The organism is Streptomyces sp. NPDC015144 (assembly GCF_043079735.1).
GTDB lineage: Bacteria > Actinomycetota > Actinomycetes > Streptomycetales > Streptomycetaceae > Streptomyces.
Window position 1 is genome coordinate 114,433 of record NZ_JBIBUU010000012.1, and the last position, 113,432, is coordinate 227,864.

Below are 113,432 nucleotides of genomic sequence, written 5' to 3' on the forward strand. Positions count from 1 at the left end.
TACTTCGACCCGGCCGTCGAGCGGGGCAAGGCCGACGGCATCGGCGCGCTGGGCCAGTTCGCGTACTACGACGCCTTCGTGGTGCACGGCGACGGCGACGACAGCACCGGCTTCGGCGCCATCCGCGAGCGGGCCCTGTCGAAGGCGAAGCCCCCGTCCCGGGGCGGCGACGAGACGGCGTACCTCAACGCCTTCCTCGACGCCCGGGTCTGGGCGATGAAGCAGGAGGCGGCCCATGACGACACCAGCCGGGTGGACACCGCCCAGCGGGTCTTCCTGAAGAAGGGCAACCTCGCCCTGGATCCGCCGCTCGACTGGAAGGTCTACGGCGACAGTTACCACATCGGCTGACGGCCGGGCCGCCGACGAAGACGTGGCGCGTACGACGGACCTCGCGCGGTCCGTCGTACGCGCCGCCCCTCCGTCCCGCACCACCCTGAGCGGGACGGCACGGGCCGGTCCGCGGGTCAGTGCGCGGCCACCGGGTCCGGGGCCGCCGCGCTCCGCCCGGGCTCCGGGTCCGGGGTGTCCGGCTTCCCGCGGCCCAGGTGGTTGAAGGCCAGGTTGAGCACGATGGCCACCACGCAGCCGGTGGAGATCCCGGAGTCGAGGACCACCAGGAGGTCCTTGGGGAAGGAGTGGTAGAACTCCGGCGCGGCGATCGGGATCAGGCCGACGCCCACCGCCGCGGCCACGATCAGCGCGTTCTCGCCCTTCTCCAGCGCGGCGGTCGCCAGGGTCTGGATGCCGCTGGCGGCGACCGTGCCGAAGAGCACGATGCCGGCGCCGCCGAGGACCGGCAGCGGGACGATGGCGATGACGGACGCGGCGACGGGGACCAGCCCGAGCACGATCAGGATGCCGCCGCTGACGGCGACGACGAAGCGGCTGCGGACCTTGGTCATCGCCACCAGGCCGATGTTCTGGGCGAAGGCGCTGCACATGAAACCGTTGAAGAGCGGGCTGAGGGCGCTGCCCAGGGTGTCGGCGCGCAGGCCGCCCTCGATCGTCCGCTCGTCCGCCGGCCGGTCGACGATCTTGCCGAGCGCGAGCATGTCCGCGGTGGACTCGGTCATGCAGACCAGCATCACGATGCTCATGGAGACGATCGCGGCGACCTCGAACTGCGGTGCCCCGAAGTGGAACGGGGACGGGAAGCCGAAGAGGCCGGCGTCCTTGATCGCGCCGAAGTCCGCGATGCCGACCGGGATCGCGATCAACGTACCGGCGACGAGGCCGAGCAGGATGGAGATCTGCTGGAGGAAGCCGCGCAGCAGCTTCCGCAGGGCCAGGACGATCACCAGGGTGACGGCGGCCATGGTGATGTTGGTGGTGGAGCCGTAGTCGGCGGCCCCGGCGTTGCCGCCCTGCGCCCAGTTGAAGGAGACCGGCAGCAGCGAGACGCCGATCAGGGTGATCACGGTGCCGGTGACCACGGGCGGGAAGAAACGGACCAGTTTGCAGAAGTAGGGCGCCAGCAGGAAGCCGAGCAGGCTGGCGACGATGATCGCGCCGAAGATGACGGCGATGCCGTCGTGCCCCCGGTCCTTGCCGATCGCGACCATCGGGGTGACCCCGGCGAACGAGACCCCGTTGACGAACGGCAGCCGGGCGCCGATCCGCCAGAAGCCGAGGGTCTGGAGGAGGGTGGCGATGCCCGCGGTGAACAGGCTCGCCCCCATGAGGAACGCGGTCTCCTTGGCGGTGAGGCCCACGGCGGGCCCCACGATCATCGGCGGGGCCACCACGCCCGCGTACATCGCGGCCACGTGCTGGAGGCCGCTGGTGAACATCTTCAACGGGGGCAGGGTCTCGTCGACCGGGTGCTTGCCGCCTGCCGGGGCGGCGGCTCCGGGGTCGGAAGGGGATACGGCCGGTGCGGGGGATTCCGGGGATACGGGTGAGGCGGCGGATGCTGCGGATGCGGGGGCTGCTTCGTTGCGAAACCTGGGCGTGGCTGCCACGGCGGTTCCTCCGGTCGGTTACACGTCTGCGGTGACGTGGGTGTCAGGGAGGTGGTGCAAGAGGGGCATTGATCTGGTGGGGCAGGTCGTGCAGCTGGTGCGGGCAGCTCCGTGCGCCGGTGCGGGGGCGCGTACTCGTGGGTACGCGCCCCCGCACCGGTTGCCGCGGACCCTCCCGGGTCCACGGCGGCCGGCCGAGGGCCGTCCCCCTCGGCCGGCGGTATGGGGATACCGCGGGAGGGTCAGGCTCCGGCGGCGATCCGGGCCAGCCGGCGGGCCTCGTCGCGGGTCGCGCGGGCGATGATGTCCTCGTCGGCGGTGACCAGGTGGTTGTCCTCGACGACCGGCTTCCCGTCGACGAGGGAGAGGGTGACGGGGGCCGCGGCGCCGAGGACGAGCGCGGTCACCGGGTCGGCGATGGAGGCGTGGGCGAGGGTGTCGAGCTTCCAGAGGACCAGGTCGGCGAGTTTGCCCGGCTCCAGGGAGCCGATCTCGTCGGCCCGGCCGAGTACCCGGGCACCGCCGTGGGTGCCCAGGCGCAGGGCCTGACGGGCGTTCAGGGCCTTCTCGCGGTGGGCGCCGAGGCGGTTGATGAGGAGGGCGTTGCGCAGTTCGGTGTGGAGTTCGCCGGACTCGTTGGAGGCGGTGCCGTCGACGCCGAGGCCGACCGGGACCCCGGCGGCGAGCATGTCGGGCACCCGGGCGATGCCGGCGGCGAGCCGGGCGTTGGAGGAGGGGCAGTGCGCGACACCGGTTCCGGTGCGGGCGAAGGCGGCGATGTCGGAGTCGTTCATGTGGACGCAGTGCGCCATCCACACGTCCTCGCCGAGCCAGCCGGTGGACTCGAAGTAGTCGGTCGGGCCCATGCCGAACAGCTCGTGGCAGAACTTCTCCTCCTCCACGGTCTCCGAGCCGTGGGTGTGCATGCGCACGCCCTTGCGCCGGGCCAGTTCGGCGCCCTGCCGCAGCAGTTCGGTGGAGATCGAGAACGGGGAGCAGGGCGCGGCGGCGACCTGGGTCATCGAGCCGAACGACGCGTCGTGGTGGGCGTCGATCGTCGCCTCGGTGCCGGCCAGCGCGCCGTCGAGGGACTCCACGGCGAAGTCCGGCGGCAGCCCGCCGTCCGCGGCGCCCCGGTCCATGGAGCCGCGGGCGAGGGTGAAGCGTACGCCCATGTCGCGGGCGGCCCCGATGATGGCGCCGGACAGGTCGCCCGCGCCGCGCGGGTAGACGTAGTGGTGGTCCATGGCGGTGGTGACGCCGCCGCGGGCCATCATGGCGAGCGAGCCCTGGGCGGCGGCCCGGACCATCGGCTCGTCGATGCGGGCCCAGGTCGGGTAGAGGGCGACCAGCCAGTCGAACAGGTTGTGGTCGGTGGCCAGTCCGCGGGTGATCCACTGGTAGAAGTGGTGGTGCGTGTTGACGAGGCCGGGGGTGGCCAGGTGTCCGGTGCCGTCGACGCGGCGGACGACGTTCTCCAGGTTCTCCGGGGCCGGTCCGGCTCCGACGGACTCGATCGTGTTGCCCGCGACGACGATGTGTCCGTGGGCGTACTCGGTGTCGTGGGCGTCGACCGTGGCGATGGCGACGTTCTCGATGACGGTGCGGGAAACGGGGGCTGCCGAAGGTGCCATGGGGCTTCCTTCCGATGTGGGTGGCGGTGCGGGCACGGCAGGACCCTAGGAGGATTTGAGTGCCGCGGCGGAGGTGGCGCCACGGGTGCCGAGATGGTGGAAGAACAGGTTCAGCACCACGGCGGCGAGCGCGCCCGCGCTGATGCCGGAGCCGAGTACGGTCTGCGCCCAGGCAGGGAAGCCCGCGTAGAAGGCGGGAGAGGCGAGCGGGACGATGCCCGCGCCGAGCGAGACGGCGACCAGGATGATGTTGGAGCTGTCGTCGAGCCCGGCCTCGGAGAGCGTCCGGATGCCGCTGACCGCGATGGAGCCGAAGAGGACGATGCCCGCGCCGCCGAGGACCGGCATCGGCACCGTGGAGACGACCGCGCCGAGGACCGGGAAGAGCCCGAGGACCAGGAGCGCGCCCCCGGCGGCGGCGACGACGTAGCGGCTGCGGACCCGGGTCAGCGAGACGACACCGACGTTCTGGGCGAAGGCCGAGGTGGGGAAGCCCCCGAAGACGGGGCCGAGGAAGGTGGCTAGTCCGTCGGTGCGCAGGCCGCGGGTGATCGTGCGGCCGTCGGTCTCGCGCTCGCAGATCTCACCGATGGCGAGCATTCCGGCGCTGGACTCGGTCATCAGGACGAGCATCACCAGGCAGAGCGAGATGATCGCGGCGGGCTGGAACTGGGGGGCGCCGAACGCGAAGGGGGTGGGCAACGCGGCGACCGGGGCCGAGCCGAGCGCGCCGAAGTCCGCCATGCCGAACGGGATCGCCGCCAGGGTGCCGATCAGCAGGCCGAGGAGGAGGGCGACCTGCCTGACGAAGCCGCGGCCGAAGCGCTGGATCAGCAGGATGACGACCAGGGTGAACGCGGCGAGCGCCAGGTTCCGCATGGTGCCGAAGTCGGCGGCGCTCTTGTCGCCGCCCTGGGCCCAGGCGACCGGTACCGGCATCAGCGTCACCCCGATGAGGGTGATGACGACGCCCGTGACCAGGGGCGGGAAGAAGCGCAGCAGCTTGCCGAAGAAGGGGCCGACGGCCAGGCAGAAGAGCCCGGCGATCATGACCGCCCCGTAGATCGCGGGGAGTTGGTCGCCCGGGGCGTTGGTCTCGGCGATGGCGAGCATCGGTGCGATGCCGGCCGAGGAGGCGGCGTTGACGAAGGGCAGCCGGTTGCCGGCGAAGCCCTTGACGCCGAGGGTCTGCAGGAGGGTGGCCACACCGGCGATGAGCAGGCTCGCGGCGATGAGCCGGGTCTGTCCCGCGGTGTCGAGGCGGACGGCCTGGCCAATGATGAGCGGGGGTGTGACCACGCCCGCGTACATGGCGGCGATGTGCTGGAGCGCGGCCGGGACGAGCCGCGAGGGGTGGAGCTTCTGGTCGACCGGGTGGACCTCGGGTCCGTCCGGTGCGGTGGAACACGGGCCTTCTGTCGGCCGCTTTGCAGGCGTTGCCATGGCTGTTCCCTCCGGTGGCGCACCCCCGCCGGCTACCGGCGGCGGGGGTGCGCGCCCCGCGTCAGAGGTTGGTCATGTCGACCGGGATGTGCGGCTCGCAGCCGTCACGCAGGATGGTGGCCTCGATCAGGCCGTAGGGGCGGTCGGCGGCGTAGTACACGGCGCCGTCCTTGGCTTCGTTCTCCAGGCCGAAGGCGGAGAGGTCCTGCCGGAAGTGGTGCTTGTTGGGGGCGGAGAAGCGGATCTCGTCGATCTCGCTGCGGTTGTTGATGACCCGCGAACCCATCTGGTACAGCGTCTGCTGGAGCGAGAGCGAGTACGTCTCCACGAAGGCGTGCAGGATGTGCTTCTTCGCCTGCTCGTAGGACCGCTCCCAGTGCGGCATGCGCTGCTCGTCACTGGTCCAGTTGTGCCGCCACCAGGTCGACAGGGAGGTGGCGAGGATCCGGTCGTAGTCCTCCTGGAGCGTGGTGTACTTGTCCTTGATGTAGCCCCAGAACTCCGAGTGGGTGGAGTTCATCACGGTCAGGTCCTTCAGCCCGGACAGGACCTCGAACTTCTCGCCGTCGTAGGTGATCTGCGCGAGCCGGGTCTCCTGGCCCTTGCGGACGAAGGAGTGCTTGACGTCGTCGGCGCCGATGAACCGGGAGTTGCTGTCGGAGCCCGCGATGCGCTCCCAGGCGTACTCCTCGATGCGGATGCGCGCGCGGTGGATCGACGGCTGGCTGTCCACGAAGTGCCGGGCGAGGTGGATGCCGTACTGCTCGGCCGACTCGATGCCGTACTCCTTGGCGAACGCGAAGCAGGTGTTCTTCGTGGTGTCCGTGGGGAGGCAGTGGGCGTTCGAACCGTTGTAGTGCACGTCGGCCAGGTCGCCGGAGAGGGCGACGGAGACGTTCAGGTCCTTGATGTGGTGGGTGTCGCCGTCCCGGGTGATCTTGACGACGCGGTTCTCTGCTTTGCCGTACTGGTTCTGGCCGAGAATCGTGGGCATGTCTGCTAGCTCCCTCGGTATACGGAGTAGCCGAACGGGTTGAGCAGCAGCGGTACGTGGTAGTGCTCGCCCGGAGTGACGGCGAAGGCGATGGCCACCTCCGGGAAGAACGCACCGCTGTCCCTTACGCGGGGGGCGTCCTGCTGCGCCTCGGCTTGCTTCTTGCTGGCGAAGTACGTCTCGGTGTCGAAGTCGAGGCGTACATGGGTGGTGCCCTCCGGCAGTGCCGGCAGGTCCTTGCAGCGCCCGTCCGCGTCGGTGGCCGATCCGCCGAGCGCGGTCCAGGGCGCGTCGCCGCCGCTGCGGGCGGCGAGCGTGACGGCGACGGACGCGGCGGGACGGCCGATGCTGGTGTCCAGGATGTGGGTGGACACCGATGCGGTGGTGTCGGTGCTCAAGACCGTCACTCTCCTTCGGTTACGAGACGGGTCAGCCGGATACGGTTGATCTTGCCCAGCTCGGTGCGCACGATTCCGCGCTCCTGCTCGGGCGAGTTCCCGATCCGGGACTTCACCGCATCGCGCATCTGCTCACCGGTGGCGCCGGTGGCGCAGATCAGGAAGACATGTCCGAACCGCTCCTGGTAGGCCAGGTTGAGTTCGAGCATCTCGGCCTTGAGTTCCTCCGTGGCGTCGGCCATGCCCCGCTGTTCGCGGGAGGAGGTCGGGTCCTGGGGCTTCGGGCGGCCGATCGGCGGGTGGGCGGCCATCGCCTCGGCCAGATCCCGCTCGTCCAGCGCCGCCGTGGCGGCGTCAGAGGCGAGCAGGAGGGCCTCGGCGGAGGCGTACGGTCGTCGGGAGAGGATCGCTCTTCCCCAGGCCGCACTGGCACACACCTCGTGCAGCGTGGTGGTGGCCTCGTCGTCCGCCAGGGTGTTGAACCGGGCCAGGCCCGGCGTGGAGCTCGAAGTCACGGGAGCCTCCGTGGCTGTTGTGCGCTGTGCGTTGTCGCTTCGCGTCGGTCGGGCTGCGGATAGCTAACGCCCTCCGGAACACAACGTCAACACTTTGTTGAAATTCCGCGAACGAAGAGGGCCGCCGCCCGGTTCCCCGAACGACGGCCCGCCCCTTGACGCCTCAACTACTCGGCTTTGGCGCTATTTTCCCTGTTCAGGTAGTTGTAAACGGTGAAGCGGCTGACGCCCAGCGCGCTCGCCACCGTCTCCACCCCGTGCCGCACGGAGAAGGCGCCACGCGCCTCCAGCGCACGCACCACCGACTGCTTGGTCCGCCGGTCCAGCTCGGCGAGCGGCATGCCGTGCCGCCGTTCCATGGCGGCCAGGATGTGGTCGAGCGACTCCGAGAGCTGGGGCAGCCGGACGGCTATGACGTCCTCGCCCTCCCAGGCCAGTACGACGTCGTCGCCCTCCGCCTGTTCGGGGCCGAGCAACTCGGCCCCCATGGCGTCGACGAGCGGCTTGACCGCGGCGACGAGCGGGTGGTCGGCCAGTTCGGTCACCGGGAGCCCTCCCCGACCACGTTGACCTGGAGGGAGACCCGGGTGGCGCCCGACGCCAGGGCCTGGCGCAGCAGCGCGTCCACCGCGGTCAGCACCTCGTCGGCGCGACCCTCCGCCGTGTTGCCGAAGGGGCCGACGTCCACCGAGTCCAGGTCGGCCGCCTGGATGACCTCGCGGGCGACGACCGCATGGGCGGGCGCCTCGTCGAGATCGAAGGGTTCGGTGGTGAACTCCACTCTCAAACGCACTGTCTCTCCTCATGCGCCGACCGCGCGGCCGCGGCCCTGTTCCGCGGGTCAGACCTTAACGGACCTGCGGGCCCGGCCGTACGCGGACGACGACCGCGACGGGAGCGGGCCCCGGAACCACCACCCCCGGGACCGAATTCCGGGCACCCCCTTGACAGCTTCCGGACCTCCGGGCAATCTTCCGTTAAGTAGAAACTAACTTCCGCAATACGGAAGGAGCGCCGAACCCTCATGGGCTACCCGGACCAGCGCTTCGATGTGAACCTGTCGATCCTCTTCACGGAACTCCCGCTCCTGGAGCGCCCCGCGGCCGCCGCCGCGGCCGGCTTCACGGCGGTCGAGCTGTGGTGGCCCTGGATCGAGACCCCCACCCCGCCGCAGGCCGAGCTCGACGCCCTCAAGAAGGCGCTCGACGACGCGGGCACCAGGTTGGTGGGGCTGAACTTCTACGCCGGACGGCTGCCCGGACCGGACCGCGGCGCGCTCTCCGTGCCGGGCGCCGAGTCGGACCGGTTCCGCGCCAACATCGAGGTGGCGGCCGACTTCGCCGCCTCGGTCGGCTGCAAGGCGCTCAACGCGCTGTACGGCAACCGGGTCGACGGCGTGGACCCGGCGGAGCAGGACGAACTGGCCCTGGAGAACCTGGTGCTCGCCGCCCGCGCGGCCGACCGGATCGGCGCGGTGCTCCTGATCGAGACCCTCAACGCCCCGGAGTCCCCGCTCTACCCGCTGGTCAGCGCCCCGGCCGGGATCGCCGTCGTCGACCGGGTCAACGCGGCCACCGGACTCGGGAACGCGAAGTTCCTGCTGGACCTGTACCACCTGTCGATGAACGGCGAGGACCTCAGCCAGGCCGTCGCGGCGTACGCCGACCGGACCGGCCACGTCCAGATCGCCGACAACCCGGGGCGCGGCGCGCCCGGCACCGGCACGCTCCCGCTGGAGCAGCTCCTCGACGAGCTGACGAAGGCCGGCTACGACGGCTGGGTCGGCCTGGAGTACAAGCCCGGCGACCGGCCGAGCGCCGAGACCTTCGACTGGCTCCCGGCCGCCGCGCGCCCCGCCCGCTGAGCCGACGCGCCCCCCTCGTACACCCGAATACCGGAAGGCACCCTCATGAGCAACACCCTCCCCAAGGTCGCGTGGATCGGGCTCGGGATCATGGGCTCCCCCATGTCGGAGAACCTGATCAAGGCCGGGTACGACGTCACCGGGTACACCCTGGAGCAGGCGAAGATCGACCGGCTGGCCGCGGCCGGCGGCACCGGCGCGGCCTCCATCGCCGAGGCGGTCCGGGACGCGGATGTCGTCATCACGATGGTGCCCGCCTCCCCGCAGGTCGAGGCGATCGCCTACGGCCCGGACGGCATCCTGGAGAACGTCCGCCCCGGCACGCTGCTGATCGACATGTCCTCGATCACCCCGCAGACCTCCGTGGACCTCGCGAAGAACGCGCAGGACAAGGGCGTACGGGTGCTCGACGCCCCGGTCTCCGGCGGTGAGGCCGGCGCGATCGAAGCGGTGCTCTCGATCATGGTCGGCGGCGAGCAGGACGACTTCGACGCGGCCCTGCCCCTCTTCCAGGCCCTCGGGAAGACGATCGTGCTGTGCGGTCCGCACGGCTCCGGCCAGACGGTGAAGGCCGCCAACCAGCTGATCGTCGCGGTCAACATCCAGGCCTGCGCCGAGGCCGTGGTCTTCCTGGAGAAGTCCGGGGTGGACCTGGCCGCCGCACTGGACGTCCTGGGCGGCGGGCTGGCCGGTTCGACCGTACTGGCCCGCAAGAAGGACAACTTCCTCAAGCGGGACTTCGCCCCGGGCTTCCGGATCGACCTGCACCACAAGGACATGGGCATCGTCACCGACGCCGCCCGCAACGTCGGTGCCGCGCTCCCCGTCGGCGCCGTGGTCGCCCAGCTCGTCGCCTCGCTGCGCGCGCAGGGCGACGGCGGGCTGGACCACTCCGCGCTGCTGCGCGCGGTCGAGCGGCTGTCGGGCCACCCCGTCCAGGGCTGACCGCCCCGCCGCACCCCAGACTTCCGGACGGCGTCGGCGCTGACACCTGTCCTGTCGCGCCCAGGCGCCGGCGCCGTCCGGAACACCCCTTCACCTCACCCTCTCCAGAAATTCAACAAACTGTTGACGTCGGGTTCGGGGCGTACTTACGCTCCTGGAGCCCCAAGGGCGTCGTAGTTCAGCAGCTCCCGTACGGAAGGTCGCCCCGACACCATGACGCAGCGTGTGCTTACGACCGAGTCCGGCGCTCCGGTCGCCGACAACCAGAACTCCGCCACCGCAGGCGTCGGTGGCCCGATCCTCCTCCAGGACCAGCACCTGCTGGAGAAGCTGGCCCGCTTCAACCGGGAGCGCATTCCGGAGCGCGTGGTCCACGCCCGCGGCTCCGGCGCGTACGGCTACTTCGAGGTGACCGACGACGTCACCGGCTTCACCCGGGCCGACTTCCTCTCCGCGATCGGCAAGCGCACCGAGACGTTCATCCGGTTCTCCACCGTCGCCGACTCCCTCGGCGGCGCGGACGCGGTGCGCGACCCGCGCGGCTTCGCCCTCAAGTTCTACACGGACGAGGGCAATTACGACCTGGTCGGCAACAACACCCCGGTGTTCTTCATCAAGGACCCGATCAAGTTCCCCGACTTCATCCACTCGCAGAAGCGCGACCCCTTCACGGGCCGTCAGGAGCCGGACAACGTCTGGGACTTCTGGGCCCACGCGCCCGAGGCGACGCACCAGGTCACCTGGCTGATGGGCGACCGGGGCATCCCCGCCTCGTACCGTCACATGAACGGCTACGGCTCGCACACGTACCAGTGGACGAACGCCGCGGGCGAGGCCTTCTTCGTCAAGTACCACTTCAAGACGAACCAGGGCGTGCGCTCCCTCTCCAGCGAGCAGGCCGCCGAGCTGGCCGGCAAGGACGCCACCTCGCACCAGACGGACCTGCTCCAGGCCATCGAGCGCGGTGTGAACCCGTCCTGGACGCTGTACGTGCAGGTCATGCCGGCCGCCGAGGCGGCGGACTACCGGTTCAACCCGTTCGACCTGACCAAGGTGTGGCCGCACGGCGACTACCCGCTCCAGCGGGTGGGCCGGCTGGTCCTGGACCGCAACCCGGAGAACGTCTTCGCCGAGGTCGAGCAGGCCGCGTTCTCGCCGAACAACTTCGTGCCCGGCATCGGCCCCTCGCCGGACAAGATGCTCCAGGGCCGGCTGTTCGCCTACGCGGACGCGCACCGCTACCGGCTGGGCGTCAACCACACCCAGCTCCCGGTGAACGCGCCCCGCACCGCCGTCGTCGACAACTACGGCCGCGACGGCCTGCACGCCACCCGCAACGGCTCCCGCCACGACAAGAACTACGAGCCCAACTCGTACGCGGGCCCGGCCCAGACCGACGCCGCGCTCTCCGCCCCGCTCGCGATCCACGGCTGGACCGGCACCCACGCGGCGCCCGCCCACACCAAGGACGACGACTTCTTCCAGGCGGGCGAGCTCTACCGGCTCATGTCCGAGGAGGAGAAGGGGCGCCTGGTCGCGAACATCGCCGGCGGGCTGTCCCAGGTCGGCCGGGACGACGTGATCGAGAAGAACCTCGCCCACTTCCACGCCGCCGACGCCGACTACGGCCGACGCGTCGAGGAGGCCGTCCGCGCCCTGCGCGAGGACTGATCCCTCCTCCCCCGATCCCTGCTCGCGCCGCGCACCTGATGAGGGGTGCCGCGTGGCGCGGGCAGGACGAGGCCGCGGCGGTGTGCGACGCCAGTGCGGTGGCGAGGCCCCGGAGCCTTCCGTCCCCTGACCTGAAGCGGACGGGAACTCCCGGGCCGGTCGCCACCGCCGCGGCCCCTGTTGTGTTTTCCCGGTGTCCTTTCGTTGTGTTCGCTGGTGCGTCCGTCGTCGTGCGCGCCGTCGCGCCGGTTCAGACGGTGACCCGCGGATGTGCGGGACCGAGGTGGTGGACGGCGCTCCGGTCGCAGTGCCCGGCGAGCAGTTCCCGCAGCTCGCCCACGGCGGCCTCGACGAGACGGCCGTCCCGGCCCGCGTGCAGGGTTTCGAGGACGAAGGCGACGCGGGTGGAGTCCTCGGTGACGCGGGTGCGGTGGGCGTCGCGATGGTTCCAGTGGCGGGTCAGTACGCCGGTGGTGTCGGTGTAGACGATCTCGCCGGCCCTGGGTGTCTCGACCGTGCCGGGTTCGCCGAGCGGGGTGAAGGTCTCGGTGCCGTGGGCGTACCGGATCCCGATGTCACCGGTGACCCGGTCGAGGTCGAAGGCGCCGGCGGGCAGACCGTGGCGGACGGAGACCGCGTTGTAGGTGTCGACGGCCGGATTGATCCGGGGCAGCGCGCCCTTCTTCGCCAGGCGGCGGCCGAGGGCGTCGACACTGGGCCGGATCCGGCGGGGGTTGGTGCCGAAGGAGCGGTAGGCGGTGTGCCACGCCTCGATGCGCGGGTCGTTCTCGTCGGCGGGCCGCCACTCACCGGCGGCGAGCCGCCGCTCCAGCTCCTCGACGGCGGCGCCGGTGGCGGGCCAGGGCTCGTGGCCGCGCAGGCCGGTGGCGGTGACGACGGCGACGAGGGTGTCGGGGAAGGCGTCCGCGACGGCGGGGTCGATACCGAAGGTGGTCACAGGGGGTCCGTTCCTGGGTGGTGCGGGCGTGGGGTCAGGCGAGGGCGAGGAGGCTGACGGCGACGGCGGCGGTGCCCAGGCCGATCAGCTGCCCCCGGTGGACGCGTTCGGCGAGGACACCGCGGGCGAGCAGGACGGTGCCCGCCGGGTACAGGGCCGTGATCACGGCGACGACGGCCAGGTCGCCGGAGCGCGCGGCGAGCAGGAACAGCAGGTTGGCGACCGAGTCCAGCACTCCGGCCCCCGCCGCCGTCGCGTACGCGGGCCTGCCCGGCCCGAGGCGCCGGTACATCGCACCGGCCGCGAGCAGGGTGACCGCGGAGGAGACGGCCCGGCCGGTGATCAGCGGGCCGACGCCGCTGTCCGGCGGAGCCTGGTGCAGGCAGACCAGTTGGAGGGCGATCGCCGCCCCGGCGCCGAGGGCCAGCAGCAGCGCGGTACGCGACGGGCGCGCCCCGCCCGCGCCGTGCCCGGCACTGACCAGCACCACCGCCGCCAGCGCCAGCGGAAGTCCGATCAGCCCGGCCGGCCCCAGCCGCTCGCCCTGGGTCAGTCCGACACCGACCGGCAGCATCGCCGAGACCAGCGCGGTGACGGGGGACAGCACGTTCATCGGCCCGATCGCCAGTGTGCGGTACAGCAGGGCGAACGCCGCCGCCGACGCGACACCGGACGCCGCGCCCCACGCGAGGGTGGCGGGGGCGAAGGAGGCGCCGAGGAAGGGCCACAGCAGCAGTTCGACGGTGAGCGAGGCCGGTGCGGCGATCATCACGGTGCGCAGCACATGGGCCCGGCGGGCGCCGAGGCCACCGAGGAAGTCGGCACATCCGTAGGCCAGGGAGCTGCCCAGGGCCAGCAGCAGAGCGATCACGGGTCACGCGTCCCTTACTATCGATGGAACGACCACACCGTACAACGCACCGACCGCGGCAATCAACCGAACGACCGCGTGGTGCACTGTGACGACCGACCACCGAAGGGGCGAGCGCGATGGCCGAGACCGAGGCGGCGCTGCGGACGCTCGCGCACAACGTCCGCGCGGCCCGCGTCCGCGCCGGACTCTCCCTGGATGAACTCGGGCGCCGCGCCAAGGTCAGCAAGGGGGCCCTGGTCGGCCTGGAGAAGGCCCAGGGCAACCCGAACTTCGCCACCCTGGTCCGCCTCGCCGACACCCTGGGCGTCCCGGTGTCCGCGCTGGTGGAGGGACCGGCCGAGGAGCGCGTGCGGGTCGTGTCCGCCGACGCCGTCGCCCCTCTGTGGACCGGGGAGCGGGGCGGCGAGGCCCGGCTCGTGCTGACCACGCCGGGGCCCGCCCCGGTCGAGGTCTGGCAGTGGCGGCTCGAACCCGGCGAGACGTACCCCAGCCATCCCCACCAGGCGGGCGTCGTGGAGACCGTCACCGTCACCGCCGGGCGGATGGCACTCGTCGTCGACGGCGCGGAACACACCGTCGAGGCCGGGCAGACCGCCACCTTCGCCGCGGACACCGCGCACGCCTACCGGGGATCCGGCACCGGGACCTGCCACCTGATCATGACCGTCCACCTTCCCCCGGGCCCCGCGTAACACCCCCGCGCCCCCGCCCCCGGAGACCCCGGGGGCGGGGGCGACGGACCGTACGGGCGTCAGGAGGCGGCCAGCGGGCGGACCGCGGTCGGCGCGTGGGCCGGTTCCGTCGCCAGCTCCTCGAACTCGTTGACGGACGCGATGTCCGTACCGCTCATCGCGATGTTGGTGACCCGCTCCAGGATCGCCTCGACGACCACCGGCACCCGGAACTCCGCGGCCAGCTTCTTGGCCTCCTCGAAGGCGGGCCGCAACTGGTCGGGCTCGGTGACCCGGATCGCCTTGCAGCCCAGCCCCTCGACGACCTTGACGTGGTCCACGCCGTACACGCCGAGCTCCGGCGAGTTGATGTTCTCGAACTCCAGGTTGACCTGGAAGTCGATGTCGAAGTTGCGCTGGGCCTGGCGGATCAGCCCCAGGTAGGAGTTGTTCACCAGGACGTGGACGTACGGGATGCGGTGCTGCGCGCCGACGGCCAGCTCCTCCAGCATGAACTGGAAGTCGTAGTCGCCGGAGAGGGCGACGACCGAGCCCTCGGGGTCGGCGGTGGCGACGCCCAGCGCGGCCGGGATCGTCCAGCCCAGCGGGCCCGCCTGGCCGCAGTTGATCCAGTGGCGCGGCCGGTGGACGTGCAGCATCTGCGCGCCGGCGATCTGGGAGAGGCCGATGGTGGTGACGTAGCGGGTCTCGGGGCCGAAGGCCCGGTTCATCTCCTCGTACACCCGCTGCGGCTTCAGCGGCACGTTGTCGAAGTGCGTGCGTCGCTGGAGGGTGGCGCGGCGCTCCTGGGTGGACGCGGCCCACTCCGAGCGGTCCTTGAGCCGTCCGGCCGCCTTCAGTTCGCGGGCCACCTCGATGAACAGCTCCAGGGCGGCGCCGGCGTCGGAGGCGATGCCGAGGTCGGGGGCGAAGATCCTGCCGAGCTGGGTCGGCTCGATGTCGACGTGGACGAACGTCCGGCCCCGGGTGTAGACGTCGAGCTTCCCGGTGTGGCGGTTGGCCCAGCGGTTGCCGATGCCGAGGACGAAGTCGGACTCCAGGAAGTTCGCGTTGCCATAGCGGTGCGAGGTCTGGAGGCCGACCATGCCCGCGTTCAGCCCGTGGTCGTCGGCGATCGCGCCCCAGCCCATCAGGGTCGGGACGACCGGGACGCCGGTGAGCTCGGCGAACTCCACCAGGAGCTCGGAGGCGTCGGCGTTGATGACGCCGCCGCCCGCGACGATCAGCGGCCGCTCGGAGGCGTTCAGCAGCTCCAGGGCGCGCTCGATCTGCTTGCGGCTCGCGGCGGGCCGGTGCACCGGCAGCGGTTCGTACAGCTCGGGGTCGAACTCGATCTCGGTGAGCTGGACGTCGATCGGCAGGTCGACGAGGACCGGGCCGGGGCGGCCGCTGCGCATCAGGTGGAAGGCGCGCTGGAGGACGCCGGGGACCTGCGCGGCCTCCAGGACGGTCGTGGCGGCCTTGGTCACGGGCGCCGCGATCGAGGCGATGTCGACCGCCTGGAAGTCCTCCTTGTGCAGCACGGCGGTCGGCGCCTGGCCGGTGATGCAAAGAATCGGGATGGAGTCAGCGATGGCCGAGTACAGGCCGGTGATCATGTCCGTGCCGGCCGGTCCCGACGTACCGATGCAGACGCCGATGTTCCCCGGGCGGGCCCGGGTGTAGCCCTCCGCCATGTGGGAGGCGCCCTCGACATGGCGGGCGAGCGTGTGATGGACGCCGCCGGCCGCCTTGAGGGCCGCGTAGAACGGGTTGATCGCCGCACCGGGCACACCGAACGCGTTGCTGACGCCTTCGCGCTTGAGGATCTCAACTGCCGCTCGGGCAGCGGTCATTCGAGGCATGGGAGCTCCTGGTCGGACCTGGTGGAGTCGGGCTCTGTCGCGCCGGCCTGAGAGCACCAATTCCGTATTACGGAAACTTGATTCTGTTATACGGAAGTCAATGTAAAGCGCGCTCCAGCGGCCGTCAAGAGACGGCGCACGGCGCCGCCGGGGCACACCGGAAGGCCGGAAGTACGCCGGTGCACTCCCCCACGACGGCACTCCTGGTGGACGATGGAGCCGAGACGGAGCCGGCCGGAGGGGAAGCCGGGCGGCGGAGGGAGACCAAGGTGGAACCCGTGCCGGTACGCTGCCCGGCCTGCCGCCGCGAGCACAGGTACCGACCCCCGTCCCGCCCCTGCCCCTGCGGGGCGCGGACCGCCCCGGCGGTACTGCCCGGCACCCCGGCCGTCCGGATCACCCGCCCGGCCGGGGAGGACGACCGGGTGACGGTGCGCTGCGAGGACTGCGGGCGCCGGGAGCGGTGGCCGCGGCCGGAGCTGTGCTGCCCGTGCGGGACGGTGCTGCGCGTCCCGGTCCGCCCTGCCCCGGACCCCGGCCCGGACGCGGCGCCCGAAGCCCCGCCCCGTGCCGCCGCGCCCGCCCACATACCGCTGCCGCGCACCGCCCCGGCCCCGCGCCCCGCCTTCCCGGCCGCCGCCATCCGCGACCCGGGCGACGCCCTCGCCACCGCGGCCCGGTACCTGGGCTGGCTGGGCTACCACGACGTGGCCCGGCCCGCGCGCCCCTCGGCCGCCCGGATCGATCTGCGGGCCACCGGCGTGATGGCCCAGGTCGACACGGTCTCCCGACCGACCGCGCCGCGCGACGTCGAGTGCCTCTGGCTGAACGCGCTCAGCGCCCAGGTCACCGGCGTCCTCTTCTCGCTCTCCGGGTACACGCCGGACGCGGTGGTCCGGGCGGACGCGCTGGGCGTACCCCTGTTCACGATGGACGCGGCGGGCACCCCTCGGCCGGTCAACGGCCCGGCCGACGAGCTGCTCAGCACCGGGGTCTAGCTCCGGTCCGTGAACTCCGTTTCTCAGTAGGGGAGTTGACGGAAATTTTCATCCCCGACACGCGCCCGATCGACTGTCATGGCCGAAGGCGCGGTCGATACGCTGCGGTGCTTCCCACCTCCACGACACAGGAGCACTCATGCCCGGACGATTAACGACAACAGCCGGACTCCGTATGGCGGTGCTGGCCGCCGCCGTCGCCGCCGCCCTGTCCACGACCGGACTCCAGGCCACCGCCGCGCCGTCGCGGGACCACGCCCCGGTGAACACCGCCTTCACGCAGGCGGCGGAGAAGTACGACGTCCCCCGGGACCTGCTGGCCGCGGTCGGCTACAGCGAGACCCATCTCGACGGCCACGACGGCGAACCGAGCCAGGACCTCGGATACGGCGTCATGCATCTGGTCAGCAACCCCGTCAACCACTCCCTGGACAAGGCCGCCGAGATCACCGGCCGTTCCTCCGCCGAACTGCGCCACGACACCTCGGCGAACATCGAGGGCGGCGCCGCCGTACTGCGCGCGCACGCCGACGCGCTGGGCCTCGACCGCGTCGAACGACGCGACGTCAACGCCTGGTACCCGGCCGTCGCCCGCTACAGCAACGCCGAGGGAGCCACCGCCGCCCTCTACGCGGACACCGTCTACCAGTTCCTCGCCCAGGGCATCGCCGCGGTGGCCGAGGGCGAGAAGGTGACCGTCACCGGCCGCGGCGTCGCCCCGGACAAGGGCGCGTACAAGGACAGCGGCAGCCGCGGCGGCCTCGGCACCACGAGCACGGACTACCCGCCCGCGCTCTGGGTTCCGGCCTCCCCCAGCAACTACGACACCGGGCGCACCGAGGCGATCCGCGCGATCGTCATCCACGTCACCGAGGGCTCGTACGCGGGCACGGTCAGCTGGTTCCAGAACCCGGCCTCGGAGGTGAGCGCCCACTACGTGGTCCGTTCCTCGGACGGCGAGGTCACGCAGATGGTGCGGGACTCCGACACGGCGTGGCACGCGCGTTCCGGCAACCCCTACTCCGTGGGCATCGAGCACGAGGGCTTCATCGCCGACCCGGGCTGGTTCACCGACACGCTGTACCGGTCGTCGGCCGCGCTCACCAGGCACCTGGCCGACCGCTACGGGATCCCCAAGGACCGCGCCCACATCGTGGGCCACGTCGAGGTTCCCGGCAACGACCACACGGACCCGGGCCCGAACTGGAACTGGGACTACTACATGCAGCTGGTCGGAGGCTCGGGAGGCAACCCGCCCCAGCCGGGGGACCGCTCCTGGGTCGACACCTTCGCCGACGCGCCCGGTTACGCCTCCCCGACCAGCACGGTCCAGACGGGCGTCCTCAAGCAGGGCACCAACTACGTCTTCTGCAAGGTCTGGGGGCGCGAGATCCGCGACGCCTCCGGGAGCTACAACCACTGGTGGCTGCTCACCGACCTCGACGAGGGCCCGGCCAAGCAGTACGTCTCGGCGTACTACCTCTCGCGCTGGGGCGACGACGAGGCCCGCGACAACACCGGAGCCACGATCCCCACCTGCAAGGACGCCTGACCCGACGCCGGTCCTCCCGTGGTCCGTGCACGGTGGGGACCGGCGCCGCCCGGAGAACACCACCCGTGCCCGGGCCCCGTCACCGCCCGGCGGTCCGGCCGCTCGGAACGCGGCCACCCCGGGCGACATACTGGGCGCATGCACATCCGTACCGCCCGCCGCGCCGACCTTCCCCTGCTCCAGGAGATCGAGCGTGCCGCCGGTGAACCCTTCCGCACACTGGGCATGGACGCCATCGCGGACGACGACCCGCCGCCGCTCGACCTGCTCGACACCTACCGGCGGGCCGGCCACGCCTGGGTCGCCGTGGATCCGGCGGACCGCCCGGTCGGCTACCTGATCGCCGACCCGGTCGACGGCGCGGTCCACATCGAGCAGGTGTCCGTGCACCCGTCCGCCGCGCGGCGCGGGGTGGGCCGCGCGCTCATCGACCACGTCGCCGGCTGGGCGGGCGGGCGCGGCACGACGGCGCTCACACTCACGACCTTCGCCGAGGTGCCCTGGAACGCGCCGTACTACGCCCGTCTCGGATTCCGCGTACTTGACGAGGACGAACTCACCGACGGGCTGCGGCGGATCAGGACGCAGGAGGGCCAACACGGACTGGACCGCTGGCCACGGGTCTGCATGCGGCGCGCCGTCCCCCGTCCCACCGGCCCCACGGGCCCCCGGCAGCTCACCGGAGCCGACCGGCAACAGTGAGTGCAATCGGTCACGTTCGGCTCCGAGGGGCCACAAATGTTCGGCCGGTGTCAGTGGCCGCCCTTAAGGTAGTGGTCATGGCTTTAACTCCACGTCACACACCGTCCGGCGACCGCCCGCGCACGTCCGGGCCGGCCACCTCGTCCGCCGCGCGGGCGAACGAGGCGATCCGCGCGTTCGTCGACGCGCAGGCGACCCAGGAGTGGTCCCCCGTGGAGTCGGCCGCCGCCTATGAAGTACTGCTGATCGAGTGGGCGGCCGCGACCAGGGATGCCGGCGGCGGCATCATCGAGGCCGCCTGACGGCCCGGGAGCGGCCCGCCCCTCGCGGGGCGGCCTACTCCCCGTAGCCCTCCCGCAGTTCGATCTTCCGGACCTTCCCGCTCACCGTCATCGGGAAGGCGTCCAGGATCCGCAGCCGCCTCGGGATCTTGTAGTGCGCCAGTTGCTCGCGGCAGAACTCCGCGACCTCCTCCAGGGTCGGCGGCAGCGCCGGGTCCCTCGGGATGACGCAGGCCAGGATCTCCTCGCCGTAGGTCTCGTCCGGAACGCCCACCACCTGCACATCGGCGATCTTCGGATGGGCGTAGAGGAACTCCTCGATCTCCCTCGGATAGACGTTCTCGCCGCCCCGGATGATCATGTCCTTGATCCGGCCGACGATCTGGACGTAGCCGTCCTCCCGCATCACCGCGAGGTCGCCGGTGTGCATCCAGCGGCCGGCGTCGATGACCTCGGCGGTCCGCTCCGGCTGTTCCCAGTAGCCGAGCATCACGCTGTAGCCGCGGGTGCACAGCTCGCCCGGTACGCCGCGCTCCAGCGTCACCCCGGTCACCGGGTCGACGACCTTCACCTCGATGTGCGGCATGACCCGGCCGACGGTGCCGGTGCGGCGCTCCAGGTCGTCGTCGCGGCGGGTCTGGGTGGAGACCGGTGAGGTCTCCGTCATGCCGTAGCAGATGGACACCTCGTCCATGTGCATCTCGGCGACGACCCGCTTCATCACCTCGACCGGGCAGGGAGATCCGGCCATGATCCCGGTGCGCAGCGAGGAGAGGTCGTACGCGGCGAAGTCCGGGAGGTTCAGCTCCGCGATGAACATGGTGGGCACCCCGTAGAGCGAGGTGCACCGTTCCTCCTGCACGGCGGCGAGCACCGTTCCGGCCTCGAAGGCCGGGGCGGGTATGACGATGCAGGCGCCGTGCGAGGTGGCGGCGAGGTTCCCCATGACCATGCCGAAGCAGTGGTAGAAGGGGACGGGCAGGCAGATCCGGTCCTGCTCGGTGTAGGCGACCTGCTCCCCCACGAAGTACCCGTTGTTGAGGATGTTGTGGTGGGAGAGGGTGGCGCCCTTGGGGAAGCCGGTGGTGCCGGAGGTGTACTGGATGTTGATGGGGTCGTCGCAGGACAACCCGGCTTCCCGGGAGGCGAGTTGTTCCGCCGTCACGGTCCGCGCCCCGGCCAGCAGCTCCTCCCAGGACGGGTCGCCGATGTAGTGCACGGCGCGCAGCTCCGGGCAGTCGGCGCGGACCTGGCCGACCAGGGCGCGGTAGTCGCTGGTGCGGTGCGCGAGCGAGGAGGCCAGCAGGGATATCCCGGCCTGCTTCAGTACGTACGCCAGCTCGTGGGCCCGGTAGGCCGGGTTGATGTTGACCATGACGGCGCCGATGCGGGCGGTGGCGTACTGCACGAGCACCCACTCCGGGCAGTTGACCGCCCAGATGCCGACCCGGTCGCCCTTGGCCACGCCGGACGCCATCAGGGCGCGGGCCAGCTCGTCGACGGCGGCGCCGAACTCCGTGTACGTCCAGCGCCGTCCGGAGGCGACGTCCACGAGCGCCTCGCGGTCGCCGTACGCCTCGATCGCGCGGTCCAGGTTGCGGCCGATGGTGTCGCCGAGCAGCGGGGTGGTGCCGGTGCCGTGGGCGTAGGAGAGTCCGGTCATCGCAGATCGCCCTCGTCGTACTCGGTGCCGGTGCCTTCGGCGGTGCGCTCGCGCAGCTCGATGCGGCGGATCTTGCCGGAGACGGTCTTGGGCAGCTCGGCGAACTCCAGCTTGCGGACGCGCTTGTACGGGGCGAGGACCGCCCGGGAGTGCTCGAACAGCGCCTTCGCCGTGTCCGGGCCGGGCTCCCAGCCCTCCGCGAGGACCACGTACGCCTTCGGGACGGCGAGCCGGACCGGGTCGGGCGCCGGTACGACGGCGGCCTCGGCGACCGCCTCGTGCTCCAGCAGCGCGCTCTCCAGCTCGAAGGGGCTGATCTTGTAGTCGCTGGCCTTGAACACGTCGTCGGCCCTGCCCACATAGGTGATGTAGCCGTCGGCGTCGCGCGAGCCGATGTCGCCGGTGCGGTAGTAGCCGCCGGCCATCGCCTCGGCGGTGCGGTCCGGGTCGCCGTGGTAGCCGGTCATCAGCCCGAGCGGGCGGGCGGACAGGTCGAGCGAGATCTCGCCCTCGGCGGCTCCGGGCTCGCCGGTGACCGGGTCCAGCAGCTCGACCTTGAAGCCGGGGCTGGGCCGCCCCATCGAACCGGCCTTCAGGAGCTGACCGGGGGTGTTGGCGACCTGGACGGCGGTCTCGGTCTGGCCGAAGCCGTCCCGGATGGTGACGCCCCAGACGCGCCGGACGGTCTCGATGACCTCCGGGTTCAGCGGCTCACCGGCCGCGACGACCTCGCGCGGCGGGGTCTTCAGCTGGCCGAGGTCGGCCTGGATCAGCATCCGCCAGACGGTGGGCGGGGCGCAGAAGCTGGTGACGCCCGAGCGGTCCATCTCGGCCATCAGCCGGGCCGCGTCGAACCGGGTGTAATTGAAGATGAAGACGGTCGCCTCGGCGCTCCACGGCGCGAACAGGTTGGACCAGGCGTGCTTGGCCCAGCCGGGCGAGGAGATGTTGAGGTGGACGTCGCCCGGCTTCAGACCGATCCAGTACATCGTCGCCAAGTGGCCGATGGGGTACGAGACATGGGTGTGCTCGACGAGCTTGGGGCTGGCGGTGGTGCCGGAGGTGAAGTAGAGCATCAGCGGCTCGTCGGCGTCGGTCTCCCGGTCCGCCTCGAAGCTCTCCGGCTGCTCGTCGGCCCCGGCGTAGGCGAGCCAGCCGGGCACCTCCGCGCCGACCGCGATCCGGGTGTAGTCGCCGGGCACCTCGTCGAACTTGGCGGTGTCGGCGTCCCGGACAAGGACGTGCCGGACCCGGCCGCGCTCCACCCGGTCCCGCAGGTCGACCGGGCCGAGCAGCGGGGTGGCGGGGATGACCACGGCGCGCAGCTTCATCGCGGCGAGGGCGGTCTCCCACAGCTCGACCTGGTTGCCGAGCATCACGAGGATCCGGTCCCCGGCCCGTACGCCCTGGGCGCGCAGCCAGTTCGCGGCCTGGTTGGAGCGGGCGGACATCCGGGCGAAGGAGACCTCGGTGCGGCCGCCGTCCTCCTCGACGATGTGCAGGGCGGTGCGCTCGTTGTTCTCCGCGATGGCGTCGAACCAGTCGAGCGCCCAGTTGAAGTGATCGGTCCTGGGCCAGCTGAAGCCCTCGTACGCCGCTTCGTAGTCCTCGCGGTGCTTCAGGAGAAAGTCCCGGGCGGCCCGGAACGTCTCCGTCGCACTGGTTGCCGACATGTGCCCTCCTCAATTGCGGACCGGACCGGTCACTTAGCATCATTCAAACAGTGACCCAGGTCTCACCACCCCCGAACGGGGGTACGGCGGGGTGGCCGAGCCCCCCGCCCCGGGACCGGGTGGAAGGACGTCAGCGTGCCGGAATCCGTCGATGTGGTCGAAATGCAGACAGCGCTGCTGCGGTTGCGCCGGACCAGTGGCCTGCCGGTGGCCTTCGGCGGGCTGCTCTCGGACGCCCGCCACGCCCGGATCGCCGAGCTGAACGGGGCGCAGACCGCCGCCCTGCGCGGGCTGGTCATCTCGGCGGGCAGCGGGCTCGGCGGCAAGGCGATCGCCCTGTCCCGGCCGTGCGCGGTGACCGACTACCACTCCTCGCGCCACATCAGCCACGAGTACGACCTGGCGGTCGCGGCGGAGGGGCTGCGCTCGGTGGTCGCGGTCCCGGTCGTGGTGCGGCGCAAGGTGCGCGGGGTGCTGTACGGGGCGCTGCGCGCTCCGGTCACGCTCGGCGACCGCACCTTCGACGCGGCGGTGGCCGCCGCCCGCGACGTGGAGCAGGCGCTGGTCGTCCGGGACGAGGTGCAGGACCTGCTCACGGCGGCCCGGGAACAGGTCACGGATCCGCGCACGGCCCCGGAGGCGTGGGAGGACGTCCGCGAGGCCCACCGCGAGCTGCGGGCCCTGGTCCCGAAGGTGGACGATCCGGCGCTCCGCGACGAGCTGCTCGGGGTGTGCGGGCGGCTCGTCTCGGCGGCCGGGGCACGTACGCCGACGCCCTGCGGGGTGCGGCTGGCGCCGCGCGAGCTGGACGTACTGGCCTGCGTCGCGGCGGGGGCGACCAACGCGGCGGCGGCGAAGCGTCTCGGGCTGCGGGCGGAGACGGTGAAGGGCTATCTGCGTTCGGCGATGCGGAAGCTGGGCGCGCACACCCGGCTGGAGGCGGTGGTGGCGGCCCGGCGCGCGGGGCTGCTTCCGTAGCCCCTTCCGCTCGGGCCCAGCCCGCCCCGATCCGAGCGAAGGGCCGCGGTGCCCCCGCCCCCACGTCCGGGGCCCCGTCAGCCGAAGTCGACGAAGGTGGCGAACCGGATGTCGCAGGTGTCGGCGGCGCCCGGCTCCGCCATGACGGAGAGCATCCGCCGGGCCTCCTCGGCGACCGCGTCGCGCTCCGCCGGGCCGAGGGTGGAGAGCGGCTGCACGGTGAGCACCGACGGGTGGGCGCCCGGCCGTCCGGGGCCGTCCTGTCGCCAGACGGCCCCGAGGAACCCGTCGACGAGGACCGTGCCGTACGTCTGGTTGCCGTTGCCGTTGCGTCCGTGGAACCGGGGCGGGATCACCCGGCTCCGGTCCGCGTGGCCGAGCAGGACGTTGTCGAACTCGGGCAGGAAGCGCGGCGGGGCCGGGGTGTCCTCGGCCGGGCGCGGCGCGTCCGGCAGGTCGAAGAGTTCGGCCCCGTGCTCGTCCCGGAAGGTGACGAGGCCGGGGCGCAGCCGCTCGAACACCTCCCGCATCCGGGTCAGCCCGGCCCAGACCTGCATGTCCTTGACCGAGGCCGGCCCGAAGGCGGCGAGGTAGCGCAGCACCACGGCGTCCGGCGTGAGGGCCTGCCGCGCGGCGGTGCCCAGCCAGCGCTCGGCGGTGGTCAGCGCGACCTGCCCGCTGCGGCCCCACACCCCACGCGGGGTGGTCTGGACCAGCGGGAGCAGGCAGCGGGCGGCCGTGCCCAGCGCCCGCGGATCGGCCCCGGGCCATTCCGCGCCCAGCGCCTCGCGGAGCTCCTTGGGCGTCCGGGGCCGTTCCGCGACCAGGCCGGCAGCGAGGGACCGCAGCCGGTCGAGGTCCACCCCGGTGAGTCCGGCGCGGAACATCCGCAGCTCCCGGTCGCGGGCCGGCTGGACGAGCGGGCGCAGGCCCAGCACGTCGTCGGCGGTGTGCAGATGGATGGTGGAGCGCAGGGTCACGATGCGGGCCACCTCGCGGGACTCCATCAGCGCGGCCAGCTCGGCGGGGACGAAGCCGTCGAGGCGGGCGCAGAGCTGGTAGTAGGGCGGCCGGGTGTTCTGCGCCTGGAGGCCGACCAGGTGGGCCACGGCGTCCTTGGCGGGCATCGCGGTACGGCGCAGCAGCAGCTGGCGTTCCAGGGTGGCCCGGTTCAGCGCGCGGGCGGAGAGCACGGCGGGCGCGGCGGAGTTCTTCGTGGCAGCCATGACGGGCACGGTACGCGCCCTTGCGGACAGGTCCGGTCCGCAAGGGTGGTCGCGCCGCGTCCGGACCCGCGCCCTGTGGCGCGGGTCCGGGGATCGCGGGGCGGGCGCCCGCATGATGGGTCGGGTGATCAGTGTGCTGTTCGCCCTCCTCACCGCGTTGAGCAACGGCTCCGCCTCCGTGCTCCAGCGCCGTGCCGCCCGTACCGTCCCCGACAGCGAGGCGATGCGTCTGTCGCTGATCGGGCATCTGCTGCGCCGGCCGATCTGGCTGGCCGGGATCGGGCTGGTGGTCCTCGCGGCCGTCTTCCAGGCCGTGGCGCTGGCCACCGGGCCGATCGCCGTGGTCCAGCCGATCTTCATGATCGAGCTGCCCGCCACCCTGCTGATGGCCGCCTCCGTGATGCGGGTCCGGCTGCCCCGGCGTACCTGGTACGGGGTGGCGGCCGTGACGCTGGGGCTGGCGCTGGGCATGGCGTCGGCGGCCCCCGGTGGCGGGTCGGCGTCGGTGCACGGGCTTGCCTGGGTTCCCGCGCTGCTGCTGACCGGGCTCTTCGAGGCGGCGCTGATCGCCGCCGCGCTGGCCACCCGCGGCGACACCCGGGGCGCGCTGCTCGGCCTCGCCGCGGCCTGCGGGTACGCGCTGACGGCGGCGCTGATGAAGGACGCGATGGCCCGGCTGACCGACGGCGGCGTGGGGGCGCTGTTCTCGGCCTGGCAGCTGTACGCGATGGCGGCGGCCGGGGTGGGCGCGCTCTTCCTGCTCCAGAACGCCCTCCAGGCGGGCACGCTGGTCGCCGTGCAGCCGATGCTGACCCTGGGGGACGCGCTGATCAGCGTGGCGTACGGGGTGACGCTGTTCGGCGAGGAGCTGCGCACCGGCTGGTGGCTGGTGCCGGTGCTGGCGGCGCTCGTCCTGATCGCGGTGGGCTGTGTGGAGCTGGCCCGCTCCCCGCTGGCGGCCGGGGATCCCCGGCCACCGGCCCGCCGGGTGGAGTGAGCCGCCCGCCTGACCGGAATCCGGTGCACCGGTCGCGCCGCCCGTCCTCTCGGCGCTATCCTCCCGATCTGGACATCTGCGGTGGTGCGGGCAAGGGGCCCGTGTTCTTCTTGGGGGTTGGTGTGGTTTCTGGTCGCGTCGTACGGTTCGACGGAGCTCGGGGGTACGGGTTCATCGCACCCGACCACGGCGGTGAGGACGTGTTCCTCCACGTCAACGACATGCTGATCCCGGAGTCGTACGTGCACACGGGCACGGCGGTCGAGTTCGAGATCGAGGACGGGGAGCGCGGGCTGAAGGCATCGTCCGTGCGGCTCGCCGAGGGGGCCACGCCCGCCCCGCCACGGGTCGTGTCCCAGGCCGTCACCGATGACGACGCCCTGTGCGACGTGCTGAGCGCGGCCGAGTTCACCCGGGCCGTGACCGATGTCCTGCTGGATTCCGCGCCGACGCTGACGGGCGCACAGATCCTCCAGGTCCGGCGCAGCCTGCTCCAGTTCGCCAAGAAGCACGGCTGGACCGAGGGCTGACCGCTCCGCGTCCGGGGGCCGACCGGCCCCCGGACGGGTTCATCCGGCACGCTCGCGTACCACCAGCGGGGTACCGAGGACCTGGTGACCGCCGCTGGCCATCATGCGCACCTCTCCCCGGTCACTGATCTCCGCGCGCACGATGCCGGTCTCGTCCTCGTAGACCGGGAATCCGCCCGCCCCCGACTGCTCGGTGCGGTGGACGGTCACCGTGTCGTCCTCGACGGCGGACGCCTGAAACACCAGTTGGTAGCTCTCCGGGTAGTCCATGACCTCGTCTCCGATGCGGACGGGGCAAGGCTGTTTCCGCCCGCACTTCCATGGTCCCTCCGTCCGGCCGGTGGCGCCCGGCCGGGCGCCACGGCTGCGGGTCCGCACTCCGGACATTTATCCTGAAACGGTACGGGCGGTTCGACCGCACTCGGGCGCGTATCGCAGGCCCGGCCCTCCTTTTCTCGGCCGGGAAGGGAGACAGCACGATGGATGCCGACAGGGGAGACGACGTCTACCAGCCCCAGCCGCCGGAGGCCGCCGACCTCACCGAGCAGCTCGACGTCGAGGACACGCTGGACGGCCGGGGCCTGACCGACGCGCTGGACGAGGGCTACTCGCCGCCCGAACGGCCATGGGCGGTGGAGGACCGGGGCACCACCGCGGCCGAGCAGCACGACGGCGAATCGCTGGACGACCGGCTCGCCCGCGAGCTGCCCGACCTCTCGGACACCGTCGGCGACGGGGTGGGCGATCTGCCGGACGGCGACGGCGAGCCGTGGGACGAGGAGGTCGGTACGGTCCGGGCCGGCCGGCTCACCCGGCAGCTCGACCTCGACGATCCGGACACCACGGCGGGTGAGGACGTCGGCATCGACGGGGCGGGCGCCTCCGCCGAGGAGGCCGCGATGCACGTGGTGTCGGACACCCCCTGAGACGGCCCGGCACCCCGCCGGACCACCATGACCCCGGAGGTAATCGACGCTTTCCCCGGCGTCGGACATCGTGTTCCTCACCGGGCCGGCCGAGAGTCGGCCCCCGAGGAGAGGACCCCACGATGACCAGCTACGCCGACGCGGTCGAGCGCTACTTCACCGCCTGGAACGCGACCGGCGCCGAGGAGACGGCGAAGGCCGTCGCGGCCGCCTTCACCGAGGACGCCACGTACACCGACCCGCTGGCCGAGACGAGCGGGCACGAGGGACTGGTGGCGCTGATCGGCGGCGCCCAGCAGCAGTTCCCCGGCTTCTCCTTCCGGCCCTCCGGAACACCGGACGGACACCACGCGCTGGCGCGGTTCGGCTGGGAGCTGGTCTCGGCCGCCGACGGCTCGGCGCCCGTCGCCGGGTTCGACGTGATCGTGCTCGCCGACGACGGGCGCATCTCCTCGGTCAGCGGATTCCTCGACCGGGTGCCGGGCGTCTGAGACCCCGGCGGGGAGGGCGGGGCCGGTCGCCGCTCAGGCGGGCTCGTCGAGGAACTTCCCGCCCTCCAGCAGGGTCTTGAGCGTGGACAGGATCGCCACCCAGCCCTCGCTGACGCCCTCCAGCATCCTGCTGTCCGGGCTGTCGAAGCCGTCGTGGGTGAGGGTCAGCCGGATCCCCAGCTCGGGTTCGGCGGCCGGTTCGATGTCGAAGGAGACCCGGGACCGCTCCTGGACGGCCCGCTCCCATTCCTCGTCCGAGGCGAAGTCGAACATCTGGCGGTGCATGGGCTGGAGGGTGTGCCAGCTGTACGCGAGCCGCCTGCCGGGTTCGGCCGCCAGGACCCGCTGGCCGACCTCCTCGAAGTCACCGTCCGGGTCCATCTTCCAGCGCACCGGCGCTCCCGGCTCCCAGGTGGAGTCGGGGCCGTGATCGCCCATGTAGATCCTGATCAGCTCGGGGTCGGTCAGGGCCCGGTAGAGCTGGTCGGCGGTGGTCTGGATGTAGATGCGGTAGACGAACTCGGGCTTGTCCATGTCCGTTTCTCCGGGTGTCGTCGGTTCACTGGGCGTCTGCCCGGGGCGGGCCGGCCGGTGCGCGCGGGGCCCGGCCCTGCGCGGGCACGGCGGCGAGCCCGGGGGCCGGTTCCAGCGGGCGATCGGTGAAGAAGCGGGCCATCAGGTCCGCGACGTCGTCCGGGCGTTCCAGGGCGACCCAGTGGTCGGACTCGCCGATCGTCAGGAACCGGCTGCCCTCGATCGTGGCGGCGAAGGCCCGCTGCCGCTCCGGCGAGGTCACCGTGTCATGTTCGCCCGCGAAGACCAGGGTGGGCACGCCGGTCAGCCCGCCGGAGAAGTCCGGCCGCTGCTCCAGCGCCCGGTGCAGCGAACGCACCGCGTGCGGGGAGTGGGTGAGCGCGTACAGGAAGGAGCGCCGCACATAGCGGCGCGCCAGCTCGCGGCGGTGGACCGGGCGTTCGGGGTCCTGGCACATCAGCACCTCGGCGGCCAGCCCGGCCAGCCCGGCCAGGTCCCCGGTGTCGAGCCGGGCGACGGCGCGGGCCCAATGGGCGCGCTGCTCCTCGGTGATGTGGGCGGGCACCCCGCCGAGCGCCAGCCGGGCGATCCGGCCGGGGTGGCGGCGGGCGCAGCCGAAGGCGATCGACGTTCCGTACGAGAAGCCGAACAGGTTGATCCGCTCGGCGCCCAGGTCGTCGGCGATGCCGATGACGGCGTCCTGGAGGAGTTCGGCGCCGGTGCCGGGCGGTAACGGGTCCGCCCCGCCCATGCCAGGCAGGTCGGCGGTGACCACGGAGGCCAGCGGCCCAAGGTGGTCGTCCATCTGCGGCCAGCCGTACATGCCCTGGAGGGCGCCGCCGAGGACGATGACCGGTTCGGTGCGCGGCGCGGGCTGCCGCAGCAGCCGGTAGCCGTAGCGCAGCCCGCCCACCGACAGGGTCCGGATGATCTCGTCGGCCATGGATCGCGTGCCTCTTGGTTTCCGGGTCAGGCCCTGGTGAGAACGAGTGCGGCGTTGTGTCCGCCGAAGCCGAGCGAGGTCTTGACGGCCGCGTCGAGCACCGCGGGCCGGGCCTCCTTGCTCACCACGTCGACGGGGATCTCCGGATCGGGGGCGTCGAGGTTCACGGTGGGCGGGACCAGCCCGCGCTGGAGCGCCAGGACGGTCAGCGCGGTCTCGATGCCCCCGGCGGCGCCCAGGGTGTGTCCGGTCATCGCCTTCGTCGAGGTGATCAGGGGGCGGTCGCCGAGGACGCGGTGGAGCATCGTTCCCTCGATGAGGTCGTTGGAGACCGTGGACGTGCCATGGGCGTTGACGTGGCCGATGTCCCGGGGCTCGACACCGGCGTCGGCGAGCGCGGCGCGCAGGGCCCGCTCGATGCCGAGGCCGCCGGGGTCGGGGGCGACGGCGGAGTGGGCGTCGCTGGAGGCGGCGTATCCGGCGATGTGGGCGCGGACGGTGGCGCCGCGGGCCCGCGCGTGTTCCGGGCGTTCCAGCACCAGCAGGCCGGCGCCCTCGCCGACGACGAAGCCGTCCCGGTGGGCGTCGAAGGGGCGGCAGGCCGCCGCGGGGTCCTCGCGCCGGGTGGAGACCGCCTTGAGCCGGCAGGCGCTGGCGATGAGGAGCCGGGAGCAGACCGATTCGGCGCCGCCCGCCACGACGATGTCGCAGGCTCCGGTGCGGAGCATCTGGTGGGCGGTGCCGAGCGCGACGGTCCCGGAGGAGCAGGCGGTGGAGACGGCCTGGCTCGGGCCGAGGGCGCCGAGGTCGGTGGCGACGCTGCTGGCCGCGCCGTTGACGACGGTGAGCGGGGCGAGCTTCGGGGAGACCCGGCGGGCGCCGCGCTCGGTGAGCAGGGTGTGCTGTTCGTCGTAGAAGGGCAGCCCGCCGTGGGCGGAGCCGATGACGACGGCGACCCGTCCGGCGTCCCAGACCTCGGGGTCGAGCCCGGCGTCGGCGACGGCCTCCCGGGCCGCGAGGACGGCCAGTTGGGCGAAGCGGTCCATGAGCCGGGCGGCCGCCACACCGAGCACGGCGCGCGGGTCGAATCCGGCGACCGTGTACATGAAGTCGCAGGGCAGGCCGTCGAGTTCGGTCCGGTGCGGGACGTGGGGCGGTTCCGTGAGCCCGGTGACCGCGCGCCAGGTCGCCTCCGTGCCGACGCCCGCGGCGGTGATCAGGCCGATGCCGGTGACGGCGGCGGCGAACGGCTCCGTGCGGTACGGCCGGGCCGTCACGCGGCGACCCGGTGGTCCACCGCGTCGACCAGTCGGCCGACGGTGTCCCGCGAGCTCAGCTGCACGTCGTCGAGGTCGACGCCGAGCCGGTCCTCGATGAGCAGCCGCAGCTCCTCCAACGCCAGTGAGTCGAGCCGGAGGTGACGGAGTGACACCTCGGGTCGGATGGTGTGGGGGTCGGTGCCGAAGTTCGCCACCAGCAAGGTACTGATCTCTTCTGCCGTGCTCATGGTGCGGCGCTCCTGCGCTCTCGTACGCGGTGACGCCCTGCCGCGTGAGGTGTGCGTGCCATCGGGGGACGCCGGCTGGTCCGGAGAAACCATTTATACGCCTTCGCGACGGTAGAACCGGTCCGCGTTCGCCCGTGCGATGGACGGCGTCCAGGTGTGCGAATCCGGGGAGGGATGACGGTGCGACACACCGGGGCAGATGATTGTCATGGTCTGGACAGAAAGATAATCTGATCGCGCTTCGCGGCCCTCGGCCCACCCCGTCCGGGCCCGGGGCCGCGTCCACTCCCCCACCGAGCAGGAGCAGGTATGCCCAGCCGCGCCGCGACCCACACCCGGGGCCGCGCCACCGTCCTGGCGGCCCTCACCGCCACCGTCCTCACCATGACCGGATCGCCGTCCCTCGCCGCCCCGGGCGACGGCCACCCGATGGAGCGGGCGTTCGAGCGGGCCGCGGCGGAGTACGACGTACCGCGCGATCTGCTCGCCGCCGTCGGCTACGGCGAGACCCATCTCGACGGCCACTCCGGGCGCCCCAGCCAGGCCAACGGCTACGGCGTGATGCACCTGGTGAGCAACCCCGCCGACCGGACGCTGGAGCGGGCCGCGGCCCTGACCGGCGCGCCGCTCGCACGACTGCGCACCGACACCGGTACCAACATCCTGGGCGGCGCCGCCGTGCTGCGCGCCCATGCCGACAAGCTGGGGCTGGACGCCCGGGACCGCGACGACATCGACGCCTGGTACCCGGTGGTGGCCGCGTACGGCGGCGCCCGGGGCCAGGCCGCGGCGCTGTACGCCGACACCGTGTACACCTTCCTGGCCGACGGGATCACCGCGGACGTCCCCGGCGGCGAGCGCATCACGGTGACGAGCCGTCCGGTCGCCCCGCGGAAGGGCACGCTCGCCGCCACCGAGGTCCGCGCGCAGAGCCCCGACTACCCGTCGGCGCTGTGGGTGGCGGCCAACGCGAACAACTTCGCCGCGGGGCGGTCCGCGAAGATCGACAAGGTGGTCGTCCACGTCACGCAGGGCTCCTACGCGGGCTCGATCAGCTGGTTCCAGAACCCGGCCGCGGAGGTGAGCGCCCACTACGTGGTGCGGTCGTCGGACGGCCAGATCACCCAGATGGTGCGGGACGGCGACACCGCGTACCACGCGCGCAGCGCCAACTCCTCCTCGCTGGGCATCGAGCACGAGGGGTTCATCGACGACCCGTCCTGGTTCACGGACAGCATGTACCGCGCCTCCGCCGCGCTGACCGCGTACCTCTGCGACCGCTACGGGATCCCCAAGGACCGGGCGCACATCATCGGGCACAGCGAGGCGCCGGGCAACGACCACACCGACCCCGGGCCCTACTGGGACTGGAACCGCTACATGCAGCTGGTCGGCGGGGACACCGGCGGGGACGGCTCCGACGGGCTGAGCTTCGCCTCGTACGCCACCCAGCAGACCGGCTCGTCCGGCGCCCAGGTCAAGGCCGTCCAGCGGCTGCTGAGCGAGCAGGGCTTCCCGGTCGGCCAGGTGGACGGCGACTTCGGCCCGGCCACCAAGGCCGCGGTGATCGCGTACCAGGGCGCGCGGGGACTGGACGCGGACGGGGTGGTGGGGGCCCGGACCTGGACCGCGCTGCTGTCGGCCGGTCCCGTGCCCAGCCTCCAGCAGGGCGCCACGGGCGACGCGGTGAAGCGGCTCCAGCGCGCGCTGACCGCGGCGCTGGGCTCGACGGTCGGCGTCGACGGCAGCTTCGGCCCGGGGACGGCGACCGCGGTGCGCGGCTACCAGACGAGCCGGGGCCTGACGGCCGACGGCGTCGTGGGGGCGAACACCTGGGCGGCGCTGCAGTCCGGGCGCTGACCCCGTTCGCACGGGGCGGGGCGGGGTGCGACCGCCCCGCCCCGTGTGCGTCGCCCCGCCGGCCGTGGCCGTGTCACGTTCCGGAAACCTTCCGGAAACCCTTGACGTCCCTCCTGACTCGTTCTTAACCTCACTGCGTAGTTCGCATTCCTTGCAGTTCACGTGCTGCGGCGCTTTCCGCAGTGTTTTGACAGGCACAGACACAGACCACCTGTCGGTGGCTTCGTCGTGCCTGTTTCTCTGTGCTCCCGTACCGCCGATGGGTCTTCCTCGAAGGCGGATTCATGGCACAACGTCCGAGCGTCAGAGGCGTCGGCGACGTCGTTGCGCTCATCGATGGGCTGGGCAAGATCACCGGCCGGGCGCAGGTCATCTGGTTTCTCGTGTTCGGCGGGCTCTTCCTCGACGCCTACTCGAACGCCGCGCTGAGCGCCGGCCTGGGGCCGATGACGTCCCAGATGGAGCTGAGCAGCACGCAGGTCTCGATCCTCACGGCCACCGCCCCGGCCCTGGCGATCATCTTCAACCCGTTCGGCGGCTGGCTCGCCACCCGGATCGGCCGTGTTCCCCCGCTGCTGCTGGCGAAGGTGTTCGCCATCGCCGGCGCCCTGCTGGCCGCCTTCGCCGGTGACTTCACCGTCGTCTGGCTCGGCCGGGTGCTGGTGGGCGTCGCGTACGGCATCGACTTCGCCGTCGCCATGGCGCTGCTCGCCGAGTACACGCCCGCGAAGCTGGGCGGGCGGCTGAACCTCTGGCAGGCCGTCTGGTACGTCGCCACCACCAGCAACCTCGCGCTCGCCCTGCTCTTCTTCAACCTGGACGTCGGTGCGGACATCTGGCGCTGGTCGGTCGGATCGGCCGCGGTCGTCGCCGTCGCGCTGCTGCTGGGCCAGTGGCTGATGCTCAAGGAGAGCCCCACCTGGCTGGCGAGCAAGGGCCGGCTGGCGGAGTCCGTCGCCAACCTGGACCGGATCTACGGGATCAAGGCCGTCGCCGGTGAGCCGGACGGGGCCGCCCGGGCCGCCACCGAGGCGCCCGCCATCGGGTTCCGCCAGGCCGGGGTCCTCTTCCGGGGCGACTACCTGCCGCGCACGATCCTCTCCTCGGTCATCTCGCTCGGGCAGTCGATGCAGTACTTCGCGGTCGGCTGGTACCTCCCGCTGATCAGCCTGACGATCTTCGGCGAGAGCTTCGAGAAGGCGACGATCGGCTCGATGGTCTTCAACGCCTTCGGCATAGCCGGCGGGCTGCTCTCCGCCTACTTCGGCCGCCGCCTGGGGCTGCGGCTCAGCTCGGCGGCCGGTTTCGCCGGGGTGTTCGTGGCGCTGCTCGCGATGGGGCTGACCTTCGAGAAGGTGCCCACGGCGGTGGCCTTCCTGCTGCCGGTGCTGTTCATCCTCTGCCACTCCTCGGGTCCCGGCGCCAACGGCAAGTCGATCGCCGCGCTCTCGTACAGCAGCGACGTCCGCGCGCTCGGCACCGGGGTCACCGGGATGGTCGGCAGTTTCGGCAGCGTCGTCGGGCTGTACGTCTTCCCGCAGATCAAGGACTCGCTGGGGCTCGCCGACACCTTCCTGGTGCTCTCCGTCGTGCCGCTGCTCGGGCTGATCACCTGCCTGGCGATCAAGTGGGACCCGACGAAGGCCGCCTCGCCCGACGAGACCGCCGCCCGGGCGGGATCACCGGAGTCCGCGGCGCCCGCCGCCGCGCGCTGACCCGCCACCGGTCCCGCCGCACCACACGATGGTGCCCTCTCCCCTCCCCCGTCCCCATCCTCCCGAAAGGGCCGCAATGACGCAGTCGCTTCCCGGCGCCGCCCGGCTCGGTGTGCTCGCCATCGACGAGGGCACCACGGGCACCCGGGCCGGAGTCGTCCTGGACTCCGGCACCGCCCACGAGGTGTTCTACCGGTCGATCAAGGTCGGCCATCCGGACGACCTCTCGGTCGAGCAGGACCCGATGGAGATCTGGACCGCCACCGTCGAGGTGGCGCGCCGCGCCGTGGCCGGGGCCCGCGCCGAGGGCATCGGGATCACCGCGGTCGCTCTGTCCACACAACGCGCCACGGCGATGCTCTGGGACCGGGTGACCGGGCGGCCGCTGCTGCCCGCGGTGGTGTGGCAGGACCGGCGGTACGCGGCCGACCTCACCGCGTACGAACCGGAGTGGGACGCCGCCCTGCTGGCCCGGCAGGGCCGGCCGGTCGGTGCCCGCTCCCCGTTCCTCTGGGCCGCCCGGCAGATCGCCGGCCACCCGGAGGTGGCCGCCGCCTACCGCGAGGGCCGACTGCTCTTCGGCACCGTCGACACCTGGCTGATCTGGCGGCTCACCGGCGGTGCCGTGCACGCCACGACCCCGACCAACGCCGCCTCCACCGGGGGCTACCTGCTGGCCGCGCACGCCTGGGACGAGGAGTGGATCGGCCACCTCGGCTTCCCGACCGAGCTGCTGCCGGAACTCTGCTCCGACGACGCGGGCTTCGGCACCACCGACCCGGCCGCCCTCGGCATCTCCGTACCGCTGGCCGCCTCCATGGGCGACCAGCACGCCGCGCTCGTCGCGCTCGGCGGACTCGCCGCCGGGCAGGGCATGTGCGTCTACGGGACCGGCGCCTTCGTCGACGCGGCGACCGGCACCACCCCCGCCCTGCCCCGGCCGGACATCTCCGGGGTACTCGCCCAGCCCGGCCGGCGGCAGGGCTCCACCAGCCACTACAGCCTGGAGGCGTACACCTCCACGGCGGGTTCGGCGCTGCGCTGGCTCTGTGACGACCTGGGCCTGTTCGCGTCGCCGAAGGAGCTCGGTGAGGAGGCGGGCCGGGTCCCCACCCGGCCGGGCCGCACCCCGCGTTTCGTCCCGGCGCTCGCCGGGGTCCGTACGCCGGTCTGGCACCCGGAGGCCACCGCCGCCCTCACCGGGCTCACCCTCGCCACCACCCGCGCCGACCTGGCGCGCGCCGTGCTCGACGGGATCGCGCACTCGGTGTGCGACCTGATCGACGGGGTCGCCGCCACCATGGGCACCCCGTTCACCCGGCTCCGGGTGGGCGGCGGGGTCTCCGGCAGCGACCCGCTGATGCGCATCCAGGCCGACCTGACCGGGCTGCCGCTGGAGCGGGTCTCCGACTCCGCCACCGCCAGCCTGCGCGGCACCGCCTACCTCGCCGGGGTCGCCCGGGGCCTGTGGTCCTCGCTGGAGGAGGTCGTCGAGGCCCAGCCGGTCGGCCGGGTCTTCGAGCCCTCCACCACCGCAGCCGAACGCGCCGCGCAGCGCTCCGCCTGGCGCGACGTGCTCGTCGCCCACCTCGGCGACCCGGCACTGCTCCCCCTGAAAGCCCCCGAACCGCACACCCCCCACTGACGTCGCGCCGACGGCACGTACGTCGCACCGGCGGCCCGCACGCGATGGGCCGGCCGCCGTACCGGAACACCAGGAGTTGATGTTGTGATCACCATGCCCGCCCGGAAGCCGAGGCGCAGCGCCGCGGCGACCCGCCGCACGCCCCTGCTGCTCGACCGGGCAGCCCTCAAGCGCCGGCTGGCCGACGACACGTACGACGTGCTGGTCATCGGCGGCGGCATCACCGGCGCGTACGCCGTGCTGGACGCGGCCTCCCGGGGGCTGCGCGCGGCGCTGGTCGAGAAGGACGACTTCGCCTCGGGCACCTCCTCGAAGTCCTCGAAGATGGTGCACGGCGGCCTGCGCTACATCGAGCAGGGCAACGTCAACCTGGTCCGCCACTCGCTGCTGGAGCGGCACCGCTTCCGGAAGAACGCCCCGCACCTGGTGCACCGGCTGCCGTTCCTCTTCCCGATCCTGGAGAAGGAGGGGGTCTTCGACGCCCGCCTCGCCAAGGGCTTCGAGGGCCTGCTGTGGACGTACGACCTGGTCGGCGGGTGGCGGATCGGCAAGCTGCACCAGCGGCTGACCGTCCCCGAGGTGCTGGCGCAGGCGCCGACGCTGCGCGCGGACGACCTGAAGGGCGGGCTGATGTACTTCGACGCCCGCACCGACGACGCCCGGCTCGTGCTGACCATCGTGCGGACCGCCGCCGCGCTCGGTGCCACGGTCCTCAACGGGGCCAGGGCCGAGGGCCTGCTGATGCAGATGGGCAGGGTCTCCGGTGCCCGGGTCTCGGTGGACGGCGACAGCTTCGACATCCGGGCCCGCGCCGTCGTCAACGCCACCGGGGTGTGGACCGACGAACTGGACGCCAAGGCGGACGACGGCCACCGGCCGCAGGTGCGCCCCGCCAAGGGTGTGCACATCGTGGTGCCGTGGGAGAAGGTGCGGATCAACTGCACGGTCACCGTGCCGATCCCCGGCCGGGCCCGCCGCGCCACCTGCACCCGATGGGGCAACAGTGTGGTGCTCGGCACCACCGACGAGGACTACCGCGGCTCCCCCGACGACGTGCACTGCACCCGTCAGGAGATGGACTTCCTGCTGGAGGGCGCGAACACCGCCTTCGAGGGGAAGCTCACCCCGGACGACGTGGTCGGCTCCATCGGCGGTCTGCGCCCGCTGGTCGGCGGCAAGGAGGGCGCCACCCTCGACATGCGCCGCGACCACCACATCACCATCGGCCGCACCGGCATGGTGACGGTGACCGGCGGCAAGCTCACCACCAGCCGCCACATGGGCGAGCTCGTCATCGACAAGGTGATGACCGTGCTCGGCCGGAAGGCGCGGAGCCGCACCACCGACCTTCCGCTGCTGGGCGGCGCCGGTTACGACTCCGAGGCGGTGGCCGCGTCCGGCGGCCTCGCCGCCCACCTGGGCGAGCGCTTCGGCACCGAGGCCCGGTTCGTCGGCGATCTCGTCCAGGAGGACCCGTCGCTGGCCGAACCGGTCGTCGCCGGGCTGCCGTACACCCGGGCCGAGGTCGTCTACGCGGCCCGGGCCGAGCTGGCCCGTTCGGTCGACGACGTCCTCTCCCGCCGGACCCGGGCCCGGCTGTTCGCCCGGGACGCGTCCGCGGACGCCGCCGAAGCGGTCGGCGCGATCCTCGGGCAGGAACTGAACCTCACGGAGGCGCAGGTCGAGCGCTCGGTCGCCGAGTACCTCGCAGCCGTCCGTCATGAAAAGTCCGTACTCCTCGAAGGGGCAGCAGCATGATCAGCCGTCAGACCATCACCCACCCGTTCAACCGGGGCGACTACACCGTGGGCGCGCCCAGCTTCGCCAAGTGGGCCCGGAGCACACCGATCGGCGACGGGGCTGCGGCGCTCCAGGTCGACCCGGTGGAGGTCCCCGAGTCCGTGGTGGAGGCGCTGCGCGGCGCCGCGCACGCGGTGCACACCGCCCGCGAGGAGGTCGTCACCCGCACCCGCGACTGGTGGGCCGGTTCGATGATCGGTGAGACCGAGGGCCGTCCGGCGACCCCGGACGCGGTGGTCGTCGAGGCCGCCGACGCCGACCAGGTCGCCGCCGTGCTGCGGATCTGCCACGAGGCGGGCATCCCGGTCACCCCGTCCGCGGGCCGCTCCAACGTGACCGGCGCGGCGCTGCCGGTCTTCGGCGGGGTCGTCCTGGACGTGTGCGGGCTGAACCGGATCACCGGCTTCGACGCGGAGTCGAACATCGTGGACGTCCAGGCCGGCATGTTCGGCGACCTCTTCGAGAAGCAGCTCCAGGAGGAGTACGGCGTCACCACCGGCCACTGGCCGTCCGCCTTCGCCGTCTCCACGGTCGGCGGCTGGATCGCCTGCCGGGGCGCCGGTCAGCTCTCCACCCGGTACGGCAAGATCGAGGACATGGTCGTCGGCGTGGACGTCGTGCACGCCGACGGGACCCGGGCGACCTACGGCGACTACGCCCGCGCCGCGGTCGGCCCGGACCTGCGCCAGCTGTTCGTCGGCTCCGAGGGGACCCTCGGTGTGATCGTCTCGGCCCGGCTGCGGGTGCACCCGCTGCCGGAGTACGCCTCGGCCGCCGCGTACGGCTTCACGAGCTTCGCCCAGGGGCTGGAAGCCTGCCGCCGGATCATGCAGCGCGGCGCCACCCCGGCCGTCCTGCGGCTGTACGACGCCCTGGAGTCGGGGACGCACTTCGGCCACCCGGAGACCAATCTGCTGCTGATCGCCGACGAGGGCGACCCGGCCCTCGTGGACGCCTCGCTGAAGATCGCCCGGGAGGTCTGCGAGGAGTACGGCCCCGAGCTGGACAGCCAGGCGGTCTTCGAGCGCTGGCTGGACGAGCGGATGCTGGTCGGCAAGTCCGCCGACGGCTTCAAGCCCGGCCCCGGCTTCGTCGCCGACACCCTGGAGATGGCCGCGTCCTGGACCGACCTGCCGGTGATCTACGACGAGGTCGTCGCCGCGATCCAGGCGGTGGACGGCACCCTGGCCGCCTCGGCCCACCAGTCCCACGCGTACACCGACGGCGCCTGCGTCTACTTCTCGCTCCGCGGCGACGTGGCCCCCGAGTCGCGCCGCGACTGGTACCGCTCGGTCTGGGACGCCGCCAACGGCGTACTGATCAAGCACGCGGCGGCGCTCAGCCACCACCACGGCTGCGGGCTGCTGCGCGGCCCCTACCTGGAGGAATCCCTCGGGGCGGGCTTCGCGACCTTCGTCGCCGTGAAGAAGGCCCTGGACCCGGCCGGCATCCTCAACCCTGGCAAACTGGGCCTTCCCAGCCGATTCGGTACGTCTCCGCTGAACTGACCCCGGGAGCCGCGCAGTCACGCTCCCCGCGGTCGCGTTCCGTGCGGTGACGCACCCCCTCCTCACAGGCAGGTCCTGCCATGACCCCTTCCCCCTCCCGGTCCGGCGCCCCGCTCGACCCCCGGCTCACCGCGGCGTTCGCCGAGGTGCCGGTCGTCGCGTCGGTCGTCGGCACCCAGCCGCTGCGCCAGTTCCTGACCGCACCGGCCAGGGTGGGCATCCTCGCGTCGTTCGCGGTGGGGCAGCTGCCCCAGGTCGTACCGGCGCTGGGCCGGGCGGGGAAGACGGTGTTCGTGAACGTGGACAGCAGCCCCGGTCTGGCGCAGGACCGGGGCGCGCTGGAGTTCCTCAAGGGCCTGGGCGCGCACGGTGTGGTCAGCACCAGGCTGTCGCTGATAGAGAAGGGCCGCCCGCTCGGCCTGCTGACCATGATGAAGGTGTTCGTCACCGACCGGTCCAATCTGCGCCGCTCCACGGACGCGATCTCGCGCGGGGCGCCGGACCTGGTCGAGATCATGCCCGCCCCGATCGTCGCCCGGATGAGCGCGCAGGCACAGCGCGCGATGTCCCCGTCGGTGGCCGCGGGCTTCGTGGAGACCCCCGCGGACGTCGCGCTGGCGCTGGCCCTCGGCTCGGCCGCCGCCGCGACGTCCGACCCTCGCCTCTGGAGTCTGCGCCGGGACCAGCTTCCACCGGTCCCGCCCGCCGCGCTGAAGAGGCCCGCCCCACCTCAGGAGTAAGAAACCATGACGTACGTGGTCATAGCCCGCTACCGCACCAAGGAGGGCGCGGAGGGCACCGTCCTCCCGCTGCTCGACACGATGGCCGCCGCCTCCCGCCGCGAGCCCGGCAACCTGGCCTACCGGGTCCACCAGGGCACCGAGGACCCCCGGACGGTGGTGCTGTACGAGGAGTACGCCTCCGAGGACGACTTCACCGCCCACTGCGCCACCGAGCACTTCCGGGAGATCGTGCTCGGCCGGGTCGTCCCGCTGCTGGACAGCCGGGACGTGCTGCGCTGCGCGCCGCGCGTGGAGGTGGGCGCGTGAAGACCCGGGCGGTGGTGCTGCGCGGTACGTCGACGGCCCGGCCCTACTCCGCGACCCGCCCGGTCGAGGTGGAGGAGCTGGAGCTGGGCGCCCCGCGCGAGGGCGAGGTGCTGGTCAGGATCGCGGCCGCCTCGCTCTGCCACTCGGACCTCTCGGTGGTCAACGGCGACCGGGTCCGCCCGCTGCCGATGGCGCTGGGTCACGAGGCGGTGGGGATCGTCGAGGAGACCGGTCCGGGCGTCCACCGGTTCACCCCCGGCGACCACGTGGTGCTGGTCTACGTACCGAGCTGCGGGTTCTGCGGCGACTGCGCGGCGGGCCAGCCGGCGCTGTGCGCCCAGGCCGCGGCGGCGAACGGTGCGGGGGCCCTGCTGCACGGCCCGTCGCTGCTGACCGACGCCGCCGGCGAGCCGGTCCACCACCAGCTCGGCGTCTCCGCGTTCGCCGAACACGCCGTACTGGCCCAGGAGTCGCTGGTACCGATCCCGAAGGATGTCCCGTTCGAGGTGGCGTCGATGTTCGGCTGCGCGGTCCTCACGGGAGCGGGCGCGGTGATCAACACGGCGGCGCTGCGCCCGGGGCAGTCGGCGGTGGTCTACGGGCTGGGCGGCGTCGGGCTCTCCGCGGTGCTCGGCGCCCGGGCCGCCGGGGCGTACCCGGTCATCGCCGTCGACCCGGTCGCGGAGAAGCGGGAGCTGGCCCTGCGGCTGGGCGCCACGCACGCCCTCGCGCCTGACGACGCGGTCCGGGAGATCCGCGAACTGACCTCCGGCGGCGCCGAGTTGGCGGTCGAGGCGGTGGGCAGCCCGAAGGTGATGGGCGCGTGCCTGGAGGCGGTGGCGCGGGGCGGCCGGGTCGTCTCGGTGGGCCTGCCCGCGCCGGACCGGATGCTGGAGGTGCCGGCCCTGGCCTTCGCGGGCGAGGGCAAGTCCCTGCTGGGTTCGTACATGGGCGACGCGGTGCCGCGCCGGGACATCCCGAGGTTCCTCGACCTGTGGCGGGCCGGGCTGATGCCGGTGGAGCGGATGCACACCGGCACCCTGCCGCTGACCGGCATCAACACGGCGATGGAGGAGCTGGCCTCGGGCCGGGCGATCCGTCAGGTGCTGGACACCTCGGGGTTGCTGGGGAGGTGAGACCGGTCGGAGCGGTGGGTTCCGGGCGGGTCGACGTGCGGCCGGGCGGCGTACGGGGCCTCTCCGCCCGGTACGCCGTGCGGGACGATCCGGCGCCGGCCGATCCGCCAGCCCCCCTCGCTCCGCACGATCTCGTCCTCGAAGGTCACGGTGCCGCACCCGCCGTCGACGGCGACCCCGATGCCCTTGGACCGCGCGTGCACCCGTCCGTCCCCGGCCTCGGTGAGGACGATGTTGGTGACGTGGTGGCCGACGGGGCCGTGGGCCGCCCCGGCCCGCGCCCGCGCCATGTCGCGGAACGCCTCCAGCCCGCGCAGCTCACCGTGGCCGAGCCGCGACGCGTCGTAGACGACGTCCTCGGTGACCAGCTCGTCCAGCCGGTCCAGCTCTCCGTCGTCGACCACGTGCCCGTGCAGGGCGAGCAGTTCGTGGATGGCCAGCCGTTCGTCGGCTCCGAGTGTCATCGCCGGTCCTTTCCCGAGGTCTCGCGACAGCCCCCGGCTACGGGTATACGGGGCGGGCGCGCCGCGGGGCGCGGTACGGCACCGGTCGCGGCGTCCCGGACGTGCGAGTTCATCCCGGTGGAGCAACCGCGCGGCGCTCGCGCCGGGGCCCCCGGCGCGAGCGTCCCGGTCAGTAGTGGCCGGTCCGGCCGTCCAGGATCTCCCGGATGGCGTCCAGGTGGCCCGCGTGCCGCGCGGTCTCCTCGATCATGTGGAGCATGATCCAGCGCAGGGTGGCGCCCGACGCCTCGAAGTCGGGGTGGCGCCCCGTCTCGTCGAGCGACCGTCCGGCGACGATCCCGTTGGAGACCTCGACCTGCCGGTCGTAGTCGTCCAGCAGCTTCGCGAGCGGCACCCCGTCGACCATCATGTCGGCGTCCTCGGGCCCGTCGAACACCGGACCGGCCGCCGGGCGGCCCATCAGGACGACCTCGAACCAGAGGTGCTCGGCCCAGCGGAGGTGGGACAGCACACCGGCCGCCGTCATGAGCGGCGAGGACGGCAGGACGGCGCGGTGCGCGTCCGCCTCCGACAGTCCTTCGCACTTCCAACGGGCCACCGCCCGCTGGGAGTCGAGCCAGCCGGTGAGCTGGGTCCGTTCGTCGGCGTCGAAGGCGGGCCGGTCGCGCGAAGGGTAGGACATGACCGCCGAGGCTACCGGGCCGGTCGGCACCCCCTCCACCGTGGTCACGTCCGCCTGCTACCTTGGCGGGATGTTCCTCCTCTGTGCGTAGGGCCGCCACGGCCGCACCCCGTTCCGACCGGGTGCGGTGCTCCGGTGTCCCCGCATGCCCGCGGCGCCCTCCCGTGCGCCGCCCTTCACGAGGAACGTCCCCATGTCTCCCTCTTCACCCGCGCCTTCGTACGCGGCCGTCCTGCGTACCCCGTACGCCTCCCGCACCTTCGGGGCCGCCCTGCTGGGGCGGCTCTCGTACGGGATGGTCTCCCTCTCCCTGATGCTGGCGGTGCGCGCCGCCACCGGCTCGTACTCCGTCGCCGGTACCGTCATGGCGCTGTTCGGTGCGACCAGCGTCTTCCTCTCGCCCGCCCGGGCCGGGCTGATCGACCGGTACGGGCCGCGCCGGGCCCTGCCGCCGATGGCCGGTCTCTACGCGCTGCTGCTCGCCGCCCTGGCGTACGCCACCTGGCGGCCGGGCGGCTCACCGTTCCTGATCGGGGCGCTGGCCACGGCGGCGGGTGCGTGCACCCCGCCGCTGGGGCCGGTGATGCGGATGCTCTGGAGCGAACTGGTCGCCGACCGGGAGCTGCTGCAACGCGCCTACAGCCTGGACGGTGTCGCCGAGGAACTCCTCTTCGTCAGCGGGCCGTTGCTGGTCGGGGTGGTGATCGCGGCGGCCCCGGCGTCGGCCGGGGTCGCGCTCAGTGCCGCGCTGGTCCTCACCGGCACGCTGGCGCTGGTGACCTCACCGGCGGTGCGCGGGGCGCGGACGGGGCGGCCGGCCGGTACGGGGAAGAACGCGCGGGGCGGCCCGGTGGCCGGGCGGCGGCTGCTCGGTGTGGCCGCGCTCCGGCAGGCGGTGCTGGTGACGGGCACCGTGGGGCTGTGCCTGGGGGCGCTGGATCTGCTGGTGGTGGCGTTCACCGAGCAGCGTCACCAGGGCGCGGCCGTCTCCTGGGTGCTGGCCGCCCTCTCGGCGGGCAGCGCGGTCGGGGGGCTGGCCTACGGCGCGGTGTCGTGGCGGACGCCGAACCGGGTGCGGCTGCCGCTGCTGGGGGCCGGGCTGGGCGCGGCGGTGGCCGTGGCGGGGCTGTCGCCCCGGGTGTACGTGCTGGTGGTGGTGGCCGCGGTGGCCGGGCTGTTCGTCGCCCCCGCGCTGACCACCGCGTATCTGATCGCGGACGAGTCGGTGGAGGCGGCCGCCCGGACCCGGGCGGGGGCCTGGGTGAACAGCGCGGTGAACGCCGGGGCCTCGGCCGGTACCGCGGTGGTGGGGCTGCTGGTGGACCGGCTGTCACCGGCGCTGTGCTTCGCGCTCGCGGGGGCGCCCGCGCTGCTGTGCGCGGCGGTGGTGGCGCGGGGCGCCCTGGCGCGCGCGTCCGTGGGGGCGGGTGGCGCGGTCAGCCGGTCGTGACCGGGCACCACTCCTCCCAGACGGCGGCCAGGTCCGCCTCGATCGCCGGTGCCACCGTGTCCAGCAGCCGGATCTGGGCGCCCGGCCCCGCCAGTGCCGTCCGGTACGGGTGGGGCGGGCCGCCCGGGTCGGCGCCGAGCGCGGTGACCGAGCCGATCACCCGGTGCGGGCCGAGGACCCCGGGCAGTTCGCGCAGGTCCGCGTCGCGCAGGTCCAGGTCCTCGACGAGGAGTTCCCGGCCGTCGTAGGTGGCGTGCGTGGTGGCCCGGACCGCGCCGCCGCGTTCGCCGGAGCGGCCCAGGACCAGGGTGTCGCGCCAGAGCATGCGGGCCCCGGCCGCGAGCACGACCGTCATCGAGCGCTCGACCCGGGCACCCTCGGAGATCACGAACGGCCGGGCGTCCCAGAGGAGTTCGCCGCCCTCCTCGATCTCGACGCGGGCCCGCCAGCTCGATGTGCCGCCCCGGTGGTCGTAGGCGACCAGTCCGGAGGGTTCGGTCAGCTCCAGCCGGGCGCCGGCGCCGACCCTGATGCGCAGCCGCAGGTCGTCACCGGCGAGGAGTCCGGCCCGGGTGCCGACCAGGGCGAGGCGCAGACGGTCGGGGGCGGGGCGCAGCGGCCGGGGCGCGAGGAAGGCGCCCGGCCGCAGTTCGCGGGCGATGTGCCGGCCCGCGCCGTCGCGTTCCACGGCGACGGCGGTGGGCTCGGCGGCCTGTCGGTTCACGAGTGGCTGTGCGCGTGGTCGTGGTCGTGGTCGCCGCCGTGGCTGTGCGGGGCCATCGGGCCCGGGTCGGTGGGGACCAGGGTGCCGTCGCGGTGCCGGGCGAGGACGGACCGTACCCAGTCGGCGAGTTCGGCGACCGAGGCGGCGTCGTGCTTGGAGAGCGCGAGGACGGGCAGGCCGTCGCGGGCGGCCGAGGCGTCGGCGACCATGGCGGCCACGTCGACCTCGACGTGCGGGGCGAGGTCGGTCTTGTTGATGATCAGGAGGTCGGCGCCGGTGATGCCGGGGCCGCCCTTGCGGGCCACGTCGCCGCCGCCCGCGACGTCGATGCAGAAGAGCTGGGCGTCGGCGAGGGCCGGGCTGAAGGTGGCGGTGAGGTTGTCGCCGCCGCTCTCCACGAGCACCAGGTCGAGCGGGCCGAACTCGTCCTCCAGGTCCTCGACGGCGTCGAGGTTGGCGCTGACGTCGTCCCGGATCGCGGTGTGCGGGCAGGCGCCGGTCTCCACGGCCCGGATGCGCTCGGTGGGCAGGACGCCCGCCGAGCGGAGGAAGCGGGCGTCCTCGTCGGTGTAGATGTCGTTGGTGACGACGGCCATGGCGAGTTCGCCGGCCAGTTCGCGGCAGAGGGTCGCGAGGATGGAGCTCTTGCCGGTGCCGACCGGTCCGGCGACGCCAAGGCGCAGGGCGCGCGGCCGGGGGTGCTGGTGGGTCTGCTCGTCGGTGTGCTGGTCAGGCAAGGAAGAGTCTCCGTTCTCGTCGTGCGTGTTCCAGTGCCCACTGTTCGGTGAGCGGGGGCGTGCGGGCGGGCAGTGCGGCCGGGTCCGGTACCGCGAGGGCCTCGGCCACCGCGGCCGCGGCGTGCGGCTCGGCGTCGAGGATCCAGGCGACGGAGTCCAGCGGGTCGCCGGGCAGCAGTTTGAGCGCCGCGGAGGTGATGGTCTGCAGTTCGTCGTAGACGACGCCGCGGGCCAGTTCCTCCTCGGTGACCCGCATGACGGCGCCGAGCGCGCCGAGCGCGACCGGCCGCAGCGGGCGGGTTTCGAGGGCGGTCAGCGCGGTGACCGCCGGGTGGTCGGGGGCGAGCCGCCGGGCGAGGCGGCGCACCCCCCGGCCGAGCGTCGCCGACGCCTCGCGGAGCGGGGCGGCCGGGGTGCGGGCGGCCAGTGCGCGCTGCACGGGGCCGTAGTCGACCGGGTCCTGTCCGGCGGCGCGCAGGGCGAGCACGGCGGCGGCGGCCTCGGTGACGGCGGCGGTGTGCAGCCGGGCCCGCAGCAGGGCGGGGAGGTGGTCGCGGGTGAGGCCCGCGGCGACGGCCGGTTCGAGTCCCGCGCTGTAGGTGTACGCGCCGACCGGGAGCCGTCCGTCCCCGAGCAGCAGGGGTGCCAGGCCCGCCATCAGAACATGGCGTACCGCTGGGCCAGCGGCAGTTCGGTGGCGGGTGCGGGCTCCACGAGTTCCCCGTCGATACGGATGGCGAAGGTCTCCGGGTCGACGTCGATGTCGGGGAGTGCGGTGTTGTTCGGCAGGTCCGCCTTGGTGAGGTGGCGGGTGGGCCGTACCGCGACCAACTCCCGTTGGAGCCCGAGGCGTTCGGCGAGTCCGTCGCCGAGTGCCGCGGGGGCGACGAAGCTGACCGACAGGTGCGGGGCGGCGTCGGCGGCGGCGGTGGCGCGCAGCAGGACGGGCTGGGTGGTGGGGATCGCCGCGTTGGCGTCGCCGAGCGGGGCGTAGACCACCATGCCGCCCTTGAGGACGGCGGCGGGCCGGATGCCGAAGAAGGCGGGGTCCCAGAGCACCAGGTCGGCGAGCTTGCCGGGTTCGACGGAGCCGACGACGTGGTCGATGCCGTGGGCGACGGCCGGGCAGATCGTGTACTTGGCGACGTAGCGGCGGGCGCGCTCGTTGTCGGCGGGCAGTTCGCTGCCCCGGTCCCCGAAGCGCTGCTTCATGACGTGGGCGACCTGCCAGGTGCGGCAGACCACCTCGCCGATGCGGCCCATGGCCTGGGCGTCGGAGGAGGTGATGGAGAGGGCGCCGATGTCGTGGAGGACGTCCTCGGCGGCGATGGTGGTGGCGCGGATGCGGGACTCGGCGAAGGCGAGGTCCTCCGGGACGCGCGGGTTGAGGTGGTGGCAGACCATCAGCATGTCGAGGTGTTCGGCGACGGTGTTGACGGTGTGCGGCAGCGTCGGGTTGGTGGACGCCGGCAGGATGTGGGGGTGGGAGGCGACGGTGATGATGTCGGGGGCGTGGCCGCCGCCCGCGCCCTCGGCGTGGAAGACGTGGATGGAGCGTCCGGCGATGGCGTCGAGGGTGCCTTCGACGTATCCGGCCTCGTTGAGGCTGTCGGCGTGCAGGGCGACCTGGAGGCCGTGTTCCTCGGCGGCCTCGAGCGCGGCGTCGATGGCGGCGGGGGTGGCGCCCCAGTCCTCGTGGACCTTGTAGCCGCCCGCTCCGGCGAGGGCCGCCTCGCGCAGGGCCTCGGCGCCGACGGTGGAGCCCTTGGCGAAGAGCATGACGTTGAGCGGGACGCGGTCCAGCGCGCGGTGCATCATCGCCAGGTTCCAGGCGCCGGGGGTGACGGTGGTGGCCTTGGAGCCCTCGGTGGCGCCGGTGCCGCCGCCGATGACGGTGGTGGTGCCGGTGGCGAGGGCCTCGTGCAGGGCTTCCGGCATCAGGAAGTGGACGTGGGTGTCGACGGCTCCGGCGGTGAGGATGCGGCCCTCGCCGGAGACGACGTCGGTGCCGGGGCCGATCACCAGGTCGGGGTGGACGCCGTCGCTGATGTCCGGGTTGCCGGAGCGGCCGAGGGCGACGATCCGGCCGTCCCGCACGCCGACGTCGGTCTTGACGATGCCCCAGTGGTCGAGGACGACGACGTTGGTGATGACGAGGTCGAGGGCGCCGTCGGCGCGGGAGGCGGTGGACTGGGCCATGGACTCGCGGATGGACTTGCCGCCGCCGAAGACCGCCTCGTCGCCGCCGAAGCAGCGGTCCTCCTCGACCTCGATCCAGAGGTCGGTGTCGGCGAGGCGTATCCGGTCGCCGGTGGTGGGTCCGTAGAGCGACGCGTAGGCGTCACGGGTCATCTGTGCCATGTCACATGTCGTCCGTTCGTGCGGGCCGGGTGCCGGGCACGACGATGCCGGGCACCCTCTGGTGGCCTCCGAGTTCGACGAGGGCGACCTCGGCGCCGACTCCGGGTTCGAAACGCAGGGAAGTACCGGAGGGAATATCGAGCCGGAATCCCTCGGTAATGGTCCGGTCGAAGGAGAGGGCGGGATTCGCGTCCGGGAAATGCAGATGCGAGCCTATTTGAATGGGACGGTCGCCGTCGTTCACCACGGTCACGGAAATCTGCGTACGGCCGTCATTGATCTTCAGTTCACCGGACCCGGTCCGGATCTCGCCCGGGATCACGGGATCGGCGAGGTGATCGTGACGAGCTTGCGCCCGTCCGGGAAGGTCGCCTCGACCTGGACGTCGTGCAGCATCTCGGGAACACCTTCCAGCACGTCGGCGCGGGTGAGGACATTCCGTCCCGCGGTCATAAGATCGCTGACGAGGGCGCCTTCACGAGCACGTTCCATCGCCCAGCAGGAGAGCAGTGCGACCGCCTCGGGATAGTTGAGGAGCACCCCCCGCTCCTTGCGGTCACGGGCGACCATTCCGGCGACGCTCAACAGCAATTTCTCCGTGTCGGACGGAGTGAGAAACATTGGGAAACCTCCATGCCAGCATTCCCCGGGATTCCCGGAATCGCTCGCTCTTCTTATAAGCCTCCCGAGCGCGCCCTGGCAACTCACTCCATGCCGCGATAAGTCTGTTTCTAGCCTTATCGACCACCATATACGGGCAAAGTAGACAAATTTTGTGCATCAAGAAACGGTAAAGAGAAGCGGCCCCGCACCCGGTCAGGGGGTGCGGGGCCGCCTCGGGAGCGCGCCGGATCAGCCCGCTTCGGCCCGGTCCGGCGGACCGGGAGGGGTCACTTCAGGCCGAAGGCCCGGATGATCTCCTGGTCGATGCCGAGCCCGTCGGCCGCCTCGGCGTGCGCCTTCAGCGAGACGAACGCGCCGGCCTTCGCGGCGGGCTTGAACCGGGCGGTCCAGGAACCGGCCGCGTCCTTGCGCAGCTGCACCGGCTCCCAGCTCCCGCCGTCGTCGTAGCTGACCGACAGCGAGGCCCCGGTGGCCTTCACCGCGCCGTCCAGCCACTCCTGCGTACCGGCCGAGAGGCCGATCTCGGTCCAGCCCCCGGCCTTCACGTCACCGGCCAGGTCGGTGTCGACCCGGTAGTCCAGCTGGAGCAGCGGGATGTCGGCCTGGGAGGGGCCGTTCTCGTCGAGGGCTCCGGAGACGAAGTTCCACTCGGTGTGGGTGCGCACGGAGGTCTTCCACGCGTCGGCATCCCGGGCCGAGTCGAGCACGAAGCGGTACGGCAGCTTCTCGGGCGAGACGTCCCAGGCGAACCCGGCCCGGCCGGCGACCTTCTTGATCAGGGTGTCGCCCTGGTAGAAGGCGGTGCTGGTGGTGTCGTACTCGTCGGTCGGCATCGAGCCCGAGTGACCGGCCCCGGAGTCCGTCCACGGGGTGAGGTTGAACTGGATGTCGTCGTAGGCGGACCGGAACGGGCCCCAGTAGCCGGTGCCGAGCCTCGGCCGGGCGATCGGGGCGAACCACTGGGCGGGGTAGGTGCGGCCCGCCGTGTAGTCCAGGTCGCCGCTGCGCATCTCCAGGGCGGCCTCCCCGTCGTCGCCGAGGACCGCGTGGTTCTCGTACCAGAAGGAGGCGCCGGGCAGCGGGGTGACCCACTCGTCGCGGGTGCCGGGGAACTTCTCGTACTCCTCGAAGCCGACGCCGGGGCCGTAGTCGGGGATGTCGTAGCGGTAGCCGCCGCCGAGCCGGTCCTTCTCGCCGTAGAAGGTGTTCTCCACCTTCGCCAGGTCACGGGCGGACGGGGCGAACGCCAGGGAGCGGTCCGGGACCGTGCCGTCGTGGCGGTCGACCAGGTCGTAGACGTAGCGGGCGAACTTGCGCTGGGCGACCGTGGCCTTCGCGCCGTGCCGGACCGAGTCGATCAGCTTCTCGCCGGCCAGGCGCTGGACGGAGGCGACCGGGATCGCGGCCTCGGAGCCGTACGGGGCGTAGGACTCCATCAGGACGCCGTCGCCGTCGTTGACCACGAACAGCGCCCGCGCCCCGGCGGCCACCGCGGCGGCGACCCGGTCGGCGGGGGCGACCGCGTCGCTGCGGCGGACGACGACCGCCCTGCCCTTCGCGTCGAGGCCCCGGTAGTCGGCGGTGGCGCCGTCGCCCGCGAAGACGGTGGCGAGCTTCCGCGTGCCGCTCTCCGCGACCGGGGAGCCGCCCTGCACCGTCACCGGGACGTCCCGTCCGTCGGCCGACAGGTCGATCAGCTTCTCGCCCTGCCGCCAGCGGGTCAGGAAGGAGAAGCTGCCCTCGGTGACCTTCTCGGTGGGGCTCGCCCACAACTGGTCGTAGATCAGCGGGATCTGGTAGGCGTCGCGCTGGACCACGCCGTTCGGCGCGGTGCGCGCCATGTCGTAGCGCAGCTGCCGGGTCTCGGTCTCCTTGGGGGTGCGCACCGAGACCTTGCGGGCCTTGGAGGCGTCGAGGGTGACCGTGGCCGACGTGCCGAGGACGATCTCGGGCGCGGCGAGGAAGGCCAGCGCCTTGGAGTCGGCGCGGTCACCGGCGATGTCCGCGGCGGTCCAGGCGGTGTAGTTGCCGGGCGGCAGCCGCAGCGTGGTCTCGCCGGGGACGGCGACGGGCTGGAGCTGCTCGTCGCCCAGCGCGCCCAGGACGACGGTGCCGTCCATCGGCCTGCCGTCACGGTCGCGGAGCTTCAGCGTCAGGTCGTACAGCTCCCGTTCCTTGGTCAGGGCGAAGCCGGTGTGGGCGACGACGGTGCCCGCCGCGTCCGTGGCCAGGACCTGGCCGGAGAACTGCGTGTCGTTGGCGACCTTCGACGGGTCCAGCGAGAGCACGGCCCCGGCGGTGCCGCCGGCCGGGACGGTGAGCCGCTTCACCGAGAGGGTGTACGCGTCGGAGTCCGTGTCCGTGGCCAGGTCGAGCGTGACGTCCTTCGCACCGGTGTTGCGGTACGTGATGGTCCGCTCGGCGACCGGGTCGGACGGGGAGTGCGGCCAGGCGTACGAGGCGACCTCGACGGAGCCGGTGGCCTCGATCGTGGTGTCGACCGCCGCCTTGACGTCGAGCCGGCCGGTGCCCTGCTCGTACGGGGTGTACGCGGGCAGCCGCTTGGACGAGCTCATCAGCGCGTCCTTGATCCGCTGGCCGGACCAGTCGGGGTGGCGCTGCTTCAGGATCGCGGCGGCGCCCGCGACGTGCGGGGTCGCCATCGACGTACCGGACATCGACCGGTACATGCCCTCGGTGCCGGGGACCGACTGCGAGGCGGCGGCGTTGATGTCCACGCCGGGTGCGGAGAGGTCCGGCTTCAGGCCGTTGGACCTGACCAGCGGTCCCATCGAGGAGAAGTCGGCCCGGTTGTCCTTCTTGTCGACGGCGGCGATGGTGAGCGCCTTCTCCGCCGAGCCGGGCGATCCGATGGTGCCCGCGCCGTACGCGTTGCCCGCGGCGATCACGAACAGCGGGCCGCCGTCGGCGGACAGCGCGTCCACCGCGAGCGACATGGGGTCGGAGCCGTCGTCCGGGACGCTGGAGCCGAGGCTCATGGAGACGACGTCGGCGCCCTCGGCCTTCGCCCATTCCATCGCCTCGATGATCCCGGAGTCGGCGCCGCTGCCCCCGTCGTCGAGGACCTTGCCGACGATCAGGCCGGCGCCCGGGGCGACGCCCTTGTTGGTGCCGTCGGAGGCCGCGCCGGACCCCGCGATCGTGGAGGCGACGTGGGTGCCGTGGCCGTGCTTGTCGTCCACCTCCTCGCCCGGTACGAAGCTCCGGGACTCCAGGATCCGGTCCTTGACGTCCGGGTGGTCGGCGTCGATGCCGGTGTCCAGGACGGCGACCTTGGTGCCCTTGCCGTCGTAGCCCTCGGCCCACGCCTGCGGGGCGTTGACCTGCGGGACGGAGTCCTTGAGCGCCGCCTCCACCCGGCCGTCGAGCCAGAGCTTGGCGATCCCGGCGTCCAGCGAACGGGACGCGGGGGTGCGGGTGACGCCGTTCCAGAAGGTGCGGGCGGTGTCCTTGCCGGCCTTCAGCGCGGTGCCGTGGATGCTGGAGAGGGTGCGGACCTTCTTCGCGCCGCGCGGGGCGGCGGGCAGCGCGCGGGACGTGGCCCCCGGGTAGGTCGCGATCAGCGGGATGCCGCCGGACCGCTTGTCGTCGTAGCCCATCTTCACGAGCGCGGTGACGTTGAACAGCCTGCGGTCCAGCTTCCCGGCGGCGAGCAGCGCGGTGGCCTCGTCGGGCAGGACGTAGAGGTCGTCGCCGGCCTGCTGGACGTGGACCCCGCCGGTCGCCCCGTCGGGGCGTTCCACGGTGACGGTGTCCTGCTTGCCGACGCCGTCGGTGTAGTGCACGACATCGCCCGTGACCAGGGTGATGTCGTACTCCTTGACGGGCGCGGCGGCCTGGCGGGCGGTCGGGTGGGGGGTGTCCTGCGCGGCGGTGGCGGCGCCCGCCGCGGGGAGCAGGGCGCCGCTCACGAGGGCGACCGAGGTCGCTATGAGCAGGGCTCTGCGACCCGCACGCGCGGGTCTCGCCCGGCCGGAGGCGGAGGAGGGAGTCGAAGTCATGGAGCAGATCTAAGGGCCAAAACCCCGGCTACGGTCCGGTACGCCCCTGGCGTGAAGCCGCCGTGGCGGCAACCCGCCCTCCGTGGACGGGAACCGGGAACGGTTCAGGCCACTGCGGGGATCGATCCGGCGGGCGGGGACGCCTCGTGGTGGATCGGGGTGTGCGCGCCGGTGAGCGGTACGCCGCTGCCGCCGCGCCGCTCCGCGACGATCTCCGCGACGATCGACAGCGCGGTCTCCTCCGGGGTACGGGCCCCGAGGTCGAGGCCGATCGGCGAGTGCAGCCGGGCCAGTTCGAGCTCGGTGACGCCGGCCTGGCGCAGCCGTTCGTCGCGGTCCAGATGGGTGCGGCGCGAGCCCATCGCGCCGACGTACCCGACCGGCAGCCGCAGCGCCAGCTCCAGCAGCGGGATGTCGAACTTGGCGTCGTGGGTGAGGACGCACAGCACGGTGCGCGCGTCGACCTCGGTGTCCGCGAGGTAGCGGTGCGGCCAGTCGACGACGAGTTCGTCGGCCTCGGGGAAGCGGGCCCTGGTGGCGAAGACCGGGCGGGCGTCGCACAGGGTCACGTGGTAGCCGAGGAACTTGCCCGCCCGGACCAGGGCCGAGGCGAAGTCGATGGCTCCGAAGACGATCATCCGGGGCGCCGGGACGCTCGATTCGACGAGGAGGGTGAGCGGCCGGCCGCAGCGCGAGCCGTCGGCGCCGATGGTGACGGTGCCGGTGCGGCCCGCGTCGAGCAGGGCGCGGGCGTCGGCGGCGGCGGTGCGGTCCAGTTCGGGGTGGCCGCCGAGCCGGCCCTCGTGGCTGCCGTCGGGGTGGACGAGCAGGGGGCGGCCGAGGAGTTCGGCCGGGCCGTCGGTGATCCTGGCGACCGCCGCCGCCGTCCCCCGTGCGGCGGCGGCGAGCGCGGCGGCGAACACCGGCCGCGCGGGGTCGTCCGCGCGGACCGGTGTCACCAGGATGTCGATGACGCCACCGCAGGTCAGCCCCACGGCGAAGGCGTCGTCGTCGCTGTAGCCGAACCGTTCGAGCACGGTGACGCCGTCCTCCAGCGCCTGCCCGCACAGTTCGTACACCGCCCCCTCCACGCACCCGCCGGAGACCGAGCCGATCGCGGTGCCGTCGCGGTCGACGGCGAGCGCGGCCCCGGGCTGCCGGGGCGCGCTGCCGCCGACCGCCACGACGGTGGCGACGGCGAAGTCGCGTCCCTGCCCGATCCACCGGTCGAGTTCCTCGGCGATGTCCAGCACGGCGTTTCTCCTTACTACGGGTGCGCGGAGGGGGTGGGGAGCCGTCGGCCGCTACTTGGCGCCGAGCCAGCTCTCGATCGGGCTGAGCGCGAAGTACACGACGAACACGCCGGTCAACACCCACATGAACGCGCCCACTTCACGGAACCTTCCCTGCGCCGCCTTGATCGCGGCGAAGGCGATCACCCCGGCACCGACCCCCGCGGTGATCGAGTACGTGAACGGCATCAGGGCCACGGTCAGGAAGACCGGTACGGCGACGGAGCGGTCGCCCCAGTCGACGTGCCGGGCGTTCTGCATCATCATCGCGCCGATCACGACCAGCGCGGCGGCGGCGATCGGCCCCGGCACGATCTGGGCGAGCGGGGTGAAGAAGAGCCCGGCCGCGAAGAGCGTTCCGGTGACCACGGAGGACAGGCCGGTGCGGGCGCCCTCGCCGACCCCGGTCGCCGACTCGATGAAGACGGTCTGTCCGGAGGCGCCGGAGACACCGCCGATCGCGCCGCCCGCGCCGTCGATGAACAGCGCCTTGGACAGGCCCGGCATCCGGCCCTTGTCGTCGGCGAGCCCGGCCTCGGTGCCGACGCCGATGATGGTCGCCATCGCGTCGAAGAAGCCGGCCAGGACCAGAGTGAAGACGATCATGCCGACGGTCATGGCGCCGATCTGGCCCCAGCCGCCGAACTCGACATGGCCGAAGAGCCCGAAGTCGGGCAGGGAGACGGCGCTGCCCCGGAGTTCGGGCGCGCTGCCGCCCCACGCCTTGGGGCTGATGTCGGTGACCGCGTTGACGACGACGGCGAGGACCGTGCCGACGACGATGCCGATCAGGATCGCGCCGGGCACATTGCGGGCCTGGAGCATGAAGATGAGCAGCAGGGTGACGCAGAAGAGCAGGACGGGCCAGCCGGTGAGCTGTCCGCCGGTGCCGAGGGTGACGGGGGCGCCCTTGCCGACGAACCCGGCGTTGACCAGGCCGATCAGCGCGATGAACAGGCCGATGCCGATGGTGATGCCGTGTTTCAGGGCCAGCGGGATGGCGTTCATGATGATCTCGCGCAGCCCGGTGACGACCAGCAGCACGATCACCACCCCGTACATCACGCACATGCCCATGGCCTGCGGCCAGGTCATGTGGGGTGCCACCTGGGTGGCGAGCACCCCGGAGACGGAGAGCCCGGCGGCCAGGGCGAGGGGAACCTTGCCGACGAAGCCCATCAGCAGGGTGGAGACGGCGGCGGCCAGGGCGGTCGCCGTGATCAGCGCGGCGTGGTCGAGCCGGTTGCCCGCCGCGTCCGGGCCGGAGAGCAGCAGCGGGTTGAGCAGGAGGATGTAGCACATCGCCATGAACGTGGTGATGCCGCCGCGGACTTCGCGGGCGACGGTGGAGCCGCGTTCGGAGATGTGGAAGTACCGGTCGAGCCAGGATCTTCCGGCCGGGACGCGCGAGCCTGGGCCCGCGTCCGGTGCGCTGGTCCTGGGTTCCACTGAATTCTGGGTCATGATGCCTGACTCCCAAGGTTCACAGGGGCACCCGCGACGCGTCGGTGTGACGCGGGATTTGGGATGTCTGCGCCGGCGGCACGACCCGGGGGACGGCCCGAGACGAACGGTGCGTGCAGAGTGAGGTGGGACACCGTACGGATCGGCGGGCGTCCGTACCCGCCACGGAGGTACGGCGGCCCGCGCGTACGGGTACTGCCGGTGCTACGGGTACCGCTGGGGCGTACGGGTACTGCCGGTGCTACGGGTACCGCTGGGGCGTACGGGTTCGTACGCGGGTACCGCGGACCCCGGGCGGTGCGGCCGGCGGAAGTGTGTCGTTCCCGGTGGGCGCGCACCGCCCGGAGGGTTCAGGAGGAGCCGTGGCCCCCCGCCTCGGGGCGCTCAGGCACCGGTGAGGTGTTCGGGGCGGACCGGCGTCCGGTTGAGCTCCAGCCCGGTCGCGTTCCGGATCGCCGCGAGGACGGCCGGGGTGGACGACAGGGTGGGGGCCTCGCCGATGCCGCGCAGCCCGTACGGGGCGTGCTCGTCGGCGAGTTCGAGCACGTCGACCGGGATGGTCGGGGTGTCGAGGATGGTGGGGATCAGGTAGTCCGTGAAGGACGGGTTGCGCACCTTCGCGGTCTTCGGGTCGACGATGATCTCCTCCATGACGGCGACGCCCAGTCCCTGGGTGGTGCCGCCCTGGATCTGCCCCTCGACGGAGAGCGGGTTGAGCGCCTTGCCGACGTCCTGCGCGCAGGCCAGTTCGACGACCTTGACCAGGCCTAGTTCGGTGTCGACCTCGACCACGGCGCGGTGGGCGGCGAAGGAGTACTGGACGTGGCCGTTGCCCTGTCCGGTGCGCAGGTCGAACGCCTCGGTGGGCCGGTGGCGCCACTCCAGCTCGATGTCGACCGCCTCGTCCTCCAGTACGTCGACCAGGTCGGCGAGCACCTCGCCGCCGTCGGTGACGACCTTGCCGCCCTCCAGGAGGAGTTCGGCGGTGGCCCACGCGGGGTGGTACGAGCCGAACTTGCGGCGCCCGATCTCCAGGACCTGTTCCCGGACGGCCTCGCAGGAGTGCTTCACGGCGCCGCCGGTGACGTACGTCTGCCGGGAGGCGGAGGTGGAGCCGGCCGAGCCGACCCGGGTGTCGGCCGGGTGGATCGTGACCTGGGCGACGCCGAGTTCGGTGCGGGCGATCTGGGCGTGGACGGTGACACCGCCCTGCCCGACCTCCGCCATCGCCGTGTGCACGGTCGCCACCGGCTCGCCGGCGATCACCTCCATGCGCACCCGGGCGGTGGAGTAGTCGTCGAAGCCCTCGGAGAAGCCGACGTTCTTCAGACCGACCGCGTAGCCGACACCGCGCACGACGCCCTCGCCGTGGGTGGTGTTGGAGAGGCCGCCGGGCAGGGCCCGTACGTCGGGCTGCTCGCCGGCCGCCTCCCACTGGCGCTCGGGCGGCATCGGGCGGGCCTTGACCCGGCGCAGCAGCTCGGCGACCGGGGCGGGCGAGTCGACGACCTGCCCGGTCGGCAGCAGACTGCCCTGCTCCATGGCGTTGATCTGCCGGAACTCCACGGGGTCCATGCCCAGTTCGGCGGCGAGCCTGTCCATCTGGGCCTCGTAGGCGAAGCAGGCCTGGACCGCGCCGAAGCCGCGCATGGCACCGCACGGCGGGTTGTTGGTGTAGAGCGCGATCGCCTCGATGTCGACGTCGTCGACGACGTACGGGCCGACGGCGAGCGAGGAGGCGTTGCCGACCACCGCCGGGGAGGCGGAGGCGTAGGCGCCGCCGTCGAGGACGATGCGGCACTTCATGTGGGTGAGCTTGCCGTCCCGGGTGGCGCCGTGCTCGTACCAGAGCTTCGCCGGGTGGCGGTGGACGTGCCCGAAGAAGGACTCGAAGCGGTTGTAGACCATCTTCACCGGCCGGCCGGTGCGCAGGGCGAGCAGGCAGGCGTGGATCTGCATCGACAGGTCCTCGCGTCCGCCGAACGCGCCGCCGACGCCGGAGAGCGTCATGCGGACCTTCTCCTCGGGCAGGCCGAGGACGGGGGCGATCTGGCGCCGGTCGGAGTGCAGCCACTGGGTGGCGATGTACAGGTCGACGCCGCCGTCCTCGGCGGGCACGGCGAGCCCGGACTCCGGTCCGAGGAACGCCTGGTCCTGCATGCCGAAGACGTACTCGCCGCTCACCACGACATCGGCGCGGGCCGCCGCCGCGGCCGCGTCGCCGCGGACGATGGGCTGGCGGTGGACGATGTTGGGGTGCGGTACGTGCCCGGAGTGGTGGTCGTCGCGGTTCTCGTGGACCAGGACCGCGCCGGGGCCGGTGGCGGACGCCTCGTCGGTGACGACGGGCAGTTCGCGGTAGTCGATGCGGATCTTCGCGGCGGCGCGGCGGGCCGTCTCCGGGTGGTCGGCGGCGACGAGGGCCACCGGTTCGCCGTGGTGGCGGACCTTCCCGTGGGCGAGGGCCGGGGTGTCCTGGATCTCCAGGCCGTAGTTCTTCACCGTGCTCGGCAGGTCGTCGTAGGTGAGCACGGCGTGGACGCCGGGGGTGGCGAGGGCCTCCGCGATGTCGATGGAGACGATCTCGGCGTGGGCGACGGTGGAGCGCAGGGTGTGGCCCCAGAGCATCTCCTCGTGCCACATGTCGGAGGAGTACGCGAACTCGCCGGTGACCTTGAGGATGCCGTCGGGGCGCAGGGTGGACTCGCCGATGCCGCCCCTGGTGCGGCTGCCCTGGTTGATGCTGGTGGGATTGCCGGTGACGCCCATGGTCAGACCGCCTCTTCCGCTCGGGCGGCCGCCAGGCGGACCGCGTCGAGGATCTTCTCGTAGCCGGTGCAGCGGCAGAGGTTGCCGGAGAGCGCCTCGCGGATGTCCGCGTCGGAGGGTTCCGGGTTGCGTTCGAGCAGTTCGTCGGCGGCGACCAGCAGGCCGGGGGTGCAGAAGCCGCACTGGACGGCTCCGGCGTCGATGAACGCCTGCTGGATCGGGGAGAGTTCGCCGGTCGCCGGGTTGTCCTCGGCGGCCGGCCGGGCCTGCCACTGCCGGGCCCGGTCGAGCGCGGTGCCGCAGGCGCCGGGGGCGCAGCCGCCGCCCGGGTGCTGCTCGGCGCGGTGGGCGGCGAAGTCGGCGAGGCCCTCGACGGTGACGACCTCGCGGCCCTCCACCTGGCCCGCGGCGACGAGGCAGGAGCAGACCGGCACGCCGTCCAGGCGGACCGTGCAGGAGCCGCATTCGCCCTGTTCGCAGGCGTTCTTCGAGCCCGGCAGGCCCATCCGCTCGCGGAGCACGTAGAGCAGGGACTCGCCCTCCCAGACGTCGTCCGCCTGGTGCCTGCGGCCGTTGACGGTGAAATTGACGCGCATGATCAGGCGGCTCCTTCGGTGCTGCGGCCGTTGCCGCGGTACGACTCCCAGGCCCAGCCGAGGGTGCGGCGGGCCATGATCCCGACAGCGTGGCGGCGGTAGCTCGCGGTGCCGCGCACGTCGTCGATCGGGTTGCAGGCGCCGGCGGCGAGCGCGGCGAACTGCTGGGCGACGGACGGGGTGATGATCTTCCGGTTGTCCCAGAAGCCGCCCTCCTCCAGCGCGGCGTTCAGGAACGCCTCGGCCTCCTTGGCCCGTACGGGGGTGGGGGCGGCCGAGCCGATGCCGGTGCGCACCGTGCGGGTCCCGGGGTGCAGGGCGATGCCGAAGGCGCAGACGGCGATGACCATCGCGTTGCGGGTGCCGACCTTGGAGTACTGCTGCGGGCCGTCGGCCTTCTTGATGTGCACGGCCCGGATCAGCTCGTCCGGTTCGAGGGCGTTGCGCTTGACGCCGGTGTAGAAGGCGTCGATGGGGATCATCCGGGTGCCGCGTACGGAGACGGCCTCGACCTCGGCGCCCGCGGCGAGCAGGGCCGGATGGGCGTCCCCGGCGGGCGAGGCGGTGCCGAGGTTGCCGCCGACGCCGCCCCGGTTGCGGATCTGCGGCGAGGCGACGGTGTGCGAGGCGAGCGCCAGTCCGGGCAGTTCGGCGCGGAGGTGTTCCATGATGCTGCTGTACGGCACGGAGGCGCCCAGGCGTACGTTCTCCCGGCCCACCTCCCAGGCGGACAGCTCGTCGATGCGGTTCAGGTCCAGGAGGTACTCCGGCCGCCGGTGGTCGAAGTTGATCTCCACCATCACATCGGTGCCACCCGCGATGGGCACGGCCGTCGGGTGCTCGGCCTTGGCGGCGAGCGCCTCCTCCCAGCTGGCGGGGCGAAGGAAGTCCATGAGTGGCTCTCTTCTTCTCAATCGGGTCGTTCACTGGGGCGGGTGCGGCCGGCCCCCGGGCTGCCGTCGTCGGCAGTCGGCGGGCCGACGGCGGCCCCGGGTGCGGCCGGCCCCCGGCAGGGCGTTCCTGCTGTGTCGACGCGGTGTGTGACCCAGTACACAAGCCGTGTCCGGCGCGGTGCAGTCACCGAAACCATGAAGGAGTTGGCTGGCCGATCTCCTCGTCTTGTAGATTCGAACGAATGGCGGAGGTCGGCGACCTCGCCGTAATACCCAGTTTTCACCCGCACCAACGAAAGAGATCGGCGGCGACGAGATGCGGCTGCGCGCACTGCTGGAGACCGACGCGCTGGGCCTGCGGCTGCTCGGCGGCGAGGACGAGCTGGACCGTTCGGTCCGCGGCGTGATGACCACCGACCTGCGGGATCCCAGCCGCTACCTGTCGGGCGGCGAGCTGGTCCTGACCGGTCTGGCCTGGCGCCGGGACGCGGCGGACTCGGAGCCGTTCGTCCGCATCCTGGCGGGCGCCGGGGTGTCCGGGCTCGCCGCGGGCGAGGCGGAGCTGGGGGACGTGCCGGACGACCTGGTGGAGGCGTGCGCGCGGCACCGGCTGCCGCTCTTCGCCGTCCATGAGACCGTCGCGTTCGCAACGATCACCGAGCATGTGGTGCGGCAGGTGTCCGGGGAGCGGGCGGGCGATCTGGCCGCGGTCGTGGACCGGCACCGCAGGCTGATGACCTCCGGCCCGGCGGGCGGCGGGCCGGAGGTGGTGCTCGATCTGCTCGGCTCCGACCTCGACCTGCACGCCTGGGTCCTCTCCCCCACCGGCCGGCAGATCGCGGGCGCGGGCGGCACGCCGCTGCCCGGGCCGGTCGGCGCCGCGCTGGCGGGCCACCACCTGGCCGCCACCCGCACCGGCCGCCGCGCCCCGCACCGGGCCGTGGTCGACGGTGCCACGTATTCGCTCTTCCCGATCCGGAACACCGGCCGCGGCGCCCAGTCGGCGTCCCTCGACGTCCGGGAGTCGGTGCTCTCGGACTGGCTGCTGGCCGTCGAGGCGGACGCCGGGGACTGGCCGCCGGCCCGGCTGGACCTGCTCCAGGGCGTCACCCAGCTGATCGCCGTCGAACGGGACCGGCGCGACGCGGCCCGTACCGTGCGCCGCAGGCTCGCCCAGGAGGTCCTGGAGCTGGTCCAGACGGGTGCTCCGCCCGCCGAGATCGCCGCCCGGCTGCGGGTCGCGGCCCCGGTGCTGCTGCCGGGCCTCGGCTCCGCGCCGCACTGGCAGGTGGTGGTGGCCCGGGTCGAGTGGGGCGGGGCCCAGGAGCGGCCGGGCGCGGGCACCCCGGCGGGCCCGGCCCACGGCGTCGCGGGCGGCCCGGTCGCCCAGGCGCTGTTGGAGGAGATCCTGGTCGACCCGGCGGTCACCGGCCCCGATTCGGCCGACCGGATCGCGGTCGCCCATACGGGTGAGGAGGCGGTGGCGCTCGTCCCGCTGCCCGCCCTCCCTGCCGCCCAGGACGGTGGCCCGGACGCGGCGCGCGACGGGGCACCGGCCGATCCCGCGCTCCACGCCGACGCGCTGCTGGCCACCGTCCGCGAGCCGCTCACGGCCGGTCTCGCCGAGGACGGCCGGCTGACCCTGGGGGTCAGCGCGGCGGTGCACTCGCCCGAGGGGCTGCGCGGCGCCCTGGAGGAGGCCCGGCACGCGCGCCGGGTGGCGGCGGCCCGCCCCGGCCGGGTCTGCGCGGCCGGCCACCACGAGCTGGCCTCGCACGTGCTGCTGCTGCCGTTCGTCCCCGACGACGTGCGCCGTGCGTTCACCGCACGCCTGCTCGACCCGCTGCGGGACTACGACCGGCGCCACCGCGCGGAGCTGATCCCCACCCTGGAGGCGTTCCTGGACTGCGACGGTTCGTGGACCCGGTGCGCGGCCCGGCTGCATCTGCACGTCAACACGTTGCGCTACCGGGTCGGGCGAATCGAGCAGTTGACGGGGCGCGACCTCGCGCGCCTGGAGGACAAGCTCGACTTCTTCCTCGCCCTGCGTATGAGCTGATTCCGGCCTCCGTCACGGCAGTTGGGCCCTCCCACCGTTTGTGAAAACTTTCACCTGAGATCGAACGACCTCTTGGCCGGGCGCCCCGATCCGTGCTGAGATTCCGCCCAGACCCAACACAGCTCGATGGCGCGCTCGGGGAGGGCAACGGTGGCGCATACCGCCAGGTCTGGTTCCGGAACGACAGCAGATGACGATCCGCCGCTCCAGACAGCGGTATGGCGGCTGCGGTCACGCGCCTGCTGGACGGATGCCGCGGCCCTGCTCGAACCCGCGGCCGCCACCGATCCGGCCGCGGCCCTCCAGCGCACCGCCCTGCTGACCGAGCGGTGCCTGTACACCGGCCAGGGCTGGACGGACGCCGAGGACGCGCTGCGCGGGGCGGAGGCGCTGGCCCGCGAGGACGACGAGCGCGGCGCCGCCGCCTGCGAGCGCGGCCATCTGGCGTACGCCTCGACCCTCCTGGGGGTACGCGACCGGGCCGACGAGGCCAGTGTCGCGCTGAGCAGGGCGGCCGCCCTGCTCGCCCCGTCCGCGCCCGCCCGACCGCTGCTGGACTTCCGGCGGGGCCTGATCGCCCAGAACATCGCCGACTCCCCGCAGGCCGCCCGCGCCGCGTACCGCAGGGCGCACGCCGGGGCCGCCGCCCGGGGGGACGCGCTGCTGCTCTCCTCGACCTGGCGCCATCTGGCCCTGCTGTCACTGCGCGAGGGCGAGCTGGCGGAGGCCCGGCACGGCTTCGCGGAGTGCCTGCGGATACGGGAGGAGCTGGGCTATCTCATCGGTACGGCCCCGGCCCTGATCGCCCTCGCGGACACCGAGCCGGAACCGGAGCTGGCGGGCCGGCTGCGCGTCGAGGCGGGCCGGCTGTTCCGGCTCCTGGGGGGCGTGCCGACCTGGCTGGCACCGCATCTGGACCCGCCCCCGCCCGAGGCCGCCGGGGTGAACTGAGCACGGGGGCCGGGGCGAACTGAGCACGGGGGCCGGGGCGCCGGGTCAGCCCCCCGCGCCGGTGAAGTGCTCCCGGACCAGCGACTGCACGACGGGCAGGTCCTGGGCGATCAGCGCGTCGAGCAGCGCGGTGTGTTCGGCGGCGTCGGCGAGCAGGTCGGCCCGGCGGGTGGCGGGGCCGTCCCGCAGCGGCCACTGCGAGCGGCGGTGCAGGTCGTCCGCGACGGCCACCAGTTGCTCGTTCCCGCAGAGCGTGAGGACGGCGCCGTGGAAGGCCCGGTCGGTCTCGGCGTAGCCCGCCCGGTCGCCGATCGCGGCGGCGGCCACCGTGGCGTCGGCCAGCGGCCGCAGGGAGCACCAGGTGCCGGGGGGCACGGTACGGGCCAGCCGCAGCATCACCGGGACCTCGATCAGGGCCCGCACCTCGGCCAGCTCGGCGAGTTCGCGCGGCTCGCGCCGGGCGACCCGGAACCCCCGGTTCGGCACGACCTCGACGGCTCCCTCGACGACGAGCCGCTGCATCGCCTCGCGCACCGGTGTGGCGGAGACCCCGAACCGGGCGCCGAGGGCCGGGGCGGAGTACACCTGGCCCGGCTCCAGCCGGCCGTCGACCAGGGCCGCGCGCAGCGCCTCCAGGATCTGGCCGCGCACCGAGTGGCGCCGTACCGCCGGGCGCGGGGCGGGCGGCCCGTCGTGGTCGTGGGTGTGCTCGCCGCGCGCCTGCTCGGGAACCCGGACGGGGGCCGGTCCGGTCGCGGGCACGGCGGTTCCGTGCGTCGCCCCGCCTGCGCCGCCCTGCTCCACTCGGACCTCCCCGGCCGTGCCGTTCCGGCACGGCTCGCGTGCGCCGTGCCCGGTGTGCACGATAGGCGCAGGTAGCCGCAGTTCAAACATCGTTCCGGTCGGGTAAGGTAAGGCTAACCTGCAAACGATCGTGATTCGGTGGTCCTTGCATGACCCTCTCCACCCTGCTCCCCGGCACCGCGGCATCGGCCGTGACGGACGCGTACGCCCGTCTGGCCGAGGTCTTCCCCGGCCTGCGCGCGCAGGTGCTGGCCGACGGCGAGTCCGCCCCCGGCGGCGCGGGCTGGGTGGGTGCGGCCGAGCTCGCCGGGGGCGGCGCGGCCTTGGACGCCTTCCTCGCCTGGGACCACGAGCAGGTCCTGCGGGACTACGGCCAGGAGGCCCGGCCGGACGTGGTGGCCAGCTTCGGACTGCACCGCTACGCCTGGCCCGCCTGCCTGCTGGTGACGGTGCCGTGGTTCCTGCACCGGCGGGTGCCCCGGATCCCGGTGGCGGACGTGGCGTTCCACCGGGCGCTGGGCCGGATGACCCTGCGGGTGCGGGAGTTCGCCTGTCTGCCCGACGACCCGGCCGCCGCGCTGCCCGGCGCCCGGGTGGTCGCCGACGAGACGGCGCTGCGGGCCGAGGTCCTCGCCGCGGTGGCCGGTCATCTCGGCCCGGTGCTCGACGGTTTCGGCCCGCGGATGCGGCGCGGCCGGCGCGCCCTGTGGGGCATGGCGACCGACGAGGTCGTCGAGGGGCTCTGGTACGTCGCCCACCTGCTCGGCGAGGAGCGGCGCGCCATGACCGAGCTGGAGGCGCTGCTGCCCGGCACCACGAAGCCGTTCGTCGGCACGGCCGGGTTCCGCGAACTGACCGGGCCGGGCGGCGAGTCGCTGCCCACCCGCGACCGGGCGAGCTGCTGCCTCTTCTACACGCTGCGCCCCGAGGACACCTGCGTCACCTGCCCACGCACCTGTGATGCCGACCGGGTACGGAAGTTGACGTCGGCTCCCTGAGCGGCATCCCCCGCAGGCGTGGTGGAATTCGAACCCGATTCCCTTTCCTCGCAAGGCGGTTCGAGTCGGTCCCGGTCTTCCGTGCGCAGCGCCGACCCGATGGCGTTCTCTTGGGCCGAAACCCCCTGTAAGCGAACGGGTTTGGGCAATCATGGCGCCCGAAATGCCCTAACGCTACGCAAGGGACCGCGCATGAGACTGACCGACATACCGCTGAACTGGCTGCTTCCGGGCGCCGTGCTGCTCGTGGGAGTCCTGGCGGCGATGGCGGTGGTCGCACGCGGCAAGCGCGCCGCTGACGCATCCGCGGCCGACGACACCTGGGAACGCAGCGAGGAGCGGCGCCGGCGCAAGGAAGCCCTGTACGCCACCGCCTCGTACGTCCTGCTGTTCTGCTGCGCGGCGGTCGCCGCCGCACTCTCCTTCCACGGGCTCGTCGGCTTCGGCGAGCAGAACCTCGGCCTCTCCGGGGGCTGGGAGTACCTGGTCCCCTTCGGCCTCGACGGCGCGGCCATGTTCTGTTCCGTGCTCGCGGTGCGGGAGGCCAGCCACGGCGACGCGGCGCTCGGCTCCCGCCTGCTGGTGTGGACGTTCGCCGGCGCCGCCGCCTGGTTCAACTGGGTGCACGCCCCTCGCGGGATCGACCACGCGGGTGCCCCGCACTTCTTCGCGGGCATGTCGCTCTCGGCGGCCGTGCTCTTCGACCGGGCCCTGAAACAGACCCGCCGGGCCGCGCTGCGCGAACAGGGCCTGGTGCCCCGTCCGCTGCCGCAGATCCGGATCGTGCGGTGGCTGCGCGCCCCCCGGGAGACGTTCGGCGCCTGGTCGCTGATGCTCCTGGAGAACGTGCGCACCCTCGACGAGGCGGTCGACGAGGTGCGCGAGGACCGGCGGGAGAAGGAGCAGAACCGTCTCCGCAGGAAGGACCAGGAGAAGCTGGACCGGGCCCACATCAAGGCCCTGAACCGGCAGAACCGGGCCTGGCACCGGGTCGGCCGCGCCGCACCCGCCCCGGTGGACGTCCAGGCCCTCACCACCACGGCGGGCTCCGGGCCACCGGCCGTGGAGCCCGCCATATCCGAGCCGGGACAACTGCCCCTGCGTCCCCGGCCCTCCCTGCAGGCCGTGGCGGGTACGGGCCCGGGTACGGGTCCGGCCGCCGCCCCGGAACGGAGCACGGATGAGCCCGTCACCGTCGACCTCACCGCCGAGGACGACACCCAGGCACTGCCCCGGCTCGACACGCTGGAGCAGAAACTGAAGGACCTGGAGCAGCAGTTCGGCTGAGCCCCGGCCGATCCGCCACCGGAAGGCCCTGACGTCCCGGCCCCCGCCGGCCCGTCAGGGCCTTCCGCCGTCCAGTTCGAACCAGACGACCTTGCCCAGCGCCTGCGTGCTGACCCCCCAGGCGTCCGCGAGGGCCTTCACCAGGAGCAGCCCCCGGCCGTGCGTACCGTCGTCGGCGTCCGGTACGTGCGACTGGGGCAGTCCGGGCACGAAGTCCCGCACCTCCACGCGCAGTCCGGAGGGGGCCACGCTCGCGGTGACGACCGCGCCGTGCGCCGTGTGGATCAGCGCGTTGGTCACCACCTCGCTGAGCAGCAGCTCCGCCACTCCGGCCGACTCGTCGGGCCATCGGTAGCGCAGGAACTCCCGCAGGGCCCCGCGCACTTCGCTGACGGCCGCCAGATCGGCGTGGGCCAGTCTGCGGCGTAAGGTGACCGCACTCCGGCCCCGCGTCGCCGGGCCCCTCGGCGCCCCGCCCGTCATGGATCCGGATTCTCCCTGACATCCCATCGGCTCCCCCGCCCGCACAGTGAACCGCCTCCCGTCTCCTTGTCGGCGGCCGTTGGTCGTCGACCGCCGTTCGTCGTCCTTGCCCGGAACATGTCCACGGGATGCATGCCCCGCTGACAGGCCGTCACGCTTGTCGATTCATCAACAAGTGAACAGAGGCTCGTAGTCGACCGGAGAGACCTCGGACATTCGATCGACACAATTCCTCCTCCCGGGTTAACTCCCAAAAAATTCACATCGGTCGCCGTTGACGCCGCCCTGTCTACGCGCGTCATTATGGTGGCTATGCGCATCCCCCCACGGATCACCACGCTCGGCGGCGCAGCCGCCCTTCTGTCCGTCCTCCTCGTCGGCGCCCCGGCCGCCACGGCCGGCGCCACGACCGCCGCACCGGTCGCCGCCTCCTCGCTCTCCTCCGTCGCCTCGGTCGGCAGCGTCTGCTACTCGGCGCTGCCCTCGCAGGCCCACGACACCCTGGACCTGATCGCCGAGGGCGGTCCGTTCCCGTACTCGCAGGACGGTGTCGTCTTCCAGAACCGGGAAGGCGTCCTGCCCAGCCAGAGCACCGGCTACTACCACGAGTACACCGTCATCACCCCCGGCTCCCCGACGCGCGGCGCGCGGCGGATCGTGACCGGCCAGAAGACGCAGGAGGACTACTACACCAGTGACCACTACGCCACCTTCCGTCTGATCGACCAGGGCTGCTGAGCCCCGGTCCTCGGGACCGATCCGCGCCGCAGCCCCCCACCTGCGGCGCGGATCACGCGTGCGGTGCGGCGGGGCGGGCCGTGTGTCCGGCGGCTTGTACGCTCCCCCCATGACCGTGACGTATGTGATCGACGGCGCCCGGGTCACCGGTCTGGACCGGTTCTGGGACGTGATCGGCGAGGCCGTGAACGGTACGGGCGGGTACTTCGGCCGCAATCTCGACGCCCTCGCGGACTGCCTGCACGGGGGCATGGGCACCCCCGACGACGGCGACTACGTCTTCGAGTGGCGGGACCACGCGGCCTCCGCGCGGGCCCTGGGCCACGAGGAGACGGCCCGGCAGCTGCGGCAGAGCCTCCAGCGGGCCGATCCCACCCACCGCGCGGTGCTCCGCCACCGGCTCGACGAGGCCCTCGCGGGCCGCGGGCCGACGCTCTTCGACCGGATCGTGGAGATCCTCCGCGCCGAGGGGCCGGGGGAACTGCGGCTGCGGTGAACTCCGGCCGCGCCCCCGGGAAGCGCGACGGCGCCGGTCGGCCGAGCGGGAACATCACTCGGCCGACCGGCACCGCGGGGGTCGTGGGGATCAGAACTCGGTGGTCACCTTGGCCCCGTCGAAGGCCTCGTTGCCGTAGAGGCTGATGTAGTGGTACCCGGGCGCCGGGTTGTTGACGGTCAGGGTGTGCGCGTTGCCCGCGCCGGCGGCCTTGTCGGTGTAGGCCCCGGTGGTCGCCCACCCCGTCGAGCTGTAGTAGAGGTCGGCGTCGCCCGTGCCGCCGGAGGCGGTGATCTTCAGCTGGGTGGTGCCGGCCGGGATGAGGACGGCCAGGTAGGCGTAGTCGCCCTTGACGGCCTTCAGCCCGCTGCGCATGCAGTTCTGGCCCAGCATCCGGACGTCGGCGTCCTTGCACTCGGTGAGGTCACCGGGCGGGGTGGTGGAATCGCCGCCGCAGGCACCGGCCGCACAGGCGGTCAGCCAGGTGTTCCAGTCGGCGTCGTACCGGCTGCCGATGGTCGAGGTGAGCAGGGTGCGGGCGCCGTTCCAGTCGCCCTTGCGGTAGAGGCCGAGCAGGGTGTCGACGTCCGAGCGGTGCGACTCCAGCATGTAACGGACGGCCAGGTAGCCCCAGTTGTAGACCCGGGTCTGGTCGGCGTTGTCGTAGGTGGTGTCGAACAGGGTCCGCAGGGTGTAGGTGCGGTTGGCGGCCTGGGCGATGGCGTCGTCGTAGGCGACCTTGCGGTACGAGTAGGAGACGTACTCCGCGAAGCCCTCCACCCACCAGACGGTCGGCGTGGTCATTCCGGCCTCGAAGTCGCCGTACATGTCGAACCGGCCGTCGAGGTAGTGCGTGTACTCGTGGTTGAGGTTCCAGATCTGGAAGTCGGGACGGGCCCACTCGGCCTCGTAGGCGATGAACCGGGGGGTGTTCCCGGCGGCCTTGGGGTCGCCCTCCAGGTACATGCCGCCGTTGTTGGTGTCGATGCCGAAGATCACGCCGGCGTAGGTCTGGTAGTCGCTGCTGGAGTTGAAGACCACGACCTCGATGGTCTTGTTGTTGTCGTCGGCGACCGGGCCGTTGTCCCGGGCCACCTGGTGGAAGTAGGCGTCCTGGTTGCGCAGGCTGGTACAGCTCGCGTCGAGCTCCGCCTGGTTCATGTCCTGCGCCCGGATGGTGATGCTGTCGCTACAGGTGAACCGCACCGGCAGGACGGACTTCTCCAGGCGCTCCGCGAGGTTGCAGGCGCCGTACTTGGCGCAGTTGGCCTTGTCGAAGGCGTCGACCATCATCGCCAGGTTGACCCAGAGCGGGGCGGTGGAGTTGTCCAGGGAGCTCTTGCCCATCAGGTCGACCACGAGCGGGCTCGCCTTGGCGCGCAGCGAGTCCTCCTTGAGGAAGCGGCCGAGTTCGAGTCCCGCGTTGGCGGCCAGGAACGAGTTCTTGGTGCCGAGCAGGTCGAGGTGGTTCGCGGCGAAGTCGCGCAGGGAGTTCAGCACGCTGGGGTCGGCCTCGATGGCGCTGACGAACTCCGGCACCTGGTGACCGCGGAACATCACCGTGTACACGCTGTTCACGGCGTTGACCATGTACCACGAGCCGTCGTACGACGCGTTGTAGTCGGCCAGCATCTTCTTGACGACGTTCAGGTAGCGGGCGTTCTGCTCGGAGCTGTCGATCAGGATGATCGCCTCGGAGAGGCTCTCGCCGTTGGCGTCGGTGACGTCGTAGGCGTGCGAGGAGTTGAAGAATCCGTCCAGCGCGCCCTGGATGGCTGTCTTCAGACGCGGGCCGTACGGGCCGACGGTGTCGGGGTCGTAGTACTGGACGTAGTAACCGGCCCGCAGGAAGAGGATCAGCTGCGGCATCCCGGTGCTGCCGTCACCGGGGTACGAGGCCGAGGCGTCGCGCATGGCGTCGGCGACGGTGACCATCTGGTCCTCGCGGAAGGCGTTGTAGCCGTCCTGGCCCTGGAGCTTGAAGAGCGTGTTGACGCAGTCGGTGGTCGCCGCCTTGACCTTCGCGACCAGGGCGCTTCCGGTGTTGTTGGTGAAGTCGGTGACGTTGCACGCGGCGGCGGCCCTGCCGGACGCCTTGAGACCGGCACCCTTTGCGGCCTTCATCGAGGGCGCCGGGTGGCTCGGGAGCGCGGCGGCCGGGTCGTCGTAGTCCCGCCTGAGCGCGTCCTTGGACGCGGACTGCGGAGGCCGGTCGGCGGCCTCGAGCGCCGATCGGTCGCTGTGGACGGGGTCGCCGACGGGTGCGGTCAGCGACTCGGCGGTGGGACCGCCGGGGGTCCCGGTGCGGGGTTCCGCCTGCCGTCCGGCGGCCTTCACGGCGTGGGGGGCCGTGGCCGAGGCCACGGGGGACTGTCCGGCGGCCTGGCTCGGCGCGGAGAGCATGCCCACGCCCAGGCATGCCGCCAGGACCGCCGTGGACAGTCCAGCTATCTTCTGACGAACCCTCAGGTTCTTCACGTGCCGCCTCCCAGCGGAGTGGTGGCCGCGCGACGAGGCGCGGCTGTGGGGGAATGCGAGGGTGCCGGTGGGGCCCGGCCCGGACCGCCCACGTCGTGACATGGACACAACTTCCGTTCCCTTGCGCGCTGTACAATGGCACATGTCACATGTCCTTCGGAAGCCCTCTCACGCACATTCATCTGCGCGCCAACTTCCGCCCCCCAGCACGGACCCAGGGATGCGGCACCGCTCGATCCGGTCGCCACCACCGCTCTTCCGGCCGGGCCCCGCCTCCCGACAGCACCCGGCGCCCCGTACCCGGGCCCCGGCCGAGCCCCGAGGAGCCATGCCCGTGTCCCGTTCCTTCTCCGCGCCCAGCACCGGAAGCCACGATCTGCCGGTCTCCGCCGCACTGGACGCCTTCATGAGCACGGCCTGGGCGGACACCCCCGTGCGGCCGGATTCCCGCGTCCCCTCGCACGGGCTGACCCCCGCCCGCCGCGCCCGGCTGGCCGCGCGCTTCCCCGGTGAGCGGCTGGTCGTCCCGGCCGGGGCCCTGCGGGTCCGCTCCAACGACACCGACCACCGCTTCCGGCCGCACACCGGATACGCCTGGCTCACCGGCCTCACCGGCGAGGACCAGGCCGGACACGTCCTGGTCCTGGAGCCGGACGGCGACGAGCGGCACGAGGCGGTGCTGTACCTGCGGCCCCGCTCACCCCGTACCGGCCGGGAGTTCTACCAGGACCGCAGGTACGGGGAGTTCTGGGTGGGCCGCCGGCCGGACCTGGCGGAGGCCGCCGAGCTGACCGGGCTGCGCTGCGAGCCGCTGGAGGACTGGGAGAAGCTCTTCACCGGGCCGCAGCCGCCGGTGCGGGCGCTGGGCGGGGTGGACCCGTCCGTCGACGAACTCCTGCGCTCCCGGCGCCCGTTCCCGCTCGGACGCTCGGCCCCGGCCGGGCTCGAAGCCGTGCTCAGCGAGCTCCGGCTCGTCAAGGACCCGTGGGAAATCACGCAGTTGCAGCTGGCCGTGGACGCGACGACGGCGGGCTTCGAGGACGTCGTACGCAGCCTGCCGCGGGCGTCGCGCCATCCGCGCGGGGAGCGCTGGGTCGAGGGTGTCTTCGATCTGCGGGCCCGGCTGGAGGGTAACGGGCCCGGGTACTCCACGATCGCCGCGGCCGGGGCACACGCCTGCGTCCTGCACTGGATCCGCAACGACGGCCCGCTGGAGGACGGCCAACTGCTGCTGCTGGACGCCGGGGTGGAGACCGATGCGCTCTACACCGCCGACATCACCCGCACCCTGCCGCTCTCCGGCCGCTTCTCCCCCGTCCAGCGCGGTGTGTACGAGCTGGTGCTCGCCGCCCAGGAGGCGGGCATCGCGGCGCTGCGGCCGGGGGCCCGCTTCCGGGACTTCCACCGGGCGGCCATGCGGGTCATCGCCGAAGGGCTGCACGAGTGGGGTGTGCTGCGGATGTCCGCGGACGAGGCGCTCGCCCCGGAGAACGGCTTCCACCGCCGGTACACGCTGTGCAGCAGCGGCCACATGCTCGGGATGGACCTGCACGACTGCGCCCGGGCACGGGCCGGCGCCTATCTCGACGGCCGCCTGGAGCCGGGGCAGGTGCTGACCGTGGAGCCGGGGCTCTACCTCCAGCCCGACGACGAGACGCTGCCGCCGGAACTGCGCGGCATCGGGGTGCGGATCGAGGACGATCTGGTGGTCACGAAGGACGGGGCCCGGCTGATGTCGTCGGCGCTGCCGCGCACCGCCGACGGGGTCGAGGAGTGGATGGGCGCACTGCTGGAGAGCCGGGCCTGAGGCCCGTCCCGCCCCTCCCGGCCCCGTCCCGGCGGGGCCGGGAGGGCGGTGCCGGACCCCGCGGTCAGGCCTTGGCCACCCGGGGGCGGTCGACCTCCGCCCCGTCGGGGTTCTCCTCGGCCCAGAGGTTCCTGACGTGGGACATGTGGCCCAGCATGCACCGCTCGGCGCCCGCCGCGTCCCCCGCGATCAGCAGGTCCAGCAACTGGGCGTGCTCCTCGGCCGACTGGACCAGCAGCCCGGACGCGTCGAGCCGGTTCAGCCCGAAGAGGCGGGAGCGCTTGCGCAGATTGCCGACCTCCTCCACCAGACGGCGGTTGCCGGCCAGGCCGAGCAGTTCGAGGTGGAAGCGGCGGTCGGCCTCCAGGTAGCCGAGTATGTCGTGCTCGGCGGCGGCCTCGACGATGGCCCGCGCGAGCGGCCGCAGCGCCTCCAGCTCCGCGGTCTTCCCCATCCGGGCGATCCGGCCGACGGTGGGCACCTCGATCATGACCCGGAGCTCCGTGAAGTCGTCCAGGTCCTGTTCGGTCAGCTCCGTCACGCGGAAGCCCTTGTTGCGCACGGCCTCCACCAGGCCCTCGCGGGCCAGGTCGAGCATGGCCTCGCGGACCGGGGTGGCGGAGACCCCGAAGTCGGCGGCGAGGGCGGGGGCGGAGTAGATCACGCCGGGACGGAGCTCCCCCGAGATGAGGGCCGCCCTGAGGGCGTTCGCCACCTGGTCGCGCAAGTGCTCCTGCGCGGAGATGGCGTTGAGCGTCGTCAGGCGGGCCATGTCTGCATCCTCCAGCACCGTGCGGAGCCTCAGGATACAATGTCACGTTTCCATGGACGCCCGATGTCCCCGGTCCGTGCCCATCCGTCCACTGTGGACGCCCTTCCCACCGATCTCCCTGTTACGGGGCGGAGTTGCGGTGCACCGCCTCCGCGACGGCCAGGTCCTCCCACCCCATGCCGACGCTCTTGAAGAACCGGGGCCCCGAGGAAGCGGCCGGAACGCCGCCCGGGACCCGGCCGGTGACCAGGTCGGACAGCCCGCCGACGATGTCCTCTCCGGCGAACACCCCCTCCGCCAGGGGGATCAGCAGATCGCCCGCACCCGCCAGCACCGCCGTGCGGGCCTCGACGAAGACGGCGGACCGGGCCACCAGCGCGCTGTCGACCTCGCGGGCGTCCGGGGTGTGCGAGCCGACCGCGACGACCGTCGCCCCGTCCGGCACCAGGGCACCGTCGAAGAGCGGAGTGGCGGAGGCCGTGCAGCAGAGCACCAGGTCGGCGGTGGCGACGTCGGCGCCGTCCGCCCGCCCGGTGCCGGCCTCCACGCCGCGCCGCCGGGCGTACCCGGCGAGCTCCTCGGCCCGCCGCGCGGTCCGGCCGGTCACGGTGACCCGTTCGACGCGGCGCTCCGCCAGTACCGCGTCGAGGTGCCCGTACGCCTGCGGCCCCGTGCCGAAGAGCACCAGGTGGCGCACGACGGGACCGGTGAGGTGGCGGATCGCCAGCGCGGAGACCGCCGGTGTCCGCAGGGTGGTGAGCGCGGCCCCGTCCAGCAGGGCGAGGGGCAGCAGGGTGGCCCCGTCGAGCAGGAGGTAGCTTCCGGTGATCCGGGGCAGGCCGCGCGCCGGGTTGTCGGGGGCGACCCCGGCGATCTTCACTCCGGTGACCCGCCGGGTGGTGGCGGGCATGATCAGCAGCTCTCCGCCGGGCACCGGGAGGTGGTGGCGGGGAGGGACCGTCTCCGGGTCCAGCCCCCCGCCCAGCGCCGCCTCCAGCGCGTCGGCCGCCGCTCGCGGTCCCAGGGCCGCGATGTCGTCGGCGCCGAGCAGGGGAAGGTTCACAGCAGAAATCCTTCGGGGAAGGGGTCGGACGGGTTCAGGAAGAATTGTGCGGTACCGGTGATCCAGGCGCGCCCGGTGACGGTGGGCACGACGGCCGGGAGCCCGCCCACGGTGGTCTCCTCGACGAGCCGCCCGGTGAACGAGGTGCCGATGAACGACTCGTTGACGAAGTCCGCGCCCAGCGGGAGTTCGCCGCGCGCGTGCAGTTGCGCCATCCGGGCGGAGGTGCCCGTGCCGCAGGGCGAGCGGTCGAACCAGCCGGGGTGGATGGCCATCGCGTGCCGGGAGTGGCGGGCGTCGGAGCCGGGTGCCAGGAACTGGACGTGCTTGAGGCCGTGGATGTCCGGGGCCTCCGGGTGGACGGGCCGGCCGGTGGCGTTGACCACGTCCATCAGGGCGAGTCCGGCGGCCAGGATGTCGTCCTTGCGCGCCCGGTCGAAGGGCAGCCCGAGGTCGGCCAGCTCGACCATCGCGTAGAAGTTCCCGCCGTAGGCGAGGTCGTAGCGCACCGTCCCGTACCCGGGCACCTCGGCCGTCCGGTCCAGCGCGACGCTGAACGCCGGGACGTTGGTGAGCGTCACCGCGGTGGCCTCACCGTCCTTCACCCGTACGTCGACGGAGACGAGCCCGGCCGGGGTGTCCAGCCGTACGGTGGTGACGGGTTCGGTGACCTCCACCATGCCGGTCTCCACCAGCACGGTCGCCACCCCGATGGTGCCGTGCCCGCACATCGGCAGGAAGCCGGAGACCTCGATGTAGAGGACGCCGAAGTCCGCGTCCGGCCGGGTGGGCGGCTGGAGGATGGCGCCGCTCATCGCGGCGTGGCCGCGCGGTTCGTACATGAGCAGGGTGCGCACGGCGTCGCGGTGCTGCTGGAAGTGGGCGCGCCGCTCGGCCATGGTGGCGCCGGGGATGGTGCCGACGCCACCGGTGATGACCCGGGTCGGCATGCCCTCGGTGTGCGAGTCGACGGCGTGGAAGATGTGACGGGTCTGCAAGGCTCCCCCTGGTTCGTCACGGCGGACACGAAGAAGATCACGGGATCACGGGATCACGGCGGGCGGCACGGTCCGGGCCGGCCCGTGCTGGGCCGGGCCCGGACCGGCGGGTGCGCGGGTCAGTGCGCGCCGCCGGCCAGTACCTTCTCCGTCGCGGCGCGCACGGCGGCCAGGTCCTCCGCGGGCAGCGGGAAGCGCGGGGGCCGGGTGCGGCCGCCGTGCCGGCCGACGACGTCCATGGACGCCTTGATGGCCTGGACGAACTCCGGCTTGGAGTCCCAGCGCAGCAGCGGGTGCAGCTCCCGGTAGAGCGGCAGGGCGGTGGCCAGGTCACCGGCGACCGCGGCCCGGTACAGGTCGACGCAGGAGGACGGCAGCATGTTCGGGCAGCCCGCGATCCAGCCGACGGCACCGCCCAGCGCCAGTTCCAGCAGCACGTCGTCGGCGCCGATCAGCAGATCGAGGCCGGGTGCCGCCTCGGCGATCTCGTACGCCCTGCGGACGTCGCCGCTGAACTCCTTGACCGCCACCACACTGCCGTCCTGGTGGAGCCGGGCGAGCAGCTGGGGGCTCAGGTCGACCTTGGTGTCGAAGGGGTTGTTGTACGCGACGACGGGTACGCCGGCCTCGGCCACCTCGGCGTAGTGGGCGCGCACCGCCTCGTCCTCGCAGCGGTACCCGTTGGGCGGCAGCAGCAGGACGGAGCCGGCGCCCGCCTCGGCGGCCCGTTCCGCCCAGCGCCGCGATTCGGCGCTGCCGTACGCGGAGACGCCCGGCATGACCCGGTTGCCGTCACCGGCGGCCTCGACCGCGACCCGGACCACCTCTTCGCGTTCGTCGTCGGTGAGGGTCTGGTACTCCCCGAGCGAGCCGTTGGGCACCACCCCGTCGCAGCCCGACTCGATGAGCCAGCGCACATGGGCGGCGAAGGCGTCGTAGTCGATGGTGCGGTCCTCGCGCAGGGTGATCGGGGTGGCGACCATGATTCCGTGCCAGGGGCGGGTGCGCTGATCGGTGTTCGTCTGCATCGTGACTCCTTGAGAGGTGTGACATGGCACAGTGCGGTGACATCAGGACAGCGGTAGTGGTAGCGGTCGGGAGCTATCCGGGGTCGGTCAGGTCGGCGAGGGTGCCGAGCTTCACGGGGCAGGCCAGCGGTCGGCGGTCGGGGCCGCCGGGCGCGGTCCCGGAGCCGTGTGCGGCGGCCAGGGCACGGACGGCGAGTCCGCAGGTGCGCCCCTGGCACCAGCCCATTCCGGCCCGGGTGAGCAGCTTGGCGGTACGGGTGTCACCGGCGCCCAACTCGGTGCAGGCGGTACGGATCCGGCCCGCGGTGACCTCCTCGCAGCGGCAGACCTCCGTGTCGTCGGCCAGCCACTCGCTCCAGCCGTCCCCCGGCCGGTGCGCGGCCCCCATCACGGCGGCGAACTCCCGCATCCGGCGCCGGGCGCGCCCCAGGGCGACCGCCCGGCGGGCGTCCTTCGCGCGCACTCCGCCCCGTACCTCACGGACGACCGCGAGGGCCGCCAGCTCACCCTCACAGAGGGCGAGTTCGACGCCTGCGACACCGCCCGTCTCACCGGCGGCCCAGATCCCGGTGACAGTGGTCGCGAGGGAGCGGTCGACGGTGACCGCGTGGCTGCCGTCGGGGCCGGTACGGGTGGAGCACCCGGCCGCCAGGGCGAGGTCCAGCTGCGGTACGAGTCCGTGGCCGACGGCGAGCGCGTCGCAGGCGATCCGGCGCCCGGTCCCGGCCACGGGACGCCACCGGTGGTCCACCCGGCTGACGGTCACCGCCTCGACCCGCTCGTCCCCGTGCACCTCGGTGACCGCCCGGCGGGTCAGCATCCGCACCCCGGCGCGGGCCAGTTCGACCCCGTACCGGGCGCCCTCCACCGCCTTGCCGGGGTTGCCGGCCAGCACCCGGGGCGCGCGGGCGTACGCGCCGTACCCGGCGGCCTCGACCAGGGCCGGGACGCTCGCCCCGGCCCGCGTCAGCGAGGCGGCGACGGCCTGGAGGAGCGGGCCGCTCCCGGCGACCACGATCCGGCGCCCGGGGAGGACCAGCCCGGACTTGAGCATCGCCTGGGCCCCGGCCGCGCTCACCACTCCGGGGAGGGTCCAGCCGGGGAACGGGAGCTGGCGCTCGTACGCGCCGGTCGCCAGGACGACGCGGCGGGCGTGGACGGCGGTGCGGGTCTCCCGGTCGTCGCAGGTGACCGCGTGCAGGATCCAGCCCTCGCCCCCGGCCCGTTCGACCGTCCACACCTGGTGGCGGGCGAGGTGGCGGACCGCGCCGGTGGAGCGGTGTACGGCGAGCCGGGCGGAGAGGTCCGCGAAGGCGTTCCAGTGGTGGTGGAGGGCTTCGGGGCGGGCGGCGCCGAGCCCGGGGGCCGGGCTGCGGTAGTACTGCCCGCCGGGGGCGTCGGCCGCGTCCAGCAGGACCACGTCGAGTCCCCGGTCGGCGGCGGTGACGGCCGCGGCCAGACCGGCCGGCCCCGCGCCCACCACGGCGAGCCCGGCGAACCCGGCGCGGTCGGTGCCCCGGGGTCGGGGCTCATCCGTCGAGTGCGGCATGTCCGTCGCCCTCCTGGGTCGTGATGGTGTCGCCCGGTCGGGCGGGCAGCAGGCAGGCCCGCTGGTTGGGGCGGCCGTTGACGGTGGCCAGGCATTCGTAGCAGGCGCCGATGCCGCAGAAGGCGCCTCTCGGGCGGCCCTCGACCCGGGTGGTGCGCCAGCTGAGGATGCCCGCCGCCCAGAGTGCGGCGGCGACGGTCTGGCCCGGAAGCCCCGCGACCGGGCGGCCGTCGAAGGTCATCCGGAACTCCGGTTCCGGTGCGGCGCCGACGAGTTCGGCGGGGGTACGTGCTCGGCTGCGTCTCACTGGTGCCTCTCCTCGGTCCTCACTGAAGCTGTTCCCGGGCTGTTCCCGGCGGTGCGGCGGGTGGCGGACACCCGTACCGTCATCCGGCCCGGCGCCCGGGGTCGAACCGTTCGGGGGCGAACGGGGCGAGGTCGAGGGTGGGCCGCGCCCCCCGGACCGCCTCGGCGATCAGCAGCCCGGTCGCCGGGGCCAGCCCGATCCCCGCCCCCTCGTGCCCGCAGGCGTGGAAGAGCCCCGGCACCCGGGGATCCGGTCCGATCGCCGGGAGGTGGTCGGGCAGGTACGGGCGGAAGCCGTGGTACGCGCGGATCACCCGTACGTCGGCGAGGACGGGGAAGAGCGCGGTGGCGGCCGCCGCCAGCCGGGCGGCCACCGGCACGGAGAACGTCCGGTCGAAGCCGACCCGTTCGCGGCTCGCCCCGATGAGCACCGGTCCGGAGGGGGTCCCCTCCACCACGGGCGAGGTCTGGAGCGCGGCGGATCCGCTCGACACGTCGGCGACGTACTCCGCCGCGTAGACCTTGTGCCGGATCAGCCGGGGCAGCGGTTCGGTGACGAGGACGAAGCCCCGGCGCGGCAGGACCGGGAGTTCCACCCCGGCCAGCGCGGCGAGTTCGCCGCCCCAGGTGCCTGCAGCGTTGACCACGGCGGGGGCCCGCAGCTCCCCCCGTACGGTACGCACTCCGCACACCGCGCCGGCCCCGTCGCGGAGGATCCCGACCACCTCCTCCCCGGGGCGCACGAGCGCACCGGAGCGGGCCGCCGACCGCAACAACTCCGCGGCCGCCAGGGCGGGCTGGACCTGGGCGTCCTGCGGGTAGTGGCAGCCGCCGGCCAGTCCGGGCGCGAGGTGGGGCTCGACGTCCCGGAGCCGGTCGGCGGTGACGGGGTGCGCCTCGACGCCCGCCGCGCACTGGCCCTCGGCGGTGGCGGACAGGGCGGCCAGGGAGTCCCCGGACGCCGCGACGACCACGCCCCCCTTGGCCTCGTACTCGATGCCCGGGGGCAGCTCCTCGGCCAGTCCCTGCCACAACCGGGCGGAGAGCAGGGCGAGTTCGAGCTCCGGTCCGGGCACCTTGTCGGAGACCAGGAGGTTTCCCTCACCGGCTCCGGTGGTTCCGCCCGCCACCGGACCCCGGTCGACGACGGCTACGGAGAGTCCGGACCGGGAGGCGTAGTGGGCACAGGCCGCACCGACCACTCCGGCCCCGATGATGACGGCATCCAGGGGGCGTCTCGTGAGCACGTCAGTAATATGTCACATTGCTCAAGGGTCGCCAAGGGTGTCCGCGAGGACGGTTGATCAGTCACCGTCCCAGGCGGACCTGCCGAACGGGCGGAGGCCGCCCGCCCGTTCAGGGGCGGGGCACGTTGCGCAGGTTGGAGCGGGCCATCTGGACCATCCGGCCCACTCCCCCGTCCAGCACGATCTTGCTGGCGGAGAGCGCGAAGCCGGTCAGCATGTCGGCGCTGATCTTCGGCGGGATGGAAAGGGCGTTGGGGTCGGTGACGACGTCGACGAGGGCCGGGCCCCGGTGCTTGAAGGCGTCCTTGAGGGCGCCTTCGAGCTGTTTGGGCTTCTCCACCCGCACCCCGTACGCCCCGCAGGCGCGGGCGACCGCGGCGAAGTCCGGGTTGTCGTTGGTCGTGCCGAACGACGGCAGGCCCGCGACGAGCATCTCCAGCTCGACCATGCCGAGGGAGGAGTTGTTGAAGACGACGACCTTCACCGGCAGATCGTGCTGGACCAGCGTCAGGAAGTCGCCCATCAGCATGGTGAATCCGCCGTCGCCCGACATCGAGACCACCTGCCGGTTCCGGTCGGTGAACTGGGCGCCGATCGCCTGCGGGAGCGCGTTGGCCATCGAACCGTGGCTGAACGACCCGATGACCCGGCGCCTGCCGTTGGGCGAGAGGTAACGGGCGGCCCACACGTTGCACATGCCGGTGTCGACGGTGAACACGGCGTCCTCGTCGGCCAGTTCGTCCAGCACCGCGGCGACGTACTCCGGGTGGATCGGGACGTGCTTGTCGACCTTGCGGGTGTACGCCTTGACCACGCCCTCCAGGGCGTCGGCGTGCTTCTTCAGCATCCGGTCGAGGAACCTGCGGTCGGTCTTGGTCCTCACCTGCGGGGTCAGACAGCGCAGCGTCTCCCGGACGTCGCCCCAGACCGCCAGGTCCAGCTGGGACCGGCGGCCCAGGTGCTCGGGGCGCACATCGACCTGGACGATCTTCACATCGGTCGGGAGGAAGGCGTTGTACGGGAAGTCCGTGCCGAGCAGGATCAGCAGATCGCACTCGTGGGTCGCCTCGTAGGCGGCGCCGTAGCCCAGCAGTCCGCTCATCCCCACGTCGTACGGGTTGTCGTACTGGATCCACTCCTTGCCGCGCAGCGCGTGCCCGACCGGTGCCTTCACCCGTTCGGCGAAGGCCATCACCTCCGCGTGGGCCCCGGCCGTGCCGCTGCCGCAGAACAGGGTCACCCGCTTCGCCGCGTCGACCATCCGGGCGAGCGCGTCGATCTCCGCGTCACCGGGCCGGACCGTCGGCCGCGAGGTGACCAGCGCGTGCTCGACCGACCGCTCGGGGGCCGGCTGGGCCGCGATGTCGCCCGGCATCGTGACGACGCTGACGCCGCCCTGGCCGACCGCGTGCTGGATGGCGGTCTGGAGCAGCCGCGGCATCTGCTGCGGATTGGAGATCATCTCGTTGTAGTGGCTGCACTCCTGGAAGAGCAGCTCCGGATGGGTCTCCTGGAAGTAGCCGAGCCCGATCTCGCTCGACGGGATGTGCGAGGCCAGGGCGAGCACCGGGGCCATGGAGCGGTGGGCGTCGTAGAGGCCGTTGATGAGGTGGAGGTTGCCGGGGCCGCACGATCCGGCGCAGGCCGCCAGTGACCCGGTGATCTGGGCCTCGGCACCGGCGGCGAACGCCGCGGTCTCCTCGTGCCGGACCTGGATCCAGTCGATGGACCGGTTGCGCCGGATGGCGTCGACGACCGGGTTGAGGCTGTCGCCGACGACCCCGTACATCCGCTTCACGCCCGCCCGGGCGAGGATGTCGACGAACTGCTCCGACACGTTCTGCTTGGCCATGGGTGCGTGCCCTTTCCCCACTGCGGCTTCGGGACTTCCGCTCCCATCAACCCATGGCACGCGCGGTTACGCCTCCCAGACGCCCGCCCCCGTACGGTCGTCGGAGTACCCCTGCACCCGGAGCCCGGTGTCGGTGAGGAAGGCCGCGAGGCCGGGCGGGGCCGGGGCCTCCCAGCGGGCGGCGAGCTCCTTCGCCAGGGCGGGTTCGCCGCGCAGCGGTGCGGCCAGCCCGGGGCTGCAGAGCAGCAGGACGTCGCCCGACCGGGCCACCGAGCCCCGGAACCGGAACGGCTCGGCGGGCGGCTCCGCGCCGGGCGCGCCCCCGGGCGGGGTCTCCCCGGACGGCGGGGTCCGCGGGTCGAGGTCCTGCCAGACACCGTCGCGCAGCCGGAGCAGTCCGCCCGCTCCGACGCCGAAGAAGACCCGGGTGCGGCAGTCGGGGTCGGCCGGCAGCAGCAGGCAGCGCAGGCTCGCGGTGTACCGCTCCGGTTCCTCCCCCAGCTCGGCGGCGCGGGCGCGCAGCCTTCCGTAGGTGCGGTCGGTGAGGCGGTTCAGCCCGGACTTGAGGTCCTGGCGGCGGCCGGCCCTTATGTCGTCGGAGAGCCGGGCGTGGCTGCGGGCGACGGCCGTGCCGATCCAGCGGCAGGCGTCGGCCGCCGCCCGGTGAGCGGCCCCGGTGGACCGGGCCCCGGTGGCGACGGCGACCAGGACCAGCGCCTCCTCGTCGTCGCCGAAGCGGGCGGTGAGCAGCGCGTCCCGGCGGGGCTCGCCCCGGGACCGGGCGGCGTCCCCGCGTACAGAGGCGGCGCGCAGGGTGTACGTGCCGTAGCGGGCGCCGTCGAGAGCGGTGTCGGGGACGAGCTCGTCCAGCTGCTCCGGACCGGTGGCGGGCAGCGCGGTGGGCTCGGCGTCGTAGCGGGACGGGCGGTCGCCCAACTGGCCGAACCCCCGGTGGGGCGGCGGTTCGGCGCGGGTCGGCGCCGCGGGTTCTGCCGGCCGGGGCGGCTCCGGTGGAGTGACGGCGTCCCGGTCCGGCGGGACGGGCCCGTCCGGGCCCACCGCGCCGGACGCCGAGTCGAAGCGGTCGTCGAGGGTGTCGGCCGTGTCGCCCGGGCCGGTGTCCCGGGCCTTCTCGTCGTACAGCCTGCGCCACCACGCGTCCTCGGCGGCGGGGCTCTCCCCCTGCTGGCTCATGCCCTTATTGTCGGCAGCCGGGGCACCGGGAAAACGGCGCATCCGCAAAGACGGCCGGGAACAGGGGTCCGCCGGACGTCCCCACCCCCCACGGGAAGGACGCCCGGCGGACCCGGTCGGGGTGTCGTCAGCGCACGGCGTACGCGTCGGTCACGGTCTGGACGACGGAGTTGCCGTTGGCGTCCGTCAGCTCGGTCCGCAGGGTGACGGGCTTGCCCGCCGCGCCCGCGTGGTCCACGGTCGCGGTCCACCGGCCGTCACGCTGCGCGGTGGTGGCCGCGGTCCAGGTCTCCCCGCCGTCGTAGGAGTACGAGACCTTGGCCGCGGTCAGCTTTCCGGGGGTGTAACCCGCGTGGCCGGAGACGCTCAGACCGATCGTCTGACCGTCCTTGGCCGGAAGGGTCTTGAGCCCGTCGGTGTCCAGGTCGTAGCCCGGGAAGAGCAGCGGGATGCCCTGGGAGTAGGCGTTCTCGTCGCGCTTCGAGCGGAACTTCCAGGTGGTCTCGGTGCTGGTGGACCGCTTCCACACGGCCGCCGGCTGGCCGAACCGGGTCGTCCTCAGGGTGAGTTCGTACGCGGCGTCCTCGGCCGGGACGGTGAACACCCCGGACGGCCAGCCGGTCTCGTCGATGAGCTCGCCGTTGCTGCGGAGGCTCATGCTGCCGATGTCGCCGAAGGAGCCCTGGAGACCGGCGTGCTCGCTGTCGCTCCAGAAGCCGGGGGCGACGCCGATCAGGTTGTCCTGGCGCTCGGCGGCGAGTGCCGGCTTCCCGGCGTCGTCGCGCGGGGCGGCCGGGACGGGGATGCCCCGGTACCAGTTCTCCGTGCGCGTCGATCCCGCCTTGTAGCTGCGCGACTGGTCGGTCATCGTCTCGCCCCAGGGGAAGCTGGAGGAGAGGTACCGGACCCAGCCGGTGTCGCCCGCCGAGTAGAACTCGGTACGCCTGGTGGGAGCGGCGACGACGTCGTTGGCGGCGGAGAACACCGCGCCGTACGGCCGGTTGATGAGCATGATGTCGATGTAGTCGGCGGCGACGCCCATCGCCTCGTAGTTCGCGTTCACCTTGCCGAGCTTGGCGTCCCGGACCGTGTAGGTGCGGTCCGAGGTGATCGGGCCGGTCTCGGGGAACGCGAGGTTGTAGACGTACGGGCTGACCGCGGTGGCCTTCCAGTCCAGCGTGACCGGGCCCTTGGCCAGGGCGGCCTTCAGCACGGCGGCCTCACCGGACTCGACGCCCAGGACGGGCACGCCCGGCTGGCCGAAACCGACGGACGGCTTCCAGGGGCCGGGGGCGGCGCGGTGGGCGAGGACGGCCTTGGCGCCCGCGGCCTTGGCGTCGCGCGCCTGATTGACCATCAGGTCGTCGTCGCCCGCGTCCACCAGGACGATCTTCCCTTCGGCGCCCGCGGCCTTCAGCTCGGCCGGGGTGCCGGTTCCGGCGTCGACAAGTCCGGCGCGCCCGGTGCCGTCGAGGTTGACGGAGCCGGTGCTCGCCACCGTCGGGTGCAGGGCGGCGCCGCCGACGACGGAGAGCTTCTCGATCTGCGGGACGTAGGCGCGCCAGAAGCTGGCGAACTCGAAGTCGCCGTCGCTCGCCCGGCCCTGGACGTCCGCCAGGTAGTTCCGTACGTCGGAGCCGGCGGTGAGGGAGCCCGCGTGCAGCCAGGCGCCGTCCCAGGTGCGGCCGAAGGCGAGCGTGGTGGAGTGGCTCTCGGTGGCGCGGTCGGCGGTCCTCACCTGGACGCGGTGGGCCTTGCGGGCGTCCAGGACGAGGGTGGTGTCCTTGGTCAGGTTCAGCTGCGGCCGGGCCAGGTAGGCGATCGACTCGTCGAGACGGCCGGTGGAGTCCGCCGGGTCCGGGGAGATGACGAAGCTGGACACGAAGTACGCGCCGGGGCGCAGCCGGTAGACCTGGTCGGCGGCGCCGTCGTTGAAGCGGCGCTCACCGCTGGCGGTGTCGGTGCCGATGACGTCCAGCGAGGAGGAGCCTCCGGCAGGCTTGCCCGCGCGGTCGACGAGCTTGACCCGCAGGGTGACGGTCTCGGCGCCCACGTACAGCGAGAACGGGGTGGAGACCTTGGCGCCGCCGGGGCCGGTGGCGAGGACGCGTCCCGTGACGTCGCCGTACTGGGCGGCCGTCAGCTTCGCGGTCGGGTCGATGGCCAGCGGGACCTTGACGGTGGCCCCGGCCGGGACGGTGACGCTCTTGGAGCCGAGCTTGGCGACGGCGGAGCGGACGGCGGAGCCGTCGTTGCCGGTGACGCCCTGGACCTTCAGCGACAGCTTGACCGGCTTGGTACCGGAGTTGGTGTACGGGACGTCGACGGTGGTGCGGTCGCTGCGGTCCTGCGGCCACGCGTAGGTGCCGCCCTGGAGGGCGGGGGCACCTACGACCGTGGTGTCGATGGCGGCCTTGACGTCGAGGCGTCCGCCACCGGTCTCGCGGACGTCGCCGGGGATGTCGCTCTTCGCGGACGAGACGAGCGCCGCCTTGATCTGCTGGGCGGTCCAGTCGGGGTGGCGCTGCTTCACGATGGCGGCGGCGCCCGCGACGTGCGGGGTGGCCATCGACGTGCCGGACATCGACCGGTACGCGTAGACGCCCCGGCCTCCGGCGGAGGCGGCCGAGATGGCGACGCCGGGGGCGGCGATCTCGGGCTTGAGGGTGTGCGTCTCGACGGCGGGGCCGCGGCTGGAGAACTGGGCGGTGGTGTCGTCGCGGTCGACGGCGCCGACGGTGAGCACGCCGGGGGCGCAGCCGGGCGAGGAGACGGTGTTCAGCGTCGGGCCGGCGTTGCCGGCGGCGACCACGAACAGGGTGTCCTCGCTCTGCGCCAGCTTCTCGGCGGCGAGGCTCATCGGGTCGGTGCAGTCGGTCGGTTCCGGGGAGCCGAGGCTCATCGAGACGACGTCGGCCTTCTGGTCGACGGCCCACTGCATGCCGGCGATGATCCAGGACTCGGCGCCGGAGCCGCTGTCGTTGAGGACCTTCCCGGCGAGCAGGTCGGCGCCGGGGGCGACGCCCTTCTTCCTGCCGCCGCTGGCCGCGCCGGAGCCGCCGACGGTGGAGATGGTGTGGGTGCCGTGGCCCTGCCGGTCGTCGGTGCTGTCGGAGTCGGTGAAGTTCTCCGAGGCGGTGACCCGGCCCTTGAGGTCGGGGTGTTCGGCGTCGACGCCGGTGTCGAGGACGGCGACCTTGGTGCCCTTGCCGTCGAATCCGGCGGCCCAGGCGAGGTCGGCGCCGACCTGCTTGGTCGACTTGTCGAGACTGGCCCGGACCTTGCGGTCGAGCCAGAGCTTCTTCAGCCCCGAGGAGGCGAGGCCGCGGGCGGCGGTGCCCGTTCCGGCCCCGGTGACGTCCGACCAGAAGTCGGCGGCCTTCGCCTTGTCGGCCTTGAGGGCGACCCCGTCGATGACGTCCAGGACCGGACCGCGCTTGGCGCCGCGCGGGGTGGCGGCCCGTGCGGTGCGGGCCTTGCCCTTGCCGTACACCGCGATCAGCGGCAGCGCCTTGGTGTGCGCGTCGTCGTAGCCCTGCCGGACGAGGCCGGTGACGTTGAAGAGTTCCTCGTCGACCGTGCCGTCGGCCAGCGCGGCGGTGGCCGACTCGGGGTAGACGTACAGGTCCTTGCCCGACTGCCGGGTCTGGAGCAGGGGTACGGTCCCGTCCTCGCGCGGCAGCGCGGTGACCGAGGAGGCCCCCGAACCGTCCGTGCGCACCAGGACCTTGTCGCCGGTGACCAGGGTCACGGTGACCGGTTCGGCCTTCTTCGCCTGCGCGGCGGAGCTGCCGGTCAGTGGTCTCTTGCCTGTCGCACCGTCCTGCGGCGCTGCCGCTGACGGGGCGATCGCGGTGACGGCCAGGACGGCGGCGGTGGCCGCTCCCAGCGCCGTGCGCGATATCGGACGCATCGCTCTCCCCAAGTAAATACGGAACCAACCAGCTCAAACCGCCGCCTAACGACGGTTGTTGGTACTGCGGTGGCGCCACATTGGCAGAGCGACGGACGTTAAAGGGATGATGTACACGGCGGGTTTACGCCGTGGCCGTTTTCCGCCACGACCGGGTGCCCGGCCACGGCGACACGGTGCGGAACAAGCTCGTCCGGGAGGGTCTGGGGATGCTGGGAGCCATAGGTCTCGACGAGATACAGGAGTCGGCGTACCGCGCGCTCGTGGCGGTGGGCGCCGCGGAGGTCTCCGATCTCGCACACCGGCTGGTGCTTCCCGAGCCGGACACCGAACGCGCTCTGCGCAGGCTGGAGCAGCACGGACTGGCCGCCCAGTCCTCCGCGCGGCCGGGCCGCTGGGTGGCCGCTCCGCCGGGGGTGGCGCTCGGCGCCCTGCTGACCCAGCAGCGCCACCAGCTGGAGCAGGCCGAGCTGGCGGTGGCGCTCCTCGCCGAGGAGTACCGGGCGGAGGCCGCCGGGCCCGCCGTCCACGACCTGGTCGAGGTGGTCACGGGCGGGAGCGCCGTCTCGCACCGCTTCCACCAGTTGCAGCTGGGTGCGACGAGCGAGGTCTGCGCCCTGGTCACCGGGAAACCGATCGCGGTCACCGGCATGGAGAACGAGGCCGAGGAGCAGGCCGCCACCCGCGGGGTCTCCTACCGGGTGGTGGTCGAGCGGGAACTGCTCTCGCTGCCGTACGGGATCATGGAGCTGTCGGCGGCGCTGAGCCGGAACGAGCAGTGCCGGGTGATCGACCGGGTGCCGACCAAGCTGGTCGTCGCCGACCGCACCCTCGCGATGGTGCCGCTGACCGGGCGCGGCGCCGAGCCCGCCGCCCTGGTGGTCCACTCCTCCGGGCTGCTGGAGTCGCTGATGGGGCTCTTCGAGGCGGTGTGGCGCGAGGCGATGCCGCTCCGGATGAGCGAGAGCGGCATCCCGGCGGAGGAGGACACCGGCCCGGACGCCACGGATCTGGAGATCCTGTCGCTGCTGCTGGCCGGGCTGACCGACGCGAGCGTGGCCAAGCAGCTGGAGCTGGGACTGCGGACGGTGCAGCGCCGGGTGAAGGGCCTGATGGAGCTGACGGGCGTCTCGACCCGGCTCCAGCTCGGCTGGCACGCCTACGAACGGGGCTGGGTGGCCCGTACCCCCAGGGAACGCTGACGGGCGGGACCGGCCGGACTCCGGCAGTCTGGTCAGATGGGTGTGTGGCAACTCGTCGCCGTCGGCCTGGTCATGTTCCTGGGCCTGCTCGGCGTGCTGGTTCCGGGGGTACCGGGACAGGCGATCGTCTGGGCCGCCGTGCTGTGGTGGGCGCTGACCGACACGTCGCCGCTCGCCTGGGGCGTGCTCATCGGCGCGACGGCGGTGCTGCTGCTGGACCAGGCGCTGAAGCCGCTGCTGCCGCCGCGCCGCCCGCGTGAGACGGGAGCGCCGCGCAGGACGCCGTTGCTGGGCGGCATCGCCGCGATCCTGGGCTTCTTCGTGGTGCCGGTGGTGGGCGCGGTCATCGGCTACGTGGGGGCCATCTACGGTGCGGAGCGGCTGCGGCTGGGCAGCCGGGGCGCGGGCTGGGCGTCGGTGCGCTCGGTGATGCGGGCCACCGGCTACTCGGTGCTGGTCGAGCTCTTCGCGTGCCTGCTGGTGGCGGGCGGCTGGCTGGGCGCGGTGATCTGGGGCTGAGCGTCACGGCGCAGCAGCTCCAGGTGGCGTGCCCCGTACGAGCGCCAGGGCCGCCAGCACTCCGCCCCGGGCCACCGCTCCGGGTCGACGTCCGGGTCGCCGAGCGCCCGCATCCGGACGAGGGCCGCCCTCGCCGGGCCGAACCCGGGCAGCCGCAGAAGCGCCCGTTCGGCCTCCTCCCGGTCGGCCCCGGCATCGAGCCGCACCTCCCCCTCGGCGAGGGCGGCGGCCAGCGCCCGCAGCTCCGGTGCCTCGGGGGCACCGGCCAGCGCGCCCGGCTCCGGGAACACATGCGTCAGCCCGCCGCAGGGCACGTCCAGGACCTTCCCGTACGCCTCCACCAGCCGCCCGGCCGCCGCCTCGCCCACCAGCGTCCGTACCGCGAACTCCTCCGGGTCCGCGGTGCCCGGCGAGCGCAGCCCGGGGCGGGCGGCCACCCCCGGGGCGAGCAGCGGATCGGCCGCCAGCCGCTCGTCGACGGCGTACGGGTCGGCGTCCAGGTCGAAGAGGCGCCGCAGCCGCTGGACGGCGGTCGTCAGGTCCCGCAGGTCCGTGAGGTGGATCCGGGCGTCCAGCCAGGGCCCGGCGGACCGCTCGTCGACGGCCACGATGCCCGAGCCGTACGGCAGCCGCAGGGTGCGCCGGTAGGTGCGGGCGCCGGGCTCCCCGGCCATCTCCTCGACCCGGTCCACCATCGCCCCGGCCAGCAGGTCGAAGACCTCCCGGGCCGCGTACGGCCCCCGGTGGGCGAGCCGCAGCGGGACCCCGGTGGTCCGCGCCTCCCGGACCGCCGCGCCCAGCCCCGTGGCGGCCTCGGCCCGCAGCGCGCTCGGGGTGCGGGCGTAGATCTGCCGGACCGTGTCGTTGAACTGGCGCACGCTGGCGAAGCCGGACGCGAAGGCGATCTCGGTCACCGGCAGCCCGGTCGTCTGGAGCAGGACCCGGGCGGTGTGGGCCCGCTGGGCGCGGGCGAGCGCCACCGGGCCCGCCCCCAGCTCCGCGTTGAGCTGCCGCTGCACCTGCCGCGCGCTGTAGCCGAGCCGCCGGGCCAGACCGGGCACGCCCTCCCGGTCGACCACCCCGTCGCCGATCATCCGCACCGCCCGGCCCACCACGTCGGCCCGGACGTTCCAGTCGGCCGAGCCGGGCACGGCGTCCGGGCGGCAGCGGCGGCAGGCCCGGAAGCCGTGCCCCTGCGCGGCGGCCGCGGTCGGGAAGAAGCGGACGTTCTTCCGTCGGGGCGTGACGGCGGGGCAGCTCGGCCGGCAGTAGATGCCGGTCGTCTCGACGGCGAAGAAGAAAGCGCCGTCGAACCGCGCGTCGCGGCTGCTCACCGCCTCGTACCTGGTCCGTTCGTCCATCACCCGATCCAGTGTGCGGCACCTCGCGGCACCGCACCGGCGGGTTTCGGACACGGACCCCGGCCGGCCGCCCCGGGGTCCGTGTCCGAAGGCGGGGCTACCGCAGCCGGCCGCGCTTCGCCTCCATGGCGGCCCGGCCCTCGGCACCCTGGCGCTTCCAGGTGCGCAGCATCTCCGAGCGCAGCCGTGCGTCGGTCTTGGCCGCGATGCGCCGGTTCTCCCGCATCAGCTTGCGGAAGCTGTCGAGGCGCCGCTCGTGCAGCGAACCGTCCGCGATCGCGGCGAGCACCGCGCAGCCGGGCTCGGTCTCATGGGCGCAGTCGTGGAACCGGCACTCCCCGGCCAGCTCCTCGATCTCGGAGAAGACCTGGCCGACCCCCGCCTCCGCGTCCCAGAGCCCGACCCCGCGCAGCCCGGGGGTGTCGATGAGCACCCCGCCGGAGGGCAGGAGGAGCAGGTTGCGGGTGGTGGTGGTGTGCCGCCCCTTGCCGTCGACGTCGCGCGCGGCCCGCACGTCCATCACGTCCTGGCCGAGCAACGTGTTGGCCAGCGTCGACTTGCCCGCCCCGGAAGCGCCGAGCAGCACGCTCGTACCGCCCGAGACGATGGCGGAGAAGACGTCGATGCCCTCCCCGGTGGCGGAGCTGACGGCCAGCACCTGCACCCCGGGCGCGACGCCCTCGATGTCCTGGACGAGGTACGACAGCGTCGCCGCGTCCGGCACCAGGTCGGACTTGGTCAGCACCACGATCGGCTCGGCGGCGCCGTCCCCGGCCGAGCCGTCGTCCCGCAGCAGCGCGTCACCGCTGGAGCTGGACATGGCGAGCGCCAGGAACCGCTCCACCCGCCCGAGGTCGAAGTCGACGGCGAGCGAGAGGCAGATGACGACGTGGTCCACATTGGTGGCCAGCACCTGGCCCTCGGAGCGCTGCGAGGACGTCGAGCGGACGAAGGCGGTACGCCGGGGCAGCAGCGTCCGCACGAACTGCGGGTCACCGTCGGAGTCGACGGCGACCCAGTCGCCCGTGCAGACGATCCGCATCGGGTCGCGCGGGACGACGAAGGCCGTGTCGGCGCGGAGCGTGCCGTGCGGGGTGACCACATCGCACTGGCCGCGGTCCACCCGCACCACCCGGCCGGGCAGCAGCCCCTGTGCGGCGTGCGGGGCGAAGGCGTCCGCCCACGCGTCGTCCCAGCCGTAGGGAGCCAACGGGTGAGCGGCGGACGGGTCCTGCGAGGAGAGAAGAGAAGAAGAGAACGAAGAGAACGGGAGAGACAAGGGAGACCCTTCAAAGGGTGGCCCCGGCAACGCGCACACGGGCGCGCAGAGTTACGGAGTAGGTCAGCCGGCGACCACAGGGGTGGGCATGATGCTCTTCGGATTGCGGGCAGCACCCGTCACAGCGACAGTCATCACGATCCTCACCTCCTGGTTCACGCACGGGACCGACGGCGGCGGTGGATCCCCGCCGTCCGGAACGTGGCAAACCATAGCCCGCGCCTCTCCACGGGCTCAACCGCTTTACCGCGCGGCCCGAAACGGAGCCGATCGACGCCACTTCCGCCGGGGGTATCCGCTTATCTCCCTCGATCAGGTGATAGGCGTACGCATCACCCTGTTCATGGCGGTTAGGGTGCCGGACATGACCACACCCCAGACCTCCACCGGCACCTTCTCCCCAGCCCAGTTGGGCACGATCACCCTGATCGGGTGGAGCGGCGAACACCCCGCCGACGGCGCCGATGTCGCCTTCCTGCTCGTCTACTCGCTGGGCGACGGATCGGACGGCCCGGCCGGGACGGAGGCCGCCGTCCGTGTGTCGCTGGAGCGCGCCGGACTGCCGGTGGGCGCCTCCCCGGTGTACGCCGCGGAGCAGCCGGGCCTTCCGGTGAAGCTGCTCGTCCAGGCCGGACAGGCGGTGCTGACGCTCCCCCACTTCACCGCGCAGTACCCCGCACCGCCGGAGTGGCTGGCCGCGGCCGGTGCCCGGGGCGAGGTGAACGTCATGTTCGCCACCCGCCCGTGGCCGCAGGGGGCGCCGGGCCGGCCGGTGAGCGAGGAGCAGCTGCGGGCCTTCGCGGCCGACCCCGAGGTCATCACGACCGCCGCGCACTGCGTGCTCCCGATCCGCAGCCTCGGCTGACCCGCCCGGTACGAGGATGCCCACCGCACCACGGGGTGCGGTGGGCATCCTCGTACCCGGAATCCCTGGGTCGACGGCCCCGGATCCGGCTGTTCCCTCCGTGTGCGACGGTGCGGGCGGCCGCGGGGAGAACCCTTGACCGCCCGCACCTGTGGCACGTCAGTTGTTGGCGACGCCGTTGCCCGAGAGCACCGGGATGTCGTCCACGAGGTGCGACAGCGGCTCGTCGCCCTTGGCCTGGGTGGAGTTCTCGGCGCACTGCTGGTTCTGCGGCGAGGACAGGACGTTGACGTCCTGGACCGCAACCGGCACCAGCAGGCCGACGAGCGAGCCGGCGTTCGCCTTCACCGGCAGGCCGACGCAGAGCTTGTTCAGGCTGCCCTGGATGAGCTGGGCCTGCGGGCTGCCGTCGCCGTGGGTCGCGGCGTTGCCGAACGCGTCGACGGCACCGTTGCCGGTGACCGACGTGGTGCCACCGTCGTTGCCGATCGCCATGGCCGCGGGGGCCGCGACGGCGGACAGGCCGACCAGGGACACGGCCACCGCTGCGCCGGTCATCATCTTCTTCATCACGCTTCACCTTTCGGAGCGTCCCGTTGTGGAACGTACTGATCAACCCGCTACGGATGAGTCGGTTCCGCAGCACCACCCAAAAGTGTTCGATCCGGCATGAGTTCGATCACCGGTTCTCAGTCGTCGACCGCCTCACCGGAGGCCCGGGCCGCGGGAATCCGGGCGCGGGGTCTGCCGGGGTCCGCCGGGGGCACCGGTACCGGACCGCCGTGGGCCGCCCGCCATTCGGCGAGCAGCCGGTCGTAGATGGGTGTGCCGTCCTGCGCGTGCCCCTGCCGACCGCGGGGGTGCTGACTGTCGTTCTGGTCCATGACCGGGCCCTACCCGGTGCGGCGGCCGGTGTCCGCCCGTACTACGGCAACCGGCCCAGTCCGCCCGCCCGTTCGTGGGCCTTCCCGCCCCGGACACACCGATGGGGCCGGCGCGCCCACCCGGCCGGGAGCGGCCGTGCGGGGATGCGCCGACCCCAGGGTGGGTCGGGTACTGCGGTACTGCGAACGGACAGGCGGGGAGCTGCCCGGACACACTCCCGGCCGGATCAGGACGTGACCGGCGAGGAGCGCGGGGCGGTACGGCCCTTAGTTGTTGGCGACGCCGTTGCCGGAGAGGACCGGGATGTCGTCCAGGATGTGCGACAGCGGCTCGTCGCCCTTGGCCTGGGTGGAGTTCTCGGTGCACTGCTGGTTCTGCGGCGAGGACAGGATGTTGAGGTCCTGGACCGAGATCGGGACCAGGCCGAGCACCGAGCCGATGTTGGCCTTGGCCGGGAGCGCGATGCAGGGCTTGTTGAGCGAGCCCTGGATGAGCGCGATCTGCGGGCTCATGTTGCCGTAGGTGGCGGAGTTGCCGTACGACTGCACGGCCTCGTTGCCGCTGAGCGAGGTGGTACCACCGTCGTTGCCGACGGCCATGGCCTGCGGGGCGATCGCGGCGGAGACGCCGACGAGCGAGGCAGCGACGGCTGCCGAGGCCATAATCTTCTTGATCATGAAATAGCCCTTCTGGAATTTCTCTGTTGCCCGCCTGTCCGGAGCGACCTGATCAACTCTCGGCAACGGGGATGGTTGTGCCGATTCACTCGAACGGTGCCGCCCTCTCCGGCCGTACGCCGGATGCGGGGCACCGGAGGAAGCCGAGGGGCGGGAGACCGGCGGGAACGCGGTCGAGGCCCTCGGGCTCAGCCGCCGATCGGCAGGCCGCCGAGGAGGGGGGCCGCGCTCTTGGCCGCACCGGTGGCCTGCTCGGCCAGCTTGGTGACGGTGCCGTTCTTCTTCACCGCGTCCGCGGTCCGGCCGACCGTGTCGACCACCGGGTTCACGGCCTGCGGGGCGCTCTCCACCACCTGGTTGATGCCCCCGTTGAGGCTGAGGTTGGGGGCCGTGGTGTTGGTGACGGCGAGGGCGGGAGCAGCCGTGCCGAGAGCAACCACGGAACCGGCAACGAATGCAGCAGTCTTCGCGTACTTCATTTCTCGGGTTCCTTTCTGCAGCGGCATCCGATTCGGTCGCGCACCGCGCCGCACGAGCCTTCCGTGGCCGTGCCTTCCGCCGCTTTCGCCCTGGGTAACGAGGCGGTCGCGGCCCGGCAACTGGACGCGGTCGGGTTTTCCGCGGGTCCATCCGTTCGAAGGGCCACTGCGGGGAGCGGGAAAGGGGGAAGGCCCCGTACCGCGTCGGAACGCGGTACGGGGCCTTCTTCGGCCGAGGACGTTCGACCGGTGCGACCAGGGGTCAGGCGTTGACGCAGGTGTTGCCGAAGGCGGGGTTCAGCACACCGATCACGTCGATGGTGTTCCCGCACAGGTTGATCGGAAGGTGGATCGGCACCTGGATGACGTTGCCCGAGATGACACCCGGGGAGGCGGCGGCGCCGCCCTCGGCACCGGCGTCGGCGAACGCGGGCGCGGCCGTGCCCATCGCCATCAGGGTTCCGGCGGCGATGGCGGCAACCTTGGTGTACTTCACTGTGTTCCCTTTCTTCGACGGAGTCCGAAACGGCCACGTCTTTCGTGCCGCACGAGCGCGGTACTCATCACTCGTACCTCCGCCGCTGTCATTCGTAACGATTTAGGACCGTAGGCGAAACTCGTAGAGCTGAAGATCCTCAGAAGATCGCCCGGATGACGCAATATCGATCACCCGATGAGTCCGGAAAGCATTCCGGCCGAAGCGCCTTATCGGTGCGCGACAGCAACAGGCCCGGACCGCGCGGAGGAGGAACCGGCGGCTCGGGCCTGTCGTTACGGCTGGATCAGGTGCGGATCAGCTGTTGCCGGCACCGTTGCCGGACAGGATCGGGATTCCGTCCAGGATGTGCGACAGGGGCTCGTCGCCCTTGGCCTGGGTGGAGTTCTCGGTGCACTGCTGGTTCTGCGGCGAGGACAGAACGTTGACGTCCTGGACCGCGATCGGGATCAGACCGATGAGCGAACCGGCGTTGACCTTGGCGGGCAGGCCGATGCAGGGCTTGTTCAGGCTGCCCTGGACGAGGCTGAACTGCGGGCTGCCGTCGCCCTGGGTCTCCTGGTTGCCGAAGACCTGCGAGGCTCCGTTGCCGGTGACCGAAGTCGTACCGCCGTCGTCGCCGATGGCCATGGCCTGCGTCGCGCCCAGACCGAGGATGGAGGCGGCAACGGCACCCGTCGCCAGAACCTTCTTGATCACGTTTAACCCTTCTCGTACCGGATGCCCCGTACCGGGGCTCCCTGCACAACTCGGGACCAGGAGTTTGGTTCTTTCGATTCACCCGAATGTCAGCATCGCGCGCACAACAGTACGAAAAACACTCCAGCCGTTCATCGCTACTCCATTCGCGTGATCACAAAATTTCCACGGCTCTGCGAGTTTCCTGAACAAATCCTCCTCGTTATCCATGTACACACTGTGTAGCTCGGGCGCGCGACCGGCAGAGGCAGGGCCCATTCCATGAAGAACAGGCCCTCATGGTTCCGCGTTTCCCGAAACCGCTGCTTTCCGAGTAGCGCACGGCACCGCCGAGCGTCCCCTCGGCGGCATCTGTACCGGTCTGATGAACGAACTGCGAGCTCCGGCTCGCAACGGAATGTCCTAGGAAGGGCAATCGATGCGCAAAGCCTTGAGTAAAAGCGTGCTCGTCACGGCGGCAGCGTCAGGACTGCTGGCCATGACCGGCGGGTACGCGTTCGCGGACGCCTCCGCCGACGGTGCGGCCGTCGGTTCGCCCGGCGTCGGCTCGGGCAACACCGTGCAGGTGCCGGTGCACGTGCCGGTGAACGTGTGTGGCAACACGGTCGACGTGGTCGGCCTCCTGAACCCCGCGTTCGGCAACAAGTGCGCGAACGTGGGCGGTCAGGGCGGCGGCGGGGGCCAGGGCGCGAGCGCGGAGGGTGCCGCGGTCGGCTCCCCCGGCGTGCTCTCCGGCAACGTGGTGCAGGTCCCGGTGGACGTACCGGTCAACGCCTGCGGCAACAGCGTGAACGTGGTCGGCGCGCTGAACCCGGCGGGCGGGAACCAGTGCGCCAACGTGTCCGGTGGTGGCGAACTCCCGCCGCCCGTGGTCCACCCGCCGCACCACCCGCCGGTGGAGCCTCCGCACCACCCGCCGGTCAAGCCCCCGCACCACCACACGCCGCCGAAGCCGCACAAGCCCGACTGCCCGCCGGAGCACCACAAGCCGCCGGTCCACCACGAGCCGCCGACCCCCGAGCACCCCAAGCCGCCGAAGCCGCACAAGCCCGACTGCCCGCCGGAGCACCAGAAGCCGCCGGTCCACCATGAGCCCCAGACCCCCGAGCACCCCAAGCCGCCCGAGCTGGCGCACACCGGTGCCGACGGCAGCCTGGGCATCGCCGGTGGCGCCGCCGCCGCGATGGTCCTCGGCGGAGGGCTGATGGTCCGCCGCGCCCGTACCGCGAAGGACTGACCGAACGGGTCGGCCGACGGCCGACCGGCATGACGGACGGCGGTCCGTCGCCGCAGCCGGGGCTGCGGCGACGGACCGCCGTTCCGCTTTCCGCTCAGCTCCGGGAGAGCCCCGCGCGGTCCAGGCAGGCCGCGATCCCGGCGGTCTCGGCGGCGTCCAGATCGCGCATCGGCGCGCTCATCCGGTTCGTGGTGATGATCCCGCGCAGCATCAGCGCGGTCTTGAAGGCGCCGAGCCCGGCGGCGGTGGCGGACGCCGTGCCGGGGCGGGCGGCGCGGACGATGTCGAAGAGCGCGACCAGACGGTCCTGTTCGGCGCGGGCCGCCGCCCAGTCGCCGCGTACCGCCGCCTCGTGGAGGCGTACGTAACCGTGCGGGTCGACGTTGCCGAGCCCGGGGACGGAGCCGTCCGCACCGCCCAGCATCATCGCGTCGACGACCAGTTCGTGCCCGGTGAGCACGGAGAACTCCCGGAGCCCGCGCGCGGCGATGGCCAGACGGCGGAACGAGCCGTCGTCGCCGCTGGAGTCCTTCACCCCGGCGATCACGCCCTCCTCGGCGAGCGGCAGCAGCAGTTCGGGGGTGAGCTTGCTGTGGACGCAGACCGGGACGTCGTAGGCCAGGACCGGCAGGTCGAGGGCGGCGGCGACGGCGCGGAAGTGCCGGTCGATCTCGGTGTCGTCGGTCCGGGTGTAGAAGGGAGCGGTGACGACGACGGCGTCGGCGCCGAGGTCGCGGGCGGCGCGGGCCCGTTCGATGGCGCGGTCGGTGGTGGTCTCGATGGCGCCGACGAGCACCGGCACCTGGCCGGCGGCGGCGGACGTGATGATCCTGATGACCTCGTCCTGCCGGGCGGGCGTGAGGTAGGCGGTCTCGCCCGAGCTGCCGAGGGCGAAGAGGCCGCTGACGCCGCCGTCGAGGAGGTGGGCCACGACCCGCTCCAGGGAGGGGCGGTCGATCTCCCCGTCCGCGGTGAGCGGGGTGACGACGGGCGGGATCACGCCGGTGTAGCGAGGGGTGCGGGCGGTCATGCGGTGCTCCTTGCGGATGGTACGGAGGGGGTGGAGGGGTGGACGCAGTGCCAGCGGTGGCCGGCCGGGCCGGTGGCCGGGGCCGGGAACTCCGTGGCGCAGGCGTCGTCGGCCTTCCAGCAGCGGGTGCGGAACGGGCAGCCGGTGGGCGGGTTGGTGGCCGAGGGCACTGGGCCGGTGAGCACGATGCGTTCGGTGGTCTCCAGCAGGCTCGGGGTGGCCGAGAGCAACGCCTCGGTGTACGGGTGCCGGGGCGCGCCGGCCACCTCGGCGGCCGGGCCCTCCTCGACGATCCGGCCGAGGTAGAGGACGGCGAGGCGGTCGGCGAGGTAGCGCACCGTCTGGATGTCGTGCGAGATGAACACCATGCCGAGGCCGAGGCGTGCACGGAGGTCGACAAGGAGGTTGAGGACCTGGGCGCGGACGGAGACGTCGAGGGCGGAGGTGGGTTCGTCGGCGACGATCAGCTCCGGTTCCAGGGCCAGGGCGCGGGCGATGGCGACGCGCTGGCGCTGACCACCGGAGAGCTGTCCCGGCAGGGCGGCGAGGGTGTGGCCGGGCAGCCCGACCAGGTCGAGGAGTTCCTCGACGCGGGTTTCGCGTTCCCCTGCGGTGCCGCGCCGGTGCACGTCGAGCGGGTCGCGGAGGATCTGACGTACGGTCAGGCGCGGGTTGAGCGCGGTGGACGGGTCCTGGAAGACGACGCCGACGGCGGAGCCGAAGTCCTGGCGCCGCCTGGCCGCGGGCATCTCCCAGAGGTCGTCGCCGTGGAAGGAGACCCGGCCCTCGGTGGGTTTCTGGAGCCCGGTCAGCACGCGGGCCAGGGTGGATTTCCCGCAGCCGGACTCGCCGACCAGGCCGACGATCTCGCCGCGCTCGACCTCCAGGGTGGCGTCGGTGAGGGCGTGCACCGCGTCCCGGCGGAAGAGTCCGCCGCTGCGTGCCTTGTGGCGTACGTGGACGCCGTCGAGCCGGATCACCGGTGGCTCCCTTCCAGTCGTGCGGCCCGCGCGGGGTGGTGGCAGGCGAAGCCGTGGTCCTGCGCGTCGGTGTGGGCGGTGAGCTCGGGCGGGGTGGTGCGGCAGCGTTCGGTGGCGGCCGCGCAGCGCGAGGCGAAGCGGCAGCCGGTGCCGAAGCCCTGGGGCGCGGGGACGATGCCCCGGATCTGGTGGAGCCGGTCGGCGCCGGCCTCCAGGGAGACGACCGAGCCGAGCAGTCCGCGGGTGTAGTGGTGGGTGGGGCCGGTGAGGACGGAGCGGGTGGCGCCGATCTCGGCGAGCCGGCCCGCGTACATCACCGCGATCCGGTGCGAGAGGTCGCCGACGAGGGCGAGATCGTGCGAGACCAGGACCATCGCGAAGCCGAGTTCGTCGCGGAGCTCGACCAGGAGTTCGACGACCTGGGCCTGGACGGTGACGTCGAGGGCGGTGGTGGGTTCGTCGGCGATGAGCAGGCGCGGGTCGCGGGAGAGCGCCATGGCGATGAGGACGCGCTGGCGCTGGCCCCCGGAGAGCTCGTGCGGGTAGCTGCGCAGGGTGCGTTCCGGGGCGAGGCCGACGAGTTCGAGGAGTTCGGCGGGGGTCTTCGTACCGCCGCGCGAGGTGAGCTGCTTGAGCTGGGTGCCGACGAGTACGGAGGGGTTGAGGGAGGAGAGGGCGTCCTGGTAGACCATCGCGATCTCCGGGCCCATCAGGGCGCGGCGTTCCTTGGGCCGCAGGTCCAGCAGGTTGCGGCCGCGGTAGAGGATCTCGCCGCCGACCTCGGCGTTGCGGGCGAGCAGGCCCATGACGGCGAGGCTGGTGATGGACTTGCCGCAGCCGGACTCGCCGACCAGGCCGAGGGTCTCGCCCTCGTGGACGCTGAAGTTCAGCGAGTCGACGACGGGGACGGGGCCGTAGCGGTCGGGGAAGCGGATCGACAGGTCGCGTACGACGAGCAGTTCGGCGGCGTCGTCCGGGACGGGGGCGACGGCCGGTGCGCTCGCCCCGATCCGGTCGGCGAGCCGGGCGAGGGCGGCGTCGACGTCCACGGTGGCGGCGGCCTCGACCGGGTCGGGGGCGGGGTCGCCCGCGGGGGCGGCGGGTGCCTTGGTCCTCCCGGGTGCGGCGGAGGCGTCGGTGAGGCCCTCGGAGAGGACGTTGAGGGCGAGGACGGTGACCAGCAGGGCGAGGCCGGGGAAGAAGGTGGCCCACCAGCCGCCGGCGAGGAGGATCTGCCGGCCGTAGGCGAGGACGCTGCCCCAGCTGGGGTCGGGGTCCTGCACGCCCGCGCCGATGAAGGAGAGGCTGGCCTCGAAGATGATCGCCTCGGCGACCATGACGGTGGCGAACACCATGACCGGGGCCATGCAGTTGACGGCGACGTGGCGGAGCACGATGTGGCCGCGCCGGGCGCCGATGACCTTCTCGGCGGCGACGTAGTCCTCGCCGTACTGGGAGAGCACGTTGGCGCGGACCACGCGGGCCAGTGACGGGGTGTAGACGAAGGCGATGGTGGCGATGATCACCGGGACGCTGGTGCCGAAGACGGCGACGAGCACGGCGGCCAGGGCGATCGGCGGGAACGACATCACGATGTCGAGGGTGCGCATCACGGTCTCGTCGCCGAGCCGGCGCGAGGTGGCGGCGAGCGAGCCGAGCAGCGAGCCGGCGACCAGGGCGAGTGCGGTGGCGCCGAGGCCGATGACCAGCGAGTAGCGCGCGCCGTGCACGACCCGGGCGAAGACGTCGCGGCCGGCCCGGTCGGTGCCGAACCAGTGCTCGGCGCCCGGGGCCTGGACGGGGGTGCCGGTGGTGAGCGGGTCCTGGGTGAGCAGCGGGGCGAACACGGCGCCGAGGACGACGACGATCAGGACGCCGAGGGCGATGCGGGAGGTGACCGGGAGGGCGCGGAACGCGATGCCGGGTCGGGAGAGCTTGGTGGCCAGACGGCCGGTGGCGAACATGTCACACCGTCCTGATGCGCGGGTTGACCAGCAGGTAGAGCAGGTCGACGATGACGTTGACCACCAGGAAGGCGATGGCGATGGTCAGTACGGTGCCCTGGACCAGCGCGACGTCGCCGCCGGTGACACCTTCGAGGATGAGTTTGCCCATGCCGGGCAGGTCGAAGATCGCTTCGATGACGACCGCGCCGCTGAGCATGTAGCCGACCTTGATGCCGAGCACGGTCAGCGGGGTGACGAGCGCGTTGCGCAGGACCGAGCGGATGACCAGCAGCGGCGGGAGTCCGTTGCCGCGGGCGGTGCGTACGTAGTCGCGGTCGAGTTCGGCGACCATCGAGGTGCGGACGAGCCGGGCGAGCGAGGCGGAGACCGGGAGCGCGAGCGAGATCGCGGGGAGGGTCATGGTGGTGAGCCAGCCGCTGAAGGAGTCGGCGGGGTTGGTGTAGCCGCCGGTCGGGAAGATCCGGCTGTTGAGCGCGAACTGCTGGATGAGCAGGACGCCGAGCCAGAAGGACGGGATGGCGACCCCGGCCATGGAGAGGACCCGGAACAGCTGGTCGGGCCAGCGGTCCCGGTACATGGCGCCGATCACGCCGAGGACCACGGCGAGCACGACCGCGAGGAGCAGGCCGAGCAGGGTGAGCTGGAGGGTGAGCGGGAAGGCGGCGGTGATCCGGTCGATCACGGGCTGGCTGGGCGGGACGGTGGTCCCGAGGTCGAGGTGGACGAGCTGTCCGAGGAAGTGGAAGTACCGGACCGGCAGCGGGTCGTTGAGACCGTTGGCCTCGGCGAAGGCCGCTCGGGCCTCGGGGGTGGCGCTCTCCCCGAGCGCGTTGAAGGCCGGGTCGGCCGGCGAGAACTGGAGCACCACGAAGACGAGCAGCGCGATGCCGAGGATCATCACCGGCATCATCGCGACGCGGCGCAGCGCGAGCCGGAGAAAAGCAACCATCGTCGGGTTCCTTGCGGGTTGGGCGGGGGCCGGCGGCCCGGGGCACCTGGGGGCGTCTGGCTGAATGAGTGCGGAAGGAGGAGCGGGGTCCGGTGCGTGCGATCGATCGCACGGCGGAGGACCGTCCCGTACCGGCGTACGGGACGACTCCCCCGACGCCGCGGGCAGGTGTCGGACACCCCCGAGGGGTCCGGTGCCCCGGGCCGGGCGTTCGGGCCGGGGCCGGGTCAGGCGCGGGCGACGTCCAGGAAGGAGAGGCCCGTGGTGGGCAGCGGCTCGAAGCCGGGCAGCGCCTTCTCGTTCCAGGCGGTGGGCAGCTTGCGGTGGAGGACCGGGTAGAGCGCGGCCTCGTCGGCGACCAGGTCGGTCACCTCGCCCCACAGCCGCTTGCGCTCGGTCTCGTCAGCGGCGCGGGCGGCCTGGTCGAGGGTCCGCCTGACCTTCTTGTACGCGGCGGAGCCACCCCAGCCGTAGCGCTTCTCGGGCCAGAAGCCGTAGTAGAACCAGCGCAGCAGGAGGTCCGCGTCGTTGCCGAAGACGGACGGGTCGCCGGGGGCGGCGAGGACCTCGAAGTCCCCCTTGTCGACCTTGGCGTACTGGGCCGGGGACTGGGCGATGTCGAGGGTGACCTTGACGCCCGCCGCCTCCCAGCTCTCCTTGAGCAGCGGGGCGATGTCCTTGACCCAGCCGGTGTCGGTGGTGAGGACGGTGAAGGAGAGGTTCTTGACGCCCGCGTCGGCGAGCAGCTGCTTCGCCTTTTCCACGTCGTGGGTGTAGACGGTGGCGGCCTTGTGGTAGTCGGGGTGGGTGGCGGGGACGTAGCCGGTGGCGGCGGCCGCGTTGCCCACCATCGCGGTGGAGATGATCTTCTCGGTGTCCAGGGCGTAGTGCAGCGCCTGGCGCACCCGCTTGTCCGCGAAGCGCTTGTCCGCGGTGTTGAACATCAGGAAGAGCATGCCGAAGGACTGCACGGACTCGGTCTTCGCGGTGGCCCCGAGGCGCTTGACGTCGATGTACGGGACGTCCTCGATGGCCTGGACGCGGCCCGATTCCATGGCGCTGACACGGGCCGACTGGTCCGACATCAGCCGCCAGACCATCTTCTTGGCCTTGGCGGGGTGCGGCCCGTTGTACTTGTCGTACGCCTCGAAGACGATCTTGTCCTCGCGGGTCGCCTCGACGAACCGGTACGGCCCGGAGCCGACCGGCTTGGCGTCGAACGCCTTGGGGTCGGGCTCGACGATCTTCTTCGGGACGATCCGGACGACGGCGATCCGGGACGGGAAGAGCGCGAAGGGGTACTTCAGCTTGAACTCGACGGTGCCCGCGTCGACGGCCTTCACCGTGTCGACGAAGGGCACGAACTGGGCCATCAGGGAGGCGTTCTTCGGGTCCAGGACGCGTTCGAAGCTGAAGACCACGTCCTCGGCGGTGACCGGCGATCCGCCGTGGAAGGTCGCCCCCTCGCGGAGGGTGGCCCGGTAGGTGGTGGCGTTGATCTTCTTCGGTGCCTCGGTGGCGAGCGCGGGGCGGGCCACGAGTGTTGCCGGATCGAGATCCACCAAGCCCTCGAATATGTGCATATTGGCGGCGTAGGGAGTCGCGCCCGAGGTGATCATCGGGTCGAATCCGGTCGACAGGGGGTAGGAGAGGCCGGCCTCGATCAGCTCGCCGGCGCCACCCCCGCCCGTCGCGCCGTCAGCGGTCGAGGACGGTCCGCCGCAGGCGGAGAGAGTGGCCGTGATGGCGGCTGCCGCGCCGACGGCGCCGGTGAATCGCAGGAAGGTACGGCGCTCGACACCGGCTGTTATCAGCTCGGGCACGGGTCCTCCAGGGACATCGAAGGCGGAACGGAAGGAAAGGCGGAAAACGACTGGTCAACGCATCGTGGCACCCAGGAACACGGGGGCCGACGAGCCCTGCGCATCAGACGTCAGATGTCTGATGCCTTGATAACGTGGGAACGTAGCTGGGCAATCGAGAGGGGTCAAGAGGGTGGGGAGTTCACATATGTCCGGTGCGAAGCCCGGCCGACAGCTGCTCAGGCAGGAGGTCGTCGAGGGCATCAAGCGCTACATCCTGGAGGAACGGCTCCGCCCCGGGGACCCGCTGCCCGCCGAGCCGGCCCTCTGCGAGGCACTGGGCGCGAGCCGCTCCAGCGTCCGCGAGGCGGTGAAGATCCTCGCCGCGCTGGACATCGTGGAGGTGCGCCACGGGCACGGCACGTACGTCGGACGGCTGAGCCTCTCGGCCCTGGTGGAGAGCCTGACCTTCCGCGGGCTGCTCTCCCCCGACGACGACTTCCAGGTGATGGCCGACCTGGTCGACGTACGCGAGCTCTTCGAACGCGGGATGGCCGACCGGATCGTCTCACTGCTCAGTACGGAGCAGCTGGACCGGCTGGACGGCCTGGTCTCCACGATGCGCGAGACCGGCGTCCAGGACGGGCACGGCTTCGTCGAGGCCGACCGGGCCTTCCACGCGCTCCTGGTCGCCCCGCTCGGCAACGAACTGATCGGCCAGCTCTCGATGGCCTTCTGGGACGTGTACTCGATCGTCGCGCCGCATCTCGACGGGTTCACGCACGCCGACGAGATGGAGACCATCGCGGCCCACCAGAACATCGTGGACGCCGCGCGGGCCGGGGACATCACCGGCTTCCTGAAGGCGCTGGGCGAGCACTACGCCCCGGTCAGGCGCCGGATCTCCGAGGCGCGCGCCCGGAACTGACCGGGCCCCGAGGAGGGACCGGCCCCGCCCGACGGGGAACCGGACGGGCGGGGAACGGTGCGGGCGGGGCCCTTGACGGTCGCCGCGAACGCTGCCTAGGGTCCGTGTGCCACCAGGACATCTGACGTCTTCTGTCTAGCCTTCCGGCGTTCGCGCGTCCTGCGCCCCGGCGTTCACCTCCCGGCCCACCCCAGAAGGGCACCCCCATGCCGTTGACGGACCTCTCGCTCGCGGAATGCCTCGACCACCGGCCCGAACTGCCCGTTCCAGACGGCTTCGACGCCTTCTGGTCGGACACCCTGGGCGAGGCGTCCGCCGCCGCCGCGGCGGCTCCCCCGCCCGTGTTCACGCCCGTCGACACGGGGCTCAGCCAGATCCGTACGTACGACGTGACCCTGCCCGGATTCGCCGGGCGGCCGGTGCGCGGCTGGCTGCATCTGCCGGCCGGGGCGACCGGGCGGCTCGGCTGTGTCGTCGAGTTCCTCGGGTACGGACGGGGGCGGGGGCTGGCGCACGAGAGCCTGGTCTGGGCCGCCGCCGGGTACGCGCACCTGATCATGGACACCCGCGGCCAGGGCTGGTCGGCCGCGGGCGGCTCCACCGCCGACACGGACGCGGGCGCCGCCGGCACCGTGCCCGGCTTCCTCACCCGGGGCGTGGAGAGCCCGGAGACGTACTACTACCGGCGGGTGTTCACGGACGCGGTGCGCTGCGTCGAGACGGCGCGCGCGCATCCCTCGGTCGACCCGGACCGGATCGTGGTGACCGGGGTCAGCCAGGGCGGCGGGATCGCCCTGGCGGTGGCGGGGCTGGTGCCGGGGCTGGCCGGGGTGATGCCGGACGTGCCGTTCCTCTGCGACATCCGGCGTGGTGCGGAGATCACCGGCCGCCCGCCGTACACCGAGATCGCCGAGTACCTGCGGCTCCACCGCGACCGGGCCGGGGCGGTCTTCGCCACCCTGGCGTACTTCGACGCCGCCCTGCACGCCACCCGCGCCACCGCCCCCGCGCTGTTCTCCATCGCGATGATGGACGACATCTGCCCGCCCTCCACCTGCTTCGCCGCGTACCACAACTACGCGGGTGCCAAGGACGTACGCGTCTACGCGTTCAACGGGCACGAGGGCGGGGCCGCGTACCAGCAGCGGGAGCAACTCGCGTGGGTGCGTGACCTGTTCACCGCCCCGGCGCCGGGGCGGTCCGACCGCTCCTGACCCCGGCCGCGCCGCCGCGCCCTGCCTTCCCCCTTCCCAGAAGCACCATCCCCTTCCGAGAAGAGAGACCGTCCATGCAGCGAAAAGCCTCCGTCGCCCTGCTCGGTGCCGCCGCGCTCCTGGCCGTCACGGCCACCGGCACCTCGTACGCCGCCTCCCCCGCCCCCGGTGAACTGACCTCCCAGGACCTGACGGTCGACGGCGTGGGCTCGCCGCACTACCGCATCCCGGCCCTCACCACCTCGGTGAAGGGCACCGTGATCGCGGCCTACGACGCCCGCCCCACCCTCGGCGACCTGCCGGGCAACATCTCGATCGTGGTCCGCCGCAGCACCGACAACGGGGTGACCTGGCAGCCCCAGCAGGTGGTCCGCCGGGACGCCGCGCCCAAGGGCTACGGCGATCCGAGCCTGCTGGTGGACCGCACCACCGGCCGGATCTTCCTGTTCTACGCGGCCTCGGTGAACCAGGGCTTCTTCGGCTCGGCCACCGGCAACGACGAGTCCGACCCGAACGTCCTCCAGGCCGACTACAGCTACTCCGACGACGACGGCGCGACCTGGACCCACCGCCGGATCACCCGGCAGATCAAGGACCCCGCCTGGGCGGGCATGTTCGCGGCCTCCGGCGAGGGCATCCAGCTGCGGCACGGCGCGTACAAGGGGCGGCTGATCCAGCAGTACGCCGTCCGCGTCAACGGCGCCAACTACGCGGCGAGCGCCTACAGCGACGACCACGGCGAGACATGGCGGATGGGCACCCCGGTCGGCCCCGGCGGCGACGAGAACAAGACGGTCGAGCTGTCCGACGGCCGGATCATGCTCAACAACCGCTCCAAGCCGTACCGGACCGTGGCGTACTCCTCCGACGGCGGGGTCACCTACACCCCGTTCGTCCAGGACACCCGCCTGACCGACCCGGCCAACAACGCCTCGGTGATGCGGTACAACCCCGATGCCGCACCGTCCGACCCGCAGTCCTCGTGGCTGCTGTTCAGCAACACCGAGGACGCCTCCGCGCGACGCAACCTCACGGTGAAGATGTCCTGCGACAACGGCCGGACCTGGCCGATCCGCAAGGTCGTCGACCCTGGTTCCGCCGCCTACTCGACACTGACCCGGCTGCCCGGCGGACGGCTCGGGCTGCTCTACGAGCGGGCCGACTACACGCACCTCACCTACTCCTCCTTCGACCTGAAGTGGCTCGGCGGCACCTGCGCCGACATCACGGTCACCCCGCCCGCCACCCTGAAGGCCGGTACCACCGCCGAGGTGACGGTCCGGGTGGTCAACCGGATGGACGTGCGCCGCGCCGCCGGCACCGTCGACCTGACCGTGCCGGCGGGCTGGACGGCCCAGCAGCGCGCCGTCCCGGCGCTCGACCCCGGCCAGGGCGCCAACATCAAGGTGCCGGTCACCGTCGCGGCCGGGGCCTCGGGAAGCGCCGCGCTCACCGCGACGTACCGGACGATGGGGCTCCAGGCGTCCGGCGGCGGGACGGTGACCGTCACTCCGTGACCACGCTCCGGCCCCCGTCCGCCCCGGCGGTGCGACGATGAACCGGACGGAGCGTCGAAGACCTCGGGACGGACGGTGGACCGGTGACGGTGACGGGTTTACGCATCGGTGTGGTCGGCGGCAGCATCGCCGGCTGCGCCATGGCGATCGCGGCGGTACGGGCCGGGGCGGAGGTCACCGTCCACGAACGCAGCGACGGCGCCCTCCAGGAGCGGGGCTTCGGCATCGCCATGCCGCCCCCGCTCCACCATGAGCTGGTGGCCAACGGCTATCTGGGCGCGGACATGGAGACGGTGCCGGTCGAATCCCGGGTCTGGCTCACCCGGGCCCCGGGCGGGCGGTCGACGCGCGAGCTGGCACGCCAGACGGCCCCGGTGGCCGCGTGCAACTGGGGTCTGCTGTGGCGGGCGTTGCACGAGCGGGTCCGGGCGGGGGTGTACCGGCGGGGGCTGCCGGTGGAGTCGGTGGCGCGGACGGCCTCGGGGCGCGGTCTGATCCGTACCGGGGACGGGGAGCGGGAGTACGACATCGTGGTGGGGGCGGACGGGTTCCGCTCCGTCACCCGGGAGCGGATGGCCCCGGACGTCCGGCCGGTGCCCGCCGGCTATCTGGCCTGGCGGGGCACGGTCCCGCTGGACGTGCTCGGCGACCTCACGGGTCCGCTGGGGCTGCTGCGGAACGCGTGGGTGACGCTGGGGTTCCCCGGCGGGCACGCCGTCTTCTACGCGATCCCGGGCCCGGTGCCGGGGTCGCGGCTGCTGGCGCACGTCGTCTACGGAACCGCCCCGCAGGGGGCCGATCCGGAGGCGTACGTGGGAGAGCTGGCTGTCGAGCACTTCCCGGCGGAGTGGGCCGAGGTCGTGGTGCGGGCCGCGCCCGGCGCCCGGGCCCACCACCCGGTCGCCGACCTCATGGCACCCCGGGTCGCCGAGCCGCCGTTCCTGCTGGCGGGCGACGCGGCGGGCGTGACCCGGCCGCACACCGCCAGCGGTGCGGTCAAGGCCCTGCAGGACGCGCTCTGCCTGGAACGCGCCCTGCGGGACACCTCCTCGGTGGCCGACGCGCTGGGCCGGTACGCCGACGAGCGCACCGCCGAGGGGACCCGGCTGGTGGAGCTGGGGCGGCGGCTGGGGCGCGATCTGGTGGAGCACACCCCCGACTGGGCCACGATGGGGCCGGCCGAGGTGGAGGCGTGGAGCCGGGCCGCGCTCGGCGGCGACCGCAGCTATCTCTACGGCAGCGTCCACCGGCCCTGATACCTGATCCACCGGACACGCCCCGGGGCGCTCAGACCCCCGCGGCGGTCAGCGCGGCCATGTCCACGACCCGGTCGGCGGCCTCCGCCACGGCCGGGTCATGGGTGGCCACGACCGTGACGCAGTCGTCCTGGTGGGTCCGTTCGGCCAGCAGTCCGGCCAGATCGCCGGCCTGGGAGCGGTCGACGGCCGCCGTCGGCTCGTCGATCAGCAGCAGCTTCGGGGAGAGGAAGAGCGCGCGGGCCAGGGCGACGCGCTGGCGCTCGCCACCGGAGAGCTGTTCGGGGCGGTGGCGCAGCCGGTGGCCGAGCCCGACCCGGGTGAGGGCCTCCTCGGCGCGGGAGCGCTGGGCGCGGGGGCGGCCGCCGCCGATGTACACGGCGGCGAGGAGCTGGTCGGTGGCGGTCAGCCCGGAGAGCAGGTTGCCGCTCTGGAACATGTAGCCGATCCGCTCCCGGCGCGCCGCGGCCCGGCGGGCGTCGGAGAGCGCGGCGAGGTCGTCGCCGTCCAGCAGGACCTGCCCTGCGGTGGGCCGCAGCAGGGCGCCCGCGACGGCGAGCAGGGTGGACTTGCCGGAGCCGGAGGGCCCGACGAGCGCCGTCATCCGGCCCGCCTCGAAGGTGACGTCGAGGCCGTCGAGGACGGTGGTACGGGCGTCGGCGCCGCCGAAGGCGACGGTGACGCCGGACAGTTCGAGGCTCATCGGTTGGCTCCCAGCATGGTCAGCGGGTCGGCGTGGGTGACCCGGCGCAGGGTCAGGGCGGTGCCCGCGAGGCCGACGGCCGCGACGGTGCACATGGTGGCGACGAGGGTGCCGGCGGGCAGGCTGAAGGGCACCTGCTCACCGACCAGCAGTCCGACGGCTCCGGCGAGCACGGCGCCCGCCACGGTGCCGAGGACGACGACCAGCGCGGCCTGGATCACCGTGTGGGCCAGCAGCCGGCGGCGGGAGGCGCCCATGGCGCGCAGCAGGGCGAGCTCGGGCTGGCGCTGGACCGTCCACACCGCGAAGAAGGCACCGACGACGAGCGGGGCGATCAGGTAGAGGAAGACCTGGATCGAGGTCATGGTGACGCGCTCGCCGGTGTAGCCGGGGGCCGCCTCGTACGCCTTCTCCTTGGTGAGGGTGGTGGTGGAGTGGCGCTTGTCGAGGGCGGTGACCGTGGTGTCGGCGGGTGCGGTGCGCAGGGCGAGGGCGCTGAACTGGTCGGGGATCGCGGTGGCCGCTGCGGCGGGGGCGCCGGGGGTGCTGAAGCGGATGCGCTGCCAGGTCTTCAGCGGTACGTAGGCGACGGGTACGTGGCCGTAGCTGGAGCGTTCGGTGAGTCCGACGACGCGCAGTTCGATGCCGAGCCGGTCGATGACCAGGGTGTCGCCGACGCGTACGCCCTCGTCGGCGAGTTTGGCGGACATCACGATGCTGTCCTGCGGGGCGTTCGCGAGGCCGTGCCCCTCGGTGACGGAGGGGGCGAGGAAGGAGCCGGGCTCGACGCCGAACGCGGCGAGGTCGACCTCGGCGCCCCGGTCCGTGGTGCCCCGGGTGATGGAGACGCCCAGCGGGGCCGTTTCGGTGCCCGCGTCCGCGCGCCAGGCGGCGGCGGTCTTCTCGTCGAGGAGGCTGCGGGCGAACTGGTCGGAGCGGGCGTCCGAGGAGAAGACGAGCTGCGCGGCCGGGAGGCGGCGCAGCGCGGAGATGGTGTCGTCGCCGAGGCCGGTGGTGAAGCCGGAGACGATCCCGACGAGTGCGGCGACGAGCACCACGACGGATCCCATGAGCAGAAAGCGCCCCCGGGCGGCGCGCAGCTCCAGCAGTGCGAGGAACACGGCGGTTCCCTTCGATGGATCGATGTTAGGGACAGTGCGTCGCCAAGATAGATGATGGGGACGCGGCGTCCCCAAGTGGGGGTCGGAAACGGCCAAAGCTTCTAGACTGTGCCGATGCCCCGGATCCAGGCCGCCACGGTCGCCGAGCACCACGCCCAGCAGCGGCTGGCCCTGGTGCGGGCCGCGCGCGAGCTGCTGGAGGGCGGGGACGCGGCGGCCGTGACGTTCACCGCGGTCGCCCGGGCCACCGGCCTCGCCCGCAACAGCGTGTACAAGTACTTCCCCGGCCGCCCCGAGCTGCTCGCCGCCGTCGTCGAGGACGCGATGCCGCGCTGGACGGACGCCATCCGGGAGGGCATGGCGGCGGCCACCACCCCCGAGGAGAAGATCGCCGCGTACGTGTCGTGCCAGCTCGACCTGGTGCGCCGGGGCGAGCACCGGATCGCGGCGGCGCTGGCCGGGGTCCGGGACGCGACGGTGGTACGGGAGAGCGCGGCCCACGCCCACCGGGAGCTGCTGACCCCGCTGACCGAGGCCCTGACCGTGCTGGGCGAACCGGACCCGAGGCGCACCGCACTGCTCCTCCAGGGCATCGTCAACGCCGCCACCACGGCGATCGAGGGCGGCGACGACCCCGAGGCGGTCACGGACCGCGCGGTCCGGATGGCCGTCACCTCGATCACCGGCTCCGCGCCGACGCCGTAGCGCAGCACTCCCCCGGTACCGCGCGGCCCCCGGGCGCGGGCAGGCACGGCTCGGCGAACGCCGACGGGACCGGCCTCGCCCGGGTGTGCCCGCCCCGCGGACACTCCGGTCGGCAGAACAGAAACGGCACCGCCGCGCGGTTCGCGCGGGCCCGGGGTCCGACCCACGGAGAGCGCCCGGCGGTCGGGACGAAGGAACGGACCGGGGACCGGGCGGGAGGCCGCGGACACCTTTCCCGGCGGCGGCAAGGCGTCCCGATGCTCGCGGAGCGATGACGTCGGCTCCCTGCTCACGGAGTCGGGCGACCCCGCCACGCGAAACCCCTTGCGCAATGGTCAAGAGTCGTTGACCATTGCTCGCATGCCTACGGACGACCTTCCCGAGACGCTTCACGTCACCACGGACGAGCAGTTGCGCGCCGTCTCCAACCTCACACGCCACCGGATCATGGCCGTGCTCCGCTTCGAGCCGGCGACGATCACTCAGATCGCCGAGCGGGTGGGCCTCGCGAAAGGGAGCTCCAGCTATCACGTCCGGCTGCTGGAGCGGGCCGGCCTGGTGAAGGTGGTGCGGACGCGCAAGGTGCGGGGCGTCACCGAGCGGTACTACGCGATGGCCGCACGGTCGATCGTGCTGCCGGATCCGGGCGAGGGAGGCCCGGACGTGCTGATGCGCCACGCGGTGGCGGACCTGGAGGCGGCACCGGCGGACGACGAGCGGCACGTGCGATTGGCGCATCTCCGGCTCACCGACGAGCAGTTCGCACAGCTGGGGGCGCGCCTGGAGGCCCTGGCCGACGAGTACCGGAAGCTGTCCGATCCGTCCCTGCCGGACACGTCACTCGTCTTCGCGCTGTTCCACCCGGCGCCGCGCACCGAAGGGAAGGGCAAGTGAAAACAGGAGCAAGGAAGTTACCGACCGGCTTCGGACGGCTGTGGACCGCTCAGACGGTCTCCTCGCTCGGTGACGGGGTGACCCAGGCGGCGCTGCCGCTGATCGCGTTGACCTTGACGCGGGACCCGATGGCGCTCGCCGTCGTCACGGCCGCGGGGACGCTGCCGTGGCTGCTCTTCGGGGTGCTCGGCGGTGCACTGGTGGACCGCTGGGACCGCCGGCGCACGATGTGGGTCGCGGACGCGGCGCGTGCGGCGCTGCTCGCGGTACCAGCGTCGGCGGCGGCGCTCGACGTGCTGAGCATCCCGCTGCTCGCGGCCACCGCCTTCCTGCTCGGCCTCGGCGGGCTCTTCTTCGACACGGCCGCCACGGCCTTCCTGCCGGATCTGCTCCACCGTGACCCCGTACTACTGGAGCGCGCCAACTCCCGTCTGCGCGGCGCCCAGACCGCCATGTCCGGCTTCGTCGGGCCACCCGCGGGCAGCACACTGCTCACGCTCGGGCGGGCGGTTCCACTGCTCGCCGACGCGGTGTCGTTCCTGCTCTCCGCGTTGCTCGTCCGCACGCTGCCCACCGTGCCCCGCCCCGAGCCGGAGGCCCGTGAACCGCTGCTCCGACAGGCACGGGCCGGGGCATCGTACGTCTTCCGGGACCGGCTGCTGCTCGGGCTCGCGCTCCGCCCGGCGGTCGGCAACATCGCCTTCCTCGCCGTGGAGACCGTACTCGCGCTCTTCGCGCACGACCGCCTCGGCATCGACACCTACGGCTTCGGCCTGCTCCTCACGGCGGAGGCCACCGGCGGTCTGATCGGTGCGGCCGTCGCCTCCCACCTCGGCCGACGTCTCGGCACCGGCACCGCACTGACCTGCACGGCCGCAGTCGAAGGGCTTGCCGTCCTGGGCCTGGCCGCCGCCCCGAACCCGTACGCGGCCGGGCTGGCGCTCGCCGTCTGCGGGGCCGGCATGGGCGCCACGATGGTGCTCGGGCCGTCCCTCCGGCAGGCGATCGTCCCGGCCCACCTCATGGGCCGGGTCGCCTCCACCTCCCGCATGCTGGCCATGTGCGCCGCCCCCGTCGGGGCCTTCGCCGGCGGCTGGCTCGCCACCGCGTACGACATCCGCACCCCGCTCTACGCCGCCGCCGGCCTCCTCCTGGCGATGACGGCCGCCACGGCGACCATGACCAGCAACCGCCGGGTCGAAGCAGCGCTGCGGGCCGCCACCCCGGATCACCGAACCCAGGCCCCCGCCCATCGGGAGACCGCGCCCGACGCGCCGTGAGACCCGCCGCGAAGGCACCCCGGCAAAGTCGGGCACCAGGCCCGTGAGGCGCGCCGCAGCGGCCGGGGTGCCGGCCGTCAGTCCCGGAGGCGGCCCCTGCGGCGCCCGGGGCCGGGGCGGGGCGAACACCCCGGCCCCCTTGACCGCCCGCACGTCCATCCGTCTAAGGTGTGCGAGACATAAGACATCTTACGTCTCATGTCTCGATCCGCTCAGTCGGCCCGGGCCACGGATCGGCGCACCGACCGGGCTGGAGCCTCACGATGTCCCTGACCGCACCGCCGCCCGGTGTCGTCCCGCCGGTCGGCGCCCCGCCCGGCCGACGCGGTGCCGGGTCCGCCGTCTGCCCGCCGCCGGTCCGATGAGCGGGCCCGCCGCGCGGGGCAAGGCCCCGGTGATCGGCCTCGACCTCGGCGGTACGAAGATCGCCGCCGCGCTCGTCGGGCCGGACGACACGGTCCTGGTCCGGCACACCCGCCCCACCCCGGCCCGGGACGGCGCGCCCGCCGTGCTGGACGCTCTCGCCGGGGCGGCCGCGGCCGTCGACCCGGAGCGCCGGGCCACGGCGATCGGCGTCGCGGCGGCCGGGGTGATCGACCCCCGTACCGGCCTGGTCACCAGCGCCACCGACTCCATCGGCGGCTGGGCCGGGACCGCTCTGGGCGCGGGCCTCGCCGACCGCACCGGAACCCCGGTGGCCTGCGACAACGACGTACGCGCCACGGCCGGTCCGGAGCTGGCGGCGCTGACCGCCGAGCCCGGGTACGCGCACGGATCGCTGCTCTTCCTCGCGGTCGGCACCGGCGTCGGCGGCGCGGTCGCCGTCGACGGGCGGATGCTGCACGGATCGGCCGGGCTGGCCGGTCATCTCGGCCATCTCCCCAGCCCCGAGGCGGCCGGGCTGCCCTGCACCTGCGGTGCCACCGGCCATCTGGAGGTCATCGCCTCCGGTCCCGGCATCGCCGCCCACTACGAGCGGCTGACCGGCGCGCCGGTGGACCGGCTGGAGACCGTCGCCGCCCGCGCCGGGCGGGGCGAGACGGCCGCCGTCCGCGCCATCACCACCGGCGCCGCCGCCACCGGCCGGCTGCTCGGCGGCCTCGCCAACGCGCTGGGGCCGGACCGGGTCGTCGTCGGCGGCGGCGTCTCCCGGATCGGCCCGCTCTACGGGGACGCGCTGGCCGCCGCGTTCACCGCGGAGCTGATGGGGCCGCTGCGCGGACTGCTGCCCCGGGCGCCCCTCCTCGGCTCCGACGCGGCCGTGCTCGGCGCCGCCGCCCTCACCACCACCCTGCCCCTCCACCACCCGGGAGCCCCGCGATGACCGCCCAGGAACCGACCACGACCGCTCAGGAACCGACCACGACCGTTCAGGCGCCGACCCCGACCGCCCGGAAGTCGGGCCCGTCCGCCGGGGAGTTGGCCGACGTCCTCCGGGGCAGGCTGATCGTCTCCTGCCAGGCCCCGCCCGGCGACCCGATGCGCGACACCGCCACCCTCGTCCGGCTCGCCCGGTCGGCCGTCGCCGGGGGCGGCGCCGCGATCCGCGCCAACGAGCCGGAGGTGGTCGCCGCCATCACCGCGGCCGTAGACCTTCCGGTGATCGGGCTGTGGAAGGACGGCGACGTCGGCGTCTACATCACCCCGAGCGTCCGGCACGCCCTGGCCGTCGCGGAGGCCGGGGCGCGGATCGTCGCCGCCGACGCCACCGACCGGCCCCGCCCGGACGGCTCCACCTTCGCCGAGCTGGTCGCGGCGGTGCACGGGGCGGGCGCG

104 protein-coding genes (2 of these 104 only partly in view) are annotated in these 113,432 nt (G+C 72.8%); 43 read left to right on the forward strand and 61 right to left on the reverse strand.

What is annotated here, in order from left to right:
• Positions 1-351, forward strand: the 3' portion of a protein-coding gene (locus tag ACF08W_RS21100; RefSeq protein ID WP_392280159.1) for a chitosanase. The gene continues 528 nt to the left of window position 1, outside the view; only the last 351 of its 879 coding nucleotides appear in the window; its start codon lies beyond the left edge, outside the window; the stop codon is at positions 349-351.
• Between the two features lie 116 nt (positions 352-467).
• Here ACF08W_RS21100 and ACF08W_RS21105 read toward each other — a convergent pair whose 3' ends face one another.
• From ACF08W_RS21105 to ACF08W_RS21140, 8 genes are all read right to left on the reverse strand, one after another.
• Positions 468-1,964 (reverse strand): nucleobase:cation symporter-2 family protein, encoded by a 1,497-nt coding sequence (locus tag ACF08W_RS21105; protein ID WP_392280160.1) that lies wholly within the window; start codon positions 1,962-1,964, stop codon positions 468-470.
• Between the two features lie 242 nt (positions 1,965-2,206).
• On the reverse strand, positions 2,207-3,598 hold the full coding sequence (locus ACF08W_RS21110) for an 8-oxoguanine deaminase (RefSeq protein ID WP_392280161.1): 1,392 nt from the start codon (positions 3,596-3,598) through the stop codon (positions 2,207-2,209).
• 45 nt (positions 3,599-3,643) lie between these two features.
• Positions 3,644-5,041, reverse strand: a complete 1,398-nt coding sequence (locus ACF08W_RS21115) for a nucleobase:cation symporter-2 family protein (RefSeq protein ID WP_392280162.1) — start codon at positions 5,039-5,041, stop codon at positions 3,644-3,646.
• Between the two features lie 61 nt (positions 5,042-5,102).
• Positions 5,103-6,035 (reverse strand): factor-independent urate hydroxylase, encoded by a 933-nt coding sequence (gene pucL / locus ACF08W_RS21120; RefSeq protein ID WP_385206335.1) that lies wholly within the window; start codon positions 6,033-6,035, stop codon positions 5,103-5,105.
• A gap of 5 nt (positions 6,036-6,040) precedes the next feature.
• Positions 6,041-6,433 carry a hydroxyisourate hydrolase gene (gene uraH / locus ACF08W_RS21125; protein WP_392280163.1) on the reverse strand — a complete coding sequence of 131 codons (393 nt, stop codon included), beginning with the start codon at positions 6,431-6,433 and terminating at the stop codon, positions 6,041-6,043.
• A 5-nt stretch (positions 6,434-6,438) separates the two neighbouring features.
• A complete protein-coding gene (gene uraD, locus ACF08W_RS21130) occupies positions 6,439-6,948 on the reverse strand; it encodes a 2-oxo-4-hydroxy-4-carboxy-5-ureidoimidazoline decarboxylase (protein WP_392280164.1) in 510 nt (169 codons plus the stop codon).
• Between the two features lie 167 nt (positions 6,949-7,115).
• Complete coding sequence (locus ACF08W_RS21135; protein WP_392280165.1) at positions 7,116-7,493, reverse strand: helix-turn-helix domain-containing protein; 378 nt, start codon at positions 7,491-7,493, stop codon at positions 7,116-7,118.
• Positions 7,490-7,741, reverse strand: a complete 252-nt coding sequence (locus ACF08W_RS21140) for a thiamine-binding protein (protein WP_352272876.1) — start codon at positions 7,739-7,741, stop codon at positions 7,490-7,492. Before ACF08W_RS21140 ends, ACF08W_RS21135 begins: the two co-directional genes overlap by 4 nt.
• Positions 7,742-7,972: 231 nt before the next feature.
• Here ACF08W_RS21140 and ACF08W_RS21145 point away from each other — a divergent pair, with 231 nt between their 5' ends.
• The 3 genes from ACF08W_RS21145 to ACF08W_RS21155 all read left to right on the forward strand — a co-directional run bounded on the left by ACF08W_RS21145 (position 7,973) and on the right by ACF08W_RS21155 (position 11,428).
• Positions 7,973-8,812 (forward strand): TIM barrel protein, encoded by an 840-nt coding sequence (locus tag ACF08W_RS21145; RefSeq protein WP_392280166.1) that lies wholly within the window; start codon positions 7,973-7,975, stop codon positions 8,810-8,812.
• A 45-nt stretch (positions 8,813-8,857) separates the two neighbouring features.
• Complete coding sequence (locus ACF08W_RS21150) at positions 8,858-9,757, forward strand: 2-hydroxy-3-oxopropionate reductase (protein ID WP_352272878.1); 900 nt, start codon at positions 8,858-8,860, stop codon at positions 9,755-9,757.
• A 213-nt stretch (positions 9,758-9,970) separates the two neighbouring features.
• Entirely contained in the window at positions 9,971-11,428 is a 1,458-nt protein-coding gene (locus ACF08W_RS21155) for a catalase (RefSeq protein ID WP_385206322.1), read from the forward strand.
• Between the two features lie 250 nt (positions 11,429-11,678).
• Here ACF08W_RS21155 and ACF08W_RS21160 read toward each other — a convergent pair whose 3' ends face one another.
• Positions 11,679-12,386, reverse strand: a complete 708-nt coding sequence (locus ACF08W_RS21160) for a B3/4 domain-containing protein (protein WP_385206320.1) — start codon at positions 12,384-12,386, stop codon at positions 11,679-11,681.
• 34 nt (positions 12,387-12,420) lie between these two features.
• Positions 12,421-13,257, reverse strand: coding sequence for an EamA family transporter (locus ACF08W_RS21165; protein ID WP_392280167.1), 837 nt, complete (start codon positions 13,255-13,257; stop codon positions 12,421-12,423).
• 119 nt (positions 13,258-13,376) lie between these two features.
• On the opposite strand from ACF08W_RS21165, the gene ACF08W_RS21170 reads away from it, so the two are divergent.
• The gene (locus tag ACF08W_RS21170) at positions 13,377-13,952 is read left to right on the forward strand and encodes a helix-turn-helix domain-containing protein (protein ID WP_392280168.1); all 576 of its coding nucleotides are present in this window, start codon (positions 13,377-13,379) and stop codon (positions 13,950-13,952) included.
• Positions 13,953-14,011: 59 nt separating this feature from the next.
• Here ACF08W_RS21170 and gcl read toward each other — a convergent pair whose 3' ends face one another.
• Positions 14,012-15,796 carry a glyoxylate carboligase gene (gcl, locus tag ACF08W_RS21175; RefSeq protein ID WP_392280169.1) on the reverse strand — a complete coding sequence of 595 codons (1,785 nt, stop codon included), beginning with the start codon at positions 15,794-15,796 and terminating at the stop codon, positions 14,012-14,014.
• A gap of 269 nt (positions 15,797-16,065) precedes the next feature.
• Between gcl and ACF08W_RS21180 the strand changes: the two genes are divergently transcribed.
• The 4 genes from ACF08W_RS21180 to ACF08W_RS21195 all read left to right on the forward strand — a co-directional run bounded on the left by ACF08W_RS21180 (position 16,066) and on the right by ACF08W_RS21195 (position 19,350).
• Positions 16,066-16,794: a hypothetical protein gene (locus tag ACF08W_RS21180; protein WP_392280170.1), complete on the forward strand. Its 729-nt coding sequence runs from the start codon at positions 16,066-16,068 to the stop codon at positions 16,792-16,794.
• 139 nt (positions 16,795-16,933) lie between these two features.
• The gene (locus ACF08W_RS21185; RefSeq protein WP_392280171.1) at positions 16,934-18,346 is read left to right on the forward strand and encodes an N-acetylmuramoyl-L-alanine amidase; all 1,413 of its coding nucleotides are present in this window, start codon (positions 16,934-16,936) and stop codon (positions 18,344-18,346) included.
• Positions 18,347-18,484: 138 nt separating this feature from the next.
• Entirely contained in the window at positions 18,485-19,048 is a 564-nt protein-coding gene (locus tag ACF08W_RS21190) for a GNAT family N-acetyltransferase (protein ID WP_385206303.1), read from the forward strand.
• Between the two features lie 77 nt (positions 19,049-19,125).
• Positions 19,126-19,350 (forward strand): hypothetical protein, encoded by a 225-nt coding sequence (locus tag ACF08W_RS21195; RefSeq protein WP_385206301.1) that lies wholly within the window; start codon positions 19,126-19,128, stop codon positions 19,348-19,350.
• Positions 19,351-19,384: 34 nt separating this feature from the next.
• Here the strand turns inward: ACF08W_RS21195 and ACF08W_RS21200 are convergent, their stop codons facing one another.
• Entirely contained in the window at positions 19,385-20,992 is a 1,608-nt protein-coding gene (locus ACF08W_RS21200) for an AMP-binding protein (protein WP_385206299.1), read from the reverse strand.
• Positions 20,989-22,665 (reverse strand): AMP-binding protein, encoded by a 1,677-nt coding sequence (locus ACF08W_RS21205; protein ID WP_352272889.1) that lies wholly within the window; start codon positions 22,663-22,665, stop codon positions 20,989-20,991. The genes ACF08W_RS21200 and ACF08W_RS21205 overlap by 4 nt, the downstream gene beginning before the upstream one ends.
• Before the next feature lie 135 nt (positions 22,666-22,800).
• Between ACF08W_RS21205 and ACF08W_RS21210 the strand changes: the two genes are divergently transcribed.
• The gene (locus tag ACF08W_RS21210) at positions 22,801-23,643 is read left to right on the forward strand and encodes a response regulator transcription factor (RefSeq protein WP_392280172.1); all 843 of its coding nucleotides are present in this window, start codon (positions 22,801-22,803) and stop codon (positions 23,641-23,643) included.
• A gap of 77 nt (positions 23,644-23,720) precedes the next feature.
• On the opposite strand, the gene ACF08W_RS21215 is transcribed toward ACF08W_RS21210, so the two are convergent.
• Positions 23,721-24,869: a winged helix DNA-binding domain-containing protein gene (locus ACF08W_RS21215; protein ID WP_392280173.1), complete on the reverse strand. Its 1,149-nt coding sequence runs from the start codon at positions 24,867-24,869 to the stop codon at positions 23,721-23,723.
• 124 nt (positions 24,870-24,993) lie between these two features.
• Here ACF08W_RS21215 and ACF08W_RS21220 point away from each other — a divergent pair, with 124 nt between their 5' ends.
• Positions 24,994-25,866, forward strand: coding sequence for a DMT family transporter (locus tag ACF08W_RS21220; protein WP_392280174.1), 873 nt, complete (start codon positions 24,994-24,996; stop codon positions 25,864-25,866).
• A 122-nt stretch (positions 25,867-25,988) separates the two neighbouring features.
• Positions 25,989-26,396, forward strand: coding sequence for a cold shock domain-containing protein (locus tag ACF08W_RS21225; protein ID WP_352272893.1), 408 nt, complete (start codon positions 25,989-25,991; stop codon positions 26,394-26,396).
• A 39-nt stretch (positions 26,397-26,435) separates the two neighbouring features.
• Here the strand turns inward: ACF08W_RS21225 and ACF08W_RS21230 are convergent, their stop codons facing one another.
• The gene (locus tag ACF08W_RS21230) at positions 26,436-26,666 is read right to left on the reverse strand and encodes a DUF6296 family protein (protein WP_352272894.1); all 231 of its coding nucleotides are present in this window, start codon (positions 26,664-26,666) and stop codon (positions 26,436-26,438) included.
• A 209-nt stretch (positions 26,667-26,875) separates the two neighbouring features.
• Here ACF08W_RS21230 and ACF08W_RS21235 point away from each other — a divergent pair, with 209 nt between their 5' ends.
• Both ACF08W_RS21235 and ACF08W_RS21240 read left to right on the forward strand, forming a co-directional pair.
• A complete protein-coding gene (locus ACF08W_RS21235) occupies positions 26,876-27,322 on the forward strand; it encodes a DUF5709 domain-containing protein (protein ID WP_352272895.1) in 447 nt (148 codons plus the stop codon).
• A 122-nt stretch (positions 27,323-27,444) separates the two neighbouring features.
• Positions 27,445-27,813 carry a nuclear transport factor 2 family protein gene (locus ACF08W_RS21240; protein ID WP_392280175.1) on the forward strand — a complete coding sequence of 123 codons (369 nt, stop codon included), beginning with the start codon at positions 27,445-27,447 and terminating at the stop codon, positions 27,811-27,813.
• Between the two features lie 33 nt (positions 27,814-27,846).
• Here the strand turns inward: ACF08W_RS21240 and ACF08W_RS21245 are convergent, their stop codons facing one another.
• The 4 genes from ACF08W_RS21245 to ACF08W_RS21260 are packed head-to-tail and all read right to left on the reverse strand — an operon-like array spanning position 27,847 to position 30,797.
• Positions 27,847-28,347 (reverse strand): SRPBCC family protein, encoded by a 501-nt coding sequence (locus ACF08W_RS21245; protein ID WP_385206287.1) that lies wholly within the window; start codon positions 28,345-28,347, stop codon positions 27,847-27,849.
• 25 nt (positions 28,348-28,372) lie between these two features.
• Positions 28,373-29,290 carry an alpha/beta fold hydrolase gene (locus ACF08W_RS21250; RefSeq protein WP_392280176.1) on the reverse strand — a complete coding sequence of 306 codons (918 nt, stop codon included), beginning with the start codon at positions 29,288-29,290 and terminating at the stop codon, positions 28,373-28,375.
• 26 nt (positions 29,291-29,316) lie between these two features.
• A complete protein-coding gene (locus tag ACF08W_RS21255; protein WP_392280177.1) occupies positions 29,317-30,567 on the reverse strand; it encodes a beta-ketoacyl-[acyl-carrier-protein] synthase family protein in 1,251 nt (416 codons plus the stop codon).
• Complete coding sequence (locus tag ACF08W_RS21260; protein WP_392280178.1) at positions 30,564-30,797, reverse strand: acyl carrier protein; 234 nt, start codon at positions 30,795-30,797, stop codon at positions 30,564-30,566. Before ACF08W_RS21260 ends, ACF08W_RS21255 begins: the two co-directional genes overlap by 4 nt.
• Positions 30,798-31,106: 309 nt before the next feature.
• On the opposite strand from ACF08W_RS21260, the gene ACF08W_RS21265 reads away from it, so the two are divergent.
• The 8 genes from ACF08W_RS21265 to ACF08W_RS21300 all read left to right on the forward strand — a co-directional run bounded on the left by ACF08W_RS21265 (position 31,107) and on the right by ACF08W_RS21300 (position 41,510).
• Complete coding sequence (locus ACF08W_RS21265) at positions 31,107-32,657, forward strand: N-acetylmuramoyl-L-alanine amidase (RefSeq protein ID WP_392280179.1); 1,551 nt, start codon at positions 31,107-31,109, stop codon at positions 32,655-32,657.
• 284 nt (positions 32,658-32,941) lie between these two features.
• Complete coding sequence (locus ACF08W_RS21270) at positions 32,942-34,372, forward strand: MFS transporter (RefSeq protein WP_392280180.1); 1,431 nt, start codon at positions 32,942-32,944, stop codon at positions 34,370-34,372.
• A gap of 76 nt (positions 34,373-34,448) precedes the next feature.
• Entirely contained in the window at positions 34,449-36,017 is a 1,569-nt protein-coding gene (locus ACF08W_RS21275) for an FGGY family carbohydrate kinase (protein ID WP_392280181.1), read from the forward strand.
• 84 nt (positions 36,018-36,101) lie between these two features.
• The gene (locus ACF08W_RS21280) at positions 36,102-37,775 is read left to right on the forward strand and encodes an FAD-dependent oxidoreductase (RefSeq protein ID WP_392280182.1); all 1,674 of its coding nucleotides are present in this window, start codon (positions 36,102-36,104) and stop codon (positions 37,773-37,775) included.
• Positions 37,772-39,325 carry an FAD-binding oxidoreductase gene (locus ACF08W_RS21285; protein ID WP_392280183.1) on the forward strand — a complete coding sequence of 518 codons (1,554 nt, stop codon included), beginning with the start codon at positions 37,772-37,774 and terminating at the stop codon, positions 39,323-39,325. Before ACF08W_RS21280 ends, ACF08W_RS21285 begins: the two co-directional genes overlap by 4 nt.
• 80 nt (positions 39,326-39,405) lie before the next feature.
• Positions 39,406-40,065 (forward strand): glycerol-3-phosphate responsive antiterminator, encoded by a 660-nt coding sequence (locus tag ACF08W_RS21290; protein ID WP_352272906.1) that lies wholly within the window; start codon positions 39,406-39,408, stop codon positions 40,063-40,065.
• Positions 40,066-40,071: 6 nt separating this feature from the next.
• Positions 40,072-40,374, forward strand: a complete 303-nt coding sequence (locus ACF08W_RS21295) for a putative quinol monooxygenase (RefSeq protein ID WP_385206262.1) — start codon at positions 40,072-40,074, stop codon at positions 40,372-40,374.
• Complete coding sequence (locus ACF08W_RS21300; RefSeq protein ID WP_392280184.1) at positions 40,371-41,510, forward strand: zinc-binding dehydrogenase; 1,140 nt, start codon at positions 40,371-40,373, stop codon at positions 41,508-41,510. Before ACF08W_RS21295 ends, ACF08W_RS21300 begins: the two co-directional genes overlap by 4 nt.
• Here ACF08W_RS21300 and ACF08W_RS21305 read toward each other — a convergent pair.
• Complete coding sequence (locus tag ACF08W_RS21305; RefSeq protein WP_385206257.1) at positions 41,474-41,974, reverse strand: nuclear transport factor 2 family protein; 501 nt, start codon at positions 41,972-41,974, stop codon at positions 41,474-41,476. The two genes, ACF08W_RS21300 and ACF08W_RS21305, sit on opposite strands and share 37 nt — an antisense overlap.
• 169 nt (positions 41,975-42,143) lie before the next feature.
• Positions 42,144-42,656 (reverse strand): DinB family protein, encoded by a 513-nt coding sequence (locus tag ACF08W_RS21310; RefSeq protein ID WP_392280185.1) that lies wholly within the window; start codon positions 42,654-42,656, stop codon positions 42,144-42,146.
• A gap of 193 nt (positions 42,657-42,849) precedes the next feature.
• Here ACF08W_RS21310 and ACF08W_RS21315 point away from each other — a divergent pair, with 193 nt between their 5' ends.
• Positions 42,850-44,106, forward strand: a complete 1,257-nt coding sequence (locus tag ACF08W_RS21315) for an MFS transporter (protein WP_392280186.1) — start codon at positions 42,850-42,852, stop codon at positions 44,104-44,106.
• On the opposite strand, the gene ACF08W_RS21320 is transcribed toward ACF08W_RS21315, so the two are convergent.
• From ACF08W_RS21320 to ACF08W_RS21375, 12 genes are all read right to left on the reverse strand, one after another.
• Positions 44,093-44,830 carry an urease accessory protein UreD gene (locus ACF08W_RS21320; RefSeq protein WP_392280187.1) on the reverse strand — a complete coding sequence of 246 codons (738 nt, stop codon included), beginning with the start codon at positions 44,828-44,830 and terminating at the stop codon, positions 44,093-44,095. The genes ACF08W_RS21315 and ACF08W_RS21320 overlap by 14 nt on opposite strands.
• Entirely contained in the window at positions 44,827-45,567 is a 741-nt protein-coding gene (gene ureG / locus ACF08W_RS21325; protein WP_392280188.1) for an urease accessory protein UreG, read from the reverse strand. The genes ACF08W_RS21320 and ureG overlap by 4 nt, the downstream gene beginning before the upstream one ends.
• On the reverse strand, positions 45,560-46,225 hold the full coding sequence (locus ACF08W_RS21330) for an urease accessory protein UreF (protein WP_392280189.1): 666 nt from the start codon (positions 46,223-46,225) through the stop codon (positions 45,560-45,562). Before ACF08W_RS21330 ends, ureG begins: the two co-directional genes overlap by 8 nt.
• On the reverse strand, positions 46,225-47,928 hold the full coding sequence (locus ACF08W_RS21335; protein WP_392280190.1) for an urease subunit alpha: 1,704 nt from the start codon (positions 47,926-47,928) through the stop codon (positions 46,225-46,227). The genes ACF08W_RS21330 and ACF08W_RS21335 overlap by 1 nt, the downstream gene beginning before the upstream one ends.
• Position 47,929: 1 nt before the next feature.
• Positions 47,930-48,250 (reverse strand): urease subunit beta, encoded by a 321-nt coding sequence (locus ACF08W_RS21340; RefSeq protein ID WP_352272916.1) that lies wholly within the window; start codon positions 48,248-48,250, stop codon positions 47,930-47,932.
• The gene (locus ACF08W_RS21345; protein ID WP_385206237.1) at positions 48,247-48,549 is read right to left on the reverse strand and encodes an urease subunit gamma; all 303 of its coding nucleotides are present in this window, start codon (positions 48,547-48,549) and stop codon (positions 48,247-48,249) included. Before ACF08W_RS21345 ends, ACF08W_RS21340 begins: the two co-directional genes overlap by 4 nt.
• Before the next feature lie 269 nt (positions 48,550-48,818).
• Positions 48,819-52,574, reverse strand: a complete 3,756-nt coding sequence (locus ACF08W_RS21350) for a S8 family serine peptidase (protein ID WP_392280191.1) — start codon at positions 52,572-52,574, stop codon at positions 48,819-48,821.
• 104 nt (positions 52,575-52,678) lie between these two features.
• On the reverse strand, positions 52,679-53,827 hold the full coding sequence (locus tag ACF08W_RS21355; protein ID WP_385206231.1) for an XdhC family protein: 1,149 nt from the start codon (positions 53,825-53,827) through the stop codon (positions 52,679-52,681).
• Positions 53,828-53,878: 51 nt separating this feature from the next.
• Entirely contained in the window at positions 53,879-55,330 is a 1,452-nt protein-coding gene (locus ACF08W_RS21360; RefSeq protein WP_385206228.1) for an NCS2 family permease, read from the reverse strand.
• A 384-nt stretch (positions 55,331-55,714) separates the two neighbouring features.
• On the reverse strand, positions 55,715-58,099 hold the full coding sequence (pucD, locus tag ACF08W_RS21365; protein WP_352272921.1) for a xanthine dehydrogenase subunit D: 2,385 nt from the start codon (positions 58,097-58,099) through the stop codon (positions 55,715-55,717).
• Positions 58,100-58,101: 2 nt separating this feature from the next.
• Positions 58,102-58,695, reverse strand: coding sequence for a (2Fe-2S)-binding protein (locus ACF08W_RS21370; protein WP_385206224.1), 594 nt, complete (start codon positions 58,693-58,695; stop codon positions 58,102-58,104).
• A 2-nt stretch (positions 58,696-58,697) separates the two neighbouring features.
• Complete coding sequence (locus ACF08W_RS21375; protein ID WP_385206222.1) at positions 58,698-59,588, reverse strand: FAD binding domain-containing protein; 891 nt, start codon at positions 59,586-59,588, stop codon at positions 58,698-58,700.
• A gap of 316 nt (positions 59,589-59,904) precedes the next feature.
• On the opposite strand from ACF08W_RS21375, the gene ACF08W_RS21380 reads away from it, so the two are divergent.
• Together ACF08W_RS21380 and ACF08W_RS21385 are read left to right on the forward strand one after the other, a co-directional pair.
• A complete protein-coding gene (locus ACF08W_RS21380; protein WP_385206219.1) occupies positions 59,905-61,647 on the forward strand; it encodes a PucR family transcriptional regulator in 1,743 nt (580 codons plus the stop codon).
• A 150-nt stretch (positions 61,648-61,797) separates the two neighbouring features.
• The gene (locus tag ACF08W_RS21385; RefSeq protein ID WP_385206217.1) at positions 61,798-62,598 is read left to right on the forward strand and encodes a hypothetical protein; all 801 of its coding nucleotides are present in this window, start codon (positions 61,798-61,800) and stop codon (positions 62,596-62,598) included.
• Between the two features lie 45 nt (positions 62,599-62,643).
• On the opposite strand, the gene ACF08W_RS21390 is transcribed toward ACF08W_RS21385, so the two are convergent.
• Positions 62,644-63,402 carry a GntR family transcriptional regulator gene (locus ACF08W_RS21390; protein ID WP_385206214.1) on the reverse strand — a complete coding sequence of 253 codons (759 nt, stop codon included), beginning with the start codon at positions 63,400-63,402 and terminating at the stop codon, positions 62,644-62,646.
• A gap of 149 nt (positions 63,403-63,551) precedes the next feature.
• Between ACF08W_RS21390 and ACF08W_RS21395 the strand changes: the two genes are divergently transcribed.
• Together ACF08W_RS21395 and ACF08W_RS21400 are read left to right on the forward strand one after the other, a co-directional pair.
• Complete coding sequence (locus tag ACF08W_RS21395) at positions 63,552-64,400, forward strand: (2Fe-2S)-binding protein (RefSeq protein WP_385206211.1); 849 nt, start codon at positions 63,552-63,554, stop codon at positions 64,398-64,400.
• 192 nt (positions 64,401-64,592) lie between these two features.
• Positions 64,593-65,687, forward strand: coding sequence for a DUF2637 domain-containing protein (locus tag ACF08W_RS21400; RefSeq protein WP_352272928.1), 1,095 nt, complete (start codon positions 64,593-64,595; stop codon positions 65,685-65,687).
• A 54-nt stretch (positions 65,688-65,741) separates the two neighbouring features.
• Here ACF08W_RS21400 and ACF08W_RS21405 read toward each other — a convergent pair whose 3' ends face one another.
• Positions 65,742-66,104 carry an ATP-binding protein gene (locus tag ACF08W_RS21405; protein ID WP_392280241.1) on the reverse strand — a complete coding sequence of 121 codons (363 nt, stop codon included), beginning with the start codon at positions 66,102-66,104 and terminating at the stop codon, positions 65,742-65,744.
• A 378-nt stretch (positions 66,105-66,482) separates the two neighbouring features.
• Here ACF08W_RS21405 and ACF08W_RS21410 point away from each other — a divergent pair, with 378 nt between their 5' ends.
• Positions 66,483-66,908 carry a ribonuclease gene (locus tag ACF08W_RS21410; RefSeq protein WP_385206208.1) on the forward strand — a complete coding sequence of 142 codons (426 nt, stop codon included), beginning with the start codon at positions 66,483-66,485 and terminating at the stop codon, positions 66,906-66,908.
• A 109-nt stretch (positions 66,909-67,017) separates the two neighbouring features.
• Complete coding sequence (locus ACF08W_RS21415; protein ID WP_392280192.1) at positions 67,018-67,404, forward strand: barstar family protein; 387 nt, start codon at positions 67,018-67,020, stop codon at positions 67,402-67,404.
• A 90-nt stretch (positions 67,405-67,494) separates the two neighbouring features.
• Here ACF08W_RS21415 and ACF08W_RS21420 read toward each other — a convergent pair whose 3' ends face one another.
• Positions 67,495-69,882, reverse strand: coding sequence for a collagenase (locus ACF08W_RS21420; RefSeq protein WP_392280193.1), 2,388 nt, complete (start codon positions 69,880-69,882; stop codon positions 67,495-67,497).
• Between the two features lie 328 nt (positions 69,883-70,210).
• Here ACF08W_RS21420 and ACF08W_RS21425 point away from each other — a divergent pair, with 328 nt between their 5' ends.
• Positions 70,211-71,689, forward strand: coding sequence for an aminopeptidase P family protein (locus tag ACF08W_RS21425; RefSeq protein ID WP_392280194.1), 1,479 nt, complete (start codon positions 70,211-70,213; stop codon positions 71,687-71,689).
• A 64-nt stretch (positions 71,690-71,753) separates the two neighbouring features.
• Here the strand turns inward: ACF08W_RS21425 and ACF08W_RS21430 are convergent, their stop codons facing one another.
• The 10 genes from ACF08W_RS21430 to ACF08W_RS21475 form a co-directional block, all read right to left on the reverse strand.
• Complete coding sequence (locus ACF08W_RS21430) at positions 71,754-72,461, reverse strand: GntR family transcriptional regulator (protein WP_352272933.1); 708 nt, start codon at positions 72,459-72,461, stop codon at positions 71,754-71,756.
• A gap of 121 nt (positions 72,462-72,582) precedes the next feature.
• Complete coding sequence (locus ACF08W_RS21435) at positions 72,583-73,524, reverse strand: ornithine cyclodeaminase family protein (protein ID WP_392280195.1); 942 nt, start codon at positions 73,522-73,524, stop codon at positions 72,583-72,585.
• On the reverse strand, positions 73,521-74,522 hold the full coding sequence (locus ACF08W_RS21440) for a proline racemase family protein (protein ID WP_385206193.1): 1,002 nt from the start codon (positions 74,520-74,522) through the stop codon (positions 73,521-73,523). The genes ACF08W_RS21435 and ACF08W_RS21440 overlap by 4 nt, the downstream gene beginning before the upstream one ends.
• A gap of 119 nt (positions 74,523-74,641) precedes the next feature.
• A complete protein-coding gene (locus ACF08W_RS21445; RefSeq protein ID WP_352272936.1) occupies positions 74,642-75,550 on the reverse strand; it encodes a dihydrodipicolinate synthase family protein in 909 nt (302 codons plus the stop codon).
• A 73-nt stretch (positions 75,551-75,623) separates the two neighbouring features.
• Positions 75,624-77,099 carry an NAD(P)/FAD-dependent oxidoreductase gene (locus tag ACF08W_RS21450; RefSeq protein WP_392280196.1) on the reverse strand — a complete coding sequence of 492 codons (1,476 nt, stop codon included), beginning with the start codon at positions 77,097-77,099 and terminating at the stop codon, positions 75,624-75,626.
• Positions 77,080-77,340: a (2Fe-2S)-binding protein gene (locus ACF08W_RS21455; RefSeq protein WP_392280242.1), complete on the reverse strand. Its 261-nt coding sequence runs from the start codon at positions 77,338-77,340 to the stop codon at positions 77,080-77,082. The genes ACF08W_RS21450 and ACF08W_RS21455 overlap by 20 nt, the downstream gene beginning before the upstream one ends.
• 145 nt (positions 77,341-77,485) lie before the next feature.
• On the reverse strand, positions 77,486-78,652 hold the full coding sequence (locus ACF08W_RS21460; RefSeq protein ID WP_392280197.1) for an NAD(P)/FAD-dependent oxidoreductase: 1,167 nt from the start codon (positions 78,650-78,652) through the stop codon (positions 77,486-77,488).
• A 109-nt stretch (positions 78,653-78,761) separates the two neighbouring features.
• Positions 78,762-80,504 (reverse strand): pyruvate dehydrogenase, encoded by a 1,743-nt coding sequence (locus tag ACF08W_RS21465; RefSeq protein WP_352272940.1) that lies wholly within the window; start codon positions 80,502-80,504, stop codon positions 78,762-78,764.
• A gap of 66 nt (positions 80,505-80,570) precedes the next feature.
• On the reverse strand, positions 80,571-81,698 hold the full coding sequence (locus ACF08W_RS21470) for a protein phosphatase 2C domain-containing protein (RefSeq protein ID WP_392280198.1): 1,128 nt from the start codon (positions 81,696-81,698) through the stop codon (positions 80,571-80,573).
• 127 nt (positions 81,699-81,825) lie between these two features.
• On the reverse strand, positions 81,826-85,611 hold the full coding sequence (locus tag ACF08W_RS21475) for a S8 family serine peptidase (protein ID WP_392280199.1): 3,786 nt from the start codon (positions 85,609-85,611) through the stop codon (positions 81,826-81,828).
• 209 nt (positions 85,612-85,820) lie between these two features.
• On the opposite strand from ACF08W_RS21475, the gene ACF08W_RS21480 reads away from it, so the two are divergent.
• Both ACF08W_RS21480 and ACF08W_RS21485 read left to right on the forward strand, forming a co-directional pair.
• On the forward strand, positions 85,821-86,813 hold the full coding sequence (locus ACF08W_RS21480; protein ID WP_392280243.1) for a helix-turn-helix domain-containing protein: 993 nt from the start codon (positions 85,821-85,823) through the stop codon (positions 86,811-86,813).
• A 36-nt stretch (positions 86,814-86,849) separates the two neighbouring features.
• Positions 86,850-87,332, forward strand: coding sequence for a DUF456 domain-containing protein (locus ACF08W_RS21485; RefSeq protein ID WP_352272943.1), 483 nt, complete (start codon positions 86,850-86,852; stop codon positions 87,330-87,332).
• Here the strand turns inward: ACF08W_RS21485 and ACF08W_RS21490 are convergent.
• Together ACF08W_RS21490 and rsgA are read right to left on the reverse strand one after the other, a co-directional pair.
• Positions 87,257-88,693, reverse strand: a complete 1,437-nt coding sequence (locus ACF08W_RS21490) for a DNA-3-methyladenine glycosylase 2 family protein (RefSeq protein WP_392280200.1) — start codon at positions 88,691-88,693, stop codon at positions 87,257-87,259. The two genes, ACF08W_RS21485 and ACF08W_RS21490, sit on opposite strands and share 76 nt — an antisense overlap.
• 97 nt (positions 88,694-88,790) lie before the next feature.
• Complete coding sequence (rsgA, locus tag ACF08W_RS21495) at positions 88,791-89,972, reverse strand: ribosome small subunit-dependent GTPase A (protein WP_392280201.1); 1,182 nt, start codon at positions 89,970-89,972, stop codon at positions 88,791-88,793.
• 364 nt (positions 89,973-90,336) lie between these two features.
• Between rsgA and ACF08W_RS21500 the strand changes: the two genes are divergently transcribed.
• Positions 90,337-90,837 (forward strand): DUF5949 family protein, encoded by a 501-nt coding sequence (locus ACF08W_RS21500; RefSeq protein ID WP_352272946.1) that lies wholly within the window; start codon positions 90,337-90,339, stop codon positions 90,835-90,837.
• A gap of 159 nt (positions 90,838-90,996) precedes the next feature.
• Here the strand turns inward: ACF08W_RS21500 and ACF08W_RS21505 are convergent, their stop codons facing one another.
• The 6 genes from ACF08W_RS21505 to ACF08W_RS21530 all read right to left on the reverse strand — a co-directional run bounded on the left by ACF08W_RS21505 (position 90,997) and on the right by ACF08W_RS21530 (position 94,073).
• Entirely contained in the window at positions 90,997-91,407 is a 411-nt protein-coding gene (locus tag ACF08W_RS21505; protein ID WP_392280202.1) for a rodlin, read from the reverse strand.
• Positions 91,408-91,526: 119 nt separating this feature from the next.
• Positions 91,527-91,721 carry a hypothetical protein gene (locus tag ACF08W_RS21510; RefSeq protein WP_392280203.1) on the reverse strand — a complete coding sequence of 65 codons (195 nt, stop codon included), beginning with the start codon at positions 91,719-91,721 and terminating at the stop codon, positions 91,527-91,529.
• 267 nt (positions 91,722-91,988) lie between these two features.
• Entirely contained in the window at positions 91,989-92,399 is a 411-nt protein-coding gene (locus ACF08W_RS21515) for a rodlin (RefSeq protein ID WP_352272949.1), read from the reverse strand.
• A 188-nt stretch (positions 92,400-92,587) separates the two neighbouring features.
• The gene (locus ACF08W_RS21520; RefSeq protein ID WP_352272950.1) at positions 92,588-92,878 is read right to left on the reverse strand and encodes a hypothetical protein; all 291 of its coding nucleotides are present in this window, start codon (positions 92,876-92,878) and stop codon (positions 92,588-92,590) included.
• Positions 92,879-93,140: 262 nt separating this feature from the next.
• The gene (locus tag ACF08W_RS21525; protein ID WP_352272951.1) at positions 93,141-93,374 is read right to left on the reverse strand and encodes a chaplin; all 234 of its coding nucleotides are present in this window, start codon (positions 93,372-93,374) and stop codon (positions 93,141-93,143) included.
• Positions 93,375-93,671: 297 nt separating this feature from the next.
• Entirely contained in the window at positions 93,672-94,073 is a 402-nt protein-coding gene (locus ACF08W_RS21530; protein WP_352272952.1) for a rodlin, read from the reverse strand.
• A gap of 418 nt (positions 94,074-94,491) precedes the next feature.
• Here ACF08W_RS21530 and ACF08W_RS21535 point away from each other — a divergent pair, with 418 nt between their 5' ends.
• A complete protein-coding gene (locus tag ACF08W_RS21535; protein ID WP_392280204.1) occupies positions 94,492-95,310 on the forward strand; it encodes a chaplin in 819 nt (272 codons plus the stop codon).
• 94 nt (positions 95,311-95,404) lie between these two features.
• Here ACF08W_RS21535 and ACF08W_RS21540 read toward each other — a convergent pair whose 3' ends face one another.
• The 5 genes from ACF08W_RS21540 to ACF08W_RS21560 form a co-directional block, all read right to left on the reverse strand.
• Positions 95,405-96,340 carry a dihydrodipicolinate synthase family protein gene (locus ACF08W_RS21540; RefSeq protein ID WP_392280205.1) on the reverse strand — a complete coding sequence of 312 codons (936 nt, stop codon included), beginning with the start codon at positions 96,338-96,340 and terminating at the stop codon, positions 95,405-95,407.
• The gene (locus ACF08W_RS21545) at positions 96,337-97,320 is read right to left on the reverse strand and encodes an ABC transporter ATP-binding protein (RefSeq protein ID WP_392280206.1); all 984 of its coding nucleotides are present in this window, start codon (positions 97,318-97,320) and stop codon (positions 96,337-96,339) included. The genes ACF08W_RS21540 and ACF08W_RS21545 overlap by 4 nt, the downstream gene beginning before the upstream one ends.
• On the reverse strand, positions 97,317-99,284 hold the full coding sequence (locus ACF08W_RS21550; RefSeq protein ID WP_392280207.1) for a dipeptide/oligopeptide/nickel ABC transporter permease/ATP-binding protein: 1,968 nt from the start codon (positions 99,282-99,284) through the stop codon (positions 97,317-97,319). The genes ACF08W_RS21545 and ACF08W_RS21550 overlap by 4 nt, the downstream gene beginning before the upstream one ends.
• Position 99,285: 1 nt before the next feature.
• Complete coding sequence (locus ACF08W_RS21555) at positions 99,286-100,236, reverse strand: ABC transporter permease (protein WP_352272957.1); 951 nt, start codon at positions 100,234-100,236, stop codon at positions 99,286-99,288.
• Between the two features lie 227 nt (positions 100,237-100,463).
• Positions 100,464-102,059, reverse strand: a complete 1,596-nt coding sequence (locus tag ACF08W_RS21560) for an ABC transporter substrate-binding protein (protein ID WP_392280208.1) — start codon at positions 102,057-102,059, stop codon at positions 100,464-100,466.
• A gap of 187 nt (positions 102,060-102,246) precedes the next feature.
• Between ACF08W_RS21560 and ACF08W_RS21565 the strand changes: the two genes are divergently transcribed.
• The 4 genes from ACF08W_RS21565 (at position 102,247) to ACF08W_RS21580 (ending at position 106,953) form a co-directional block, all read left to right on the forward strand.
• Positions 102,247-102,966, forward strand: coding sequence for an FCD domain-containing protein (locus ACF08W_RS21565; RefSeq protein ID WP_352272959.1), 720 nt, complete (start codon positions 102,247-102,249; stop codon positions 102,964-102,966).
• 206 nt (positions 102,967-103,172) lie between these two features.
• Positions 103,173-104,180: an acetylxylan esterase gene (locus tag ACF08W_RS21570; RefSeq protein ID WP_385206145.1), complete on the forward strand. Its 1,008-nt coding sequence runs from the start codon at positions 103,173-103,175 to the stop codon at positions 104,178-104,180.
• A gap of 74 nt (positions 104,181-104,254) precedes the next feature.
• Entirely contained in the window at positions 104,255-105,697 is a 1,443-nt protein-coding gene (locus ACF08W_RS21575) for an exo-alpha-sialidase (protein ID WP_392280209.1), read from the forward strand.
• Between the two features lie 83 nt (positions 105,698-105,780).
• Positions 105,781-106,953, forward strand: coding sequence for an FAD-dependent monooxygenase (locus ACF08W_RS21580; RefSeq protein WP_392280210.1), 1,173 nt, complete (start codon positions 105,781-105,783; stop codon positions 106,951-106,953).
• A 31-nt stretch (positions 106,954-106,984) separates the two neighbouring features.
• Here the strand turns inward: ACF08W_RS21580 and ACF08W_RS21585 are convergent, their stop codons facing one another.
• Together ACF08W_RS21585 and ACF08W_RS21590 are read right to left on the reverse strand one after the other, a co-directional pair.
• On the reverse strand, positions 106,985-107,656 hold the full coding sequence (locus ACF08W_RS21585; RefSeq protein ID WP_385206137.1) for an ABC transporter ATP-binding protein: 672 nt from the start codon (positions 107,654-107,656) through the stop codon (positions 106,985-106,987).
• A complete protein-coding gene (locus tag ACF08W_RS21590) occupies positions 107,653-108,777 on the reverse strand; it encodes an ABC transporter permease (RefSeq protein WP_385206132.1) in 1,125 nt (374 codons plus the stop codon). Before ACF08W_RS21590 ends, ACF08W_RS21585 begins: the two co-directional genes overlap by 4 nt.
• Positions 108,778-108,891: 114 nt before the next feature.
• Here ACF08W_RS21590 and ACF08W_RS21595 point away from each other — a divergent pair, with 114 nt between their 5' ends.
• The 5 genes from ACF08W_RS21595 to ACF08W_RS21615 form a co-directional block, all read left to right on the forward strand.
• Positions 108,892-109,482, forward strand: coding sequence for a TetR/AcrR family transcriptional regulator (locus ACF08W_RS21595; RefSeq protein ID WP_352272965.1), 591 nt, complete (start codon positions 108,892-108,894; stop codon positions 109,480-109,482).
• A gap of 360 nt (positions 109,483-109,842) precedes the next feature.
• Positions 109,843-110,376 carry an ArsR/SmtB family transcription factor gene (locus tag ACF08W_RS21600; RefSeq protein WP_392280211.1) on the forward strand — a complete coding sequence of 178 codons (534 nt, stop codon included), beginning with the start codon at positions 109,843-109,845 and terminating at the stop codon, positions 110,374-110,376.
• On the forward strand, positions 110,373-111,656 hold the full coding sequence (locus ACF08W_RS21605) for an MFS transporter (RefSeq protein WP_392280212.1): 1,284 nt from the start codon (positions 110,373-110,375) through the stop codon (positions 111,654-111,656). The genes ACF08W_RS21600 and ACF08W_RS21605 overlap by 4 nt, the downstream gene beginning before the upstream one ends.
• Positions 111,657-112,017: 361 nt before the next feature.
• A complete protein-coding gene (locus tag ACF08W_RS21610) occupies positions 112,018-112,980 on the forward strand; it encodes an ROK family protein (protein WP_392280213.1) in 963 nt (320 codons plus the stop codon).
• Positions 112,981-113,135: 155 nt separating this feature from the next.
• Positions 113,136-113,432, forward strand: partial view of an N-acetylmannosamine-6-phosphate 2-epimerase gene (locus ACF08W_RS21615; RefSeq protein ID WP_392280244.1) — the beginning only. The gene runs 309 nt beyond the window's last position; the window shows 297 of its 606 coding nt (coding positions 1-297); the start codon lies at positions 113,136-113,138; its stop codon lies off the right edge, out of view.

Bases quoted from the DNA above. Each gene is read 5' to 3' on its own strand.
- ACF08W_RS21110 (WP_392280161.1), bottom strand. From the start codon at position 3,598: ATGGCACCTTCGGCAGCCCCCGTTTCCCGCACCGTCATCGAGAACGTC.
- ACF08W_RS21115 (WP_392280162.1), bottom strand. From the start codon at position 5,041: ATGGCAACGCCTGCAAAGCGGCCGACAGAAGGCCCGTGTTCCACCGCA.
- pucL (WP_385206335.1), bottom strand. From the start codon at position 6,035: ATGCCCACGATTCTCGGCCAGAACCAGTACGGCAAAGCAGAGAACCGC.
- ACF08W_RS21145 (WP_392280166.1), top strand. From the start codon at position 7,973: ATGGGCTACCCGGACCAGCGCTTCGATGTGAACCTGTCGATCCTCTTC.
- ACF08W_RS21150 (WP_352272878.1), top strand. From the start codon at position 8,858: ATGAGCAACACCCTCCCCAAGGTCGCGTGGATCGGGCTCGGGATCATG.
- ACF08W_RS21155 (WP_385206322.1), top strand. From the start codon at position 9,971: ATGACGCAGCGTGTGCTTACGACCGAGTCCGGCGCTCCGGTCGCCGAC.
- ACF08W_RS21170 (WP_392280168.1), top strand. From the start codon at position 13,377: ATGGCCGAGACCGAGGCGGCGCTGCGGACGCTCGCGCACAACGTCCGC.
- gcl (WP_392280169.1), bottom strand. From the start codon at position 15,796: ATGCCTCGAATGACCGCTGCCCGAGCGGCAGTTGAGATCCTCAAGCGC.
- ACF08W_RS21185 (WP_392280171.1), top strand. From the start codon at position 16,934: ATGCCCGGACGATTAACGACAACAGCCGGACTCCGTATGGCGGTGCTG.
- ACF08W_RS21190 (WP_385206303.1), top strand. From the start codon at position 18,485: ATGCACATCCGTACCGCCCGCCGCGCCGACCTTCCCCTGCTCCAGGAG.
- ACF08W_RS21195 (WP_385206301.1), top strand. From the start codon at position 19,126: ATGGCTTTAACTCCACGTCACACACCGTCCGGCGACCGCCCGCGCACG.
- ACF08W_RS21200 (WP_385206299.1), bottom strand. From the start codon at position 20,992: ATGACCGGACTCTCCTACGCCCACGGCACCGGCACCACCCCGCTGCTC.
- ACF08W_RS21205 (WP_352272889.1), bottom strand. From the start codon at position 22,665: ATGTCGGCAACCAGTGCGACGGAGACGTTCCGGGCCGCCCGGGACTTT.
- ACF08W_RS21215 (WP_392280173.1), bottom strand. From the start codon at position 24,869: ATGGCTGCCACGAAGAACTCCGCCGCGCCCGCCGTGCTCTCCGCCCGC.
- ACF08W_RS21230 (WP_352272894.1), bottom strand. From the start codon at position 26,666: ATGGACTACCCGGAGAGCTACCAACTGGTGTTTCAGGCGTCCGCCGTC.
- ACF08W_RS21235 (WP_352272895.1), top strand. From the start codon at position 26,876: ATGGATGCCGACAGGGGAGACGACGTCTACCAGCCCCAGCCGCCGGAG.
- ACF08W_RS21240 (WP_392280175.1), top strand. From the start codon at position 27,445: ATGACCAGCTACGCCGACGCGGTCGAGCGCTACTTCACCGCCTGGAAC.
- ACF08W_RS21245 (WP_385206287.1), bottom strand. From the start codon at position 28,347: ATGGACAAGCCCGAGTTCGTCTACCGCATCTACATCCAGACCACCGCC.
- ACF08W_RS21250 (WP_392280176.1), bottom strand. From the start codon at position 29,290: ATGGCCGACGAGATCATCCGGACCCTGTCGGTGGGCGGGCTGCGCTAC.
- ACF08W_RS21260 (WP_392280178.1), bottom strand. From the start codon at position 30,797: ATGAGCACGGCAGAAGAGATCAGTACCTTGCTGGTGGCGAACTTCGGC.
- ACF08W_RS21265 (WP_392280179.1), top strand. From the start codon at position 31,107: ATGCCCAGCCGCGCCGCGACCCACACCCGGGGCCGCGCCACCGTCCTG.
- ACF08W_RS21270 (WP_392280180.1), top strand. From the start codon at position 32,942: ATGGCACAACGTCCGAGCGTCAGAGGCGTCGGCGACGTCGTTGCGCTC.
- ACF08W_RS21275 (WP_392280181.1), top strand. From the start codon at position 34,449: ATGACGCAGTCGCTTCCCGGCGCCGCCCGGCTCGGTGTGCTCGCCATC.
- ACF08W_RS21285 (WP_392280183.1), top strand. From the start codon at position 37,772: ATGATCAGCCGTCAGACCATCACCCACCCGTTCAACCGGGGCGACTAC.
- ACF08W_RS21290 (WP_352272906.1), top strand. From the start codon at position 39,406: ATGACCCCTTCCCCCTCCCGGTCCGGCGCCCCGCTCGACCCCCGGCTC.
- ACF08W_RS21295 (WP_385206262.1), top strand. From the start codon at position 40,072: ATGACGTACGTGGTCATAGCCCGCTACCGCACCAAGGAGGGCGCGGAG.
- ACF08W_RS21305 (WP_385206257.1), bottom strand. From the start codon at position 41,974: ATGACACTCGGAGCCGACGAACGGCTGGCCATCCACGAACTGCTCGCC.
- ACF08W_RS21310 (WP_392280185.1), bottom strand. From the start codon at position 42,656: ATGTCCTACCCTTCGCGCGACCGGCCCGCCTTCGACGCCGACGAACGG.
- ACF08W_RS21315 (WP_392280186.1), top strand. From the start codon at position 42,850: ATGTCTCCCTCTTCACCCGCGCCTTCGTACGCGGCCGTCCTGCGTACC.
- ACF08W_RS21330 (WP_392280189.1), bottom strand. From the start codon at position 46,225: ATGGCGGGCCTGGCACCCCTGCTGCTCGGGGACGGACGGCTCCCGGTC.
- ACF08W_RS21335 (WP_392280190.1), bottom strand. From the start codon at position 47,928: ATGGCACAGATGACCCGTGACGCCTACGCGTCGCTCTACGGACCCACC.
- ACF08W_RS21345 (WP_385206237.1), bottom strand. From the start codon at position 48,549: ATGTTTCTCACTCCGTCCGACACGGAGAAATTGCTGTTGAGCGTCGCC.
- ACF08W_RS21350 (WP_392280191.1), bottom strand. From the start codon at position 52,574: ATGACTTCGACTCCCTCCTCCGCCTCCGGCCGGGCGAGACCCGCGCGT.
- ACF08W_RS21360 (WP_385206228.1), bottom strand. From the start codon at position 55,330: ATGACCCAGAATTCAGTGGAACCCAGGACCAGCGCACCGGACGCGGGC.
- pucD (WP_352272921.1), bottom strand. From the start codon at position 58,099: ATGGGCGTCACCGGCAATCCCACCAGCATCAACCAGGGCAGCCGCACC.
- ACF08W_RS21370 (WP_385206224.1), bottom strand. From the start codon at position 58,695: ATGCGCGTCAATTTCACCGTCAACGGCCGCAGGCACCAGGCGGACGAC.
- ACF08W_RS21375 (WP_385206222.1), bottom strand. From the start codon at position 59,588: ATGGACTTCCTTCGCCCCGCCAGCTGGGAGGAGGCGCTCGCCGCCAAG.
- ACF08W_RS21380 (WP_385206219.1), top strand. From the start codon at position 59,905: ATGCGGCTGCGCGCACTGCTGGAGACCGACGCGCTGGGCCTGCGGCTG.
- ACF08W_RS21395 (WP_385206211.1), top strand. From the start codon at position 63,552: ATGACCCTCTCCACCCTGCTCCCCGGCACCGCGGCATCGGCCGTGACG.
- ACF08W_RS21400 (WP_352272928.1), top strand. From the start codon at position 64,593: ATGAGACTGACCGACATACCGCTGAACTGGCTGCTTCCGGGCGCCGTG.
- ACF08W_RS21410 (WP_385206208.1), top strand. From the start codon at position 66,483: ATGCGCATCCCCCCACGGATCACCACGCTCGGCGGCGCAGCCGCCCTT.
- ACF08W_RS21415 (WP_392280192.1), top strand. From the start codon at position 67,018: ATGACCGTGACGTATGTGATCGACGGCGCCCGGGTCACCGGTCTGGAC.
- ACF08W_RS21425 (WP_392280194.1), top strand. From the start codon at position 70,211: ATGCCCGTGTCCCGTTCCTTCTCCGCGCCCAGCACCGGAAGCCACGAT.
- ACF08W_RS21430 (WP_352272933.1), bottom strand. From the start codon at position 72,461: ATGGCCCGCCTGACGACGCTCAACGCCATCTCCGCGCAGGAGCACTTG.
- ACF08W_RS21445 (WP_352272936.1), bottom strand. From the start codon at position 75,550: ATGCAGACGAACACCGATCAGCGCACCCGCCCCTGGCACGGAATCATG.
- ACF08W_RS21450 (WP_392280196.1), bottom strand. From the start codon at position 77,099: ATGCCGCACTCGACGGATGAGCCCCGACCCCGGGGCACCGACCGCGCC.
- ACF08W_RS21455 (WP_392280242.1), bottom strand. From the start codon at position 77,340: ATGACCTTCGACGGCCGCCCGGTCGCGGGGCTTCCGGGCCAGACCGTC.
- ACF08W_RS21465 (WP_352272940.1), bottom strand. From the start codon at position 80,504: ATGGCCAAGCAGAACGTGTCGGAGCAGTTCGTCGACATCCTCGCCCGG.
- ACF08W_RS21470 (WP_392280198.1), bottom strand. From the start codon at position 81,698: ATGAGCCAGCAGGGGGAGAGCCCCGCCGCCGAGGACGCGTGGTGGCGC.
- ACF08W_RS21475 (WP_392280199.1), bottom strand. From the start codon at position 85,611: ATGCGTCCGATATCGCGCACGGCGCTGGGAGCGGCCACCGCCGCCGTC.
- ACF08W_RS21480 (WP_392280243.1), top strand. From the start codon at position 85,821: ATGCTGGGAGCCATAGGTCTCGACGAGATACAGGAGTCGGCGTACCGC.
- ACF08W_RS21485 (WP_352272943.1), top strand. From the start codon at position 86,850: ATGGGTGTGTGGCAACTCGTCGCCGTCGGCCTGGTCATGTTCCTGGGC.
- ACF08W_RS21490 (WP_392280200.1), bottom strand. From the start codon at position 88,693: ATGGACGAACGGACCAGGTACGAGGCGGTGAGCAGCCGCGACGCGCGG.
- ACF08W_RS21500 (WP_352272946.1), top strand. From the start codon at position 90,337: ATGACCACACCCCAGACCTCCACCGGCACCTTCTCCCCAGCCCAGTTG.
- ACF08W_RS21505 (WP_392280202.1), bottom strand. From the start codon at position 91,407: ATGAAGAAGATGATGACCGGCGCAGCGGTGGCCGTGTCCCTGGTCGGC.
- ACF08W_RS21510 (WP_392280203.1), bottom strand. From the start codon at position 91,721: ATGGACCAGAACGACAGTCAGCACCCCCGCGGTCGGCAGGGGCACGCG.
- ACF08W_RS21515 (WP_352272949.1), bottom strand. From the start codon at position 92,399: ATGATCAAGAAGATTATGGCCTCGGCAGCCGTCGCTGCCTCGCTCGTC.
- ACF08W_RS21520 (WP_352272950.1), bottom strand. From the start codon at position 92,878: ATGAAGTACGCGAAGACTGCTGCATTCGTTGCCGGTTCCGTGGTTGCT.
- ACF08W_RS21535 (WP_392280204.1), top strand. From the start codon at position 94,492: ATGCGCAAAGCCTTGAGTAAAAGCGTGCTCGTCACGGCGGCAGCGTCA.
- ACF08W_RS21540 (WP_392280205.1), bottom strand. From the start codon at position 96,340: ATGACCGCCCGCACCCCTCGCTACACCGGCGTGATCCCGCCCGTCGTC.
- ACF08W_RS21550 (WP_392280207.1), bottom strand. From the start codon at position 99,284: ATGTTCGCCACCGGCCGTCTGGCCACCAAGCTCTCCCGACCCGGCATC.
- ACF08W_RS21555 (WP_352272957.1), bottom strand. From the start codon at position 100,236: ATGGTTGCTTTTCTCCGGCTCGCGCTGCGCCGCGTCGCGATGATGCCG.
- ACF08W_RS21565 (WP_352272959.1), top strand. From the start codon at position 102,247: ATGTCCGGTGCGAAGCCCGGCCGACAGCTGCTCAGGCAGGAGGTCGTC.
- ACF08W_RS21570 (WP_385206145.1), top strand. From the start codon at position 103,173: ATGCCGTTGACGGACCTCTCGCTCGCGGAATGCCTCGACCACCGGCCC.
- ACF08W_RS21575 (WP_392280209.1), top strand. From the start codon at position 104,255: ATGCAGCGAAAAGCCTCCGTCGCCCTGCTCGGTGCCGCCGCGCTCCTG.
- ACF08W_RS21585 (WP_385206137.1), bottom strand. From the start codon at position 107,656: ATGAGCCTCGAACTGTCCGGCGTCACCGTCGCCTTCGGCGGCGCCGAC.
- ACF08W_RS21595 (WP_352272965.1), top strand. From the start codon at position 108,892: ATGCCCCGGATCCAGGCCGCCACGGTCGCCGAGCACCACGCCCAGCAG.
- ACF08W_RS21600 (WP_392280211.1), top strand. From the start codon at position 109,843: ATGCCTACGGACGACCTTCCCGAGACGCTTCACGTCACCACGGACGAG.
- ACF08W_RS21610 (WP_392280213.1), top strand. From the start codon at position 112,018: ATGAGCGGGCCCGCCGCGCGGGGCAAGGCCCCGGTGATCGGCCTCGAC.